Annotated in this window: 107 protein-coding genes and 1 tRNA gene (1 of these 108 only partly in view); 48 read left to right on the top strand and 60 right to left on the bottom strand. The window is 71.6% G+C overall.

Annotation, left to right across the window (positions count from 1 at the left end; translation table 11 throughout):
* From GA0070216_RS12470 to mqnE, 3 genes are all read right to left on the bottom strand, one after another.
* Positions 1–58 carry the 5' end (the start) of a DUF4229 domain-containing protein gene (locus GA0070216_RS12470; protein WP_091244301.1) on the bottom strand. Its footprint begins 215 nt before the window's first position, so the window shows 58 of its 273 coding nt (coding positions 1–58); the start codon lies at positions 56–58; its stop codon lies off the left edge, out of view.
* A gap of 106 nt (positions 59–164) precedes the next feature.
* Complete coding sequence (locus GA0070216_RS12465; RefSeq protein ID WP_091244297.1) at positions 165–605, bottom strand: hypothetical protein; 441 nt, start codon at positions 603–605, stop codon at positions 165–167.
* Between the two features lie 23 nt (positions 606–628).
* Positions 629–1,798, bottom strand: a complete 1,170-nt coding sequence (gene mqnE / locus GA0070216_RS12460) for an aminofutalosine synthase MqnE (RefSeq protein ID WP_091244294.1) — start codon at positions 1,796–1,798, stop codon at positions 629–631.
* Between the two features lie 241 nt (positions 1,799–2,039).
* On the opposite strand from mqnE, the gene GA0070216_RS12455 reads away from it, so the two are divergent.
* From GA0070216_RS12455 to GA0070216_RS12440, 4 genes are all read left to right on the top strand, one after another.
* Positions 2,040–3,614 (top strand): C40 family peptidase, encoded by a 1,575-nt coding sequence (locus GA0070216_RS12455; protein WP_091244291.1) that lies wholly within the window; start codon positions 2,040–2,042, stop codon positions 3,612–3,614.
* Between the two features lie 132 nt (positions 3,615–3,746).
* A complete protein-coding gene (locus GA0070216_RS12450) occupies positions 3,747–5,441 on the top strand; it encodes a hypothetical protein (protein ID WP_091244288.1) in 1,695 nt (564 codons plus the stop codon).
* A gap of 255 nt (positions 5,442–5,696) precedes the next feature.
* Positions 5,697–7,589 (top strand): DEAD/DEAH box helicase, encoded by a 1,893-nt coding sequence (locus GA0070216_RS12445; RefSeq protein WP_425413148.1) that lies wholly within the window; start codon positions 5,697–5,699, stop codon positions 7,587–7,589.
* A 96-nt stretch (positions 7,590–7,685) separates the two neighbouring features.
* On the top strand, positions 7,686–8,306 hold the full coding sequence (locus tag GA0070216_RS12440) for a putative glycolipid-binding domain-containing protein (RefSeq protein WP_091244285.1): 621 nt from the start codon (positions 7,686–7,688) through the stop codon (positions 8,304–8,306).
* Between the two features lie 100 nt (positions 8,307–8,406).
* On the opposite strand, the gene cds1 is transcribed toward GA0070216_RS12440, so the two are convergent.
* Both cds1 and GA0070216_RS12430 read right to left on the bottom strand, forming a co-directional pair.
* Positions 8,407–9,498, bottom strand: a complete 1,092-nt coding sequence (cds1, locus tag GA0070216_RS12435; RefSeq protein WP_091244282.1) for an L-cysteine desulfhydrase Cds1 — start codon at positions 9,496–9,498, stop codon at positions 8,407–8,409.
* 170 nt (positions 9,499–9,668) lie between these two features.
* Positions 9,669–10,127: an Lrp/AsnC family transcriptional regulator gene (locus GA0070216_RS12430; RefSeq protein WP_091244277.1), complete on the bottom strand. Its 459-nt coding sequence runs from the start codon at positions 10,125–10,127 to the stop codon at positions 9,669–9,671.
* 268 nt (positions 10,128–10,395) lie between these two features.
* On the opposite strand from GA0070216_RS12430, the gene GA0070216_RS12425 reads away from it, so the two are divergent.
* On the top strand, positions 10,396–10,662 hold the full coding sequence (locus GA0070216_RS12425; RefSeq protein WP_084261470.1) for a BldC family transcriptional regulator: 267 nt from the start codon (positions 10,396–10,398) through the stop codon (positions 10,660–10,662).
* A 149-nt stretch (positions 10,663–10,811) separates the two neighbouring features.
* Here the strand turns inward: GA0070216_RS12425 and GA0070216_RS12420 are convergent, their stop codons facing one another.
* Positions 10,812–11,438: a UbiX family flavin prenyltransferase gene (locus tag GA0070216_RS12420; RefSeq protein WP_091244273.1), complete on the bottom strand. Its 627-nt coding sequence runs from the start codon at positions 11,436–11,438 to the stop codon at positions 10,812–10,814.
* Positions 11,439–11,740: 302 nt separating this feature from the next.
* On the opposite strand from GA0070216_RS12420, the gene GA0070216_RS12415 reads away from it, so the two are divergent.
* A complete protein-coding gene (locus GA0070216_RS12415) occupies positions 11,741–12,706 on the top strand; it encodes a terpene synthase family protein (RefSeq protein WP_091244271.1) in 966 nt (321 codons plus the stop codon).
* Between the two features lie 241 nt (positions 12,707–12,947).
* Here the strand turns inward: GA0070216_RS12415 and mqnP are convergent, their stop codons facing one another.
* Together mqnP and GA0070216_RS12405 are read right to left on the bottom strand one after the other, a co-directional pair.
* Positions 12,948–13,859, bottom strand: coding sequence for a menaquinone biosynthesis prenyltransferase MqnP (mqnP, locus tag GA0070216_RS12410; protein ID WP_091244269.1), 912 nt, complete (start codon positions 13,857–13,859; stop codon positions 12,948–12,950).
* The gene (locus GA0070216_RS12405) at positions 13,859–15,319 is read right to left on the bottom strand and encodes a menaquinone biosynthesis decarboxylase (RefSeq protein ID WP_091244267.1); all 1,461 of its coding nucleotides are present in this window, start codon (positions 15,317–15,319) and stop codon (positions 13,859–13,861) included. Before GA0070216_RS12405 ends, mqnP begins: the two co-directional genes overlap by 1 nt.
* A gap of 278 nt (positions 15,320–15,597) precedes the next feature.
* On the opposite strand from GA0070216_RS12405, the gene GA0070216_RS12400 reads away from it, so the two are divergent.
* A complete protein-coding gene (locus tag GA0070216_RS12400; protein ID WP_091244265.1) occupies positions 15,598–16,470 on the top strand; it encodes an alpha/beta fold hydrolase in 873 nt (290 codons plus the stop codon).
* A gap of 138 nt (positions 16,471–16,608) precedes the next feature.
* On the opposite strand, the gene GA0070216_RS12395 is transcribed toward GA0070216_RS12400, so the two are convergent.
* Both GA0070216_RS12395 and GA0070216_RS12390 read right to left on the bottom strand, forming a co-directional pair.
* The gene (locus tag GA0070216_RS12395; protein ID WP_091244262.1) at positions 16,609–16,797 is read right to left on the bottom strand and encodes a DUF397 domain-containing protein; all 189 of its coding nucleotides are present in this window, start codon (positions 16,795–16,797) and stop codon (positions 16,609–16,611) included.
* Entirely contained in the window at positions 16,788–17,576 is a 789-nt protein-coding gene (locus GA0070216_RS12390; protein WP_091244259.1) for a helix-turn-helix domain-containing protein, read from the bottom strand. The genes GA0070216_RS12395 and GA0070216_RS12390 overlap by 10 nt, the downstream gene beginning before the upstream one ends.
* A 316-nt stretch (positions 17,577–17,892) precedes the next feature.
* On the opposite strand from GA0070216_RS12390, the gene GA0070216_RS12385 reads away from it, so the two are divergent.
* Positions 17,893–18,162, top strand: coding sequence for a hypothetical protein (locus GA0070216_RS12385; protein WP_091244256.1), 270 nt, complete (start codon positions 17,893–17,895; stop codon positions 18,160–18,162).
* A 111-nt stretch (positions 18,163–18,273) separates the two neighbouring features.
* Here GA0070216_RS12385 and GA0070216_RS12380 read toward each other — a convergent pair whose 3' ends face one another.
* Positions 18,274–18,834 (bottom strand): carboxymuconolactone decarboxylase family protein, encoded by a 561-nt coding sequence (locus GA0070216_RS12380; protein ID WP_091244252.1) that lies wholly within the window; start codon positions 18,832–18,834, stop codon positions 18,274–18,276.
* Positions 18,835–18,897: 63 nt separating this feature from the next.
* Between GA0070216_RS12380 and GA0070216_RS12375 the strand changes: the two genes are divergently transcribed.
* The gene (locus tag GA0070216_RS12375) at positions 18,898–19,374 is read left to right on the top strand and encodes a MarR family winged helix-turn-helix transcriptional regulator (protein ID WP_091244249.1); all 477 of its coding nucleotides are present in this window, start codon (positions 18,898–18,900) and stop codon (positions 19,372–19,374) included.
* A gap of 63 nt (positions 19,375–19,437) precedes the next feature.
* On the opposite strand, the gene GA0070216_RS12370 is transcribed toward GA0070216_RS12375, so the two are convergent.
* Positions 19,438–20,427 (bottom strand): LacI family DNA-binding transcriptional regulator, encoded by a 990-nt coding sequence (locus GA0070216_RS12370; protein ID WP_091245232.1) that lies wholly within the window; start codon positions 20,425–20,427, stop codon positions 19,438–19,440.
* Positions 20,428–20,664: 237 nt separating this feature from the next.
* Between GA0070216_RS12370 and GA0070216_RS36585 the strand changes: the two genes are divergently transcribed.
* A complete protein-coding gene (locus tag GA0070216_RS36585; protein ID WP_425413153.1) occupies positions 20,665–20,967 on the top strand; it encodes a Beta-galactosidase C-terminal domain in 303 nt (100 codons plus the stop codon).
* Here GA0070216_RS36585 and GA0070216_RS12360 read toward each other — a convergent pair.
* Entirely contained in the window at positions 20,908–22,485 is a 1,578-nt protein-coding gene (locus GA0070216_RS12360; RefSeq protein WP_091244242.1) for a ricin-type beta-trefoil lectin domain protein, read from the bottom strand. The genes GA0070216_RS36585 and GA0070216_RS12360 overlap by 60 nt on opposite strands.
* A 699-nt stretch (positions 22,486–23,184) precedes the next feature.
* On the opposite strand from GA0070216_RS12360, the gene GA0070216_RS12355 reads away from it, so the two are divergent.
* Positions 23,185–23,406 (top strand): hypothetical protein, encoded by a 222-nt coding sequence (locus GA0070216_RS12355; protein ID WP_091244237.1) that lies wholly within the window; start codon positions 23,185–23,187, stop codon positions 23,404–23,406.
* On the opposite strand, the gene ccsB is transcribed toward GA0070216_RS12355, so the two are convergent.
* From ccsB to hemL, 6 genes are read right to left on the bottom strand one after another with little or no spacing between them, the layout of a single operon-like run.
* Entirely contained in the window at positions 23,372–24,370 is a 999-nt protein-coding gene (gene ccsB, locus GA0070216_RS12350) for a c-type cytochrome biogenesis protein CcsB (protein ID WP_091244234.1), read from the bottom strand. The genes GA0070216_RS12355 and ccsB overlap by 35 nt on opposite strands.
* Complete coding sequence (resB, locus tag GA0070216_RS12345; protein WP_091244230.1) at positions 24,370–25,989, bottom strand: cytochrome c biogenesis protein ResB; 1,620 nt, start codon at positions 25,987–25,989, stop codon at positions 24,370–24,372. Before resB ends, ccsB begins: the two co-directional genes overlap by 1 nt.
* The gene (locus GA0070216_RS12340) at positions 25,989–26,894 is read right to left on the bottom strand and encodes a cytochrome c biogenesis CcdA family protein (RefSeq protein WP_091244226.1); all 906 of its coding nucleotides are present in this window, start codon (positions 26,892–26,894) and stop codon (positions 25,989–25,991) included. The genes resB and GA0070216_RS12340 overlap by 1 nt, the downstream gene beginning before the upstream one ends.
* Positions 26,894–27,469 (bottom strand): TlpA family protein disulfide reductase, encoded by a 576-nt coding sequence (locus GA0070216_RS12335; protein ID WP_091244223.1) that lies wholly within the window; start codon positions 27,467–27,469, stop codon positions 26,894–26,896. Before GA0070216_RS12335 ends, GA0070216_RS12340 begins: the two co-directional genes overlap by 1 nt.
* A 1-nt stretch (position 27,470) precedes the next feature.
* The gene (locus tag GA0070216_RS12330) at positions 27,471–28,118 is read right to left on the bottom strand and encodes a histidine phosphatase family protein (protein WP_091244220.1); all 648 of its coding nucleotides are present in this window, start codon (positions 28,116–28,118) and stop codon (positions 27,471–27,473) included.
* A 4-nt stretch (positions 28,119–28,122) separates the two neighbouring features.
* Entirely contained in the window at positions 28,123–29,460 is a 1,338-nt protein-coding gene (gene hemL / locus GA0070216_RS12325; protein WP_091244217.1) for a glutamate-1-semialdehyde 2,1-aminomutase, read from the bottom strand.
* Positions 29,461–29,628: 168 nt separating this feature from the next.
* Between hemL and GA0070216_RS12320 the strand changes: the two genes are divergently transcribed.
* Complete coding sequence (locus tag GA0070216_RS12320) at positions 29,629–29,967, top strand: STAS domain-containing protein (RefSeq protein WP_091244213.1); 339 nt, start codon at positions 29,629–29,631, stop codon at positions 29,965–29,967.
* A gap of 82 nt (positions 29,968–30,049) precedes the next feature.
* Here GA0070216_RS12320 and GA0070216_RS12315 read toward each other — a convergent pair whose 3' ends face one another.
* Complete coding sequence (locus GA0070216_RS12315) at positions 30,050–31,642, bottom strand: ABC transporter permease (RefSeq protein ID WP_091244210.1); 1,593 nt, start codon at positions 31,640–31,642, stop codon at positions 30,050–30,052.
* The gene (locus GA0070216_RS12310; RefSeq protein WP_091244205.1) at positions 31,639–32,709 is read right to left on the bottom strand and encodes an ABC transporter ATP-binding protein; all 1,071 of its coding nucleotides are present in this window, start codon (positions 32,707–32,709) and stop codon (positions 31,639–31,641) included. Before GA0070216_RS12310 ends, GA0070216_RS12315 begins: the two co-directional genes overlap by 4 nt.
* Before the next feature lie 96 nt (positions 32,710–32,805).
* Here GA0070216_RS12310 and GA0070216_RS12305 point away from each other — a divergent pair, with 96 nt between their 5' ends.
* Entirely contained in the window at positions 32,806–33,327 is a 522-nt protein-coding gene (locus GA0070216_RS12305; RefSeq protein ID WP_091244202.1) for a GbsR/MarR family transcriptional regulator, read from the top strand.
* Between the two features lie 120 nt (positions 33,328–33,447).
* Here GA0070216_RS12305 and GA0070216_RS12300 read toward each other — a convergent pair whose 3' ends face one another.
* Entirely contained in the window at positions 33,448–34,005 is a 558-nt protein-coding gene (locus tag GA0070216_RS12300; protein ID WP_091244200.1) for a response regulator, read from the bottom strand.
* A complete protein-coding gene (locus GA0070216_RS12295; RefSeq protein WP_091244196.1) occupies positions 34,002–38,366 on the bottom strand; it encodes a HAMP domain-containing protein in 4,365 nt (1,454 codons plus the stop codon). Before GA0070216_RS12295 ends, GA0070216_RS12300 begins: the two co-directional genes overlap by 4 nt.
* A gap of 360 nt (positions 38,367–38,726) precedes the next feature.
* On the opposite strand from GA0070216_RS12295, the gene GA0070216_RS12290 reads away from it, so the two are divergent.
* A complete protein-coding gene (locus GA0070216_RS12290) occupies positions 38,727–40,790 on the top strand; it encodes a SpoIIE family protein phosphatase (RefSeq protein ID WP_091244189.1) in 2,064 nt (687 codons plus the stop codon).
* 146 nt (positions 40,791–40,936) lie between these two features.
* Here GA0070216_RS12290 and GA0070216_RS12285 read toward each other — a convergent pair whose 3' ends face one another.
* Positions 40,937–42,388, bottom strand: a complete 1,452-nt coding sequence (locus GA0070216_RS12285; RefSeq protein ID WP_342670719.1) for an FAD-binding oxidoreductase — start codon at positions 42,386–42,388, stop codon at positions 40,937–40,939.
* Positions 42,389–42,471: 83 nt separating this feature from the next.
* On the opposite strand from GA0070216_RS12285, the gene GA0070216_RS12280 reads away from it, so the two are divergent.
* Positions 42,472–44,565, top strand: coding sequence for a S9 family peptidase (locus GA0070216_RS12280; protein ID WP_091244184.1), 2,094 nt, complete (start codon positions 42,472–42,474; stop codon positions 44,563–44,565).
* A gap of 82 nt (positions 44,566–44,647) precedes the next feature.
* Here the strand turns inward: GA0070216_RS12280 and GA0070216_RS12275 are convergent, their stop codons facing one another.
* From GA0070216_RS12275 to GA0070216_RS12260, 4 genes are all read right to left on the bottom strand, one after another.
* Positions 44,648–46,159: an FtsX-like permease family protein gene (locus tag GA0070216_RS12275; protein WP_091244181.1), complete on the bottom strand. Its 1,512-nt coding sequence runs from the start codon at positions 46,157–46,159 to the stop codon at positions 44,648–44,650.
* Positions 46,156–46,881 (bottom strand): ABC transporter ATP-binding protein, encoded by a 726-nt coding sequence (locus tag GA0070216_RS12270; RefSeq protein ID WP_091244178.1) that lies wholly within the window; start codon positions 46,879–46,881, stop codon positions 46,156–46,158. The genes GA0070216_RS12275 and GA0070216_RS12270 overlap by 4 nt, the downstream gene beginning before the upstream one ends.
* The gene (locus GA0070216_RS12265; RefSeq protein WP_091245228.1) at positions 46,878–47,414 is read right to left on the bottom strand and encodes a PadR family transcriptional regulator; all 537 of its coding nucleotides are present in this window, start codon (positions 47,412–47,414) and stop codon (positions 46,878–46,880) included. Before GA0070216_RS12265 ends, GA0070216_RS12270 begins: the two co-directional genes overlap by 4 nt.
* A 122-nt stretch (positions 47,415–47,536) precedes the next feature.
* The gene (locus tag GA0070216_RS12260; RefSeq protein WP_091244175.1) at positions 47,537–48,106 is read right to left on the bottom strand and encodes a TIGR03086 family metal-binding protein; all 570 of its coding nucleotides are present in this window, start codon (positions 48,104–48,106) and stop codon (positions 47,537–47,539) included.
* Positions 48,107–48,137: 31 nt separating this feature from the next.
* Between GA0070216_RS12260 and GA0070216_RS35425 the strand changes: the two genes are divergently transcribed.
* Entirely contained in the window at positions 48,138–49,013 is an 876-nt protein-coding gene (locus tag GA0070216_RS35425) for a helix-turn-helix domain-containing protein (protein WP_091244172.1), read from the top strand.
* 923 nt (positions 49,014–49,936) lie between these two features.
* Here the strand turns inward: GA0070216_RS35425 and GA0070216_RS12250 are convergent.
* From GA0070216_RS12250 to GA0070216_RS12225, 6 genes are read right to left on the bottom strand one after another with little or no spacing between them, the layout of a single operon-like run.
* The gene (locus GA0070216_RS12250; protein WP_091244169.1) at positions 49,937–51,475 is read right to left on the bottom strand and encodes a SpoIIE family protein phosphatase; all 1,539 of its coding nucleotides are present in this window, start codon (positions 51,473–51,475) and stop codon (positions 49,937–49,939) included.
* A 1-nt stretch (position 51,476) separates the two neighbouring features.
* Positions 51,477–52,802 carry an ATP-binding protein gene (locus GA0070216_RS12245; RefSeq protein WP_091245225.1) on the bottom strand — a complete coding sequence of 442 codons (1,326 nt, stop codon included), beginning with the start codon at positions 52,800–52,802 and terminating at the stop codon, positions 51,477–51,479.
* A gap of 23 nt (positions 52,803–52,825) precedes the next feature.
* Entirely contained in the window at positions 52,826–53,842 is a 1,017-nt protein-coding gene (locus GA0070216_RS12240) for a SpoIIE family protein phosphatase (RefSeq protein ID WP_091244165.1), read from the bottom strand.
* Positions 53,839–54,258 carry an ATP-binding protein gene (locus GA0070216_RS12235; RefSeq protein WP_091244163.1) on the bottom strand — a complete coding sequence of 140 codons (420 nt, stop codon included), beginning with the start codon at positions 54,256–54,258 and terminating at the stop codon, positions 53,839–53,841. Before GA0070216_RS12235 ends, GA0070216_RS12240 begins: the two co-directional genes overlap by 4 nt.
* Positions 54,255–54,674: an STAS domain-containing protein gene (locus GA0070216_RS12230; protein ID WP_091244161.1), complete on the bottom strand. Its 420-nt coding sequence runs from the start codon at positions 54,672–54,674 to the stop codon at positions 54,255–54,257. The genes GA0070216_RS12235 and GA0070216_RS12230 overlap by 4 nt, the downstream gene beginning before the upstream one ends.
* Complete coding sequence (locus GA0070216_RS12225) at positions 54,674–55,534, bottom strand: STAS domain-containing protein (protein ID WP_091244158.1); 861 nt, start codon at positions 55,532–55,534, stop codon at positions 54,674–54,676. The genes GA0070216_RS12230 and GA0070216_RS12225 overlap by 1 nt, the downstream gene beginning before the upstream one ends.
* A 158-nt stretch (positions 55,535–55,692) precedes the next feature.
* Between GA0070216_RS12225 and GA0070216_RS12220 the strand changes: the two genes are divergently transcribed.
* Positions 55,693–56,049: an STAS domain-containing protein gene (locus GA0070216_RS12220; protein ID WP_091244155.1), complete on the top strand. Its 357-nt coding sequence runs from the start codon at positions 55,693–55,695 to the stop codon at positions 56,047–56,049.
* Positions 56,050–56,058: 9 nt separating this feature from the next.
* Here GA0070216_RS12220 and GA0070216_RS12215 read toward each other — a convergent pair whose 3' ends face one another.
* Entirely contained in the window at positions 56,059–57,432 is a 1,374-nt protein-coding gene (locus tag GA0070216_RS12215; protein WP_245722461.1) for an MFS transporter, read from the bottom strand.
* Between the two features lie 49 nt (positions 57,433–57,481).
* Between GA0070216_RS12215 and GA0070216_RS12210 the strand changes: the two genes are divergently transcribed.
* The 4 genes from GA0070216_RS12210 to GA0070216_RS12195 all read left to right on the top strand — a co-directional run bounded on the left by GA0070216_RS12210 (position 57,482) and on the right by GA0070216_RS12195 (position 59,477).
* Positions 57,482–58,165 (top strand): FadR/GntR family transcriptional regulator, encoded by a 684-nt coding sequence (locus tag GA0070216_RS12210; RefSeq protein ID WP_091244152.1) that lies wholly within the window; start codon positions 57,482–57,484, stop codon positions 58,163–58,165.
* 40 nt (positions 58,166–58,205) lie between these two features.
* Positions 58,206–58,676 carry a large conductance mechanosensitive channel protein MscL gene (mscL, locus tag GA0070216_RS12205; protein ID WP_091244150.1) on the top strand — a complete coding sequence of 157 codons (471 nt, stop codon included), beginning with the start codon at positions 58,206–58,208 and terminating at the stop codon, positions 58,674–58,676.
* A 79-nt stretch (positions 58,677–58,755) separates the two neighbouring features.
* The gene (locus GA0070216_RS12200; protein ID WP_091244147.1) at positions 58,756–59,004 is read left to right on the top strand and encodes a hypothetical protein; all 249 of its coding nucleotides are present in this window, start codon (positions 58,756–58,758) and stop codon (positions 59,002–59,004) included.
* Positions 59,005–59,117: 113 nt separating this feature from the next.
* On the top strand, positions 59,118–59,477 hold the full coding sequence (locus GA0070216_RS12195) for a hypothetical protein (RefSeq protein WP_091245219.1): 360 nt from the start codon (positions 59,118–59,120) through the stop codon (positions 59,475–59,477).
* A gap of 315 nt (positions 59,478–59,792) precedes the next feature.
* On the opposite strand, the gene GA0070216_RS12190 is transcribed toward GA0070216_RS12195, so the two are convergent.
* Positions 59,793–61,148: a glycoside hydrolase family 6 protein gene (locus GA0070216_RS12190; protein ID WP_218108192.1), complete on the bottom strand. Its 1,356-nt coding sequence runs from the start codon at positions 61,146–61,148 to the stop codon at positions 59,793–59,795.
* A gap of 847 nt (positions 61,149–61,995) precedes the next feature.
* On the opposite strand from GA0070216_RS12190, the gene GA0070216_RS12185 reads away from it, so the two are divergent.
* Positions 61,996–62,268, top strand: a complete 273-nt coding sequence (locus GA0070216_RS12185; RefSeq protein WP_091244141.1) for a hypothetical protein — start codon at positions 61,996–61,998, stop codon at positions 62,266–62,268.
* Here the strand turns inward: GA0070216_RS12185 and GA0070216_RS12180 are convergent.
* The gene (locus GA0070216_RS12180) at positions 62,221–63,747 is read right to left on the bottom strand and encodes a benzoate/H(+) symporter BenE family transporter (protein ID WP_245722460.1); all 1,527 of its coding nucleotides are present in this window, start codon (positions 63,745–63,747) and stop codon (positions 62,221–62,223) included. The genes GA0070216_RS12185 and GA0070216_RS12180 overlap by 48 nt on opposite strands.
* Positions 63,748–63,874: 127 nt before the next feature.
* Here GA0070216_RS12180 and GA0070216_RS12175 point away from each other — a divergent pair, with 127 nt between their 5' ends.
* Positions 63,875–64,435, top strand: a complete 561-nt coding sequence (locus tag GA0070216_RS12175) for a helix-turn-helix domain-containing protein (protein ID WP_091244138.1) — start codon at positions 63,875–63,877, stop codon at positions 64,433–64,435.
* 9 nt (positions 64,436–64,444) lie between these two features.
* Here GA0070216_RS12175 and GA0070216_RS12170 read toward each other — a convergent pair whose 3' ends face one another.
* Positions 64,445–65,491: a response regulator transcription factor gene (locus GA0070216_RS12170; protein ID WP_091244135.1), complete on the bottom strand. Its 1,047-nt coding sequence runs from the start codon at positions 65,489–65,491 to the stop codon at positions 64,445–64,447.
* Between the two features lie 63 nt (positions 65,492–65,554).
* On the opposite strand from GA0070216_RS12170, the gene GA0070216_RS12165 reads away from it, so the two are divergent.
* The 3 genes from GA0070216_RS12165 (at position 65,555) to GA0070216_RS12155 (ending at position 68,382) form a co-directional block, all read left to right on the top strand.
* Positions 65,555–66,274 (top strand): PP2C family protein-serine/threonine phosphatase, encoded by a 720-nt coding sequence (locus GA0070216_RS12165; RefSeq protein ID WP_091244132.1) that lies wholly within the window; start codon positions 65,555–65,557, stop codon positions 66,272–66,274.
* Between the two features lie 50 nt (positions 66,275–66,324).
* Complete coding sequence (locus GA0070216_RS12160; RefSeq protein WP_091244129.1) at positions 66,325–67,533, top strand: GNAT family N-acetyltransferase; 1,209 nt, start codon at positions 66,325–66,327, stop codon at positions 67,531–67,533.
* A gap of 99 nt (positions 67,534–67,632) precedes the next feature.
* Positions 67,633–68,382: a ZIP family metal transporter gene (locus tag GA0070216_RS12155; protein ID WP_091244126.1), complete on the top strand. Its 750-nt coding sequence runs from the start codon at positions 67,633–67,635 to the stop codon at positions 68,380–68,382.
* 108 nt (positions 68,383–68,490) lie between these two features.
* On the opposite strand, the gene GA0070216_RS12150 is transcribed toward GA0070216_RS12155, so the two are convergent.
* Together GA0070216_RS12150 and GA0070216_RS12145 are read right to left on the bottom strand one after the other, a co-directional pair.
* On the bottom strand, positions 68,491–69,573 hold the full coding sequence (locus GA0070216_RS12150; RefSeq protein WP_091244122.1) for an NAD-dependent epimerase/dehydratase family protein: 1,083 nt from the start codon (positions 69,571–69,573) through the stop codon (positions 68,491–68,493).
* Positions 69,574–69,713: 140 nt separating this feature from the next.
* Complete coding sequence (locus tag GA0070216_RS12145) at positions 69,714–70,421, bottom strand: hypothetical protein (protein ID WP_091245216.1); 708 nt, start codon at positions 70,419–70,421, stop codon at positions 69,714–69,716.
* A 456-nt stretch (positions 70,422–70,877) separates the two neighbouring features.
* Between GA0070216_RS12145 and GA0070216_RS12140 the strand changes: the two genes are divergently transcribed.
* Genes GA0070216_RS12140 through GA0070216_RS12125 form a run of 4 tightly spaced genes read left to right on the top strand, consistent with a single transcriptional unit; the run spans position 70,878 to position 74,650 of the window.
* A complete protein-coding gene (locus tag GA0070216_RS12140; RefSeq protein WP_245722459.1) occupies positions 70,878–73,286 on the top strand; it encodes a nitrate- and nitrite sensing domain-containing protein in 2,409 nt (802 codons plus the stop codon).
* The gene (locus GA0070216_RS12135; RefSeq protein ID WP_091244120.1) at positions 73,283–73,714 is read left to right on the top strand and encodes a roadblock/LC7 domain-containing protein; all 432 of its coding nucleotides are present in this window, start codon (positions 73,283–73,285) and stop codon (positions 73,712–73,714) included. Before GA0070216_RS12140 ends, GA0070216_RS12135 begins: the two co-directional genes overlap by 4 nt.
* Positions 73,711–74,076 carry a DUF742 domain-containing protein gene (locus GA0070216_RS12130; RefSeq protein ID WP_091244117.1) on the top strand — a complete coding sequence of 122 codons (366 nt, stop codon included), beginning with the start codon at positions 73,711–73,713 and terminating at the stop codon, positions 74,074–74,076. The genes GA0070216_RS12135 and GA0070216_RS12130 overlap by 4 nt, the downstream gene beginning before the upstream one ends.
* A 34-nt stretch (positions 74,077–74,110) precedes the next feature.
* Positions 74,111–74,650, top strand: a complete 540-nt coding sequence (locus GA0070216_RS12125; protein ID WP_245722458.1) for a GTP-binding protein — start codon at positions 74,111–74,113, stop codon at positions 74,648–74,650.
* Between the two features lie 101 nt (positions 74,651–74,751).
* On the opposite strand, the gene GA0070216_RS12120 is transcribed toward GA0070216_RS12125, so the two are convergent.
* From GA0070216_RS12120 to GA0070216_RS12110, 4 genes are all read right to left on the bottom strand, one after another.
* Positions 74,752–76,158: a tryptophanase gene (locus tag GA0070216_RS12120; RefSeq protein ID WP_245722457.1), complete on the bottom strand. Its 1,407-nt coding sequence runs from the start codon at positions 76,156–76,158 to the stop codon at positions 74,752–74,754.
* 19 nt (positions 76,159–76,177) lie between these two features.
* Positions 76,178–77,317: a tryptophan dimethylallyltransferase family protein gene (locus GA0070216_RS12115; protein ID WP_091244112.1), complete on the bottom strand. Its 1,140-nt coding sequence runs from the start codon at positions 77,315–77,317 to the stop codon at positions 76,178–76,180.
* A gap of 73 nt (positions 77,318–77,390) precedes the next feature.
* Complete coding sequence (locus tag GA0070216_RS33730) at positions 77,391–77,903, bottom strand: hypothetical protein (RefSeq protein ID WP_141723064.1); 513 nt, start codon at positions 77,901–77,903, stop codon at positions 77,391–77,393.
* 11 nt (positions 77,904–77,914) lie between these two features.
* The gene (locus tag GA0070216_RS12110) at positions 77,915–78,187 is read right to left on the bottom strand and encodes a hypothetical protein (protein ID WP_141723063.1); all 273 of its coding nucleotides are present in this window, start codon (positions 78,185–78,187) and stop codon (positions 77,915–77,917) included.
* Positions 78,188–78,342: 155 nt separating this feature from the next.
* On the opposite strand from GA0070216_RS12110, the gene GA0070216_RS12105 reads away from it, so the two are divergent.
* Together GA0070216_RS12105 and GA0070216_RS12100 are read left to right on the top strand one after the other, a co-directional pair.
* Entirely contained in the window at positions 78,343–78,756 is a 414-nt protein-coding gene (locus GA0070216_RS12105) for a DUF6069 family protein (protein WP_091244106.1), read from the top strand.
* A 254-nt stretch (positions 78,757–79,010) separates the two neighbouring features.
* The gene (locus tag GA0070216_RS12100; protein WP_091244103.1) at positions 79,011–79,727 is read left to right on the top strand and encodes a hypothetical protein; all 717 of its coding nucleotides are present in this window, start codon (positions 79,011–79,013) and stop codon (positions 79,725–79,727) included.
* Here the strand turns inward: GA0070216_RS12100 and GA0070216_RS12095 are convergent.
* A complete protein-coding gene (locus GA0070216_RS12095; RefSeq protein ID WP_091244101.1) occupies positions 79,717–83,292 on the bottom strand; it encodes a protein kinase domain-containing protein in 3,576 nt (1,191 codons plus the stop codon). The genes GA0070216_RS12100 and GA0070216_RS12095 overlap by 11 nt on opposite strands.
* A gap of 94 nt (positions 83,293–83,386) precedes the next feature.
* Between GA0070216_RS12095 and GA0070216_RS12090 the strand changes: the two genes are divergently transcribed.
* Positions 83,387–84,061: a DUF7019 family protein gene (locus tag GA0070216_RS12090; RefSeq protein WP_091245204.1), complete on the top strand. Its 675-nt coding sequence runs from the start codon at positions 83,387–83,389 to the stop codon at positions 84,059–84,061.
* A gap of 14 nt (positions 84,062–84,075) precedes the next feature.
* Positions 84,076–85,458 carry a protein kinase domain-containing protein gene (locus tag GA0070216_RS12085; RefSeq protein ID WP_218108191.1) on the top strand — a complete coding sequence of 461 codons (1,383 nt, stop codon included), beginning with the start codon at positions 84,076–84,078 and terminating at the stop codon, positions 85,456–85,458.
* A 34-nt stretch (positions 85,459–85,492) separates the two neighbouring features.
* Here the strand turns inward: GA0070216_RS12085 and GA0070216_RS12080 are convergent, their stop codons facing one another.
* Positions 85,493–86,053, bottom strand: a complete 561-nt coding sequence (locus tag GA0070216_RS12080; protein ID WP_091244099.1) for a carboxymuconolactone decarboxylase family protein — start codon at positions 86,051–86,053, stop codon at positions 85,493–85,495.
* 175 nt (positions 86,054–86,228) lie between these two features.
* Between GA0070216_RS12080 and GA0070216_RS12075 the strand changes: the two genes are divergently transcribed.
* The 5 genes from GA0070216_RS12075 to GA0070216_RS12055 all read left to right on the top strand — a co-directional run bounded on the left by GA0070216_RS12075 (position 86,229) and on the right by GA0070216_RS12055 (position 90,996).
* On the top strand, positions 86,229–87,080 hold the full coding sequence (locus GA0070216_RS12075) for a siderophore-interacting protein (RefSeq protein ID WP_091244096.1): 852 nt from the start codon (positions 86,229–86,231) through the stop codon (positions 87,078–87,080).
* Positions 87,081–87,144: 64 nt separating this feature from the next.
* On the top strand, positions 87,145–88,083 hold the full coding sequence (locus GA0070216_RS12070) for an ABC transporter substrate-binding protein (RefSeq protein WP_091244094.1): 939 nt from the start codon (positions 87,145–87,147) through the stop codon (positions 88,081–88,083).
* Complete coding sequence (locus GA0070216_RS12065) at positions 88,080–89,129, top strand: FecCD family ABC transporter permease (protein ID WP_218108190.1); 1,050 nt, start codon at positions 88,080–88,082, stop codon at positions 89,127–89,129. Before GA0070216_RS12070 ends, GA0070216_RS12065 begins: the two co-directional genes overlap by 4 nt.
* Positions 89,126–90,202, top strand: coding sequence for a FecCD family ABC transporter permease (locus GA0070216_RS12060; protein WP_218108189.1), 1,077 nt, complete (start codon positions 89,126–89,128; stop codon positions 90,200–90,202). Before GA0070216_RS12065 ends, GA0070216_RS12060 begins: the two co-directional genes overlap by 4 nt.
* Positions 90,199–90,996 (top strand): ABC transporter ATP-binding protein, encoded by a 798-nt coding sequence (locus GA0070216_RS12055; RefSeq protein ID WP_218108203.1) that lies wholly within the window; start codon positions 90,199–90,201, stop codon positions 90,994–90,996. Before GA0070216_RS12060 ends, GA0070216_RS12055 begins: the two co-directional genes overlap by 4 nt.
* Before the next feature lie 108 nt (positions 90,997–91,104).
* Here the strand turns inward: GA0070216_RS12055 and GA0070216_RS12050 are convergent, their stop codons facing one another.
* Positions 91,105–91,518, bottom strand: a complete 414-nt coding sequence (locus GA0070216_RS12050) for a winged helix-turn-helix transcriptional regulator (protein ID WP_091244088.1) — start codon at positions 91,516–91,518, stop codon at positions 91,105–91,107.
* Positions 91,519–91,647: 129 nt separating this feature from the next.
* Here GA0070216_RS12050 and GA0070216_RS36390 point away from each other — a divergent pair, with 129 nt between their 5' ends.
* Both GA0070216_RS36390 and GA0070216_RS12040 read left to right on the top strand, forming a co-directional pair.
* Complete coding sequence (locus tag GA0070216_RS36390) at positions 91,648–92,370, top strand: MFS transporter (RefSeq protein ID WP_176738942.1); 723 nt, start codon at positions 91,648–91,650, stop codon at positions 92,368–92,370.
* 146 nt (positions 92,371–92,516) lie between these two features.
* Positions 92,517–92,588: transfer RNA gene (locus tag GA0070216_RS12040), tRNA-Lys, on the top strand.
* A gap of 1,066 nt (positions 92,589–93,654) precedes the next feature.
* Here the strand turns inward: GA0070216_RS12040 and GA0070216_RS12030 are convergent.
* Entirely contained in the window at positions 93,655–94,671 is a 1,017-nt protein-coding gene (locus tag GA0070216_RS12030; RefSeq protein ID WP_091244082.1) for a methyltransferase, read from the bottom strand.
* Between the two features lie 393 nt (positions 94,672–95,064).
* Between GA0070216_RS12030 and GA0070216_RS35005 the strand changes: the two genes are divergently transcribed.
* The 4 genes from GA0070216_RS35005 (at position 95,065) to GA0070216_RS12010 (ending at position 96,993) form a co-directional block, all read left to right on the top strand.
* Positions 95,065–95,418, top strand: coding sequence for a hypothetical protein (locus GA0070216_RS35005; RefSeq protein WP_218108188.1), 354 nt, complete (start codon positions 95,065–95,067; stop codon positions 95,416–95,418).
* Positions 95,419–95,539: 121 nt separating this feature from the next.
* Entirely contained in the window at positions 95,540–95,905 is a 366-nt protein-coding gene (locus GA0070216_RS12020) for a DUF488 family protein (protein WP_245722455.1), read from the top strand.
* A 10-nt stretch (positions 95,906–95,915) separates the two neighbouring features.
* A complete protein-coding gene (locus tag GA0070216_RS12015) occupies positions 95,916–96,089 on the top strand; it encodes a hypothetical protein (RefSeq protein WP_218108187.1) in 174 nt (57 codons plus the stop codon).
* Positions 96,090–96,141: 52 nt separating this feature from the next.
* Positions 96,142–96,993: a PhzF family phenazine biosynthesis protein gene (locus tag GA0070216_RS12010; protein ID WP_091244076.1), complete on the top strand. Its 852-nt coding sequence runs from the start codon at positions 96,142–96,144 to the stop codon at positions 96,991–96,993.
* Between the two features lie 194 nt (positions 96,994–97,187).
* Here the strand turns inward: GA0070216_RS12010 and GA0070216_RS12005 are convergent, their stop codons facing one another.
* From GA0070216_RS12005 to GA0070216_RS11960, 10 genes are all read right to left on the bottom strand, one after another.
* Positions 97,188–97,598, bottom strand: a complete 411-nt coding sequence (locus tag GA0070216_RS12005) for a VOC family protein (protein ID WP_091244072.1) — start codon at positions 97,596–97,598, stop codon at positions 97,188–97,190.
* Positions 97,599–97,607: 9 nt separating this feature from the next.
* Positions 97,608–98,096 carry a PhzA/PhzB family protein gene (locus GA0070216_RS12000; protein WP_091244069.1) on the bottom strand — a complete coding sequence of 163 codons (489 nt, stop codon included), beginning with the start codon at positions 98,094–98,096 and terminating at the stop codon, positions 97,608–97,610.
* Between the two features lie 29 nt (positions 98,097–98,125).
* Positions 98,126–99,961, bottom strand: coding sequence for an asparagine synthase (glutamine-hydrolyzing) (gene asnB / locus GA0070216_RS11995; protein ID WP_091244064.1), 1,836 nt, complete (start codon positions 99,959–99,961; stop codon positions 98,126–98,128).
* 41 nt (positions 99,962–100,002) lie between these two features.
* The gene (phzG, locus tag GA0070216_RS11990) at positions 100,003–100,620 is read right to left on the bottom strand and encodes a phenazine biosynthesis FMN-dependent oxidase PhzG (RefSeq protein ID WP_218108186.1); all 618 of its coding nucleotides are present in this window, start codon (positions 100,618–100,620) and stop codon (positions 100,003–100,005) included.
* Entirely contained in the window at positions 100,617–100,964 is a 348-nt protein-coding gene (locus tag GA0070216_RS11985; RefSeq protein WP_091244061.1) for a hypothetical protein, read from the bottom strand. Before GA0070216_RS11985 ends, phzG begins: the two co-directional genes overlap by 4 nt.
* A complete protein-coding gene (locus tag GA0070216_RS11980; RefSeq protein ID WP_091244057.1) occupies positions 100,961–102,862 on the bottom strand; it encodes an anthranilate synthase family protein in 1,902 nt (633 codons plus the stop codon). Before GA0070216_RS11980 ends, GA0070216_RS11985 begins: the two co-directional genes overlap by 4 nt.
* Entirely contained in the window at positions 102,859–103,482 is a 624-nt protein-coding gene (locus tag GA0070216_RS11975) for an isochorismatase family protein (RefSeq protein ID WP_091244053.1), read from the bottom strand. Before GA0070216_RS11975 ends, GA0070216_RS11980 begins: the two co-directional genes overlap by 4 nt.
* Before the next feature lie 294 nt (positions 103,483–103,776).
* A complete protein-coding gene (locus tag GA0070216_RS11970) occupies positions 103,777–104,295 on the bottom strand; it encodes a hypothetical protein (RefSeq protein ID WP_091244049.1) in 519 nt (172 codons plus the stop codon).
* A gap of 630 nt (positions 104,296–104,925) precedes the next feature.
* Positions 104,926–106,179, bottom strand: a complete 1,254-nt coding sequence (locus GA0070216_RS11965; protein ID WP_425413152.1) for an IS701 family transposase — start codon at positions 106,177–106,179, stop codon at positions 104,926–104,928.
* A gap of 66 nt (positions 106,180–106,245) precedes the next feature.
* Positions 106,246–106,647, bottom strand: a complete 402-nt coding sequence (locus tag GA0070216_RS11960; protein ID WP_245722454.1) for a RidA family protein — start codon at positions 106,645–106,647, stop codon at positions 106,246–106,248.
* 142 nt (positions 106,648–106,789) lie between these two features.
* On the opposite strand from GA0070216_RS11960, the gene GA0070216_RS11955 reads away from it, so the two are divergent.
* Complete coding sequence (locus GA0070216_RS11955; RefSeq protein WP_091244043.1) at positions 106,790–107,803, top strand: helix-turn-helix transcriptional regulator; 1,014 nt, start codon at positions 106,790–106,792, stop codon at positions 107,801–107,803.
* A gap of 308 nt (positions 107,804–108,111) precedes the next feature.
* Here GA0070216_RS11955 and GA0070216_RS11950 read toward each other — a convergent pair whose 3' ends face one another.
* Positions 108,112–108,357, bottom strand: a complete 246-nt coding sequence (locus GA0070216_RS11950) for a GntR family transcriptional regulator (protein ID WP_245722453.1) — start codon at positions 108,355–108,357, stop codon at positions 108,112–108,114.
* 381 nt (positions 108,358–108,738) lie between these two features.
* Here GA0070216_RS11950 and GA0070216_RS11945 point away from each other — a divergent pair, with 381 nt between their 5' ends.
* Together GA0070216_RS11945 and GA0070216_RS11940 are read left to right on the top strand one after the other, a co-directional pair.
* Positions 108,739–110,061 (top strand): NAD(P)/FAD-dependent oxidoreductase, encoded by a 1,323-nt coding sequence (locus GA0070216_RS11945; protein WP_091244040.1) that lies wholly within the window; start codon positions 108,739–108,741, stop codon positions 110,059–110,061.
* Positions 110,061–111,638, top strand: a complete 1,578-nt coding sequence (locus tag GA0070216_RS11940; RefSeq protein WP_091244036.1) for an aminotransferase class I/II-fold pyridoxal phosphate-dependent enzyme — start codon at positions 110,061–110,063, stop codon at positions 111,636–111,638. Before GA0070216_RS11945 ends, GA0070216_RS11940 begins: the two co-directional genes overlap by 1 nt.
* A gap of 792 nt (positions 111,639–112,430) precedes the next feature.
* On the opposite strand, the gene GA0070216_RS11930 is transcribed toward GA0070216_RS11940, so the two are convergent.
* Positions 112,431–112,722 (bottom strand): transposase (locus GA0070216_RS11930; RefSeq protein ID WP_141723060.1); only part of this gene is annotated, 292 nt, incomplete at its 5' end.

The raw sequence follows: 112,722 nt of genomic DNA, 5'->3' as shown, positions 1-112,722 counted from the left end.
CCACGACCACCAGGAACAGCCCGATCCGGGCCAGCGTGTACTTGACCGCCGCGCTCACAGGACCATCCTCATCCGCGACCGCGGGGCCCGCACACCCCGCTCGCTGCTCGCGCTCACGTTGCCCACTCCTTGCTTCTGCGTCGGGACGCCCGCCGTCGGGTAGTTCAGCCCGTCCGCCGGGCCAGCCAGTGCACGCCCTGGAACCAGAGCACCGCGTACCCGAGGGCGAACGCGAGCGCGGCCAGGCCGCCGGTGAACAGCGGCGCGAGCCCGCCGGCGAGGCCCGCCACCAGCAGCCCGGCGAGCACCGCGAGCAGCGCGGCGGACAGCGCCGCGACCACCCGGGCCGCACCGAAGTCCCAGGCCCGGAAGTCGTCCCAGAACAGCCAGGCCGGCAGGATCACCGCGAGCCAGCCGTTGGTACGACCGAAGTCACCTGCGCCGGCCACCGCGAACGCCCAGTCGAAGAGCACCAGCGCCAGCAGGCCGATCAGCCAACCGGCCAGGCTCACCCCGAGCAGGTCACCCAGGGTCAGGATGCGCCCCTCGGCGTCCCGACGGGGAAACCCGCTGCGCTGCTGCGCGGTCGGCTGCTGTCCGGTCATGGTGTGACGAGCATACGGCCGGGTCAGGCCCAGACCTGCTGCGGCTCGGCACGCCGAGACGCCAGCGAGGGCGCCCGGTCGTACTCGCGGACCACGTTGTAGCGGGTGTCCCGCTCGACCGGCTGGAAACCGGCGTCCCAGATCAGGTGCAGCAGATCGTCCCGGTGCATGGTGTTCGGGGTGCCGTACGAGTCGGCGTCGTGGGTGATCTTGTATTCGACGACCGAGCCGTCCAGGTCGTCCACGCCGAAGTTGAGCGACAGCTGGGCCACCGACAGCCCGTGCATCACCCAGAAGTTCTTCACGTGCGGGACGTTGTCGAACAGCAGCCGGGAGACCGCGAACGTCTTCAACGACTCGGCCGGCGAGGCCATCGTGGTACGCGCCTGGATCCGGTTGCGGATCTTGCCGTCCGCCGAGTCGACGAAGTCGTGCTGGTAGCGCAGCGGGATGAAGACCGCGAACCCGCCGGTCTGATCCTGCAACTCGCGCAGCCGCAGCACGTGGTCGACCCGGTGCCGGGGCTCCTCGATGTGCCCGTACAGCATCGTCGCCGGGGTCTTCATGCCCTTGGCGTGGGCCAGCGCGTGGATCCGCGACCAGTCCTCCCAGTGGCAGGCGTGGTCGACGATGTGCTGGCGGACCTCCCAGTCGAAGATCTCCGCGCCGCCGCCGGTCAACGACTCCAGGCCGGCGTCCATCAGCTCGTCGAGGATCTCGTCGGCCGACAGGCCGCTGATCTTTTCGAACCACTGCACCTCGGTCGCGGTGAAGCACTTGAGCTTGACGTTCGGCAGCGCCGCCTTCAGCTCCCGCAGCACCTTCGGGTAGTAGCGCCAGGGCAGCGTGGGGTGCAGGCCGTTGACGATGTGCAGCTCGGTGAGCTGCTCGTCCTCCATCTCCTTGGCCTTGCGGACCGCCTCGTCGATACGCATCGTGTACGCGTCCTTCTCGCCCGGCTTGCGCTGGAAAGAGCAGTACGCACACGAGGCGGAACAGACGTTCGTCAGGTTGAGGTGCCGGTTGACGTTGAACATCACCCGCTCGCCGTTCAACTCGGTACGCCGGTGGTGGGCCAGTCGACCCAACCAGGTCAGGTCGTCGCTCTCGTAGAGGGCGATCCCGTCCGAGCGGGTCAGTCGCTCCCCCGCGTACACCTTCGCTTCGAGCTCACGCTTGAGTCCGGCGTCCATCGAAAAGCCACGTCCCTTCCACCTGCGGTCCGATCGAGCCTACGTCGGGCCACCGACGAGTCGGCAGGACGGGCACCGGCAGCGACGTACTTCACCCGCACTCCCAGGCTTCTCCAAGCCGGCTGCGCATCGACATCGTTGTCCCGGTGCGGTAAGACAGGAAGGGACGCGGCGCAAGCCGGCGGCGTCCCGGTCGCCGCGCCCACCCCGCGCGGCGCCATCACGCGGCACAGGGAGCGGAATGGTCGACAGCGGGCACGGGCGACGGCAGCGACGACGCAGGAGCCCGTTGGTCTCCCCGGTGCTGCGTCCGGCGCTCTGGTCGGCGCTGCTCGGCGCGGTCGCCGCGATGGTCCTGGCCACCCCGGCCTATGCCGAGCCGCCGCTGCCCAACACCGTCCCGGACACCGGCTCCCGGCCGGTGGCGACGGGCGGGGTGCAGCTGCCCGGCGCGGCGACGCCCGGCTACCCGGCCCTCGGTCAGCCCGGTTACCCGACCCTGCCGGTCGGCGGGCTCCCGACCAGCCCGCTGCTGTCCCAGATCGACGCCCTGACCGCGCAGAACGGTCAGCTCGCCGACCAGCTCCTCCAGTTACAGAAGCAGCGCGACGACGCGCGGGTCCAACTCACCGGCGTGCAGGGTGAGCTGACCCGGGCCCGGGGCGCGCTGACCGTGGCGGAGCAGCAGGCCAACGCCGTCGCCGCGAACGCCTTCAAGGCCGCCGCCGCCCTGCCGCCCGGCGAGCTGGCCCGTGACCTGCGCGGGCTGAGCGTCCTGCAGCGGGCCTCCCGGGGTGAGCAGGCCGACGACGAGACCACCGCGGCGGCCGGCGAGCTGTCCCGGGCCCGGACGGCCGAGCAGGTCGCCGCCCAGGCGGTCACCGCCGCCACGGACCGGGTCCGGCGGGCCGAGGAACAGTTCGCCGCGGTGCAGAAGGCGCTGCGGGACAACGACGCCAAGATCGCCAAGCTGCGGGCGGAAAACCAGGCCCAGCTCATCGCGCTGGAGAAGCAGCAGGAGGCCGCCGAGCAGAGGCTGGGTGCGGCGTACGTCGAGGGGCAGAGCAGCACCGGGCTGAACGCCAGTCCGCAGGCGCTCGCCGCCGTCCGGTACGCGCTGGCGCAGCTCGGCGACCCCTACCTCTGGGCGGCCGAGGGCCCGGACCGGTTCGACTGCTCGGGGCTGATGTGGGCCGCCTACCGGTCCGCCGGCTACTACGACCTGCCCCGGGTCGCCCGTGACCAGTACTACGCCACCCGCGGCCGGACGGTCTCCCAGGGTGCCCTGCTCCCCGGCGACCTGCTCTTCTTCGCCTCCGGCAGCAGCTGGACGACCATCCACCACGTCGCCATGTACATCGGTGGTGGGCGGATGGTGCAGGCCCCGCGCAGCGGGGACGTGGTCAAGATCTCCCAGGTCCGGTGGTCCGGTCTCTACGCCTCCACCCGGGTCGTCGGCGCGGTCACCACCCCAGGCTCCCCGGTCACCCAGGTCCCCACGCCGACCCCGGGCGCCACCAGCGCGTCGCCGAAGCCCACCACCCCGTCGCCGAAGCCCACCAGCGCCTCACCGAAGCCGCCCACACCCCGGCCGACGTCGACCACGGTCCCGACGAAGCCGCCGACGCCGAAGCCGTCCGTGACGCCCACCCCCACCCCGAGCAAGAGCGCCGAACCGACGCCGAGCATCTCCGGCTCCGGCTCCCCGGACGACAGCGCCACCCCGACCACGGCCGTCAACACCGGCGCCCCCCAGAGCAGCAGGTCGGCGTCCACCTCGACCTCGGCGACCGCCCCGGCGAGCACCGGGAGCTGACCGACCGCCACCACCGCGACCCTCCCCTCGGCACTCCGACTGTGCCGACGGGGCGAGATGTGGCACGGTGACACGAGGCACATCCGGTCGCCGTTCACGGGGCGCGGGTGCGAGGGTGCGCGGAGGGCGATCATGGGCGAGCAAGAGGTTCCGGTGCGGCAGGTCGACCAGGGACCCGTGCCCGACCCGGCCACCGACAGCCCGGTCCGACCCACCGCACCCGCCGACGCACCCGGTCGGACCGGCGACGGGGCCACCGACAACCCGGGCCGACCCACCGGGGCCGCCGACAGCTCCGGCCGGTTCACCGGAACCAGCGATGCCCCGGCCCGGCGGGGTCCGTCCACCGACGGACCGGCCCGCGCCACGGCCAGTGTGCGGACCGTGACCGCACCGCCCGAGGGCAACGAACTTCCCGCCGGACCGGCCACCGCGACCACCTACCGAGCGGGCACCCCGGCCACCATCCCTGCCTCCCGAACACCCGACCCGCCCTCCAACGGCTCGGCTCCGGACGACCCGCACCCCCATGGCCCGGCTCCGGGCGACCCGGGTTCCCCGACCGGCGTTCCCGGGCAGCGCGGCGGGTCGGACGGCGGCACGGCACGGGCCAGCGTCTCCGTCCCCGGGCTCAGTCGGATCTCCGCCGCCGAGGCCGAGGGCGCGGCGGCGGGCGCGGGAACCCGGTCCGGTGACGCGTCCCCCGGGGTGTACCGGTCGGCACCGGTCAGCCCGGAACCGCCCGAGCCTGCGCAGCCCCCGGAGCCGGTCCAGCCGCCGACCCCACCGACCCCGGAACCGGAGCCCACCCCGGTGCCGACCCCCACGCCCGAGCCCGCCCCGAGTCCCACGCCGTTCACCCCTGAGCCGCCCGCTCCCGGGCCGTTCCCCGCGCCGGTCCCGCCGCTGCCCGGCCCACCGCCGGGTCCCGTCCCGGTCCCGCCCGTCCCGGTCCCGCCCGGCCCGGTCCCGCCCGGCCCCGTCCCGCCCGTACCCGGGCCACCGGTGCCACCCCCGGGTCCGGCGGTACCGCCGCCGCCTGCGCCACCCGGCCCGATGCCGGCACCTCCGTTCCCGCCGCCGCCGGCCATGACCGGCCGCGCGACCCCGGCCTTCCGGGCCAGCGCCTCCGCCGCAGTACCCCCGACCGCCGGCACCGTCACCCCGACCGTCCCGGCACCTCCGGCCCCGGCGTCCGCCACCTTCACCCCGCCCGCCTCCGCACGCCCGTCCGCCTCCGCACCTGCCGTCCCGGCACTCCCCGCCTTCACCCCGCCGTCGTCCGCGTCCCCCGCCCCGGCATCGCCCGCCTTCACCCCGCCGTCGTCCGCGTCCCCGGCGAAGGGCGGCGGTACGGGTGCTGCCGGCTCGGCCGTGCCGACGTTCCGGGCCCCGGTCGTGCCCGACCTGTCGGGCGGCGACGCCACGTCGGCACTGCCGGAGGTGCCGGCGCCCGCGCTGCCCGGCTCGCCCCGCTCCGTACCCGCCCCGGGCGGGACGGCCGGCGGCGTCACCCGTCGTGCCACCGGCACCTCCTACCGGGGCGGTCCGGACCTGGCGAGCGTCGGCTACGGCGGCGGCACCGACGGGCCCGGCCACTCCACGGTCGCATTCCCGGCCGCCAATTCCGTGGAGAACTCCGGCTCGCTGACCGGACACATCCTGGCTCAGGGCTGGTCCGACACGCCGACGCCGCGATCCCGCACCACCCGGGTGGTGATCGTGCTCGCCGCCTCGCTGGGACTGCTGGTGGCGATCAGCGTGCTGGTCGTCCTGCTCGCCAACAACGTGATGGACGGGCTGGTCGGCAACATGCTGTCCCCGTGAGACCCCGGCGGCCGGACGCCACGGAGGTGCTGGTGGGCGGGCCCGGCAGGCGGGTGGGGAGGACCGGATCGGGGGTGAGTCCGCCCACTACCGGCGCGGAGTGCACTGGCGGCACCGCCGGATCGCCGTACACTTGTCGGGATCACTGACCCGGCGCGCGTGGCGTGCCCCTGGGCGATCTTGCGGGCGATTCGGCGGCGAACCTCATGCTGCGGCGGGCCATCGCGAAGATGCGCCCCGCTCGAAAGGCATTTCTTGACCACCTCCGTTGACCCCGGCACCATTCCGTCCGCCCACGACCTCCCGGCCGGTGACGACACCGGCAACGCCCCGGCTCCGGCCACCCCCGTCGTCGGCTTCGCCGACCTGGGGCTGCCCCGGCAGTTGGTCGACACCCTCGCCCGGCAGGGCATCACCACCCCGTTCGAGATCCAGCGGGCCACCCTGCCCGACGCCATCGCCGGCCGGGACGTCCTCGGCCGGGGCCAGACCGGCTCCGGCAAGACCCTGGCCTTCGGGCTGGCGGTCATCGCGCGGCTGGCCGAGCGCAACCGGGCCCGGCCGCTGCACCCCCGCGCCCTGGTCCTGGTCCCGACCCGCGAGCTGGCGATGCAGGTCAACGACGCGCTGCTGCCGCTCGGCAAGGCCGTCGGGATCTTCCTCAAGGCCGCCGTCGGTGGCGTCCCGTACGACCGGCAGATCGACGCGCTGCGGCGGGGCGTCGAGATCGTCGTGGCCACCCCGGGCCGGCTCGGCGACCTGATCAACCGGGGCGTCTGCGTCCTGGACGACGTCGAGGTGACCGTCCTGGACGAGGCCGACCAGATGGCCGACATGGGCTTCCTCCCCGAGGTCACCGAGTTGCTCGCCAAGACCCCGGCGAACGCCCAGCGGCTGCTCTTCTCGGCCACCCTGGACGGTGACGTCGACACACTGGTCAGGCGGTTCATGACCGACCCGGTGACGCACTCCACCGCCCCGTCGACCGCGTCGGTGTCCACCATGGACCACCACCTGCTGCTGATCCCGCCGCACGACAAGTTCGCCGTGGCGGCGTCGATCGCGGCCCGCCCCGGCCGGACCATGCTCTTCGCCCGTACCCAGCTCGGCGTCGACCGGCTGGTGGAGCAGCTCGGCGCGGTGGGCGTACGGGCCGGTGGGCTGCACGGCGGCAAGACCCAGCGGATGCGCACCAAGACCCTCGCCGAGTTCAAGGAGGGACGGATGGACGTGCTGGTCGCCACCGACGTGGCGGCCCGGGGCATCCACGTCGACGGGGTCTCCCTGGTGCTGCACATCGACCCGCCGAAGGACCCAAAGGACTACCTGCACCGGGCGGGTCGTACCGCCCGGGCCGGTGAGTCGGGCGCGGTGGCCACGCTGGTGCTGCCCAAGCAGCGGCGGACCACGCTGGCGATGCTGGAGAAGGCCGGCGTGGAGCCGGCCGAGACCCGGGTCCGGGTCGGCGACGCGGTGCTGACCGAACTGACCGGGGCCCGCGAGCCCAGTGGCATCCCGGTCCCGGTACGCGACGAGCCCGAGCCGCGTCGGCACGGCGACCGTCCGCGCCGCTTCGGCGACCGGGACTCCCGCAGCTACGGCGGCAACCGCGACAGCCGGGGCTACGCCGGCAACCGGGACAGCCGCGGTTACAGCGGTGACCGGGACAGCCGGGGTCACAGCGGTGACCGCGACAGCCGGAGTCACGCTGGCGACCGTGGCTACAGCGCGCGCCCCAGCAGTGAGCGTGGGTACGGCGACCGGCCCAGCGGCGACCGGAGCTACAGCCCCCGCCCCAGCGGCGACCGGAGCTACGGCGATCGACCGGGTGGCGACCGGGGCTACAGCGCCCGCCCCGCCGGTGACCGTGGGTACGGCGACCGGCCCAGCGGCGACCGGGGCTACGGGGATCGCGTGCAGACCGACCGGGGTTACGGCGACCGGCGCTTCGGCGACCGGGGTGAGCAGCGTTTCGGTGACCGGGAGGCCCGGGGCGAGCAGCACTCCGGGGAGCGCCGGTTCGGCAACGGTGAGCCGCGTGCCACCGACCGGCGGGGCGGGTTCCGCACCGAGGGTCGGGTCCGCGACGACCGGCCGCGTGACGACCGGCAGGGCTTCGGCGGTAGGCCACCGGCGCGTACCCACTGATCGGTGGAATTCCCGACGCCGCCCCGGAGCCCACGCTCCGGGGCGGCGTTCGTGCATGCGCTGCCGACGACGCCCGGCTGGCGTAACGTCCGCACCATGCCGAGGTCACTATTCTGGAGCCGGACGGACACCGCCGGGGCCGAGCACGCCGTCCTCGACGACGGGTCAGGGTTCGCCGCGCACGGCACCCAACTGGCCGTCGACCCGATCCCCTACACCTGCCGGTACCGGGTGGTGGCCGGCGCGGACGGGGTCACCGTCTCGCTCGCCGTGGAGGCCGAGGGGGCCGGCTGGTCGCGGACCGTACGACTGGAACGCGGGGCGGACGGCTGGCGGGTGACGACCGGCGAGCAGGGCGACCTGGACGCGGCGCTGCGGGCGGCCGGGCAGCCACCGGCCGGGCTACCCGGCATCGAGGAGACCGACCGGTTGCACGACGCCCTCGACGTCGACCTGGGCGGCTCGGCCCTGTTCAACAGCCTGCCGATCCGCCGGTTGGGGTTGGCGGGGGCCACGTCCAGCACCGAGCACCGGATCACCGTGGCCTGGGTGCTGGTGCCGAGCCTGGAGGTGGTGGCCGGCGAGCAGGTCTACACGGCGCTCGGGCCGGGGCGGGTGGGATTCACCAGCGACACCTTCCGCGCCGAGTTGGAGGTGGACGGCGCGGGCCTGGTCCGGCACTACCCCGGTGTGGCCGACCGGGCGGACCTGGGCTGACCCGCGCCCGAGTCGGTAACGTCATCAGTTCTACAGCGGCCGGAGCCGGCAGGGGTACGGCGCCACCCAGCGGTACGGCACGTCCACGGTGTCGACGCCCTCAGGTCGGCCAACCGCCGGTGGTGAGGAAGCGGTCGATGGTGGCCAGGTGCGGAGCCAGATCGAGACCCTGGGCGGCCACCCAGCCGTCGTCGTAGTAGGTGTCGGTGTACCGCTCTCCGGCGTCGCAGATCAGCGTCACCACCGAGCCGGTCCGGCCCTGCGCGCGCAGCTCGGCGATCAGCCCGAACGCCCCCCACAGGTTGGTGCCGGTCGAGCCTCCGACCCGCCGGCCGAGCACCGCCGAGCCGGCCCGCATGGCGGCCAGCGAGGCGGCGTCCGGCACCTGGGTCATCCGGTCCACCACCGAGGGGAGGAAGGACGCCTCGACGGTGGGCCGGCCGATCCCCTCGATCCGGGAACCCCGGCCGGTGCGCACCGACCAGTCGGCGGCCTGCCACGCCGGATAGAACGCCGAGTTCTCCGGGTCGACCACGCAGAGCTTGGTGGGCAGCCGTTGGAAGCGGGCGTACCGTCCGATGGTGGCGCTGGTGCCGCCGGTGCCCGCGCCGACCACGATCCAGGCCGGCACGGGGTGCCGCTCCAGGGAGAGCTGGGCATAGATCGACTCGGCGATGTTGTTGTTGCCCCGCCAGTCGGTGGCCCGCTCGGCGTAGGTGAACTGGTCCATGAAGTGCCCGCCGCTGTCCTCGGCGAGCCAGCGCGCCTCGACCACCACCTTGGCCGGGTCCTCGACCAGGTGGCAACGCCCGCCGTGAAACTCGATCTGGGCGATCTTCTCCGGTGAGGTGGAGGCGGGCATCACCGCGACGAACGGCAGCCCGAGCATCCGGGCGAAGTACGCCTCGGAGACCGCCGTCGAGCCGGAGGACGCCTCGATCACCGTGGTCGACGGTCCGATCCAGCCGTTGCAGAGCCCGTAGAGGAAGAGTGAACGGGCCAACCGGTGCTTGAGTGAGCCGGTGGGGTGCACCGACTCGTCCTTGAGATAGAGGTCGATCCCCCACTGTCGGGGCAGCGGGAACGGCAGCAGGTGGGTGTCGGCCGACCGGTTGGCGTCGGCCTCCACCGCGGCGATGGCCTCGGTCACCCAGACCCGTCCGGCCTCGTCGCACCGCTCCAGATGAGTCACGTCGGCAACGTTACAAGCGAGGTCAGCTCGGGTTCGGGCCGCCCCGGCATCGCCGCCGACGGGCGCCGACGGCGGGCAGCAGCGACGGGCGACGGCGACGGGCGACGGCAGGCGGACCGCGCTGCGCGTACGGCGGCGGGAGGGGGACCGGCGGGCGGCGGGCCGGCCGGTCAGGAAGCCGGTGGCTCGATCGGCTGGGGCCGGTTCTCCCACTTGGTCGACAGCGCGATGCCGGTGCGGGTGGAGGCCACCCCGGGGGTACGGCTCAGCCGGACGATCAGCTGCTCCAGCTCGGCGATGGTGCCCACCCGCGCCTTGAGCAGGAAGGACTCGACGCCGGCCATGAAGTAGCAGGATTCGATCTCGGGCATCTGCCGGAACGTCTCCAGCACGTCGTCGGTGTCCCCGCCGGAGTCTTCGACGATGCCGATCAGCGCGGTCACCCCGAGCCCGATCGCCTCCGGCTCCACCTCGGCCCGGTAGGCCCGGATGACGCCGCCGGACTCCAGCTTGCCGACCCGTTCGTGCACCGCTGGCGCGGAGAGGCCGACCTGCCGGGCCAGTTCCGCGTACGACAGGCGGGCGTTACCGCGCAGTAGTTCGACGAGGCTCCGGTCGATCGCGTCCACGGAGGGTGAGCCTATCCGTTGGGGCGTAACGTCCGGCCACCGGCATCCGTTGGATCTGACAGCAGGTGACAGTTCGCAGACCGACGGTCAAGGGAGTCCCGCGCCGGTACCATTTACTAACTTCTCACTCCGTGCGTTTTTCGCGTTTGGCGGACAGGCCAGTTCGCTGGTGCTGTAATTGCCATACGTCCCTCATGACGGCTCTGGGCTCGCACCGGCCGGGGGCAGTGTGTTCAGCCGAGGGCTTCGTCGACGCGAGGAGGGGGCTGTGGACACTGGAGATCGCCTGCTGACACCGGGTGAGGTCGCTGCGTTGTTTCGGGTGGACCCGAAGACTGTGACGCGCTGGGCAGCGGCCGGCCGGATAGGCAGCATCCGGACTCCAGGCGGGCATCGCCGGTTTCGGGAATCCGAGGTGCGGGCCCTGCTGGAAGGGGAGGGCATGTTGGACGAGGCGGACGACATGGGCAAACCACGCAATGTGGGGCCTGCCGCCTCGACCGGGCCGGGTCCGGCCAATGCCGGGATGTACTGAATGGTGCGAGACGGACGCGCGGGCCGGCCGAACAGGCCGGCCCGTCGCCGACTGAGCAGGTGGCGGGCCCGTGTCCGGGCTGATCATCCGGCCCGCAGCCGGCCGGGCGTGCGTCCCGGCCAGCGGCGCGGTGGCGGTCGCGGACCTGGTCAGCGGTCGGCGGCCAACCGGCCCGACCAGCGTCGGAACAGGGTGTGCGGCACGCCCAGGGCGTCCAGCACCTTGCCGGCCACGAAGTCGACCAGTTGCTGGGCGGTGGCGGACGCACCGGCACCGTAGAAGCCGGGGCTGGCCGGCAGCACCACCGCGCCGGCGTCGTGCAGCGCGATCAGGTGTTCCAGGTGGCTGCGGGTCACCGGGGTCTCCCGGGGCACCAGCACCACCGGCCGCCGTTCCTTGAGGTTGACCTCGGCCGCGCGTTGCAGCAGGTCCTTCGACAGGCCGATGGCGATGCCGGCGCAGGCCGCCGTGCTGGCCGGCACCACCGCCATCCCGCGTACCCGGTAGGAGCCGCTGCTCGGGCCGGCCGCGATGTCGCCGGCCGGCCAGTGCCGCACGTCGTCGCCCGTGAGGTCCCGGCCCAGCCAGCCGGCGAGGTCCTCGGCCCAGTGCCCGTCCCGGAACGGCCGGCCGGTCTCGTCGAGGACGGTCAGCCGGGCGGCCCGGGACACGATCAGGTCCACCGGCTGCCCGGCATCGAGCAACCCCCGGACGACGGCCGCCGCGTACGGCGTGCCGGACGCCCCGGAGACCCCCACCACCCATGGTTCGCGCATACGCCCAGCCTGCCTGGTGTACGCCGACCGTCGGACGCCCACCCCCGGATCCGTCTCCGGTCCCCTGCCCTCCCACCACTCCCGCCCGCCGGGACCCGCGCCCGCCCGGGGGCCGCGCCCGCCCGGGACCCACGTCCCGCCCGGAGCCCGCGTCCACCCGGCCGGGGCAGGGTCTCCGCGGTCCTCCACCGTCGCTGAGCACACGATTCAGGCATCCGTCGGCGGGCCCTGGGCGGGGCGTCAGAAGCGGACCTGCGATGCTGCGCTCGGTTGGTCCACGCCGCACGGGGGAGGAATCGGTAATGGTCGAAGAACTCCTCTGGTCATTACGGTCGGCGTGCCCGATCCCACCCCGGCTCTCCCCGTACGCCGAGGGGGTGCAGGACTGGCTGTTGGAGCGGCTGCCCCGACTGGGTCTGCCGTTGGGCGCCGAGGCGTTGCACCGGCTCGACCGGGCCGGCTTCGCCCGGTACGCCGGCCGCCTCTATCCGGACGCGAGTGAGCCGGACCTGCGTACCGTGGCGGCCCTTTTCACCTGGTTCTTCCTGGTCGACGACGCCTGCGACGGGCCGGACCGGTTGCCCTCGGAGCAGATCCGGGCGCTGCGCCGGGGGACGTTGACCCTGCTGCACGACGGTCCCCGACGACGGCACCCGGGATTCGGTGGGCCGTTGCGTCGGCTGCTGGTGGAGGCGTGGCGGGCACCCCGTCGCCGGATGCCGGCGCGCTGGCGGCTGCGGTTCGCCGACGCGGTCGGCGACCACCTGGACGGCAACTGGCGGGAGGCGGTGGCGAAGGAGAGCGGGCGGCCACCCGGGGTGGACGAGTACGTCGCGCTGCGCCGGGCCACCTCGGCGGCGTACGTGTCGTATCCGCTGATCGAGTTCGTCGGGGGCCGGGTGCTGCCCGACGCGGTGTACCACCATCCGCTGCTGCGCCGGATCGGCGCCCTCGGCAACGACCTGCTCTCCTGGTACAACGACCTCGCCTCGATGGAGCGGGACCGGGTCACCTCGGGCGGGCACAACCTGGTGCTGGCGCTGGCCGCCGAACGGAACGTGCCGGTGGCGGAGGCGGTGGAGCTGGTCGCCGAGCGGTGGCGGGACACGATGGGCCACTTCCAGGCCCAGTGCAGGGCGGTCCCGTCGTTCGGTCCGGCGCTGGACGGGCCAGTCGCCACCCACCTCGACGGGGTCGCGAACGCCGTCCGGGGCACCATCGACTGGACCCTGGAAAGCGCCCGCTACCCCCTCCACCCCCACCCCTGACACCACCCCAGTCCCCGCTGCCCCGCTGCCCCACTCTGCCCCGCCGCCCCGCCGCCCCGCCGCCCCGCCGCCCCGGTGATCAAGAGGTTTAGGTCAACCTGAAGATCAAAGTTGACCTAAACCTCTTGATCACTTGACGCAAACCTCTTGATCACCGGGGTGAGGCAGGGGGTGGGTGGGGGGTGGGTGAAGCAGGAGGGGCGGGTGGGGTGGGGAGCAGGATGACGTGCCGGTGGGGTTGTCAGGGGTGGAGGTTGAGGCGGAGGAGCAGGTCCAGCAGGGCGAAGGCGAACAGGGCGATACCGACGAAGCCGTTGGCGGTGAAGAAGGCCCGGTTGACCTTGCTGAGGTCGGTCGGGGTGACCACCAGGTGCTGGTAGCCGAAGGCGACGGCGGTGAGCACCAGCCCGATCCACCAGGGCCAGCCGTAGCCGACCAGCGCGCCGAACCAGACGAACAGGGCGAACGTCACCACGTGCGCCACGGTGGAGGCGTGCAGCGCGAAGCGTCGGCCGTAGCGGGCGGGGACGCTGCGTACCCCGATCACCCGGTCGACCTCGTCGTCCTGGCAGGCGTAGATCAGGTCGAAGCCGCCGATCCACAGGCCGACGGCCGCGCCGAGCAGCCAGGCCGGCCACGAGCCGGCGAAGGTGCCGGTGACGGCGAGCCAGGCGCCGACCGGGCCGACCGCCTGGGCGATCGCCAGGATGGCGTGCGGCCAGTCGGTGAACCGCTTGCCGTAGGGGTAGACGACCAGCGGGATCACGGCGAGCGGGGCGAGCAGCAGGCAGAGCGGGTTGAGCAGGGCGGCGGCGGCGAGGAAGACCACCAGGGCGACGGCCGCGCCGGTCCAGGCCGTCCGCACGCTCACCGCCCCGGTGACCAGTTCCCGCCCGGCGGTACGCGGGTTCCGGGCGTCGATCCGCCGGTCGAGGATGCGGTTGGCGGCCATCGCGAACGTCCGCGCCCCGACCATCGCCACGGTGATCAGCAGCAGGTCCCACCAGCGGACCCGACCGCCGTTGACCTGCATCGCGGTCAGCGCCGACAGGAACGCGAACGGCAGCGCGAAGACGGAGTGCTCGATCGCGACGAGCTTGAGGAAGGACTTGACCCGACCGGGGCGGGCGGCCGGCGTAACGGCGGTGGCCATCAGATGCCGTACTCCTTCCAGCGCTTGTCGACCAGGGAGGCGACCTCCGGCGACATGGTCATCTCCTCCGGCCAGCCCCGGGTGTACCCCTCGGTGGGGAGCTTGCGGGTCGCGTCGACGCCCACCTTGCCGCCCCAGAACTGTTGGTAGGACGCGTGGTCGAGGTGATCGACCGGGCCTTCGGTGAGCAGCAGGTCGCGGGCGTAGTCGACGTTGCCGAAGGCCCGGAAGGCGACCTCGTGGTAGTCGTGCACGTCGCAGTCGGAGTCGACGATCACGATCAGCTTGGTCAGCGACATCAGGTGCGCGCCCCAGATCGCGTTCATCACCTTCTGCGCGTGCTTCGGGTAGCGCTTGCGGATCGACACGATCGCGCAGTTGTGGAACACCCCGGCGGCCGGCAGGTCGTAGTCGACGATGTCCGGGATCATCAGCTTGAGCAGCGGTTGGAAGATCCGCTCGGTGGCCTTGCCGAGGCCGTGGTCCTCCTGCGGCGGCTTGGAGGTGACGATCGAGTGGTAGACCGGGTTGCGCTGCATGGTCATCGTCTCGATGTGCAGCACCGGGAACGGCTCGACCGGGGTGTAGAAGCCGGTGTGGTCGCCGAACGGTCCCTCGGGCAGCCGCTCGCCGGGCTCCAGGTAGCCCTCCAGCACGATCTGCGCGTGCGCCGGCACCTGCAACGGCACGGTCAGGCAGTCGACCATCTCGACCCGCTCGCCGCGCAGGAACCCGGCGAACAGGTATTCGTCGATGTCACCGGGGAGCGGCGCGGAGGCGGCGTAGCTGACCACCGGGTCGCAGCCGATGGCGATGGCGACCGGGAGGCGCTGGCCGAGCCGTTCGGCGACCGCGTGGTGGGCGGTGGAGTCCTTGTGGATCTGCCAGTGCATGCCGAGGGTGTTGCGGGAGTGCTGCTGGAGGCGGTAGAGACCGAGGTTGCGCTTGCCCGTCTCCGGGTGCTTGGTGTGGGTCAGCCCGTAGTTGTGGAAGATCCCGCCGTCGTCGGGCCAGACCTGGAGGCCGGGCAGCCGGCCCAGGTCGACGTCGTCGCCGGAGTAGACCACCTCCTGGCAGGGGGCGGTCTTCACCTTGCGGGGCGGCACCGACTTGAGCTGCATGACCTTGCCGAGGCCCTCGCGGATGCCGGACCAGCCGACCGGCAGCTCCGGCTTGATCAGCGCGCCGATCCGGTCACCGATCTCGTTCAGCGAGTCGACGCCGAGCGCCATCGCCATTCGCTTCTCGGTGCCGAACAGGTTGATCGCCAGCGGCATCTCGCCCCGGGTGGGCCGCTCGAAGAGCAGCGCCGGCCCACCGGCCCGGACCGTCCGGGTGACCACCTCGCTGATCTCCAGCGTGGGGTCCACCGGGACGGTCACCCGCCGCAGTTCGCCCGCGCGCTCCAGCGCCGCGAGGAAGTCCTTGAGATCGGTGTACGGGAAGCCACGTGCCGCCATACGGCCAGTCTCCCGCACCCCGGGCGGCACCCCCCACGCCGGGTCCGACCCTGCGGCGTGCGCCTCCCCACCCGGACAGGTGCACCTTCCCGCACGGGCGGACTGCCGCCTCGCTCAGAGATCTTGGAGAGAAGTGGCCCTCACAGGGGCCACTAGCTGCCAAGATCTCGGTGAACGTCTCCCCGCGCGGGCAGGTGCGTCTCTCCGGTCAACAGCTGCTCGTTGGACGGGTGACGGTGGCCGGCAGGCCGGCCACCGGAGTCGGGACGGGGGCAGGGATGGGCGACGGACGGGTTCCGGCGGGGTTCACCGAGCAGCGGGCACAGGTCGGTGATGTGGCGATCAACTATGTCCGGGGCGGTCAGGGGCCGACCGTGGTGCTGCTGCACGGCTACCCGCAGTGCTGGCGGATGTGGCGGGGGCTGCTGCCGGAACTGGCCGCGACGTACCAGGTGGTCGCCCCCGACCTGCGCGGTTTCGGCGACAGCGACGCCCCACCCGAGGGGTACGACAAGTTGACCGTCGCCGCCGACCTGCACGGGCTGCTGACCGGGCTGGGCCTGGCCGACGACATCCGGCTGGTCGGCCACGACGTGGGCACCATGGTCGCGTACGCCTACGCCGCCGCCCACCCCGACACGGTGTCCCGGCTCGTGCTGACCGAGGCACCGATTCCGGACGAGAGCATCTACGCGTTCCCCGCCCTGAGCACGGCCGGGCCGGCGGTGTGGAACTTCGGCTTCTTCAATCTCACCAACGGCCTGCCGGAGGAGCTGGTCGCCGGCCGGGAGGCACGCTGGGTGGACCGCTTCACCGATTCGATCATGGTGAACAAGGGCAGCATCGGCCCGGCCGACATCGAGGAGTACGCGCGGCACCTGGCCGACCCGGCGCACCTGCGGGCCAGCTTCGACTACTTCCGGGCCTTCGCGCAGGACGTCGCGGACAACACGGCGTACCGGAAGAACCCGCTGCCGATGCCGGTGCTGGCCGTCGGCGCGGCGGCCAGCCTCGGCGGGCAGGTCGCCGACCAGGTACGCCGCTACGCCCGCACGGTCGACGGCCGGGTGGTCGCCGACTGCGGCCACTGGCTGTTCGAGGAGCGCCCCACCGAGTTGGCCAGCCTGCTGCTGCCTTTCCTGCACGACTGACTCGCCCTGCGCCCGGCAGGCGAGTCAGCGAACGCGGGCCAGCAGGCGCGGGCCAGCGCCAGCCGGCGCAGGGTCGACAAGCGAGTCAGCGAGCGCGCGGGCCAGCCGGCGCCGGCCGGCACGGGGTCAGCGGGCGGGTCAGCGGGTAGGGGCGAGCGCGACGAACGACCGCCAGGCTGCCGGGGTGAAGGTCAGCACACCGCCGTCGCGATCCTTGCTGTCGCGGACGGCGACCAGCCCGGGAAGGTTGTCGGCCACCTCGACGCAGTCCCCGCCGTTGGTGCTGCTCCGGGTGCTGGTGCGCCACCGCGCGTCGGTCAGCTCCATGACTTCGCCACCTCCGTCAACAGATCGATCGACTGCCGGGGCGGCAGCGCCTCCCCCTGGATCGACTCCCAGGCCGACCGGACCGCCAGCACGTCCTCGGTGTGGTCGATCACCTGGCCCTTGAGCTGATCGTCCAGATAGACGACATCCTCCCCGGTCGGGAGTGTAGCCAGGATGAATGCCCCGGCGACACCTGGATACGCGCCGACCGAGGCGGGCACGACGTGCAGCCGGACCCGGGTGTGCTCGGTGGCGACCTTCACCAGCCGCAACAGTTGCTCGCGCATCACCACCGGCCCGCCGACCGGGCGGCGTAACACATGTTCGTCGAGCACCGCGACGAGCTGCGGCGGTCGTTCGCCCGCCAGCACCGCCTGCCGGGCCAACCGCGCCTCGGCCCGCTGCTCCACCTCCTGCTCGTCGAAGAGGCCGACGCTGCGGAACAGCGCGCGGGCATAGGCCGCCGTCTGGAGAAGCCCTGGCACCACCATGGGCTGGAACGACCGGAGCACGGTGGCCTGCCGCTCGTTGGCCTCCCACTCCCGCATCCACTGCGGCGACCCGAGGCGGGCCAGCATCCGGGCGAACGCGCCACCGGTGTCGAGCGCCACGTCGACCCGCTCCCAGAAGTCCGGCGGCGGCTTGCGCGCCCCGGTCTCGACCATTGCCACGGTGGACGGCGAGTAGTTGACCGCCTTCGCCAGGTCCTCCTGGGTCATCTTCCGGGCGGCCCGCATGTGCCGTAGTTCCTCGATCAGCACCTGTAAGCGCTCGTCCATCCGCACGCCTCCTCACCGTCGTGCCCGCGTTTTTCACCGGCCTCACCGTCACCGCCAGGGAACACACAGGGTGACCGATCGCCTTCTGATCGTATTCCGTCCTGATCAGACTGTGCACACCCGGAACCGCCCGGATCCGACCGAAAGGACGGGCGGAACCGTGGCGGGGCCGTCCGGCACGTCGGCGACGGACGGCCCCGCTTCCAGGGGCAGTCGCCCGGCATGTCGGCAACGGACGGTCCGCACGCCGGGAGCGCCGGCACTTCGGCGACGCCACGACCCACCCCAGGCCCACAGGCGAGATGAGGAGCACCCGATGACCAGCCCTGCGCAGCGCTCCCGGCTCCATGTCCCACTCCGGCCGCTGTGGCTCTGCCGGGCCTGCGGCGGTCCGTGGCCGTGCGCCACCGCCCGGCTGACCCTCGCGGCCGACTACCGGAACAGCCGGGTCGCCCTGTCGATCTACCTGGCCGGGATGCTGTACACCGCCGTCGAGGACCTGTACCGGCTCCACCCCCAGGACGCCCCGAAACCAGGAGCGCTGTACGACCGCTTCCTCGGCTGGGCCGCCCGCACCTGTCGGTGACCTTTAGTTTCCGGTCAGCCAATGGCACGAAACTACAGATTTCTTTTAGTTATGCGCGCCCAGCGGCAGGTGCTCGCTCTGGGCACCCCCGACCCCGGACCGCATTTCCGGTCAGGCCGCCGGCTCCCAGGCGTACCCGGCGAGAGGCGGGTCGAGCGGGGCACGGGTGAGCCGGTTGGCGAGGGTCGAGATGGTGTACGTCCCGACCCCGAGCACCACGTCCAGGGCGTGCCGGGCCCGGTAGCCGGCGTCGAGGAAGGCGGTCAGCTCGTCGTCCGGCACGTCACCGGCGTGGTCGAGGACGGCGAGGGTGAACCGGCGCAGCGCCGCCAGCCGGGGTTCGGGCAGCTCGGTGCCGTCGCGTAGCGCGGCGATCAGTTCAGTGGCGGCACCCAGCCGGTGCAGCGTCGCGGTGTGCATCGCCACGCAGAGGTGGCACCGGTTGCGGGTGGCGACCGTCAGCACCACCACCTCCCGCTCGACCGGCGCGAGGTCGGTGGCCTCGAAGGTGGCGGAGGCCGCCAGGAAGCCCTTGAGCAGCTCCGGGGATGCGGCCATCAGGCCGACCCCGTCGGGCAGGTGGCCGAGCTTCCGGTGCACGCCGGCCATGGCCGGGCGGGCGGCGTCGGGCGCGGTGTCGAGGGTGTGGACGGGGAAGGTCGGTCGGGACATGGCAGTACCCCTCACGTACGATAGTCAACGTGGTTGTCCAAACAGTAAACCAGGTTGTCGAACATGTCGACAAGTGACCCCGAGCGCCCCGGCTTCGTGCTGCCCCTGCTGCTGCTCGCCGGCTTCCGCAGCCTCATCGACGACCTGCACACCGAGCTGGCCCGGCAGGGCCACCCCGACCTGCGGCCGGCACACGGCTTCGTGCTCCAGGCCGTCGGGGTCGACGGCACCACCGCGTCCGAACTGGGGCACCGCCTGGGCGTCTCGAAGCAGGCCGCCGGAAAGACCGTCGACCGGCTGGTCGCCCTCGGCTACCTGGAACGCGCCGACGACCCGGCCGACGCCCGCCGCAAACTGGTCCGGATGACGGAAAAGGGTGTCGACGGGCTACGCCGGTCGGCGGTGCTCTTCGACGCGCTGCGGGAGCGCTGGGTGACGCGGCTCGGCGCGGACCGGGTCGCCGCCCTGGAAGACGACCTGCGCGCGGTCACCCCGCCGGATTCCTTCCGCCTCGACGTCCCCGGCTGGTTCGGCACCTGACCACTCCAGAGCCAACCAACGACGATCCGGGCGCAAGCACCGGCAGGAGCGGCCCGGTTCGGGTCAGGCGGTTCGCGGTGTTGCCGTGCTGGCCCGTGTCACCAGCCGGTTCGGCACCAGGCTGGTACCGGGCTCGACGGGCTGGTTGCGGATCTGTCGCAGCGCGGTCTCGACGCATCTGCGGCCTACTTCGGCGAAGTCCTGATGGATCGTGGTCAGCGGTGGAATGAACGAGGCGCTGTCCGGGATGTCGTCGAAGCCGATCACGCTGATGTCGCGGGGAACGATCCGTTGCTTCTCGTGCAACGCCCGCAGCACGCCGAGGGCCATCTGGTCGTTGCCGGCGAAGACCGCGGTGCACGACGCCTCGTCTGCCAGCAGGAGGCCGGCGCGGTAACCGGATTCGGCCGACCAGTCGCCGCGATGCATCGACGGTACGGGCCGACCCGCCCCTTCAAGCACGCAGCGCCACGCCGTCGCCCGACGCTCGGCGGCGAAGGACTCCGGCGGCCCGGCGACGTGCCAGACGGTGTGGTGGCCGAGGTCGAGCAGGTGTTGGACGGCCTGCCGCGCACCGTCGGCCTGATCGGTGTCCACCACGCGGTAACGGTCGCCGGCATCGGAGTCGACGACCACGACATGTACCCCCGGCGGGAGGACGAACATCGCGGCGTCGAGCAGATGCACCTCCATCACCACGATGACGGCGTCCACCGCCAACTCGCCCAGTCGGGTGAACGCGCCCAGCACGCCGTGCTGGGTGGGTGTCGCCACGGGCATGAGCGTGATCACGTAACCAGCCCGGCTGGCGTGGGTGGCGATCGCCTCGATCAGCCGGCTGTTTCCCGTGGTGGACAGCGTGAAGATGATGACGCCGATGGTGCGGAACTCGCCGTTCTTCAGCGCCCGGGCCGCACTGTTGGGCCGGTAGCCCAACTGCTGCATCGCCGCGAGAACCTGTTGGCGGGTGGACGCGACAACACCGGGATGGCCGGTGGAGACGCGGGATACCGTCTGCGCGGAGACGCCGGCCGCTCGGGCCACGTCCGCCATCGACACGCGCCGGTGGCGCCGGGTGATGCCTGACGATCCTGCGAGGGCCCGCGGCACACCGTCCGGCGATGCTGGGATCATCGCCACGGTGCTCCTTTCGCAGCCCGGCGGGCTGTTGAACGACACGATAAGGCAGCTGTCTGGTTCTTGACGCCATCCGAGGCTGGTGACGTTATCACCGCCGGTGTTTACGTAAACATCGGCAGCTTCCCGCTGCTCACCGACCTGCGAGGCCGGGTGGAACTCGCCGTACGCGGCGGCGGGGACGCGGACTTCTGGTTTCTCATCAACCGCACGGATGAACCCGTGGACATCACCAGCATCGACGGCGACCCGATCGTGACCACCGGCGAGGATGCCGGGACCCGTGGCCCGAACGGTCTGGCGCCCAGGGGCATCGCCGTCGTGAAGACGACCCTTGTAGAGACGTTGGAGGGTTCCGGAACAGGCGTTCCGGAACCCTCCCACGTCAGGTTGGTGTCAGCCGCGGGTCCACCGCTGGTTGGCGCCTCCGTTGCAGGTCCACATGTTCACCGCTGATCCGTTCGCGGTCGCGTTGTTGGCGACGTCCAGGCACAGCCCGGACTGGACTCCCACCACGGTGTTGTTGGTGAGCGTCCACTGCTGGTGGGCACCGCTGCCGCAGTCCCCGAGGACCGCCGTGGCGCCCGGCGTCGTGCTCTGACCGGAGACGCCCAGGCACTTGCCGAGCGACTGCAACTGGCGGGTGGAGGCGTTGTACGTCCACTGCTGGTTGGCCCCGGTGTGGCAGTCCCACAGCGCCGGCCTGGTCCCGTTTGCGGGGTTGCTGTTCGGCACGTCGAGGCAACGACCCGACTGAGCGCCGATCAGCCTCGCCGTCGTCGTCCCCGTGGACGGGACCGGTGTCGTCGGCACGACGCCGCCCAGGTCGATGGTGCTGTACGTGACGGAGTTGACGGTGCTGCCGTTGTAGCCGCCGCTGAGCACCACCAGGCTGTGGCCGTCGGCCAGCGGAACCATGCCGCGGCTGTACCCGCCGGCGACCTTGGAATCGACCCGGGTCCAGGCGTTCGCGGCACCGCCCTGGGTGTTGACGAACACGTCGGTGGTGCTTTGCGCACTGACGACGAGGGTGCCGTTGGAGCCGCCGGTGGGAAGCCAGGTGATGTACGGGTTCCAGAGGGCGGTGTGGCCGTCGGTCGACCTCAGGACCTGGCCGGTGACTGAGCCGAACGCCTCGGGGTTGGCGGAGATCTTGTAGTAGACCGCGAGGTTTCCCGCCGGCGAGCCCCCGTACTCGTACGTCATCACGTAGTTGCCGTTCGGCAGCTTCGCCACTGTCGACATGCCGGGTCGGTCGCTTCGGGTGGAGGTCGCCACGTCGTCGACGACGGGGCCCCAGTTGACGCCGTCCGTGCTGACCTGGTGCACCAGCTTCTGGCTGTGGCTGCTGTCTCGCTCGTCGGAGTAGTAGACGATGAGTTTGTTGCCGTTGACCAGGAAGAAGGGTTCCCAGACCGGTCTGCCCGCGCCGTTGACGATGTTCTTGACGAAGGTCCAGGTCTGCCCTTGGTTCGTGCTGGCGTACATGTCGATCTTGAACCCGGAGCGGTTACTGGGGACGGAGTCGCCGGCGGCCAGGATGGTCCCGGCGGGGAAGTTGCCGATCGCGGTGGGCAGTTCGAACAACTGTGGCTGCCAGCGCATGCCCCAGCCGTTCTGCGTGTCGGCGACTTCCGAGATCTTGGTCCAGGAGTTGCCGGTGTCGGTGCTGCGGTAGATCGGGAAGACGGGCTTGCCGTTGGTGTACTGCTCGAAGGTGGCGAGCATGGTGCCGTTGGACGACCCGCTGTGCTCCAGCCGTATCCCCCTCGGGTAGAGCGTGCCGGGGGCGGGGGTGCCGGACGGCGGGGTGTACATGGTCTGCGAGGAACGGGTGACGGCCTCGCTCACTGTGGGGAGGAGGACCGTGCCGACCGCCGCGACCAGGGCGAGCAGCAGGAGCAGGACAAGGAGGGGGAGGGGACGGGAAAGCGGGGCGGCGCCGGATCTGACGCCTGTCTGCTTCGGGAACATGTGCGGCTCCAATAGCGGGGGAACGAGGTCTCGTCCGGGTCCGCCGCGTCGGGAGTGACCTGGTGGCGGTACGGCGGAGTTCAGGGAACTGTCAGCCGGGCGAGTTGGTGTCCAGCGGCTGGTCGTCGTCCTCGTAGGGTGGCTACGATCTTGCCGCTCGGCAGTGGGGTCGACCCCGCATACGAGATGCGGTACGGACGACTGCAGTGTCCGGTCGGCGTGACCATCACCGACGGGCCGAACCCTCGTGTGCCGTCGAAGACATCGACGGCACCTCCAGCTTGTCATCGCCATCAAGGGGGTACGAGCACCCAGGCGATGCGCTTGTCCCACTTTCTCATGGAGAGTCTCTCCTCGCAGACGGGTGGGCCAGGGGTCAAGGCGTCTCCCCCGCCGGCCGTCAACGCCGACCACGCCACCCTTGTCGATGTTTACGTAAACATCGACAAGGAGCGCGGCCCCCTCCGGACGCCGCAGTCGAAGCTGATGTCCGATTTAAACCCTAAATTGTTTACGCAAACATCGTTCGGCGATGATGTCATCAGCCTTATGGGGCGTCAAGGTATCGGCCAACGGGAAGGCAGCACGACCACCAACTACCGCTGCCGGTCGGTGCCGCTGACCGGCTTCGGGAGGGGGAGACGTTCTGCAGGCCAAGGGGCATCGACACACCTGGTCCTCCGGCGGAGGATGGGACGCATGGACGACGCGTACACGGTGGGCGATCCTGACGGCCTCTCCCCGCTGCTGCGGGAGATCCGCGACGCGGTGGCCCGGGAGCTGCACGCCCAGCTCGCCCTGCGGGCCGAGCGCCTCGACCTGGCCAACGTGCCGGAGGTCGCCTACCAGGTGACCCTCGGTGTCGACCGGGTGCTCACCGGTCGGCTCACTCCACCCCGGCGTACGAGTGCAGGCCGGTGAAGAAGAAGTTCACCCCGAACAGGTTCATCAGCACGGTCAGGAAGCCGAGCACCGCGATCCAGGTCGCCACGTTGCGCTTGACGCTGGGCGTGGCCCGGGCGTGCAGGTAACCGGCGTAGACCACCCAGGAGATGAACGCCCAGGTCTCCTTCGGGTCCCAGCCCCAGGCCCGACCCCAGGCCGCCTCGGCCCAGATCGCGCCCGCGATCACCGCGAACGTGAAGATCGGGAACGCGAAGGCGTGCAGGGCGAAGGTCAGCCGCTCCAGGTCGGCCGCCCCGGGCAGCCGCCGGGCCAACGTGTAGGGGAAGCTGCGCCGCCCCTGCTCGTAGCCGTTGCGCAGCAGGAACGACACCGCCGGCACCACGCCCAGCAGGAAGATGCCGGAGGAGAAGACGATCGTCGACACGTGGATGATGAACCAGTACGACTGGAGCGCCGGCATCAGCGGCACCACCGGGACATAGAGCTTCAGCTCGGCGAAGGCCAGCAGCAGCACCATGACCAGGGTGAGGAACAGCCCGAGCCGGCGCAGCGCCGGTCGCTTCCAGAGCACCACGAGCCAGGCGGCGGTCCCGATCCAGGTGACCGTCAGCACGAACTCGTACATGTTGCCCCAGGGCATCCGGTCGGCCGCGATCCCCCGGGTGACCAGCGCGCCGAGGTGCAGCGCGGCGGCCAGCACGGTGAGCCCGGCGGCGATCCGCCCGGCCAGCCTGGCCCGCCCGGCCGAACGGCTCCGGCGGGTCGGCGGCGGCGTGCCCGCAGGGGCGTCGGCCACCGGGCCGTCGACCTTGTCGACGCCTGCGCCACCGACACCCGCGCCGACCAGCTCCCGGGCCGGTGCGACCCGGGCCGACACCGCGCGGACATTGCCCAGGGCGTACTCGACGGCGTGGCTGATCATCGCGATCAGGTACACCAGGATCGCGAACGTCACCAACTGGTCGGAGACTGCGGACATCACTCGACTCCCTCTCGCGCCCGCCGGTCGGGCCGCCCGTCGTCGCGTACCGCAGCGACGAGCTGCGCGAACTCCTCGGCGAACCCCGGATGATCGGTGCGCGGCAGCCCACCGGCCGACACCAAACTACTACCGCCCGTCGGAGATCCACTGTCGGGGGGCGTCACCCGGAACCAGACCCGCCGCCGCCGGCCGAACAGCGAGCCCATCAGCCCGACCAGCAGCACCACGCAGGCGCCCAGCATCAGCTTCTCGCCCGGGTCGTGCCGGACGGAGAGGGTGATGTAGCGCTTGGTGCCGAGGAATTCCAGCTTGCTGCCGTCGTCCAGGGTCCACGTCTCGCCCGGGGCGAGCTTCTTGTCGCCCACCTGCGTGAGCTTGCCGCTGGTCACCTGACGCTGGTCGAGTTGGTAGACCGAGCCGGGGATGCCGGCGTCCAGCCCCAGGTTTCCCCGGTAGGCGGCCAGCACCACCGCCGGGTTGCGCTCCTCGGGGAACCGCGACGACACGAACGGCGCGGTGTCCGGGGCGGTCGGCAGATAGAGCCCCTCGAAGGCGACCTGCTGGTTCGCGTCCCGGCGGCCGGTCACCGGGTCGACGTTGGCGTCCGGGAAGGCGGCCACCCCCTCGCTGGTGAGGTTGGCGTCGCCGCTGGTCAGAAACGGCACCGTGCTGGTCTGGCTGCGACCGTACCGGTCGGTGTACTTCAGGATCGGGGCGTAGCCGTGGCCCAGCAGGTAGACGTTGGCCGAGCCGAGCCGCAGCGGCGAGTTGACCGCGAAGTCGGCGGTGCGCCGGTCCGAGCCGTCCGGCCGGTCCACGGTCACCGTCGCGCGGTAGCTCGCCGGCTGCCCGGACGGCAGGAACCGGGCGTCGAACCCGTCCAGGGTCAGGCAGAACGGCGGCAGGTCGGCGCTGTCGACGCGCGGGCCGAGCTTCGCCTCGGCGTACTGCTGGCGGGTGTTGCAGAACGCGTTCTCCGCGCCGGCCACCAGCAGCTTGTTGCCGTGCCAGCCGTACCACGAGCCGAGCGCGACGCCGATCAGCACGGCGACCAGCGAGGTGTGGAACAGCAGGTTGCCGGTCTCCTTGAGGTAGCCCTTCTCGGCGGAGACCTCGTTGCCGCGCACCTGCACCCGCCAGCGGCGGCGGCGCAGCACGGCGGCGATGGCCGCCGGATCGGCGGCGGCCGGGGCCTCCAGCACGGTGTGCTGCGGCAGCCGGTCCAGCCGTTTCGGCGCGGCCGGCGGCCGGGCCCGCAACGCGCGCAGGTGGTCGCGCATCCGGGGCAGGATGCACCCCACCAGCGAGGTGAACAGCAGCAGATAGATGGCGGAGAACCAGACCGAACCGAACACCTCGAACGCGCCGATCCGGTCGAGCTGCGGGGCCAGCTCCGGGTGCTCGACGAAGTACCTGTCGACGTTCTCCGGGTTGACCCCCCGCTGCGGCAGCACCGAGCCGGGAATCGCCGCGACCGCGAGCAGGAACAACAGGATCAACGCGGTACGCATGCTGGTGAGCTGCCGCCACGAGTTGCGCAGCAGGGCGAGCAGCGGGTTCGGCCGGCGGGGGGCCTCGGCGGGTGGGCTGGCCGGCCGGTCCTCGACGGTCGTCATCAGATGCTCACCTCGCCGGGTCCCACGGTCGTCTGCAACCAGATCACGAAGTTCTGCCAGCCCCCGGTGACCAGCGCCAGGCCGATCAGGATCAGCAGCACCCCGCCGATCCGGGTGACCCACCGGCTGTTGCGCCGGACCGCGCGGAACACCCCGAGCAGCCGGTGGAAGCCCAACCCGAAGACCACGAACGGCAACCCCAACCCGAGGCAGTACGCCACCGCCAGCACCACCGCCCGGTCGGTCTGCCCACCGGTGGCGGCCATCCCGAGCACCGCGCCCAGCGTCGGGCCGGTGCACGGCATCCAGCTCAGCGCGAACACCGCGCCGAGCACCGGCGCACCGAGCAGCCCGGCGGCGGGCAGCCGTTGGATGCGTAGTTCCCGCTGCATGCCGGGGAGCACGCCCAGGTAGCTCAGGCCGAGCAGGACGATCAGCGCGCCGATGACGACCTGGAAGGTGCGCTCGTAGTCGAAGAAGATCCGGCCGAACCCGGCGAAGAGGATCGCGGTGGCGGTGAAGACGACGGTGAAGCCGGCGATGAACAGCAACGTCCCGGCCAGCACCCGCCCCTTGACCGCCGCCGCCGGCCGGGTCGCCGCCCGGGTCGCGACCGCCACCCCGCCGTCCGGGCCGCCACCGGACGCCGGGTCGCCGTCGGCCGGGTCCGGCTCGCCGGTCGAGGCAGGGTCGCCGCCGGCCGGGACGGGGCCGCCGCCGGTCGGGGTCGTCCGGGCGCGGCCCTCCAGGTCGGTGCCGGCCAGCCCGGTCACGTACGACAGGTAGCCGGGCATCAGCGGCAGCACGCACGGGGACAGGAAGCTGACCAGCCCGGCCAGCGCCGCCGCGCCGATGGCCAGCAGCAACGGGCCGGACTGGGCGAGTTCGCGGAACGTCTCGCCCATCAGCGGGAACCGGTGGACGCCGGCTCTTCGGCGGCGATCCGCTCGACGATCGGCCGCAGGCCGTCGGTGGTGACGGCGGCCCGGATCACGGTGGCGATCCGGCCCTGCCGGTCGAGCACGACGGTGGCCGGGATGGTGTTCGGCGGGATGTCCAGCGCCAGCGCCAGCCGGCTGGCCGGGTCGAACAGGCTCGGGTAGGTGACCCGGCCCTCCTCGAAGGCGATCGCCTTGTCCCGGCTGTCCTGCACGTTGATGCCGAGGAAGGTCACCCCGGAGCCCTTGGTGGCCTGGTAGGTGGCCTCCAGGTCGTCGGCCTCGGCGCGGCAGGGCGCGCACCAGGAACCCCAGAAGTTGAGCACCACCACCTGGCCCCGGGCCTGCGAGGTGTCGTACCCGCCGCCGGTGAGCAGGTCACCGGCGATCTTCGGGGCGGTGGAACGTTGGTCGGGGGCGCACTCGACGATGCCGCCGTTGTTGGCGCACCGGCTCTCGTCGGTGCCGGAGGTGCAGCCGACCAGCGCCGCCCCGGCGGTGACGGCGGCGAGCAGGACGGCCAACGGCCTCCGGAGACGCATCTCAGGCCCCCTTGGCCGTCCGGGCTGTCGCGGACATCGCGATCAGGTGGGCGGCCGGCTCGGAGTAGCCGATCCCGACCACCTTGGCCCCGTCGAAGTGGAAGGAGGTGAGGCTGGCCAGCCCGCACTGCCGGCGGCGCGGGTCGTGCCAGAGCCGCTTGCGCTCGACGTAGCGGCGCAGCGTCCAGATGGGGAGCTGGTGGGAGACGATGACCGCCTCGCGCCCCTCGGCCGCCACCCGGGCGGCGTGCAGGCCGGCGAACATCCGCTCGGCGATGGCCCGGTAGGCCTCACCCCAGCTCGGGGTCACCGGGTCGCGCAGCACCCACCAGTTACGCGGGTCGCGGAACGAGCCGTCGCCGGGCGAGACCTTCTTGCCCTCGAACCAGTTGGCGCTCTCGATCAGCCGCTCGTCCACCCCGACCGGGAGCCCGAACTGGCCGGCGATCGGTTCGGCGGTCTGCTGGGCGCGTTCCAGCGGGCTGGCCACCACGTGCACGACCTCGCGCTCGGCGACCGCCTGGGCGGCGGCCTTGGCCATCTGCACGCCCAGCTCGGACAGCCGGAAGCCGGGCAGCCGGCCGTAGAGGATCTGGTCCGGGTTGTACACCTCGCCGTGCCGCAGCACGTGGACGACGGTCTTGCTCATTGGTTTACCCCCCGTGGCCTGCCGCTGCCGCTGCTGTCGCCGCGCCGGGCAGGGCGGCGGCGATGTGCTCCAGGGCGGCGTCGTCGAGCGCCGCCGACACGAACCACGACTCGAACGCGCTCGGCGGCAGATAGACGCCGGCGGCGAGCATCGCGTGGAAGAACGCCTTGAACGCGGGCACCTGCTGGGTGCGGGCGCTGTCGTAGTCGACCACGTCGGCGTCGGTGAAGAAGATCGAGAACATGCTGCCCGCGTACGACAGGCGGTGCGGGACCCCGGCGGCGGCCAGCGCGTCGGCGGCCAGCCTACCCACGGCGGCGGCCGTGTCGTCGAGCTTGCGGTAGAGCGCGTCGTCGGCCAGCCGCAGGGTGGCCAGGCCGGCGGCGCAGGCCAGCGGGTTACCGGAGAGGGTGCCGGCCTGGTAGACCGGGCCGGCCGGGGCGAGTCGGGACATGATCTCCGTGCGCCCGCCGAAGGCCGCGGCGGGCAGCCCGCCCCCCATCACCTTGCCGTACGTCCACAGGTCGGCATCCGACGGGTCGAGGCCGTGCCAGCCGGCCCGGGAGACCCGGAACCCGGTCATCACCTCGTCGACGATGAGCAGCGCGCCGTGCGCGTGGGCGATGGCCGCGAGCCGGGAGTTGAAGCCGTCGCGGGGGGCGACCACGCCCATGTTGCCGGCGGCGGCCTCGGTGATCACCGCCGCGATGTCCGGCCCCTGCGCGGCGAAGGCCGCCTCGACGGCGCGCACGTCGTTGTAGGGCAGCACGATGGTGTCGCCGGCCGCCGCGCCGGTGACCCCGGGCGAGTCGGGCAGGCCGAGGGTGGCGACGCCGGAGCCGGCGGCGGCGAGCAGCCCGTCGGAGTGCCCGTGGTAGCAACCGGCGAACTTGATGATCTTGGACCGGCCGGTGAAGCCCCGGGCCAGCCGGATCGCCGACATGGTCGCCTCGGTGCCCGAGTTGACCAACCGGACCTGCTCGACCGGGGTGCGGTCGACGATCTCGGCGGCCAACTCGACCTCACCCGGGGTGGGGGTGCCGAAGCTGGTTCCCAGGGTGGCGGCCTCCCGGACCGCCTCGACCACCTCGGGGTGGGCGTGACCCAGGATCAGCGGCCCCCAGGAACAGACCAGGTCGACGTAGCGTCGCCCGTCGGCGTCGTACATCCAGGGACCCTCCCCCCGGACCATGAAGCGCGGGGTGCCACCGACGGCACGGAACGCGCGCACAGGGGAGTTCACCCCGCCGGGCACGATGGCCCGGGCGCGGTCGAACAGGGCCTCGGAGGCCGGTGCGTCGGCCGGGTAGCGGCCGGTGCCGGCGGAAAAGGTATCGGTCACGATGCGGCCATTGTGTCAGCGCCCGGTGGTGAATCCGCAGGCACCCCGGGGCCGGGTTACCCGGCTCACCCCGCTCGGCGGAGCCGGACGACCACTCGTCGGCACCCCGGGCGGCACGGCGGATCGCCTCATCGGGCCGGGTCGCCGGGATCGCGATAGGCTGACCCGGTGGATCGTGCCGAACTGTCCATCACGGTACACCGGACGGGCGACGAAGTGGTGTTGCGCCTGGCCGGTGAGATCGACATGCTCACCGCCGCCCAACTGTCGACCGTCGTCAACGAGGTGCTCGCCGATCCTCCGCCGCGCATCGTGCTCGACCTGGCCGGGGTGACCTTCTGCGACTCGCAGGGGCTGGGCACCCTGGTGGTGCTCAGCCGCAAGGCCAGCCACTCCCAGTGCCTGTTGATCCTGAGCAACGTGGGCGACTTCCTGCTCCGCGTCCTCGACATCACCGGCCTGCGCTCCGCCCTGATGATCCGCAACGAGACGACCCCCTCCGGCTGACCGGTCGGCGCAGCCACAGAGCGCACCGCCGGTCGGCCGACCCGGGCGTCACGTCCTTCAGCCGACCCGGGCGTCGCGTCCTTCAGCCGACCGGGGTGTCGCGGCGGCGGAAGGACGCGAAGCCGGCCGCGCAGAGCACCCCGGCCAGCGCGGTCAGGGTCAGCAGCGGGGTGGCGCTCCAACCTGCGCGCAACACCTGCGGGGTGTGGGTGAACGGCGACAGGTCCAGCAGCCACTGGCTCAGCTCCAGCACCGCGCCGAGCTGACCGAGCAGCACCACCACCGCGAGCACCGCCCAGGCCGTCGCGGTGAACCGGGGCAGCAGCCCGTACAGCAGCACCGCCAGGCCGGCCAGCACCCAGGCCGCCGGCACCTGCGCCAGGCCGGCACCGAGCATCCGGGGTAGCTGACCCGGCACGTCACCCACGCTCAGCCCGTAGGTCAGGCCGGTCGTCAGGCCGGCCAACGCCAGCACCACCACCGGCCCCAGCAGGGCGAACACCAGGTGCGAGGCGAGCCAGGCCGACCGGTGCACGCCGGTGGCCAGCAGCGGCTCGACCCGCCCGGCGGCCTCCTCCGACCGCATCCGCAACGCCGCCTGGATGCCGTATCCGGCGGCGGCCAGCCCGGCCAACCCCAACGACGCCCCCAGGTACGCCTCGGCCAGCCCGGACGCGCCGCCCAACCGGGCCATCACCTGCGCCAACGCGGCGTTGCCGGCGACCGACCGGCCGGCCGCCTCGGCGGCGCCACCGAGAACCAACCCGAGCAGACCGAAGCCCATCGACCAGCCCAGCAGCTGCCCCCGGTGCAGCCGCCAGGCCAACCCGAACGGACCGGACAACATCCGCCCGGCCCGCGCCGGGCCCGGCCGCGACGGCAGCACGCCGGCACCGAGATCCCGCCGCACCGACACCGGGTACGTCGCCACGGCCAGCAGCACGGTCAGCGCGACCGGCAGGGCCAGCACCCACCAGCGCTCCCCCGCGTAGGCGCGGATGCGCGGGGCCCAGCCCAGCGGGGAGAGCCAGCTCGACCACCCGTGGTCGGAGGTGTCGCCGACCAGTCGGAGCGCGAACGCCACCCCGAGCGCCCCGACGGCGATCCCGCGCGCCCCACCGGCGGTCGCGGTGAGCTGGGCGGCCAACCCGCCCACCGTGGCGAAGACCACCCCCACCAGCGCCGCCGACAGCCCGTACGCCAGTGAGCCGGCCGCCGGCAGCCCGGTGGCGGCCAGCCCGGCGGCGGTGAGCAGGCCGAGCAGCAGACTGGCCGCGTACGTCACCAGCAGCGCGGCGGTGAGCCCGGCGTACCGGCCGAGGACCGTCGCGCCGAGCAGCTCCCGCCGACCGGCCTCCTCCTCGGCGCGGGTGTGCCGGACGACGGTGAGCAGGGCGGCCAGCCCGACGATCACCTGGAGGAAGCCACCCCGCTGGGCGGTCAGCGCGCCGACGCTGTCGCCGTAGACCGGGCCGAGCAGGGCCACCACCGAGGGGTTGCGGGCGGTGCCGGTGGCGTACGCGGTCCGCTCCGCGTCGGTCGGGAACAGCGCGAGGAAGCTGCCCGCGTACGACACCGGCAGGACGGTCAGCAGCAGCACCCAGAGCGGGAGGACGATCCGGTCCCGGCGCAGGATCAGCCTGGCCAGGTGACCGGTGCCGGTGAGGGTGCTCATCGCCGTACCCCGGTGGGCCGGTCGTTGCCCGGCGCTGCGCCACCCGGCCGTTCACCGGTCGGGCCGTCGGCGTGCGGGCTGTCGGCGTGCGGGCCGTCGGCGTGCGGGTCCTCGGCGTGCGGGCCCTCGGCGTGCGGCCCTTCACCGGTCGACGCGGGGGGCGCGGCGGCGGGGGGCGCGGCGGGGGGCGTTTCGTAGTGGCGCAGGAAGAGTTCCTCCAGGGTCGGTGGCTGGCTGACCAGGCTGCGGACGCCGATCTCGGTGAGCCGGCGCAGCGCGGCGTCGAGCGCGGCGGTGTCGACGTCGAAGCGGACCCGGTCGCCGTCCACCCGCAGGTCGTGCACGCCGGGCAGGGTGTCCAGGCCGTCCACCGGGCCGGCCAGCTCGGCGTCGATCGCGGTGCGGTGCAGGTGGCGCAGCTCGGTCAGGGTGCCGGTCTCGACGTGGCGACCGTTGCGGATGATCGTCACCCGGTCGCAGAGCGCCTCCACCTCGGCGAGGATGTGGCTGGACAGCAGCACGGTGCGGCCGTCGCGCCGGGCCCGGTCGATCCAGTGCTGGAACACCTCCTCCATCAGCGGGTCCAGCCCGGAGGTGGGCTCGTCGAGGATGAGCAGTTCGACGTCGGAGGCGAGCGCGGCGACCAGGCCGACCTTCTGCCGGTTGCCCTTGGAGTAGGTGCGCCCCTTCTTGCGGGGGTCCAGCTCGAACGACTCCAGCAGCTCGGCCCGGCGTCGCGGGTCGAGCCCGCCGCGCATCCGCCCGAGCAGGTCGATCACCTCCCCGCCGGAGAGCTGGGGCCACAGGGTGACGTCACCCGGCACGTACGCCAGGCGGCGGTGCAGGGTGACCGCGTCGCGCCACGGGTCGCCGTCGAGCAGTCGGACGGCCCCCGCGTCCGCCCGCAGCAGCCCGAGCAGCACCCGGATGGTGGTCGACTTGCCGGCGCCGTTCGGGCCGAGGAAGCCGTGCACCTCGCCGGCCCGGACGGTCAGGTCGAGCCCGTCCAGGGCCCGGGTGTGGCCGAAGGTCTTGACCAGTCCGGTCACCGCTATCGGGGTTTCCATAATTCAGAAGCTACGCTCGTTTCACAAAGTTGTGAAGCATGTGTCCGGTGCGGCACCATCGCCTGCGTAACCGACACCCCGAGGAGCACCGAGCCGATGCCTGACGACCGCCAGCCAGGCCATGACGACGAGGTCCACCTCTTCGTCGAACGGATGGCGATGGCCTTCGCGGACGTCGGCTTCCCCCGGATGGCCGCCCGGGTGCTGTTCGCCGTGATGAGCGCCGACGGGCCGCTGACCGCCGCCCAGATCGGCGAGTTGCTGGGCGTCAGCGCGGCGGCCGTCTCGGGCGCGGTGCGCTACCTGACCCAGTTCGGGATGCTGGTGCGGGAGCCGGTCCCCCGCTCCCGCCGGGACCACTACCGGCTGCCGGACAACCCGTGGTACGAGGGGACCATCACCAAGACCGGCCTCTACAAGAACTTCATCGACATCGCCGACGCGGGCGTCGACGCGCTGGGCGGTACGGGCACCCCGGGCGGCGAGCGGGTGGCCGAGATGCGGGACTTCTTCCTCTTCGTCCAGGAGGAGATCGACTCGCTCGGCGAACGCTGGCGGGTCCGCCGCGCCGCCACCGGCCACGCCGGCCCGCCCCCGGATGAGGCCGACCGCCGCTGAGGCCGACCACGGCCGACCGTCGTTGCAGGCGGGCGACCCTCGTGGAGCTGGCCGACCACGACTGAGCGGGTCGACCACGACTGAGCGGGTCGACCAACCGCGCCCGTGACGACCCGTCGGTCAGGCGGTGTTGCCCCAGCGGGCCTGTTCCAGGATGTCCAGGGCGCGCTGTCGGGCCTCCGGGTCGTCCTCGACCCGCAGCAGGGTGGTCGCCTCGTCCACCGCGTCGGTGAGCACCCGCCACTGGGCGTCGCGCTCGCGCACCACGTCGGACTGCGCCGCCAACTGCCGGGTCTTCACCCACAGCTCCACGAACACCGACACCTTCGCCCGCAACACCCACGGGTCGAACGGCTTGGTCAGGTAGTCCACCGCCCCGACCGCATAGCCGCGCAGCGCCAACTGGGCGTCCCGGTCGGCGGCGGTGAGGAAGATGATCGGCACGTGCCGGGTCCGCTCCCGGCGCTTGATGTGACTGGCCGTCTCGAAGCCGTCCATGTCCGGCATCTGGGCGTCCAGCAGGATGACCGCGAAGTCGTCCACCAGCAGTTGCTTCAGCGCCGCCTCACCGCTCTCCACGGCAACCGACTGCACCGGGAGTCCCTGGAGGATCGCCTCCAGGGCCATCAGGTTCTCCCGACGGTCGTCGACCAGCAGCGCCTTGGCAGTCTGGGTCACGAATTCTCCTTGTCTCGACTGCCGCTGATCCAGGACGCCATCCGCTCGATCAGCCCGTCCAGGTCCACCGGCTTGGTGATGTAGTCGCTACCCCCGGCCGCCAGCGCCGACTCCCGGTCGCCGGGCATCGCCTTCGCGGTGAGGAAGACGATCGGCAGGTCCGCGAAGCGGTGGTTACGGCGGATCTGCCGGGTCGTCTCGTAACCGTCCTGGTCGGGCATCATGGCGTCCATCAGCACGATGTCCACCTCCGGATGCTCGGCCAGCACGCGGACACCGTCCGCGCCGTTGTCCGAGTAGAGCACGGTCATCCCGTGCAGTTCCAACGCGCTGGTCAACGCGAACACGTTGCGTACGTCGTCGTCGACGATCAGCACGGTGGCGCCGTCCAACTGCCGGGTGGCCGGGGCCTCCGGCGCGGCCAGCAACTCCATCGGCGGCATCAGCAACGACGCCGGCAGGCCCGCGCGCTGCGGCGACGGCGACTGCGGCGCCACCACCGCGTCCGGCGCCAGCACATCGGGTACGAAGAGGGTGAACGTCGAACCCTGCCCCGGTGCGGAGGTCACGGTGATCGTGCCGCCGATCAACCGCGCCAGGTCCCGACTGATCGACAGGCCCAGCCCGGTGCCGCCGTAACGCCGGCTGGTGGTGCCGTCGGCCTGCTGGAACGCCTCGAAGATGATGCTCAGCTTGTCGTCGGAGATGCCGATGCCGGTGTCGATCACGGTGAAGGCGATCACCTGGCGGGCGTTGGTCAACGCCGGCACGTCGAACACCGCGTTCTCCGCCGCCGGGGCGATCCGCAGGGTGACCGCGCCGTTGTCGGTGAACTTCACCGCGTTGGAGAGCATGTTGCGCAGGATCTGCTGCAACCGCTGGGCATCGGTCACCAACGCCGGGGGCAGTTCCTTGGCCACCCGCACCTGGAAGTCCAGGCTCTTCTCCTCGGCCTGCGGGGCGAACGCCTGCTCCACGTAGCTGCGGATCTCGGCGAACCGGATCTCGGTCGGCTCGACGTCCATCCGACCGGCCTCGATCTTGGACAGGTCCAGGATGTCGTCGATCAGGCGCAGCAGGTCCGAGCCGGAGCCGTGGATCGTCCGGGCGAACTCGATCTGCTTCGGGGTGAGGTTGCGCTCCGAGTTCTCCACCAGCAACCGGGCCAGCAACAACAACGAGTTCAGCGGGGTACGCAGCTCGTGGCTCATGTTGGCCAGGAACTCCGACTTGTAGGCCGACGCCCGGGTGAGCTGCTGCGCCTTCTCCTCCAGGCCGAGGCGGGCCAGCTCGATCTCCCGGTTCTTGGTCTCGATGTTGCCCTTCTGCTCGCTCAGCAGCTTCGCCTTGTCCTCCAGCTCGGCGTTGGTGCGTTGCAACTCCGCCGACTGGTCCTGCAACTCCAGCGCCAGCCGCTGCGACTGGGCCAGCAACTCCTCCGTACGCCGGTTGGCCTGGATGGTGTTGACCGCGACGCCGATGGTGAGCACCAGCCGCTCCAGGAACGCCAGGTGCAGCTCCGAGAAGCGGGCCACACTGGCGAACTCGATCACCCCGAGCAGTTCGCCCTCGAACAGGATCGGCAGCACCACCAGGTCGGACGGAAGCGTCTCGGCCAGCCCCGACCGCAGGGTGATCCGCCCGTCGGGCAGCGCGTTGAGCCGGATCGTCCGGCGGGACAGCGCCGCCTGCCCGACCAGCCCCTCACCCGGCCCGAACGTGACGTCGTGCCCCCGGGCCACATAGCCGTACGAGGCGGTCAGCCGCAGCCGCATCACCCCCTCGGAGGTGTCCGCGAGGAAGAACGCGCCGAGCTGCGCGTCGACCAGCGGGGTCACCTCCATCATGATCATGCGGCAGACCTCGCCCAGGTCCCGCTGGCCCTGGAGCAGGCCACCGATGCGGGCCAGGTTGGAGTCCAGCCAGCCCTGCTCGGCGTTCTTCTTGGTCGTCTCCCGGAGGGTGACGATCATCTGGTTGATGTTGTCCTTCAGCTCGGCGACCTCGCCCTGCGCCTTGACCGCGATCCGCTGGGTGAGGTCGCCCCGGGTCACCGAGGTGGAGACCTGGGAGATCGCCCGGAGCTGGGTGGTCAGGGTGGAGGCGAGCTGGTTGACGTTCTCGGTGAGATCCCGCCAGGTGCCGGAGACCCCCTTCACCTGCGCCTGACCACCGAGCTTGCCCTCGATGCCGACCTCACGGCCCACCCGGGTCACCTCGTCGGCGAACGAACTCAACTGGTCGACCATCGTGTTCACGGTGTTCTTCAGCTCCAGGATCTCGCCCTGCGCGTCCACCGTGATCTTCTGACCGAGGTCGCCCTTGGCCACCGCCGTGGTCACCGAGGCGATGTTGCGGACCTGGCTGGTGAGGTTGGACGCCATCGAGTTCACGTTGTCGGTCAGGTCCCGCCAGGTGCCACTCACGCCCTTCACCTGCGCCTGGCCGCCCAGCTTGCCCTCGGTGCCGACCTCACGGGCCACCCGGGTCACCTCGTCGGCGAACGAACTCAACTGGTCGACCATCGTGTTGACCGTGTTCTTCAACTCCAGGATCTCGCCCTGCGCGTCCACCGTGATCTTCTGGGACAGGTCACCCTTGGCGACCGCCGTCGAGACCTGCGCGATGTTGCGGACCTGGGAGGTCAGGTTGGACGCCATCGAGTTGACGTTGTCGGTCAGGTCCCGCCAGGTGCCGGCGACCCCGCGTACCTGGGCCTGGCCGCCGAGCTTGCCCTCGGTGCCGACCTCACGGGCCACCCGGGTCACCTCGTCGGCGAACGAACTCAACTGGTCGACCATCGTGTTGACCGTGGACTTCAGCTCCAGGATCTCGCCCCGGGCGTCGACGGTGATCTTCTGACTCAGGTCGCCCTTCGCGACCGCCGTGGTCACCGAGGCGATGTTGCGGACCTGGCTGGTGAGGTTGGACGCCATCGAGTTCACGTTGTCGGTCAGATCCCGCCAGGTGCCACTCACGCCCTTCACCTGGGCCTGGCCGCCCAGCTTGCCCTCGGTGCCCACCTCACGCGCCACCCGGGTCACCTCGTCGGCGAACGACGAGAGCTGATCCACCATCGTGTTCACGGTGTTCTTCAGCTCCAGGATCTCGCCCTGCGCGTCGACCGTGATCTTCTGCGACAGGTCGCCCCTCGCCACCGCCGTGGAGACCTGGGAGATGTTGCGGACCTGACTGGTCAGGTTGCCGGCGAGCTGGTTGACGTTCTCCGTCAGGTCCCGCCAGGTGCCGGAGACCCCGCGTACCTGGGCCTGACCGCCGAGCTTGCCCTCGATGCCCACCTCACGCGCCACCCGGGTCACCTCGTCGGCGAACGACGACAGCTGATCCACCATCGTGTTCACGGTGTCCTTCAGCTCCAGGATCTCGCCCTGGGCCGCCACGGTGATCTTCTGGCTCAGGTCGCCCCTCGCCACCGCCGTGGAGACCTGCGCGATGTTGCGCACCTGCGAGGTCAGGTTGGACGCCATCGAGTTGACGCTGTCGGTGAGGTCCTTCCAGGTGCCCGCGACGTTCGGCACCTCGGCCTGACCGCCGAGCTTGCCCTCGGTGCCCACCTCACGGGCCACCCGGGTCACCTGCTCGGCGAAGAGCCGCAGCGTGTCGGTGAGCGAGTTCATCGTGTCCGCCAACTCGGCGACCTCGCCGCGCGCGCCGACGGTGATCTTCTGCGACAGGTCGCCCCGGGCCACCGCCGTCGCCACCTGCGAGATCGACCGCACCTGGCCGGTCAGGTTCGACGCCATGGTGTTCACCGAGTCGGTGAGGTCCTTCCAGGTGCCGGCGACACCCCGCACGTCCGCCTGACCACCCAGCTTGCCCTCGGTGCCCACCTCACGGGCCACCCGGGTCACCTCGTTGGAGAACGACGACAGCTGCCCCACCATCGTGTTGACCGTCCGGCCGATCCGCAGGTACTCACCGCGCAGCGGACGGTCGTCGATCTCCAGCGCCATGTGCTGGGAGAGGTCACCGTCGGCCACCGCCATGATCACCCGGGCGATCTCGGTGGTCGGCCGGCCCAGGTCGTCGATCAGCGAGTTGACCGCCCGCTGGCCCTCCGCCCAGGAGCCGTCCAGGCCCTCCTCGTCGAGACGCTCGGTCAGCCGGCCGTCCCGGCCCACCACCCGGCTGATCCGACGCAGGTCCAGGTGCTGCCGCTCCTGGAGCGACACCACCTCGTTGAAGGCGTCCGCCACCTCACCGGCGGCACCCGCGCGCCGGGGCAGCCGTACCTTGAAGTCACCCCGGCCGACCCGCCGCAGCGCCTCCGACAGCTCACCGAGGAGCGCGTCATGCTCGGAAGCGGACACGTCCGCCGTCACCGACTGTTTCGCGGTCATCTTTCCTCGCTCAGCTTGGAGGGCCCCCGGCGTACCGACACGCCGACTTCCCCTCATTGTGCCCGCGTCCCCACCCGGGCCGGGGACGCGACGTGCCCGGCGTATCCCGAGCCCATGCCGCGACCGCCACGACGGCGGCACCGCAGGCGAACGTCGCCCGGCCCGGCCCGGCCCGGCACCGACGCCGGAGGCGGACGTGGCGCCACCCCGACGGCGCCACCGCAGGCGAGCAGGACACCCGCCCGGCACCGGCAGACCGGACCCGGTGAAGGGTGTGACAGCGACGTGCCGATCGGTGCGCGGGTGTGACGGTGCGTGGTCCGGCTTGGCACCTGGCCGGCGGCGGTAGAGGATACGGGGGTGTCAACGGAGCCGGGGGCCGGGACAGACGCGGGACGGGACGAGCACGTCCGGCGGGTCCGGCTGCCCGCCGACCGGCGCACCCCCGCCGCCGCCCGCGCGGTGGTCCGCTCCGTGCTCGCCGAGGCGGACCTCGACGAACTGCTCAACGAGGCGCTGCTGCTCACCACCGAGCTGTCCACCAACGCCGTCGAACACGCCCGCACCGAACTGGACATCGAGGTCGTCGCCGACCGGATCGGCCTGACCGTCACCGTCTCCGACTTCGCCGCCGGGCCGGTCGACGAGCTGGTCGTCGGCATCCGCAACGACACCGACCAGATCGGCGAGGTCTCCGCCCGGGGGCGGGGGCTGCTGCTGGTCGACCACTTCGCCAGCCGCTGGGGCACCACCTACCTGCCCACCGGCAAGGGCGTGTGGTTCCGGCTGGACCGCGACGGCGACCACGGCGCCGGGCCACGCTCCCCGTACCCGACACCCGGGCAGGCCGAGAGCGACCCGGCGACCACCGCGCCGAGCGCCGCCGCGATGAGCGAACTGACCCAGACCAGCCCCGACCCGTACGCCGACGAACCCCTGCCCGAGTTCGCCACCGACCTGCTCACCCGGGTCGCCGAGATGGTGGGCGCGGCCGGCGGGGTGATCCGGCTCGACCGGGGCGAGGGAGAGGGCCCGCAGGTGCTGGCCCGGTACGGCCGCCAGCCGCGCCCCGGCAACGAGCTGTTACGGGTGCCGCTGGCGGTGCACCGACCGTACGGCGGGGAGCTGGAGCTGGACGCGGCACCGTCGGCGTACGCCCGGCCGCTGGCCGTCCTCGCCGCCGAACGGCTCTCGCTGCACCTGGAGAACGATCGGCTGCGCCGCGCCGCCGTCCGCCGCTCGGCCTGGCTGACGTTCCTCGCCGAGGCGAGCGAGCTGCTCGCCCAGTCGCTCGACGTCGACCTGACCATGGCGCTGATCCCGCAGCTGGTGGTGCCCCGGCTGGGTCAGTGGTGCGCGGTGCACACCACCGACGAGTGGGGCCGGCTCAACCTGGCCGCGTCCAGTCACGCCGACGAGTCGGTCCTGCCCCAACTGCACAAGGTGCTCCAGGAGACCGGCCCGGACTCTGTCCAGGCCCGGCTGCGTGAGGCGTCACGCACCGGGTCCCAGGTGCCGCTCGGCGGGCCGATGGAGGGGTTCGCCGTTCCGCTGGTCGTCCGCAGTCAGAAGCTCGGCACCCTGGCCGTGGGGCGACACCAGCGGCACCGGCACGACCCGGACGAGGTGGCGGTGCTGGAGGACGTGGCGCGGCGGGCCGGTCTCGCCATCGAGAACGCCCGCATCCACGCCGAACGACGTCGGGTGGCGCAGACCCTCCAGCAGTCGCTGCTGCCGCCCGTGCTCCCGGTCGTCGAGGGCGTCGGCTTCGCCGCCGAGTACGTCCCGACCGGCGACGAGGCCGAGGTCGGCGGCGACTTCTACGACGTGGTGCCGCTGCCGGACGGGCGCTGGCTGGTGGTGGTCGGCGACGTGTCCGGCAAGGGGGTGCAGGCGGCGGCGGTGACCGGGCTGGTCCGGGACGTGATCCGGGTGCTGGTCGGGGACGGCAAGCCGCTGCCGGAGGCGCTGTCCCGGCTCAACGAGACGCTTGTCGAGCGGGGCGGTGGGCGGTACTGCACGCTCGCCCTGGCGGCGGTCGGGCCGGGCGACGGCGGCCGGCTCGACGTCTCGTTGCACCTGGCCGGGCACGACCGACCGGTGCTGCTGCACGGTGCCGGTGGGGCGAACTTCGTCGGGGTCGGCGGAACCGCGCTCGGTCTGCTCGACTCGATCACCTCACCGGCGGCGGAGGTCCTACTCGCGCCGGGCGATGCGCTGATCTTCTATACCGACGGGGTGACCGAGCGACGGCGCGGCCGGGAACTCTTCGGCACCGAGCGGCTCCGGGAGGCCGCCGCGCCACTGGCCGGCTACTCCGCCGACGTGGTGGCGGCGCGGCTGCGGGCCACCGCGATCAACTTCTCGGTCGAGTCCCCCCGCGACGACATCGCCATCCTGGTCCTGCGCAACGACGCCCTCTGAGCGGCCGGCCTCTTGATCCACTCCATTTCGTCTCAATAGCGGTGTCGAGCGCATCGGATACCGCAATTGCGCTGACAATGAGTCGATCATCGAGCTGGCAGCCGGGGCAGGGGCCGGGGCCGGGGCGTCATGTGGTGCGCGGGCTGTCAGAGGCCGCCAGGGAGGCGGCCGGGGGCAAGTCGGCGGTGCGGGTCGAGGTGCTCCTTCGCCTCCCGCAGCCGGGGGATCACCGCCGCCTCCCCCCACACGTCGACCTCGCGACGGACCGCCGACGGGGCGGCCACCACCACGCACCGGCCCCGGCGGGCGAGCAGCACCCCCCGGACGGCGGCCAGGATGCCGGCCACCCGGTCGACGGCGAACGACCCGGGCAGCGCGGCGTGCACCACGCCCACGCCTGCGGAGCCACGCACCGACAGGGGCGTGCCGGCGGCGTCGCGCAGCGCATAGACGGCGGCGTGCAGGTCCTTGGCCGGGGCCTCGACCCGCAGCGCGGTGTCGCCCGGGGCGAACGGGTAGCGCCGCCACCAGGCCGGGGCGTACGGGGCGACGCTCGCCGCACCGCCGAGCACGGCCAGCAGGCGGTCCGCCCGCTCGGCCACCTCGGACCGACCGCCCTCCAGCAGGACCGTCAACTCACCGGCGCTGCCCCGGACGGGCAGCGGATCGGGCCGTCGGCCGGCCATCGCGGGATGGTTGGCGCGGGCCGACGCCTCGGCGGCGGACATCGGTCGACCGGGCGGCCCCGACGTCGCGCCCGCCGCCGGGGCGGCGACCGGACGCGGCGGGGACCCGGTGGCCGGCAGGTCCAGCTCGACGGCCGCCGGGTCGAGGTCGGCGGCGAACACCGCCCGGACCAGGTCGTGCACCTCCAACGGGCTCCACACCGGCCGGGACACCCAGACCTGGCTCGTCGGGAGTGCCTGCGCCCGCAGCGTCGCCGAGACGAGCACGCCCAGCCCGCCCTGCGAGCCGCAGAGCAACCGGCCCAGGTCGAGACCGACGGGTGGGGTCGCCCCGGACAGCTCCGCGGCGCTGCGGCCGGCACTGACCAACTCGCCGTCGGCGTTCAGCCAACGCAGGCCGACGAGCTGCTCGCAGGCGGTGCCGTACCGGTGCCGCAGCGGGCCGGACTCGTCGGCGGCGAGCACCCCACCGAGGGTGGCCCCGGGTGACGGCGGGTCGAGGGCCAGCCGACGGCCGGCGCGTTCCAGGGTGGCCTGCACGGCCCGCAGCGGGGTGCCGGCACCCACCTCGACCACCGGGGAGGCCGCCGAGGAAGCCGCCGACGAGGCTGCCGGCTGGTGGCCGACCCCGGCGAGCCGGCCGGTGTCGAGCATAATGTCGACCCGGGCCGGCACGGCACCCCAGTCGATCTTCGTGCCGGCGCCCCGGGGCACCACCGACAGGTCGTGCCGGGCGGCGAGCCGCAGCACCTCGGCCGCCGCCCGGGGCCCGCCCGGGACGGCCACCCACCGGGCGAGCCGACCGGCGACCTCGTCGGCCGCGCCCGCGAACCGGGCGAAGGAGGGACCGCAGATCTCGGCCAACCGCCGGGTGATCTCCGCTGCACCGATCGAACCCGCTCCCGTCGACATGGCAGTCATCGTACACATGTTCTAAAAGGGTGGGTGGCGATTCGGCCGCGCCGCGCAGTGCGACGGGCCGGTAACGTGGCGGCGTGACCACCGAGACCACCCCGCCCGTCGCCCGACAGGTCCCCGCGGAGCGCACCCACCACGGCGACACCGTCGTCGACGAGTACGCCTGGCTGGCCGCCAAGGACGACCCGGCGACCATCGCCCACCTGACGGCCGAGAACGCCTACACCGAGCAGCGCACCGCGCACCTGGAAGCGTTACGCGGCACGTTGTTCGCCGAGACCCGGCAGCGCACCCAGGAGACCGACCTGTCGGTCCCCACCCGCAAGGGCGGCCACTGGTACTACACCCGCACGATCGAGGGCCAGCAGTACGGCGTGCACTGCCGCCGCCCGGTCCGCGACGGCGAGACCGCTCCCCCGGTCAGCGCGGACGGCGCCCCGCTCGACGGCGAGGAGGTGCTGCTCGACGGCAACCAGCTCGCCGAGGGGCACGACTTCTTCTCCCTCGGCGCGTTCGACGTGAGCCCCGACGGGCGCTGGCTGGCCTACTCGACGGACTTCTCCGGCGACGAACGCTTCACCCTACGGATCAAGGACCTGAGCACCGGCGAGCTGCTCGGCGACGAGGTGCCCGACACCTTCTACGGCACGGCCTGGTCGGCCGACGCGACCGTGCTGTTCTACATCACCGTCGACGAGGCGTGGCGGCCGAACCGGGTGTGGCGGCACACCGTCGGCACCCCGTCGGGCGAGGACGTGGTGGTGCACCTGGAGGACGACGAGCGGTTCTGGGTGGGCGTCGAGCTGACCCGCTCCGAGCGGTTCGTGCTCATCGACAGCACCAGCAAGGTCACCAGCGAGGTTCGGGTGATCCCGGCCGACAACCCGACCGGCGAGCCGGCGGTGATCGCCCCCCGCCGGCAGGGCGTGGAATACAGCGTCGAACACCACGGCCACCGGTTCCTGATCCTGCACAACGACGACGCGGAGGACTTCGCGCTGGCGTACACCTCGGCGGACGCCCCCAGCGACTGGGTGCCGCTGATCCCGCACAGCCCCGGCACCCGGCTGGAGTCGGTCGACGCGTTCGCCGACCACCTGGTGGTCTCGCTGCGCAGCAACGGGCTGACCGGCCTGCGGGTGCTCCCCGTCGGCGGCGACGGCCACGACATCGAGTTCCCCGAGCCGATCCACAGTGTCGGGTTGGACGCCAACCCGGAATACCGCACCCGGCAGCTCCGGTTCCGCTACACCTCGCTGGTCACCCCCGACTCGGTCTACGACTACGACCTGGTCACCCGGGAGCTGACGCTGCGTCGCCGCAAACCGGTGCTCCCCGGGCCGGACGGTCGCGCGTACGACCCGGGCGACTACGAGCAGCACCGCGAGTGGGCCCTCGCCGACGACGGCACCCGGGTACCGATCTCGCTGGTCTGCCGCCGGGACACCCCGCGTGACGGCTCCGCCCCCGCCGTCATCTACGGGTACGGCTCGTACGAGGCCAGCATGGACCCGTGGTTCTCCATCGCCCGGCTCAGCCTGCTCGACCGGGGTGTCGTCTTCGCCGTGGCGCACATCCGGGGCGGCGGCGAACTGGGCCGCCGCTGGTACGACGAGGGCAAGCTGCTGGCCAAGAAGAACACCTTCACCGACTTCGTCGCCTGCGCCCGGCACCTGGTCAAGGCCGGCTGGACAGCCAGCGACCGGCTGGTCGCCCGGGGCGCCTCGGCGGGTGGCCTGCTGATGGGCGCGGTCGCCAACATCGCCCCGGACGCGTTCACCGGGATCGTCGCGCAGGTGCCCTTCGTGGACGCGCTCACCTCGATCCTCGACCCGTCGCTGCCGTTGACCGTCACCGAGTGGGAGGAGTGGGGCAACCCGCTCGCCGACCCGGAGGTGTACGCGTACATGAAGTCGTACACCCCGTACGAGAACGTCACCGCCGCCGACTATCCGGCGATCCTGGCGGTGACCAGCCTCAACGACACCCGGGTGCTCTACCACGAGCCGGCCAAGTGGATCGCCCGGCTGCGCGCGGTGGCCCCGCAGGGCGACTACCTGCTCAAGACCGAGATGGGTGCCGGCCACGGCGGCCCCAGCGGCCGGTACGACGCCTGGCGTGAGGAGGCGTTCGTCAACGCCTGGATCCTCGACCGGCTGGGTCGGGCCTGACCGCCGCCGCCGGTCCCCCGCCGGGCCGGGGCCGGTCCCCGGGCTGGCGGGCGGTTGCCGTTTCCGCACCGGCTGATCGCGGTCAGCCGGTGCGGAGTTCCTCGACGGCGGTGCTCATCCGCAGGAAGAGCAGGCCGGTGCCGACCGTGACCAGCACGGCGGCCAGGGCACCCGCACCGACCCAGGCGAGCTGCTCCCACGGCAGCTCAGGTCTCACCACGCCCTCGGGCACCCACACCTCACGCAGGGCCGACGGGTCGACGCAGCGGGCGGCGTCACCGGTGCACACCTGGATGGAGTGCCCCCCGTAGGTGCGTGGACGGCCCGCGACGCCCCAGGTGAGCAGCAGGCCGACGGCGAGCGCCAGCGCGATGGCCGGCACCGCCGGGGCAAGCGCCTGCCACCCGACGGAACGGCCGATGACGCTGCGGGGGACCCCCGAGGCCACCAGTGCCGCGTACGTCCGACGGCGGGCGACGATCCCCTCGACCAGGGCGACGACCAGGCCACCGGCGGCCAGCGCGATGGCCACGTGGACCGCCCTGTCGACCAGGTCCATGGTGTTGAGGTAGAAGTCGTCATCGGCGGCGAAGCCCTGGCCGCCGGCCCGGTTCGCCGCCATGTCGGCGATCATGGAGGCCCGTAACCCGGCCGCGCCCGCACCCACGACCACCGCCGCCAGCAGGGCGGCCAGGGTACGGCTGCCGGCCCATGGATCGGCGGTCAACCGGCGGGAGGCCAGCAGCACGGCCGGCCCGCGACCGTGCCGGTGCAGCAGCCGCCCGACCGTGTACGACAGCCAGCCGGTGCCGACCACCACCCCGACCAGCGCGGCCAGCCCACCGCCGAGCATCAGCGCCGGCTCCAGCATCGGCGGTGGTTCCTGGCCTCGGTCGGCGTACCACTGGCCGATCGGGACGAGCAGGCCGAATGCGGCCAGCCCGGCCACGATCAGCAGCCCGGCCCACGGCCCCGGGGCACGTTCCCGGCGGATCTGCCGGACCACGCCGAGCGGGGTCGCGGTGACCCGGCGGAGCAGGACGACACCGACCAGCCCGGCCAGCACCGGCAGGCCCAGCACCACCGCCCCGATCGCCAACGGCGACGGCAGCACATCGGTGGGCAGGGGCAGCAGCCCTCGGGAGTCGGGCCGGTGCAGCAGCACCCGGCCGACCAGATAGGTCACCAGCCCGACGAGGGTGCCGAGCAGGCTGGCCAGCCCGGCCTCCACCGCGACCAGCCCGGTCACCTGCCCGGGGGTGGCTCCGGCCAGTCGGAACCCGGCGAGTCGACGGTCGCGGGCCGGGGCGCCGAGCCGGACGCACTGCCCGGCCAGGGCGAGCACCGGCACGGCGAGCAGCAGCAGCGCGACCGCCGTCCCGCCGCGCAGACCGGGCTCGCGGAGCAGCGCGTTGGTGTACTGCTCGGAGTTGTTGCTGCCCGGCTCGCCGGGTGGGGTCGGGATGGCCAGCACGGTGAGGGCGGCCAGCCCGGCGAGGCTGGCCAGGGCGGCGCTCAGCGCGGTGAGGACGACCCGGGCGGTGTCGGTGCGGTTGCCGGCCAGGGCGAGCCGCAGCGCGACGCCGGGCCTCACCGGGGGCCCGCGCCGGGACCGGCCGCCGGGACCGGGACGAGGGGTTCGTCCAGGCCGAGGCCGGTCGGGTCGACCACGCCGTCGCGGAGCATCACCTCCCGGTCGGCGTACGCGGCGATCCGGGGTTCGTGGGTGACCAGGACGATGGTGGTGCCCTGCTCGCGGGCGAACCGGACGAGCTGGGTGAGGACCTCCTCGCCGCTGAGTGTGTCGAGGGCACCGGTCGGCTCGTCGGCGAAGATCACCCGGGGTCCGGTGATCAGGGCACGGGCCATGGCGCAGCGCTGCTGCTGCCCGCCGGACATCGCGCCGGGGCGCACGTCGGCGAGGTCGGCGACGCCGAACCGGTCCAGCCACTCGCACGCCGCCTGCCCTGCTTCTCGCCGCCCCGTGCCGGCGAGGAGCAGGGGCAGGGCGACGTTCTCCACCGCGGTCAACTCGGCGACGAGCTGACCGAACTGGAACAACACCCCGAACTCGGTACGGCGCAGCCGGGACCGCGCCGCCTCGGGCCAGGTGTCGATCCGCTCCCCCCGCCAGTGCACCTCACCCTTGTCCGGGCGCAGGATGCCGGCGAGGCAGTGCAACAGAGTGGACTTGCCGCAGCCGCTGGGCCCGGTCACGGCGACGATCTCCCCTTCGGCGACGTCGAGGCTGACGTCGCGCAGGGCCGGTGTCGGGCCGTACGACCGGATCACGCCGCGCGCCTGGAGTCCGCTCACGAGTGCACCTCCCGGTGCCAGTCGGCGACGCGGGCCAGGGTGGTACGCAGCCACCTCAGGTCGGCGTCGAGATGAGCGACGGCGTAGTCGACGGCGACGACGTCATCGAGGGTGGTCGAGGGTGCCGTCTTGACGGCGGTGAGTTCGCGCAGCCGGTCGGTGTGTGCCCGCGCCTGGGCGATCAGGTAGGACCGGGCCGCGTTCAGGTCGGCGACCAGCAACGCCACCGCGACCTTGGTGAACAGCGTGCTGGTCACGTACGGCATGGGTGGCTCGACGGCGGCGAGCCAGCCGGCGAGCGCGGCCCGGCCCTGGTCGGTGAGCGCGTAGGCGGTCCGGTCGGGGCCGGCCTCGCGTTCCTGACCGGTGGTGACCACCAGGCCGTCCCGTTGCAGGCGCCCCAGGGTGGCGTAGACCTGACCGAAGGCGAGCGGCTTGGCCCGGGGCAGCCGGCTGTCGTGGGCCCGCTTCAGCTCGTAGCCGTGCCGGTTGCCGGCGGCCAGCAACCCGAGCAGCACGTGCGGCATGGACACCCAGCCCACTATTCATCCAGCGAATAGCCGATGTCAACCAGCTCCGTCGATCCGACGGGGGCGGCCCGGCGGGTTCGGTGGGCGGCCCGCCCCCGGGTGCGGCGGCCCGGCGGGCGGAGCGGTCAGCTGGTCCAGGCCGGGTCACGACCGGTACGGCCGAGCAGCCGGTCCAGTGCGGTCCCGTCCGCCTCGACCGGCACCTCCGCGCCGAAGGCACCCATCTGCCGACCCATCGGCCCCATCTCGTCCATGAAGCCGTGCAGCGCCGCGATGCTCTCCCCCGCCGGCTGGTACGGCTGGCCGGTCGCCCGCGCCAGGTCCCAGCCGTGCACCACCAGGTCCGCCACCCCCATCAGGCCGACCGTCGACCGGGGCAGCCCCATCGCCGGCGCGACGCCCTCCTCGCTGACCGGGTCGTCCCAGGCCACGACGAGTTGCTCCACCTCCGCGGCGAACCGGTCCCGCCAGCCCGGCTCGGCCACGTGATCGGTCTTGACCGACCAGTCCGTCTCCTGCCCGGCGGCCAGCCGCTGAAAGTTGACCGCCACGTCGTACACGTGGTTGATCAGCCCGCGGACGGTGTACTCCGCGCACGGGGTGGGCAGGTCGAGCTGGTCGTCGCCGATCGCCCGGACCAACGCCACGGTCCCCGGGGCGGCGGCGGCCAGCAGCTCACTAGTCTTCGTTGGCATACGGCCAGCGTATGAAGGTGGTCTTGAACGAATGCGACAGCCACGCGCCGACGACCGGGGCATCCTCGATCCGGCCCGGCTCCGCCGGGAACTGCGGTTCCGACGGCACCTGCCGGCCCCCGCGCTGCGCCCCTGGGTGGAGCACTACTGGCTGGTCGACTGGGCGCTGACCGCGCCGTTCACGCAGCAGGTGGTGCCGCACCCGGCGGTCAACGTGGTCTTCCGTCAGGATGCCGGCGGCCCGGAGGCCGCCGAGGTGGCCGGGGTCGGCCGGACGCTCTTCACGGTCACCCTGACCGGCACCGGAACGGTCAGCGGCATCCAGTTCCGTCCCGGCGGCTTCCGCCCGTTCTGGCGTCGCCCGGTCGCCGAACTCACCGACCGGCACGTCCCGCTCGGCACCGACCCCACCGCCGCCCGCGCCGCCGACCCGACCACCCCCCGCGCCGCCGGCCCCCACGCCACCGGCCTGACCACCCCCCACGCCGCCGGGTCCGCCGCCGCGTCGCCCCGGTGTGAGGGTACGGACGACGAGCGCCGCCGGGCGCTGGACGCCTTCCTGCTGGCCTGGGCGCCGCAGCCCGACCCGGCGACAGTCGAGGCGATCACCCTGGCCGAGACGATCCGCACCGACCGGAGCGTGCTGCGGGTGGACGACCTCGCCCGTCGACACGGCCTCTCCGTCCGGCGGTTGCAGCGGCTCTTCCTGGACCACGTCGGCGTCGGCCCCAAGTGGGTGATCCGTCGGTACCGTCTGCTGGAGGCGATCGAACAGGTCGTCACCGGGCTGCCCGACTGGGCCACCCTCGCCGCCGACCTCGGCTACAGCGACCAGGCCCACCTGGCCCGCGACTTCGCCGCCGTCACCGGTCGCACCCCCACCGGCTACGCCCGCTCACTGCGCTGATCCCCGCGCGCCCACCCGCCGGCCGCCGGCCGCCCCACCGCCTGGGCCACCTGGCGGCCGCTTCGGGTTCGTGGAATTTTGTTGTCGCCATGGCCGCAGGAACTCTCCACGAACCGGGGTGCGGATCACCGGCACCGCACGACCACGACACCGACCCGACCCGCCAACGATTCGACCCGACCGGGGTCCGACCCAACCGGGGTCCGACCCAACCGGGGTCCCACCCGACCGGGGTCCGACCCAACCGGGGTCCCACCCGACCGGGGTCCGACCCGTCAGCGGTCCGCCAGCTCGGCCCGGCGGGTCAGACAGACGCCCTACCCCACTCCGCCAGGAGATGAGCTGCCCTCAGGCCACACCTCGGGACCACCGAACGATCGGGGCAGATGGACCTTCCAACGGCCCCAAAGGCAGCCGACCATCGCACCTACTGCAATTACAAAGAGTAATGACAGTCAATCCGCCCACCTACTACCTCACATCCTTTGCTCTGCTGCCATCCAGGCGACAGCTACTCTTCGTGTCAGGAAGGGGAAAGGGCGCAGTTCCCGGGCCTTCGCAAACTGCCAGCTCAAGAAGTTGGCGCGGATAGGGCAGCAGAGCAAAGTGTGGCGAGGTGCATGATGAAGGGTGGAACCACGGTCACCCTGAGCGACATCGAGCGCTCTCCCGGGCTTGAATACTCTAAGTAGTTCCAGTGGCGGTCGAGGCCGACCGCGCGTGGCTCGACCGACCTCTGGCGAACCGGCGGGGACCAGCCCGGCACCCATCGTCGAGAGGCCGGGACCACCACCCAGGGACGCGGCCCTGGCCCGAGGGCACCACTGCACACCGCAGGGCGGAGCCCGGAGAAACAGTCGGCACCGCTCAAGGCAACCGGCACCACTCAAGAGCAGCCGGCACCGCAAGACAGCCGGCACCGCTCAGCGGCGGCGGACCGCGACCACCGCGACGTCGTCGTGGATCTCCGGTGGGGCCAGCTCGACCAGCAGCCGCTGGCAGAAGCTGTCCAGGTCGTCGTCGACCACCGTCGCGCAGGCGGCCAGCGCGGCCAGGCCGTCGTCGATGGTGGTGTCCCGCCGCTCGATCAGCCCGTCGGTGTAGAGCACCAGCGTCGCCCCGGCCGGCAGGGTGAACTCCAGGTCCTCCGGCCGGTCCGCGCGCACCCCGAGCAGCGGGGCCGAATGCTGGACGAACTCCACCCGGCCGTCCACCGTCACCAGCGCCGGCAGGTGCCCGGCGCTGGCCAGCCTGATCCGGCCGGTCGGCGGGTGCAGCAGCAGGATGCAGAGGGTCGCCAGCTCGTTGCGGAGCAGCGTACGCATCAGCACGTTGAGCCGTTCCAGGATCATCCCGGGCTGGTGCCCCTCCACCGCGTACGCCCGCATCGCGTGCCGTAGCTCGGCCATCACCGTCGCCGCGTGCAGCGAGTGGCCGGCGACGTCGCCGATCGCCACCAACAGGTGCCCGTCGAGCATCACCAGCTCGTAGAAGTCTCCGCCCACCTCGGTCTGCGCGCTGGCCGGCTCGTAGCGCACCGCCAGGTCGAGACCGGCGACGTCGGGCAGCCGTCGGGGCAGCAGGCTCCGTTGGAGGGTGACCGCGATCCGGTGCTCCTCGTCGTAGGAGCGCTGCGCCTCCACCGCCGAGGCGACCGCCTGGGCGAGCTGCACCAGCACCGGCCTCCGGGCGGTCTGGGTGGCGGTGGGCACCACCACGTAGAGCGGGGCGCGGTCCTCCCGCAACTTGGCGGCGGCCACTGTCACCGTGTCGCCGGCCGGCCAGCGCACCAGATCCCAGGCCTCGGGGGCATTCACCCGGACGGTCGCGCCGGTCGGCACGCCGGTGTCGTCGACCATCCACGGTACGACCTCCGGCGTCGCGCCCGGACCGGCGGCGATCCCGGCCAGGCAATCTCCGTCGAAGGTCTCCGCGACCACCGCCGCCGGGCTGCGGAAGATCTGCGCCGCGCCGGCCGCCGCCTCCTGCAACAGGCGGGTGAAGGTGGACGCGGCGTGCACCGCCACGGTGGTGTCGGCCAACCCGGTGAGCCGCTCGGCGAGCAGCTCGGCCCGCGTCCGCGCCTGGTAGTAGCGCAGCACCGCGTGCGCGGTGGCCACCAACTCCTCCGGCTCGATCGGCTCGGCCAGGTAGGCGTCCGCGCCCCGGGTCAGTCCCTGGGTACGGTCCACCACGTCGACCGCGTGCGCGGACACGTGGATCACCGGAATCGCCGGGTGGTCCGCCTTGATCCGTTCGCAGACCTCGAAGCCGCTCAGATCCGGCAGCCGGACGTCGAGGACCACCAGGTCGATCGGGTCCACCCCGACCCGGGCCAGCGCCTCGGTGCCGTTCTCCGCCTCCCGGACCGTGAATCCCGCCCGGGTCAGCCAGCTCACCAGCAGGTAACGCTTGGTGGGGCTGTCGTCGACCACCAGGATCGTCGCCGGGGCGCCGGCCACCTCACACCCCCGCCACGGGCAGGTCCACCGTGAAGCTGCTGCCCCGGCCCGGCTCGCTGGTCAGCGCCAGGGTGCCGCCGAGCAGGGTCACCAACCGCCGCGCGTACGGCAGGCCGAGGCCGGTGCCGCTGCGCCGACTGGTCCCCGGCACCTGGTAGAACTCCTCGAAGATCCGTTCGTGCAGCTCGGCGGGGATGCCCGGTCCGGTGTCCGAGACGCAGATCCGGACCCGGTCGTCGACCCGCTCGGCGCGCATCCGCACCTCGCCCCGGTCGGTGAACTTCACCGCGTTGTGCAGCAGGTTGCGCAGCACCTGGGCCAGCAGCACCTCGTCCGAGCGGAGCACCGTGCCCGGGGGCGGCTCCGCCACCAGCAGCTCCACCTCGGAGCGGAGGGTGAGCGCCCGCAGCGTTCCGCGCAGCTGACCGAAGACCGCCCGCAGGTCGACCTCCGCCCACTCCGGCTCGATCCGGCCCGACTCCGCCTTGGCCAGGTCGAGCAGGTCGTTGACCAGGGAGAGCAGGTCGGCGGCCGAGGACCGGATCAGCTCGACCTGCTGGGCCTGCTCGGCGGTGAGCGGGTCCGACGCGGAGTCGGTCAGCAGCCGCCCCAGCCCGATGATCGCGGTCACCGGGGCCCGTAGCTCGTGGCTGACGTTGGCCAGGAACCGGCTCTTCGACTCGCTCGCCGCGCGCAACTGGGCCGACTTCTCGTCCAGCTCCGCGTAGAGCGCCACCACCCCCCGGTTGGTCTCCTCCAGCTCCTCGGAGAGCTGGCTGTAGAGCGCCATCACGCCCCGGTTGGTCTCCTCCAGCTCGGCGTTCAGCACGGCCAGCTCGTCGCGTTGGCTGCGTACCTCGTCGAGAGCGGCGATGAGCTGCCCGTTCTGGGTGGCCAACTCGTCCAGGGCACTGGCCGGGGCGCTGGTGCCCAGCTCGACGCGCAGCTCGGCCAGTCGCGCCGGGGTCAGCGCCGCAGCGGCGGCCGGAACACGTCGGGACATCCTCACGACGGTATCTCCCGCCGCCTCCGCCAGCCCCAGAGTGTCCACCAATCGCGCCACCGCGCCGGACTGCGGCTCGTACCGGTTGCCCGGCAGGGGACGCAGCGGGGCGAGGTCGACGCTGAGGAACCGCCGGCCGTCCGGCTCCGTGACGGAGGCGAAGCTGACGTCCGCGCCGTCCACCGTGCGCAGCAGGTCCCGGGCCACCTCGCTGAGCGCGGTGGCGAACCGGACCTGGTCCTGGTGCTCCAGCCCGATCGCCGCGGCGACCTCCCGGCCCCGCTGGCGTACCCCGAAGATGTCCTGCTCCACCCGCAACGCCATCCGCAGGAGTGGCTCGCGGGCGGTCACGACGGCGTTCTCGCGACCAACACGCAGGCGTCGTCCCGGCGGATCCCGGCGTCCCGCAGCAGGGTCGCCGCGACCACGACCGGCGCGCGCCCGGTCAGCCCGGGATAGTCCTCGGACCGCCACCGGTCCACCACCCCGTCGCTCTGCATCACCAGGGTCGCGCCGGCCGGGAACGGGTAGTCGTACTCGCGTATTGTCGGGCGTTGGTGGCCGGCGATGCCGGGCAGCGACACCAGCCCCCGCCGGGTGCCGTCCGGAGCCAGCACCGTTCCGGCGATGTTGCCCAGCCCGGCGTAGCGCAGCAGACCCGCCGCCGGGTCCAGCTCCGCCACCGCCAACGCGGCGCCCCGGGTGTGCGACATCGCGCGGTGCAGGTGCTGCACCACGACGGCGGGCGGCCCGGCCGGCGCGGTGCGGAACGCGGAGACGGCCGCCTCGGCGGCGACGTTGGCCAACGGCCCGTGGCCCAGACCGTCGCAGACCAGCACCTGGTGCCGCCCCTGTTCGGTACGCATCGCGTGGGTGTCGCCGCTGACCTGCTCACCGGTGATCGGCCGGGTCAGCCCCGCCGCCCAGGCCGGCGTGGCCCGTACCTCCTTCGCCCACACCTGCACCGCGAAGGCGGTGCCCCGACCCGGCCGGGACCAGGCGTCGTACCAGCTGGCCTGGCGGGCGATGGCACCGAGGCCGATGCCCAGGGTGCCGGTGGTGGAATGGCCGTCGCGGGAGGAGACGGTCAGATCTGCCATCCCGGGGCCGGAGTCGATCGCGATCAGCTCCACCCCGGCGACGTCGCCGGTGCGCGCGGGGCGCAGCAGCAGGACACCCTCCTGGGCGTGCTTCACCAGGTTGCTGGTCAGCTCGGCGGCGACGATGGCCAGTTCGGCGACCCGGTTCTCACCGAGGCCGAGCTGGCCGCCGAGGCGCTCCGCCGCGCGCCGGACGGCGCTGGCGGCGCTGCCGCTCTCCACCCGGTACCAGTGGCCCGCGTCCGGCACCACGTCGTAGCTCATCGGGACCACTTGGTGATGGTGATCCGGGTGCCCTCGCCGGGGGCGGTCTGGATGTCGAAGTCGTCGACCAGTCGACGGGAACCGCTGAGGCCGAGGCCCAGGCCACCACCGGTGGTGTAGCCGTCGGTGAGGGCGAGGCCCAGGTCGACGATGCCCGGCCCGGAGTCGGCGAAGACGATCCGCACCCCGCGACGCCGGCCGTCCTCGACGACGGTCACCTCGGCGGTGCCGCCACCGCCGTAGATGAGGGTGTTGCGGGCCAGCTCACTCGCGGCGGTGACCAGCTTCGTCTGGTCGACGAGGGAGAGCTTGACCGCCACCGCCACGGTACGCACCAACTGACGGACCCGGACGACGTCCTCGTCACTGCCGATCGCCTGGGTCTGCGGGCCGCCCAGGTCGACTCCCGCGGTCATGGCGAGGTCGCCGCCGTTGCGGACTCCACGTCCCCGGGTGTGTCGTCGTACCCGAGGTCGTCGTCGCGGGTCGCCGCGATCAGCTCCATGCCCCGCTCCACGTTCAGCGCGGTACGGATGCCGTTGAGCGACAGGCCCAGCTCGACGAGGGTGATGGCGACTGCGGGACGCATCCCGACGACCACCGTCTCGGCGTCGAGCACCTTGGAGATCGAGGCGATGGTGGAGAGCATCCGCCCGACGAAGGAGTCGACGATGTCCAGCGCGGTGATGTCGATGATGACGCCGTGGCAGCCGGTCGCCACGATCCGCTCGGCCAGGTCCTCCTGGAGGGTGACCGCCGTCTGGTCGGACATGTCGATCTGGATGGAGACCAGCAGGATGTCGCCGATCTTCAGGACCGGCACCCGTTCCATCACGCCTCCCGACGCGGGTGGCGGCGGGACGCCTCCACCCCGGTGAGCCGCAGCACGTGCCGCAGCGCGTCGGCCAGGCTCGCCTTGGTGGCGATGTCGCCGAACTCGATGCCGAGCGCGACGATGGTCTGCGCGATCTGCGGGCGGATGCCGGAGATGATGCAGTCGGCGCCCATCAGCCGGGCGGCCACCACCGTCTTGAGGATGTGCTGGGCGACCTGGGTGTCGACCGCCGGCACGCCGGTGATGTCGATGATCGCGTACGGCGAGCCGGTGTCGACCAGGGTCTGGAGCAGCCGCTCCATCACCACCTGGGCGCGGGCCGAGTCGAGGGTGCCGACCAGCGGCACGGCGACCACGCCGTCCCAGATCTTCACCACCGGGGTGGAGAGTTCGAGCAGCTGCTCGGCCTGGTCGGCGATCAGCCCCTCGCGGGTCTGCACGTAGGTCTCGAAGGTGAGCAGCCCCATCCGGTCGACCAGGCCGGTGAAGTCGACGACGTCCCGCAGCGACAACTCCGCGCCGTCGGTCTCGGCCAGCTCGACCAGGACGTCCTTGAGGGCGTAGATGCTGACTGCGGTCTCGGTGGCGGTGAAGCTCTGCCGGGCCCGGCTGCGGGACAGGTCGGCGAGCACCGCCCGCAGCTCACCCGCCGCGGGCACCTGGAGGTCGGCCAGACCGGCACCGCCAGCATTGATCATGCTAGCGTGCAGCTCCTGCACCTGCAGTCGTAGCTCGGCCAGGCTGAGCCGACCGCGCAGCGAGGCGGCGACGACCTCGGTCCACCGCTGCACCACCCGCTCGCCGTGCCCGGTCAGCAGCTCGACGAGTCGGTTGCCTCCGTCTGCGGTCAACGCCATGGTTACCTCCTGTGAGCTGGGCCGGCCGGACTCTATCACCGGAGGCAGACCCGGTAGTTGTCCCGAGGCAAAGGAATGATCGGTCCCACCGGAAGCGCTCCCGTCCTGCGTGTCCCGCTGTGTGTGGGATACCGTTCCACCAATAACAGGAGGTCTGAATGTCCCTGACGGTGCACACGGAACAGCGCGGCGACGTCGTCGTCGTGTCGGTCGCGGGCGAACTCGACATGGCGACCGCACCGCAGCTGCAGGACCAGATCACCGACCTGCTCGACAAGGGGCGCAGCCGGCTGGTGTTCGACCTGGCCGAGGTGTCGTTCTGCGACTCGACCGGGTTGTCGGTCTTCGTCCGGGCCAAGAACAGCTGCGACGAGGCCGGCGGCGTGGTCCGGTTGGCCGCCCCGCAGCGCGGCGTGCTGCGCATCCTTGAGGTCAGTGGCCTGGTCGAGGTGCTGCACACCTACCCGACGGTCGACGAGGCCGTCGCGGGCGACCCCACCTCCGCCTCGTCCTGACCGGTTTCCTCAGCGCTCGTCCTCGATGAACCGGGGGCGAGCGATCACCATGCCCGCGGTCGTCTGCACGGCCAGGGCGGCGAGCAGGAAGCCCATCGGCGCGGTCCATCCGCCGGTCGCCTCGTAGAGCACCCCGACGAGCAGCGGCCCGAGCGCGGCGATGACGTAACCGGTGCTCTGCGCGAACGCGGACAGCGCCACCGTCCCGTCGGCGGTGCGGGCCCGCAGGCCGATGGTGGTCAGGATCAGCGGGAACGCGCCCTGGCCGAAGGCGAGCAGCAGCACCCAGAGCACCGCCCCGTCCCGGGGCGCGAGCGCCAGCCCGAGGTAGGCCGCCGCGGAGAACGCGGTCAGCCCGAACACCAACGGACGCAGCGTCCGGAGCCGGCCGGCCAGCGTCGGCATCAGCAGGGCCACCGGCACCCCGAGCGCGGTGACCCCGGCGAGCAGCAGCCCGGCGCTCTCCGGCCGGAAGCCGGCGTCCCGGAAGAGCTGGGCCAGCCAGCCCATGATCGCGTACCCGCTGAGGGACTGCGCGCCGAAGTAGACCGCCATCGCCCAGCCGAGCCGGGTGCGGGCCGGCCGGACCCGGGTGCGGACGGCCTGGCCCGCCGAGGGGGGCCCGGCCCGTCGGGCGGCGCGTGCCCGCAGCGCCAGCGGCACCCACGGGAGTACGGCCACCGCCGCCAGCGCCGCCCAGACCCCGAGCCCCGCCCGCCAGGAGCCGAAGGCGTGCGCCACCGGCACGGCGGAGGCGGCGGCCACCGTCGTACCCGCCGTCAGGGCCATCGTGTACGCCCCGGTGACCAACCCGGTGCGGTGCGGGAAGTGCTGCTTGACCAGCATCGGCAGCAGGATGTTCGCCACCGCGATGCCGGCCAGGGCGAGCGCGCTGGTGAGCACGAAGACCGCCGCCGAGTCGGTGAGCACCCGGAGCACCTGACCGACGGTGAGGGCGAGCATCGCCACCACCAGCACCCGGGCCGCCGGCCAGCGGCGGATCAGCCACGGGGTGAGCGCGCCGAGACCGGCGAAGGCGATGGTGGGCAGGGTGGTGACGAACCCGGCCATCGCGCCGGAGAGACCGAGCCCGGTGCGTACCTCGTCGAGCAGCGCGCCGAGGCTGGTCACCGCGGCCCGCAGGTTGAGCGCGACCAGCAGCATCCCGACCAGCACCAGCGCCCCGCCGGTGGCCGGTGACGGGGCGCGGTGGGCCGGCCGGTGGACGCCCGGCCCGGCTGCTCCGGCGGTGCCGCCCGGCCCGCCGGCGGCGGCGGCACGGTCGGTGGCGGCGGTCGGAGCCACGGCGGTGGCGGTCGGCCCGACGACGGCGGCGCTCCGGCCGACGGCGGTGGCCGCGGCGCTGGCATTTGGCGGGGTCATGACCTCGAACCTACAATCATGGGATGAATTTCGGCAGTTGGTGTAACCGGTGACACCGTCCGTCGATTCCCCGCCCGTGCCCCCGCGCGGTCAGCGGGTGCAGCAGACCATCGAGCAGCTCCGGGGCCGGGTCCTCGGCGGCGAGTGGCCGGTCGGTGGACGCATCCCCACCGAGCCGCAACTGGTGACGGCCCTCGGGGTGGGGCGTAACACCGTCCGCGAGGCCGTCCGGGCCCTGGTGCACGCCGGGGTGCTGGAGTGCCGGCAGGGCTCCGGGACGTACGTGGTGTCGACCGACGAGCTGGCCCCGGTGGTGGCCCGCCGACTCACCGACGACCGGATGGCCGAGGTGGTCGAGGTCCGCCGGGCGTTCGAGGTCGAGGCTGCCCGGTTGGCCGCGCTGCGGCGTACCCCGGAGGATCTGGTGGCGCTCGACGGCGCGCTCGCCGCCCGGGAGGCCGCCTGGCGGTCGGGCCGGGTCGGCGAGTTCGTGGAGGCGGACGTCGCGCTGCACACGGCGGTGGTCGCCGCCGCCCACAACGCCATGCTGGCCGAGCTGTACGCCTCGGTCGGCGCGGCCCTGCGCAGCACCGTCGCGCAGGCCACGGGCGACACCCTGGAACCCCAGCGGTACGTCGACCACGGTCGGCTGGTGGCGGCGATCCGGGACGGCGACCCCGGGCGGGCGGCGATCGAGGCCGGTGCTTTTCTGGAGCCGCCGTCCGGGGCATAGGTTGTCCCCGACGGAGAATCGGGACGGCACAGGAGTACGGATGCTCAAGGGCTTCAAAGACTTCATCATGCGCGGCAACGTCGTCGACCTGGCGGTCGGTGTCGTCATCGGCGCCGCGTTCACGGGCGTGGTCACCCAGCTGACCAAGTCGTTCCTCGAACCACTGGTCCGGGTCATCATCGTGTTGATCACCGGCAAGAAGGACGGACTCGAAGGCTCGACACCCTCGTTCCGGGGCATCCCGTTCGACTGGGTGGCCTTCGTCAACGCGGCGATCACCTTCGCGCTGACCGCCGCCGCGCTGTACTTCCTGGTCGTCTACCCGATGAACCGGCTGGCCGAGCGGCGCAAGCGGGGCGAGGAGCCGCCGCCGGCCGCGCCCAGCGAGGAGGTCAAGCTGCTCACCGAGATCCGGGACGCGCTGCTGGCCGGGGGCCACACCGCTCCGGGGCAGCGCGGCGCGCTCGACGACGTGCTCGGCCGCCGGACGGAGCCGCCCGCCCCGCGCTGATCGACCGGTGCACATCGGCCCCTGCGGAATTCCCGCAGGGGCCGACTTTTGTCGTACACATGTTCGATAGAGTCCGGCCATGGAGCAGCGTAGGCACTGGTGGAACGGCAAATGGGGACGACTGGCCCGGCGGGACGTGTTCCTCCGGGTCGACGCCGACCGGTGGCACGTCGAGCAGCGGGCCGGTGGCGCGGAGGGCATCTCCCAGTTCTACGAGTACGGCAGCGCCGACGAGGCCGAGGAGACCGTCCGGGCCCTGCTGGAGGGGGCGGACGCCTGGCGGGAACTCTCCCCACGTCCGCCCAGCGCCTGGGGCCCGGCGGTCTAGCGGCGGCGTCTCCGGCGGTGCAGCGGCCAGGTGCCCTTTGGTGCAGCGGCCCGGCATCCGGCGGTTTAGCGGCGGGCGGGGCAGGGAACCGCCCGGGGATGGAGCAGCAGGGCATGGCAGAACGGGCGGTCATCTCCCGGGTCACCACCGGCATGCGGGTGGTCGACACCGTCGGGGTCGAGATCGGCACCGTCGACCTCGTCCAGCGGGGCGATCCGAACGCGGTGACCGTGCAGGCGTCGACCGCCGATCCCGGCGGCAGCCTGAACGAGCTGATCGAGTCGGCAGCCGTCGAGGAGCCGGACGTCCCGGCCGACCTGGCGGCCCGCCTGCTGCGTACCGGCTATCTCAAGGTCTCCACCGAACTGGCCCGCACCGGCGCGGTGTACGTGCTGGCGGACCAGATCGCCACGGTCGCCGACGACCAGGTACGCCTGCACGTCCCCGTCGGCGACCTGCCTCCGGAGGAGTGACCCGCCCCGCCGCCGCTCCTCTCCACACCACCCGCCGACCCCGACCACGCCGACCCGACCGCGCTAGCCCGGTACGTGGGGACGGGGAGCATCCGCTCGGGCCGGTCGGCTCGCGCGTAGCGTTTGACGGTGTTCAGGGACAACTGCAGACGGCGGGCGCAACGGTAGGGTGCCGACGTGGGGTGGCGATCGAAGGAGACGACCGCCACCCAGTCGGGCCGTGTCCCACTGGCGGACGACGAGAACAGCTGGTCTCACGGTCGAGACGCGCGCCGCCACAGCGGCGGTCAGAACCTGGTGGAGTCTCGCGAGTAGTTACAGCGGCGGCCAGGCGTTGACCAGCAGTTGGCGGAAGTGTGCCGGGAACCACTCCCCGAACGGGGGTGCCGCCGGCATCGCGCCGGTGGGCCACGTCGAACCGCGCGGCGGAAGGTAGTCCGGATCGCACAAGGGCTCGTACGGGCGGCCCGTACCCGGGCGGGCGCTGGCGCCGTCGGACTCGCCGGGCGGCTTGACCCAGACGTAGGCGTCGATGCCCAACTCCGGCGCGGCGGTCGGCCGCTGGCCGAGACCGGTGCCCACCTGATTGCACCAGTTCCCGACTACCGTCCGCCGGTCGAGCCTGCTGCCGTCGACGTAACGGTTCACGTCCCACGAGGTCGCCGGGCCAGTGGGTCGGTTCGGGCCGCCCCAGCCGTTGCGGGAGGTGTCCACCACCACCCCCACCTGCGGGGAGAAGCCCGCTGCGATCAGCCGGTCGCGCATGTGCCGTGCATAGGGGATCTCGTCGACGAACGGATTCCAGTCGACCCACTTCGACTGGTACACCGGCTGGCCGGCGACCACGTCGTCGACCCGGAAGTGCTCCTCGCGCAGGACCGAGTAGTTGGCGGTGTTGGCGACGAAGCCGTGCACGTCGGCCAGCGTGCTGCCGCCGTTCGTCGCGGCCTGCGCCAGCAACGCCGTCAACGGGTCGGCGTTGTCCGCCCAGCCGGTCTCACCGTGGTGGCTGATGTCCAGGTACGAGTAGACGTTGGGCATGGCGCCGAGCCGGGCCAGGGCGTACCCGATCCCATCGAGGTAGGTGCCGCGCGCCTTGACCTCGTCGCAAGCTGGGGTGGCGTTGTAGCGGGGGCTCACGTTGACCACGAGGTTGGGCAGTGAGTTCGGCTCGACGAAGGTGACGATCCGCAGATCGGCGTAGCGGGCGTCGGCGAGGATCTCGACGATCGGGTCGACGAACTCGGTCCGGTAACGGGCGATGTCGCCGATCGACAGCTCGCCGGGCGGAGCCTGTCGGCCGCAGTCGCGGGCAGGCAGGTCGTAGAGGGTCAGTTGGACGAGGTCGGCGCGCTGCGCCACGGCCGCGTCTAAGTGCTCGCGCAGACCCATCATCCCGTCCTTGCCCTCGATCCGGGCGATCCGGTCCAGCCAGACGGCGGTCGGTTGGCCGGCGACGGCGTCGCCACCGGGCTCGGCGGCGGCGCGGGCGGCCCACTCCGGGTCGACGTAGACCCGCGCTCCGACGTACGGGTTGTCCATCCTGGTAGGCGGATCGGCCGGGCTGGCCGGAGCGGCGCCGACGAGCGCCCCCACGACGAGGACGGATCCGGCGGCGGCGAGAACCGTCCGGACCCGGGCGGACACGCGTCCGGACGGTGACATGCTCATGCTGGCTGCTCCCTGGAGAACGCGGCCCGGCGCCGGATGGTGGCCTGGGGCGTGCGGCCCGGCTCCGTTGCTCCGGCCGCACCGCTCCACGGTCGCCGGCCCGCTCAGTAAATATTCATACACTTCGATCAATTGTCGCACCATCCCGCCGGGTCGAGCAAGGCTCCCGCAATCGAGGACACCGGGCAGCGCGACCGGACGCGAGAACACTGGACGCGAGGTGTGACCGTCTCGCCGGCCGGGTCGGGAGTCGGTCCGTTTCCCAATAGGTTTGTCGTGGAGACTCATTGGCGCGGCCCCTGACTCGATCTCCGCTTCCGGCGATCCGCACCGACTGGGATGTCCGGGGCGCGGCTGGCCGCCGGGTGAATTCGTATGAATGTCATCGTGGTGGCAGTGGTCGTGGCCGGCCTAGCCCGACGGCCCGAGCCCGACAGCGCCGGCCCGCTGACGCTGGCCCGACAGCGCTGGGCTGACAGCGGGCTGTCGGCGTCGCCACGGCTTCTGTGTGTCGGCACTCCCTGCGGGGTTCCGGGTGCCCGCCGGGCGTCGGCGGCAGCATCGCCTGGAGACAACTGCCCTGTCGCGCACCCTTTCGAGCTGATGACGTTGACGAATCATCGGCACGGGGCACCCGACACCCGGCGGCCCCCGGCCCCGGCCCCCGGGCGAGTCGTTAACGTCATCAGCTCGAAAGGGCCCGCACGAGTGTTGCGGCCCACCGAGATGCCACCAGGTTGACCGAATCGGGGAGACACGGGATTGCGGAGAACAGCGGGACACGGTGACATCCGGGCCATAGGCGCGTTGGCCAGGTGATCGCGGGCAGGTGGTCTAGTGTGGACCGATGTACCTGGTCGTCGGGGAGCAACAGATGCCGGCCGGCACGCCGGAGGCGCGCCGGGCGCAGTACGCGCACATGGCCGAGGTCGTCCGGCAGAGTCCGGGTTTCGTCCGTGGCTGGTGGGGGTCGGACGAGGCGGACCAGGAGATCGGGCACGCCCTGGTGGTGCTCGACAGCCGGGAACACGCGCTGGAGTTCGCGGCGACCGTCGCGCGGTACGTGCCGGACCTACGGCTGCGGGTGGTGGCGGTCGACGTGACCGCCAGCGCCCCCTGACCGCCAGCGCCCTGTGACCTGCCCGACCTGATCTCCGACAGCCGAGGTGCCCTCCGGATCCCGCGATCCCGGCAGGCCCGTCGTCTCTTCCGGAGTCGTCGCCCCTGCCGGACTCACCGCCCCTGCCCGGCCCGCCGGCACGGTCGTCTCCGTTGGCGCGGGCACGGGAGCGGCGGCCAGGGGTGGGGTCCGGCGGCGGAAGAGCAGCAGCATCAGCCAGCCTGCGAGCAGTCCCCAGAACGCCCCACCCACGCCGAGGAGGCTCACCCCCGACGCGGTGACCACGAACGTGACCACTGCGGCCTCACGGCTCGGTGGATCGGCGACGACCGGGGACGCGGCGGAGGCAGCGCCCGATGCGGGCAAGGCCGGGGTGGAGACGGCGGCGGGCGGTGAAGAGGCCGCGGACGGGGAGGCCGGGGACAAAGAGGCGGGGGCAGGCGAGGTGGGGATAGGCGAGGTGGAGAGGGCTGCGGAGAGCGCGCCGGCCAACGCGCCGAGCAGCGCGAGCCCGGCGACCGCCTCGATGAGCACCGGCGGGGAGAGCAGCACCAGCGTGGTCGCCGCGCCAGCGCCGAGCCCGAGCAGCGCCAGACCGATGCCGGCGGTCACCGAGGCGATCCACCGCCGGTCCGGATCGGGGTGGGCGTCGGGGCCGGCGGCGAGGGCGGCGGTGATCGCGGCGAGGTTGACCGCGTGCCCGCCGGTGGCGGCACCGAGCGCGCTGGCCAACCCGGTGGCGCGCAGCGCGGAGGCGAGCGGCGGCCGGTAACCGTAGCCGCGCAGCACCGCCGTGCCGGGCACGTTCTGCGCGGCCATGGTGACCAGGAACAGGGGCAACGCCAGGCCGACCACCGCGGGCAGGGTGAACGTCGGTACGGTCGGCGACACCACCGGTCGCAGGTCGGCGACGCCCACTCCCACGCCGGACGTGGTCAGCACGATCGCCAGCGCCGCCACCACCAGCGCGGCCGGCACCGCCCAGCGGCGGGCGAACCGGTGCAGCATCAGCCAGGTGACGATCACCGGCCCGGCCAGCGTCGGCACCTCGACCAGTGCGCGCACCGGGGCGGTGCACAGGGGCAGCAGCACCCCGGCCAGCATCGCCGCCGCCACCGGGGCGGGAATGGCGGCCACCGCCCGGCCCAGGGCGGGGAAGAGCCCGGCGGCGACGATGAGCAGCCCGCACAGCGCGAACGCCCCCACGGCGGCGGGCCAGCCGCCGGGGACCGGCCCGGTGGCGACCAGCAGCGCCGCGCCCGGCGTGGACCAGGCGATCGCGATCGGCATCCGGTGCCGCAGCCCGAGCCAGGTCGCGCAGATTCCGGCGGCGACGCTCACCGTGAGCAGCCCGGAGGCGGCCTGGGTCTCGCTGGCGCCCACCGCCCGCAGCCCGGCGAGCACCACGGTGAACGAGCTGGCGAAGCCGACCACGGCCGTCACCACGCCGGCCAGCACCGGTTGCAGCCGATCCCCCACCACAGCCTCCCTCACGCCCACTCCGACCGCCGGTGCGCAGGCCCGCCCGTCAAGGCGGGCTCAGGACACCCGTCCGGTTCGCCCCCGTTCCGTTTACGGAACGCGGGCCGTGTAGCACCATAGCGGCATGACCCGGCCCCGCCCAGCCCGCCGGCCCCCGCTCGACGCCGACGCCGAGGCGGTCGGCCAGCGGATCCGCGCCCTGCGCGCCGCGCGCGGGGTTTCCCTCTCCACGCTCGCCCGCACCGCCGGGGTCGGGAAGGCCACCCTCTCCGCACTGGAGAACGGCACCCGCAACCCCACCCTGGAGACGCTGTACGCGATCACCGCCCAGCTCGGCGTGCCGCTGGCGGCCGTGCTCGCCGGGCCCGCCACCACGCCGACCGTCCGGGGCGCCACGGTCGTCGCCACCCTGCTGGAGTCGTTCACCGACACCGACGCCAGCTACGAGCTGTACCGGCTGCGGGTGCACCCCGGCGGGGAACAGGTCTCCCCCGCCCACCGACCCGGGGTCACCGAACACGTCACGGTCTTCGCCGGGGTGCTGCGGGCCGGCCCGGTCGACGCCCCGCTGACCGCCGCCGCCGGTGGTCACCTGCGCTGGACCTCCGACGTGCCGCACGGCTACGCCGCCCTCGGCGACGAGGAGGTCGCCGCCAGTCTGCTGCTGCGTTACCCCCGCAGCTGAGCTGCTGCGCTACCCCCGCAGCTGACCCGCACCGGGCAGCCGGTGCTGCACCGCCCAGAGCGCCGCCTCGGTACGCGACGCCGAGCCGGTCTTGCGCAGCAGGTTCGACACGTGCACGGTCACCGTCCGCACCGAGATGCCCAACGCCCGCGCGGCCTGCTTGTTGGACATCCCGGCGACCAGGCAGCCGAGCACGTCCACCTCCCGACCGGTCAGCTCGACGTCGGGCGGGGCGGCGGCCCGGGGCGCGGGCAGCCGCTCCGGCACCCGCAGGTGCTCCGGCAGCGGCTCGCGGACCAGCGCCTCCAGCCCCCGACCCGCGTGCACGGCCAACAACTCGGTGAGCGCGTACGGGTTGCCGCCGGTGCGTTGCCACACGGCGGCGCACACCCGCCCCGGCGGCGGACTGTCGCCGTACACCTGGGTGAGGATCTCGGCCACCTCGGCGACGCCGAGCGGGCCGAGGTGCTGGCGCACCGCGCCGCGTACCCCGCAGAGGCGGGCCAGGGCGCGGCGGGTGAGGTCCGGCGCGACCGCGTCGGCCGGCGGCCGGCTCGCCACCACCAGCAGCGCCGGCAGCTGCGGCGCGGTGGCCAGCTCGACGACCAGGTTGAGGCTGGCCGGGTCGAGGTCGTGCAGATCCTCCACCACCAGCACGGCCGGGCCGACGCCGACCAGCAACCGGACGGTCCGCACGGCGAGCCGCAGCAGCGTGCCGGGGGCGTACCGCTCGCGCGGCGCGGTCGGTTGCTGTGCCAACCAGGCCAGCGCGTCCGGCGGCAGGTCGAGAGCCCCGACGTCGCGGACGCTGAGCACCGCCGCCAGCCAGTCGTAGGGGGCCGGATCGTGCACCCGCGCCGCGCCGGCGAGGATCACCGCCGGACGCGGGTCGAGACCCTCGACGGCCGCCGCGACCAGCAGACTCTTGCCCACCCCCGCGGCTCCGGTGATCACCGTGACGGCGGGTGACGACCGGCCTGGTCCGGCCACGGTGGACCACGCCCGGTCGAGCTCCGCCAGCTCTCCGACGCGACCCACCATCGACACCGGGATCATTTCTCCCACCCTACGTACTAGTGCGTAGAGACGGAGGGAGGGTGTATCCGGCAAGCTTGACGCATGACGCTGATCCTCCGCTCGGCCATCCTCAACGACGTCGGCCTGGTCCGCACCAACAACGAGGACTCAGCCCTCGCCGGTGAACGCCTGGTCGCGGTGGCTGACGGCATGGGTGGGCTGCCCGCCGGCGAGGTGGCCAGCGAGATCGTCATCCGCATCCTGGACGAGCTGGTCCCACCCGCTGGCACCGACGAGGCCGCCGAGGCGTTGCGGGCCGTGGTCTCCACCGCCAACCGACGCATCCGCGCCGCCATCTCCGCCGATCCCGCCCGCGAGGGCATGGGTACGACGCTGACCGCCGCCCTGCTCGCCGGGGACACCCTGGTCCTCGCCCAGGTCGGCGACTCCCGCTGCTATCTGCTGCGCGACGGCGAGCTGACCCAGCTCACCCGGGACGACACCTTCGTCCAGGCGCTGGTCGACCAGGGCGCGCTCTCCCCCGACCAGGCCCGCCACCACCCGCAGCGGTCCCTGGTGACCCGGGCCGTGCAGGGGGCGGACGCGCCGCCCGCGATCGGCGTGCTGACCGTGTTCGCCGGGGACCGGGTCCTGCTGTGCAGCGACGGGCTCTCCGACTACGTGGCCGACGAGGCGATCCACGGGGCGCTCACCAGCTACCAGGACCGGCAGCACTGCGGCGAGCAGTTGGTCAAGCTGGCCCACCAGGCCGGCGCACCGGACAACGTCACCGTGGTGGTCTCGGACGTGACCGAGGGCTGAACCGGCCCAACCGGGTTGCGGCCGGCCGCCGGCCGGGTTGGGATGGACGGATGCTCATCCGTCGCCTGGCCGCCGAGGAACGACTGACCACCAGCTTCCCGCTCCAGGCGTACGCCTTCGAGGCGTCCCCGCTGAGCAGGGAGCGGGTGGAGGCGTTCCACCGCTACCTGCCGTACAACAAGGGCAACCGGACGCTGGTCGTCGAGGAGGGTGGCGTGGCGCGGGCCACCGCCAGCGCCGTCCCGATGCGGCAGAACCTGCGCGGCGCGGTGCTGCCGATGGCCGGGGTCGCCGGGGTGGCCACCCACCCGCTGGCCCGCCGCCAGGGGTACGTGCGCGCCCTGCTGCGTCAGCTCCTCGACGAGATGCGTGACGGTGGTCACCCGGTGAGCGCGTTGTACCCGTTCCGGGCCAGCTTCTACGAGCGGTTCGGCTACGTGGGGTTGCCCCGGGCGCGTACCGCCCGGTTCTCGCCGGCCGACCTGGCTCCGCTACTGGGTGCCGAGCTGCCCGGCACGGTGACCTGGGAACGGATCGGCCCCGGGTACGCCCGCTACCGCTCGTTCACCGAGCGGTGCCTGCGGGAGCGGCACGGCTTCGCGATCTTCCCCGAGTTCCGGGACGTCGGCATGCGGGACCGGGACGACCGTTGGCTGATCACCGCGACGATCGACGGCAGCGTGGTCGGCGCGCTGACCTACCGGATCGACGACCACGGCGGGGAGCTGGCCGGGGACGATCTGCTCGCCGCCGACCCGTACGCGCGCGCCCTGCTGTTGCAGTTCCTCGCCCGGCACGTCGACCAGGTGGAGCGGATCAGCCTCCAGCTGCCCGCCGACGACCTGCCCGAGCTGTGGCTGACCGATCTGGCCGTGCACGTCGAGGCCCGGGTGACCCGGCCCGGCTCACCGGCGCCGATGGCCCGCCTGCTCGGCGTGGACGCCCTCGCCGGGCTGCCCGCCGGGCCCGGTCGGGTCCGGGTGGAACTGGTCGACGACCGCTGGCTCGCCGGCACCCACCTGCTCGACGGCGCCTCCGGCCGGTTGGAGCTGACCTCCGGTGGCCGGTCGGCGGTGACCTCCGGCGCTGCGGTGCCGGAGGTGACGCTCACCGCCGCCGGGCTGTCCGCGCTGGCGTACGGGGTGCTCGACCCGGCCGAGGTGCACATCCGGGGGCTGGGTGACGTCGGCCCGGAGGCGGCGGCCGCGCTGCGGCGGATCTTCCCGCGCGCCCTGCCCTACCTCTTCGCCGACTTCTGACCCGTCCGGTCCGCGCCGGACCGCCGGGCCGTCCGGTGTCGCCGGATCGGGACGGCCGGGGCTGGTTGACGCGCTCCGGGGGCGGGTACGGTCCCCAGAATGCCGGAGTGGTGGCAAGCCGGGGCGTGGGGGCTGTTGGCCGGCTCCGCCCTGCTGATCGGGGCAGCCGTCGGGTTCTTCGTCCGGGTGCCCCGCATGGTCGTCGCGTCGATCATGGCGTTCGGCGCGGGCGTACTGCTCTCGGCCGTGTCGTTCGAGCTGATCGCCGAGGCGCACGAGCAGGGCGGGCTGTTGCCGACCGTGATCGGGGCGACGGGCGGGGCGCTGGCGTACACCGGGGCGAACGTGCTCCTCGCCCGACGGGGTGCCCGGCACCGGAAGCGCTCCGGCGGGGAGCAGCCCTCCGAGCAGGAGCAGCCCGGGTCGGGGTCGGCGATCGCGGTGGGCGCGCTGCTGGACGGCGTACCCGAGTCGGTGGTGATCGGCGCGAGCCTGCTGACCGGCGGGCCGGTCAGCCTGGTCACCGTGGTCGCGGTCTTCCTCAGCAACGTGCCGGAGGGGCTGTCGAGCGCCGCCGGGATGCGTCGGGCCGGCCGCTCCCGCCGCTACGTCTTCGCCCTGTGGACGGCGATCACCCTGATCAGCGGGATCGCCGCCCTGCTCGGTCACACCCTGCTGGGTGGTGCGCCGCCGGAGGTGCTGGCCACCATCACCGCGCTGGCCGCCGGCGCGATCCTCGCGATGATCACCGACACCATGGTCCCGGAGGCGTTCGAGGACGCGCACCTGCTGGTCGGCCTGATCACCGTCCTCGGCTTCCTCACCGCGTTCGCCCTCTCCCACGCCTGACGCCGCGTACCGGCGGAGGAGGAAGCGGCCCCCGCCCCGGCCGGCGCCACCGTGGCGTCCCGAGCGGTCGGCCCGGCCCGCCCCCGGCGGCATCCGGGGAACCGCCGGTCAGTAGGGGTCGCCCTGGCCGGGGGCGCGGCCCCGGAGCAGGCCGGCCGGGCGGCCGGGCAGGTCGGCATCGCCGGACATCGGCGGGCCGCCGGTGTGCGCGCCGTGGGCCATCCCGGCGAACAGCTCCCGCAACGCGGTCACCGCGTCGACCTGCGGCTGCCAGCCGAGTTCGGTCTCGGCCCGCGCACTGGACATCAGCGGCGCGTTGAGCCCCAGCTCGACCCAGCCCGCGTCCACCGGTTGGAGCCGGAACCGCCAGGTCAGCGCGGCGGCGGCACGCAGCACCGGGGCGGCCACCGGCACCGTCCAGCCCTTGAAGTGCCGGGCCACCAGCTCCGGGGTCAGCACCGGGTCCGCGGCGACGTTGAACGCGCCGCGCGCCTCACCGAGGACCGCCCGCGCGTACGCGTCGGCCACGTCGTCGGCGTGCACCGCCTGCATCCGCAGCCGACGGTGGGCCGGTACGAGCGGAATCCGCCCGTGTCGCAGCAGCCGCACCGGGGCCAGCGGCCCGAGGAAGTACCGGGTGATCTCGGTGCCCGCGTCCCGCTGGAAGATCAGCCCGGGGCGCAGCCGGACCACCCGCAGCTGCGGATGCGCGGCCTCGACGGTGTCCAGCATCGCCTCGACCTCGGCCTTGTCCCGGCTGTACGAGGAACCGGGCACCCCGGTCGCCGGCCACCGCTCGCTGATCGGGTGGTCCTTCGGGCCGGGGGCGTAGACGCCGACCGAGGAGGCGTACACCAGGGCGGGCACGCCGGCCCGGACAGTGGCCTCGGTCACCGCGCGGCTGCCGCCGACGTTGGTCCGGTGCAGGGTGCGCTGGTCGTGGCTGGGTTGGATCTGCCAGGCCAGGTGCACCACCGCATCGGCCTGGGTGAAGATCGCGGTGAGCTGGTCGACCGCGCCGGGCGCCCCGACGTCGCAGGAGTGCCACCGCACCCCGTCGTAGGGCGCACCGGCGTCCGGGCCGGGCAGCCGCCGGGCGACGCCGACGAGGTCCAGCCCCGGCTCCCGGCCCAGCCGGCGCAGCACCGCCGTGCCCACGTTGCCACTGGCACCCACGATCACGATCCGCATGCCGGCTGCGGTACCCGCTGCGTCCGACTCCAACCCCGTCGCCTCCGACCGCTGCGTCGGGCGGCGGCGGTGTCCGGTCGGCCGGACACCGCCGACCCGCCGCCGGGCCGGGCCGCCACCGGCAGCGGCCCGGTCGTGGGTCAGCCGCCGGCCGGGGTACGGGCCGGACCGTTGTCGACCAGGCGGAACGTGCTCAGCAGCGGCGCGTCGCCCAGCTCCTCCAGGATCAGGCCACGGCTGGGCGAGAACTGGAGGAACGCCGAGTTGTTGCTGATCGCGTACGCGCCCTTGCCCGCGCTCGCGATGGTGAACAGCTGGGCCGGCTTGCGGGAGTTGCAGGCCGCCCCCTCGACGGTGAGCGACCCGCCGTTGGCCGGGTTGACCACCTGCCAGCAGGCCGGGTCGTCGCTGGCGGGGTGGTTGTCGCGCTTGCCGTACGACTTGATCAGGTACTTGCCGGCACCCGCCGGCGTCGGCACGAACAGCTGGCGTCCGCTGTCGTCGTCGACCTCGACCAGTTCGCCACCGTCCAGCGACACCCCCGACTCGGTCGCCTGCACCCGGACGATGGTGACCTCCCGCTTGCCGGACAGCACCGGGGCCGTGCTGGTCGTGGCCGCCGGCTTGCCGGCGGACTTGGACGGGGCCGCGGTCGGCGGGGACGTCGCCGGGTCGGCGGGCAGTGCCGTACCGCTGGGCGTCACCGTCCCGGAGGGGGTGGCGACGCCCGACGGTGTGGCGCTGCCCGACGCGGTGCCGGTGGGCGTCGCGGCGCCGTCCCCGCAGGCCATCAGCGTCCCGGAGCACACCAGCAGCGCCACCCCGGTAACCCACTTCGCCTTCAACATCCCGTGCTCCTCCACCCGGCCCCGCGGGTGTTCGCGGGGGTCGTCCACTTGAGCCTCACGCCGGCGGTGATGGCACCGCAGCAACAGACTGGACGCCGGTGACCACCCGCCGGTTTCGCCGGTTCCCACCCACTCTCCAGTGACACACGTCACGTCATTACCGGGGCTGTGATCGATGCAACTCATCCCGAATGTCTGACCAGTGCGAATGGCGCGACCGTCCACAGTCGTCGAATCGTGGCCCGGTGCGGGACCGGATAGACGGTAGGGTTGGCACACATCGGCGTCGACCAGTGGCGCAGGACTGCCGGTGTTGATGGCTTGACCAGGATTGGATACGACGACTTGGCGCACAAACAGGCCGACCGCGAAGACCCGCGCCGCGCCTCAGACGATCAGGCCCCCCCGACGACATCGGGTCGGCGTGCCGGTCGACCGCAGTCAATCAAACGACGCGTGATCAGGCTGGTGCTCATTCCCAGCGTCGTCGCCCTGGTCGTCTGGCTCGTCGCCTCCGGCTATCTCATCTTCCAGGGTTTCTACAACCGCCAGGTCGCGAACAGCGTCCGGCAGGTGTCGATCCCGGCGGTCTCCGCGTTGTCGTCGATCCAGCAGGAGCGGCGGCTGAGCGTCAGCTACCTGACCCAGCCGTCCCGGGACCTGAGCCGGCTCATCGAGCAACGGCAGCAGACGGACCAACTGCTGGCCGCCCTGCGCCCCGTCGCCGACTCCGCGCTGGCCGCCGCCCCGGACTCGATCGTGACGCGGTGGGAGACGCTGGCCGGCCTGCTGGACGAAATGGCCAGCGTGCGGAGCACCATCGATTCCCGGTCAGCCAACGGTACGGGTGTCTACGATTTCTACAACCGGGTGCTCGACGCCGCGACCGGCCTCTTCGACACCCAGGCGAGAATCGTCCCCGACGTCATCGCCGCCCAGGGTGGCATCGCGGCGACCGAGGCGTTCCGCGCCAGTGACCTGATGTCGCGGGCCGGTTCCACCATTGACGGCGCTTTCGGCGCCCGCACCCTCAGCCCGGAAGACCATCTCGACTTCACCAACCTGGTGGGGGCCTATCACGCCGGCCTCACCAACGTGGCGCCACACCTGGAACCGGAAGCCCGCCGACGCTATGCCGAGATCACCGCGAGCGACTCCTGGAAGGAACTCGTCGCGGCGGAAAAGACCCTGGTCAGCAATGGGCCCTGGCGTTCCGGCGCACCCCGCGCGTTGCCGTTCAACCGGGCCCAGTGGGAAACCCTCACCCGACAGGTCTCCGACGATCTGATCAATCTCACCGTGGTGCAGGCCGACACGGTCTCGGCCCGGACGCTGCGCACCGGCAACACCCAGCTCCTGACCGCCTCCCTGGGCAGTCTGATCGCATTGCTCGTCGTCATCGCCGCGATCATCTGGGCGATCCGCCAGTCGCAGATCCTGGTGGACCGGGCACTGTCGGTCCGCCTCGCCCAGCTGGGTCGGGACGCCGAGGCGGTGGTCGACAAGCAACTACCGGCCATGATGGACCGGCTCCGCCGCCGGGAGAAGGTCGACCTCGCCGCCGAACTGCCCCTGCAGGAGTACGGCAGCGACGAGATCGGCCGGGTCGCCGAGGTCATCAACCGCTCGTTGCAGGCTGCGGCGGGCGCGGCCGTCGACGAGGCGAAGACCCGGGCCGCGGGTATCGCGATGCTGATGGGCGTCGCGCGTCGTCCGCAACGCCCGCTGCAACGCGGTCTGAAGGTCATCGAGGATCTGCAGAACCGGATCGGTGACGAGAAGCTGCTGGCGGAGCTGTTCGACATCAACCACCAGCTCACCCAGACCCGCCGGTTCCTGGAGAACCTCGTCATCCTGGCCGGCGGCCAGATCGGCCGGCGCTTCCAGAACCCGGTGCCGGTCCGGCGGGTGCTGCTGGCGGCCTTCGCCGAGGCCCAGCAGTACCAGCGCATCACGTTGCGCAGCGCGCCCGACGTGGCGGTCGTCGGGCCGGCGGTGGCCGGCACCGTCCACCTGGTGGCCGAGTTGCTGGACAACGCGTTGGCGTTCTCCCCGCCGGAGACCACGGTCTGGGTCACCTGCATCGAGGTCAAGCGCGGCATCGCGATCGAGATCGAGGACGCCGGCGTGGGCATGCGGGCGGACGCGCTGGAGCGGGCGAACGAGCTGCTGGCGACCGCACCCACCCCGGACGTGACGGCACTCAAGGACGGCGCGCAGGTCGGCCTGCACGTGGTGGCGGAGCTGGCCAAGCGGGACGGCGTCCAGGTGAGCCTCCGTGCCTCGGCATACGGCGGTCTGCTGGCGATCGTGCTGCTGCCCGACCGCGTGATCGCCACCGACCCGTTCACCACCGACCTGGACCGCACCGACCCGGGCGTCCTTCCGCTCGGCACCATCGCCACGGCGATGTCGCGTCCCGGCGTCGGCGCGGTGCTGCCGGTCGGTGGTGGTCGACGGGAGCTGCACCCCGCCGCCGGGGCCCGGCCCACCGCCATGGTGGCCACCGCACCGAGCGGAGCGGTGCAGGCGCCGGCCGATCCCGCCGGGGCCCGACAGCCTGACCGCATCGGGGGCATCATGACCGACGTTCCGGCGCAGCGGGGCGCGGTCCGCAGCGGTGCGCCCGGCCCCCAGGTCGCCGACCGGCCGCCCCTGCCGCACCGACGGCCGCAGCAGCACCTCGCTCCCGAGCTGCGCGAGGAGGGCCTGCCCGGTCAGGCGTCCGACGCGACGCCCGCTGCCGCGCGGTCACCCGAGGAGGCCCGGGACCGGTTCACCAGATACCAGAAGGCCTGGGCCGCTGGTCGGTCGGCGAAAACCGGGGACCCAGCCAGCAGAGACGACCAAGGCAGGAAAGCATGACCTACTCGGCATCGCAGAACGATCTGACCTGGATCCTGGACGATCTGGTAGAGGTCCCTGACGTTGTCTACGCGGTTGTCCTGTCCACCGACGGGCTGATCGTGCAGAAATCCACGTCGCTCCCGCAGGACGCCGGAGAGCTGCTGGCAGCCGGCGCGTCGTCCCTGCACAGCATCGCGGCGGGCATGGGCCGACGGTTCGACAGCGGGCCGGTCCAACAGGTCATCATCGAGTACGAGGGACGGACGCTGTTCGTCGCCGCCGCCGGCCAGAACGCCCGGCTGGCGGTGCTCTGCGAACAGTCCGTCGACATGGGCACCGTCGCGTACGAGATGAGTCGCCTGGTGACCCGGATCGGCGACTACCTCGGCTCCGAGGTCCGCCTGGACGCCATGATGCTCACCGACCGACCCGGGTTGAAACCATGACCCACGACGTGTGGGACGGCGACGACGAGGCGGAGGCCGGCCGGCTCGTGCCGCTCTACATCCTCGTCAACGGACGGACGAGCCCCCGGAACACCAGCCTCGACCTGGCCACCCAGGTGATCGCCCTGCCGGCCGATCAGTCCCGGCTGGAGCTGGAATACCGGGAGATCCTCCAGCAGTGCAACGGTTGGATCTCCATCGCCGAGATCGGTGCCTACCTGCACCGCCCGCTCACCATCACCAAGGTGATGGTGGACGTGCTCCACGAACAGGGTTTTCTGGACATCGGCTCGCCGGCACAGGAGAAGATCGCCGACCGGTGGCTGCTGGAGACGGTGCTCGCCGGCCTCCAGCGGATATAGACAAGAGGGACTGATACACGTGGATCGGAAATCGGTGAAGGTCGTCGTGGCGGGCGGCTTCGGCACCGGCAAGACCACCCTGGTCGGATCGGTCAGCGAGATTCCGCCACTGGTCACCGAGGAGGTCCTCACCCAGGCCAGCATCGGGGTGGACGACATCACCGGCGTCGAGGGCAAGACGAGCACCACGGTCGCGTTGGACTTCGGTCGGATCACCATCAGCAACGACGTCGTGCTCTACCTCTTCGGCACCCCGGGGCAGGACCGGTTCTGGTTCATCTGGGACGAGCTGGCCCAGGGCGCGGTGGGGGCGATCGTGCTGGTCGACACCCGCAGGCTCGGCACCAGCTTCCCCGCCGTCGACTACTTCGAGCGCCGGGGCATCCCCTTCGTCGCCGCCGTCAACCGCTTCTACGGCGAGTGCCCCTACACCGAGGATGAGATCCGCAGCGCGCTGGAGTTGGACGAGACCGTGCCGCTGCTGTGGTGCGACGCGCGGGACCGGGCCTCCAGCAAGCAGGCGTTGATCGAGTTGGTGCGGCACGCCCTGGCCCGGCTGCCCGCCACCACCTGAGCGGCGAGCCCGGAGCCCCACTCCACCACCTCTGCCTGTGTGGCGCGCGGTGACGCCGGTCCACCACGTGGGCGTACCGGAGCCACCGCGTCGCAGCGGGATCAGTCGGTGCTGCCCGCCGCCGGGATCGGTGCCAACCGCACCTTGAAGTGGCGCAACAGGGGTGGTGACGAGACCACCCGGTAGCCGGATACCCGCCCGGGTTCCTTGGCGATGTCGGCGAGGACGGCGGCCACGTACTCAAGGTGGGTGTCGGTGTAGACCCGGCGCGGGATGGCCAGGCGCACCAGTTCGAAGGGGGCCGGGGTGACCAGCCGGTGCTGGTCGTCCATCCCGCCCAGATAGAGCGAGCCCAGTTCGGCACAGCGGATGCCGCCGTCGAGATAGAGCTGGCAGCCGAGGGCGTGGCCGGGGAACTCCTGCGGTGACAGGTGGGGCAGCAGCCGGCCGGCGTTGAGGTAGAGGGCGTGGATGCCCGCCGGTTGGACGGTGTCCACCCCGGCCTCGTTGATCAGCCGGGCCAGCCGGGCGGTGGAGGCGGCCCGGGCCCGCAGGTAGCCGGGTTCGACCACCTCGCGCAGCCCTTGGGCGAGCCGTTCGAGGTCGTGGCCGGCCAGCCCGCCGTAGGTGGAGAAGCCCTCGGTGGCGATCAGGTTCGCCTCGCACCGGGCGTGCAGGTCGTCGTCGCGCAACCCGATGAGCCCGCCGATGGCCGACAGACCGTCCTTCTTGAGGCTCACCACGCAGCCGTCGGCGAGCCCGAAGGCGTGGGTGGCGATCTGCCGTGGCGTCCAGTCCTGGTAGCCCGGCTCGCGCTGACCGACCAGCCAGGCGTTCTCGGCGAACCGGGCCGCGTCCAGGAAGAACGGCACCTCGTGGCGGCGGCAGAGGTCACGGACGGCGGTGAGGTTGGCCATCGACACCGGCTGCGCGCCGAGCCCGTTGTTGGTGATGGTCATCAGGACCAGGCCGACCCGGTCCCGCTCCGGCCCGGTGAGGGTGCGCGTTAACGCGTCCAGGTCGATGTTGCCCTTGAACGGGTCCGGGCTGTCGAGGTCGAACGCGGCCGGGCACGGCAGGTCCCGTGGCTCCGCCCCGGCCAGCTTGACGTTGGCGTGGGTGGTGTCGAAGTGGGTGTTGCTGAGACAGAGCTGGCCGGGCTTCAGCAGCCCGGTGAAGAGCACCCGCTCACCGGCCCGCCCCTGGTGGACCGGGAGGATGTGCGGATAGCCGGTGAGGTCGTGGACCTCGTCGCGGAACCGGAACCAGGAGCGCGCCCCGGCGTAGGACTCGTCGCCGAGCGCGGCGGCAGCCTCCTGCGCGGCCGAGGTGGCCCCGGTGCCGGAGTCCGACAGCAGGTCGATGGTGATCTGGTCGGCGCGCAGGTGGAACGGGTTGTATCCCGCCTCCGCGAGGGCCGCCCGCCGCTCCTGCGGGCTGAGGAAGGGGATCGGCTCGACCACCTTGATCCGGTACGGGGGCAACATCTGGTGCAGGTCCACGGACACAGTTCGCTCCTCGATGGAATCAGGGGTGTCCCGCGCCGGCACGGCCGGTCGGAGCCGCCAGTGCCGCACCGTCCACGGTCCACGGGTGGCGCACCGGCGGGCTCACCTGGTAAGCCTCGGCCGACAGGTAGACGGTCACCCCCGGCCGGGGAGCGCCCATCCGCAGCGACAGGTGCGGGATCAGTCCGACCCCGTCGCGCAGCGGCCGGCGGGCCACCGCGGCGAGCGCCCGATCCAGCACCGTGTGGTCGAACCCGCAGTGGTCCAGCACCGCCACCACCCGGTCGTACGCCTCCTCGTCGTCCTCGACGTAGCCCCGGATCGGCACGTAGAGGCTGTAGCCGACCGGCCGGTCGACCCCCTCGACCAGGGTGTAGCTGCCGACCAGCGGGAGACCGGCGAACCGGGTCCGGCCGCCACCGGCCAGCGCGGCGAACTCGGCGAGGCGGGTCGCATCCACGTCGTGGACCACGCCGGCCGCCCGGACGACGTCCCGCACCGAGGCGTCATGGTGGGTCAGGTAGAGCTTGACCCGGGCCTGGGCGCCGTCATGCAGGTCGAGGGCGAAGAACGTCAGCCGGTCCCGGTGACCCAGCTCGCCCGGACGGATGCTGCGGTCGAGCATCGCCCGGTAGGACCTGCCCAGTCCGAGTCGGTGCAGCGCCTCGGAGACCAGGGCCGGTGCCCGGTCGATCCCCCGGAGCTCCGGATTGAGGTAGACCTTGAACTCGGGTCGCCGGCCGCTGCGGAAGACCAGTGAGCACCAGAGGGCGAAGGTGCCCTGCGGGTGGTAGGTGGCGAACAGGTCGCGCACCGAATCCAGCCGGGACGTGGACAGGCCGGCGCGGTGTGCCTGCCGGTCGAGGAACCGCTGGGTGGCGAGCATGTTGGTCAACCGGGCGGGTGGTGTCCCCAACGTCTCGCCCAGAATCCGCACGGTGGGCGGTTCGGTCGCGCTGAAGGCGATGGAGAACTCCACCGGAGTGTGGTCGTCCGCGACGTTGGACGGCCACCCCGGCGGGGCCGACAACGGCTGTGGGCCGGCCGGTCCGAGCAGGCTTTCCAGCAGTTCCAGCGGCTCCGCCGCACTGATCCCGCTGACCTCGCACAAACGCCTCAGCTGGTCGCTCAGACGATCGGAAAGGGACACTTCGTCCATCAGTTCTCTCTCCCGATCAAGCCGACGACCAAAAGAGACCCTAAGAAGCATTTCGCAACAAGGTCAAGATTGATCACAACTTGCAATGACATAACAGGATCGAGACCGGCAAATCACCTCTGACAATCACCCAGAGTCGCGTGCAGGATACGTCACATGGTGTTGATGATCGCCGCGGAGTGCCGTCCCCGGTTTCCACCCGGCGGGTTGCCGCCAAAGCCGTCAGGCCGGCACCGGGTGGCGTCGGCCTGACAGTCGAGCATTGCGGCAGGGCAGTGCCCCGGACCCAAGGAAAGCCCTCGGGCCGGACCGGCACCGCGGTCCTCGCCCGCACTGTCCCGGACGGCCCGGCCCACAGGGGGCGGGTCGTCCGGGCTGTCAGGTCGTGCCGGCTCCCGTACATGCCGCCCCGGGAAGCCCCCGTGCTGTCATAGTTCGTCGCGCTGGTCGACGAGATCGGCGCGAACTCGTCGACCTCGATCGTGACGTCGAAGCCGAGACCCCACGCGTCTGCGGTCTCCTGGGACGTCCGGGTCGCCTTGGGCAACCTCGCCGAGAACACCACCGGCGCCTTCTCGTCCGGCACCTGGGTAACGGTCAGGCCGAGGTCGGGAGCACCGTGGGCCGTGCCGTAGAACGCGACGTTCCCGCCCCGGCAGCCCGGTCGGTGGTCGTCCACGTCAGGCTGACCGCGGCGTAGTCCTCGGTGACGTCGACCTGCGGACGGTCGAAGGCGATCGACGTGATGTCGAGAACCGGCCCGGTGGCCGGTGCCGCCATGGCCGGAGTCGCGATCGACAGAGCGACCGTGGCGGCTGCCACGGCGGCGGAAAGCGCGCGAAGGCGCCGAGAGATCATCTGTTCCCCCATGCAATGAGACTCCTCGATGGAGTTGTGGGCTGACAATAGCCAGGCGTCACAACGGACGAAGAACCTGGGCGTGCCTGTCGATTGAGGTTCGTCCCGTTCGTCGTTCTGATGAGAGGTCAGGCACCGGGCCGGCCCGGCCCACCGTTGGAGGCACGATGACCACCGCTGCGAACCCGCCCCACGCCACCAGGTCCGCCATCGGTGCGCTGATCCTGACCGGGGTGATCGCTACGGCTGCCGCGAGCGTCGCCACCGTGGCCGTCGCCGCCGCCGGCCACGCGGCCGGGATCAGCCTCGGCGTGGGCGACGATACGATTCCGCTCTCGGGATTCGGCCTGCTGACCGCCGCCTTCTCGCTGGTCGGCGTGCTTCTCGCCGTGCTGCTGGCCCGCTTCGCCCGGCGTCCGCGGCGAACGTTCGTCCTCGTCACCGTGGTGCTGACCGCCCTGTCGCTGGTGCCCGACCTGCTCATCGACGCCGGAGCGGCGACCAAGGCACTGCTGATCCTCACCCACCTGGTCGCGGCCGCCATCGTGGTCCCCGCGCTCGCGCGCCGCCTGGCCGCCTGACCCCCGCTTCCACCCACGAGCCAGCGGGGTACGTCATGCGGCGGCCGCCGTCGCCGAGGTGCACGGGCCGGCGGCGGCCCACCGTCCTGACCGCCACCTCCGGGGCGTCGACGACGATCCGCGAGCGGCGGTGGGTGCGCAGCGCGGATCATCGCGTACGCCGTCCGCCGGCCGGCGGCAGTGCCGAAAACATTCATGTGCGACACTGGCTGACACGGTGCGACACCGATCCCACACGGAGCGAAAGGTGGACGATGGCTCCCGCCTCGGCACCATCCGCGCTGATCGACGCCGTCGTCCGCGTCATGCGGGACCTGGCGGTCCACCCGCTCTCCCTGGAGATCGACGGCGACGGGGCGCGCGTGCTGACCACCATGCACGCGCACGCCCTGCGGACCCGCAGCCGGGGCCCGTACCGTCAGGACGACCTGCCGCCCGAGGCCCTGGCGATGATCGACTGGCTCAGCCTGCGGCTGTCCGTCGATCCCCAGCGGGTGGACGTGACCATCGAGGGCGGCGGACCCTGGCCCCGCCTGCTGCTGGAGTTGCCCGCCAAGCGGGTCACCGTACGTTTCGTGGTGCCCGAGGACGCCCCGCCCGGATACCAGCCGGAGTCCAACAACATCACGTTGTCGGGTGACGTGAACATCGCCCTGGAGTTCCTGGCCGGTTCCCTGCGCGCCCTGGGCGGTCGGCTGCGCGGCGAGCCACCGGTCACCCTGACGCTGAGCTACCCGGACGATCCCCACTACGAACGCCACATCGCCGGGGTGCCGCAGGAGTTCCGGGATCTCATCCCGCCGGTCGTGGCCGACCTCGCGGTCGACCGCAGCCGGTTCTCCCGCAAGCAACGGGCCGCCCACGACGACGCGCTGCGCGCGGCGGCGTACACCGACCAGCCGATGGAGCCGGTGACGGGCGGCGGGCTCAGCACCCGGCTCGGCTCCGCCCGGTTGCGGGTCAGCCCGTGAAGTCGTAGTCCCAGTCCAGCTCCCACCGCCGGATCGCCGGCCGGCTGTCCATCGACACCATGCTCCGGCCGTCCGCCGTGAAGGCCACGGACGACACCGGCTCCGGATGACCGTCGCACGTGTGCACGCGTCGTCCCGTCCGGACGTCCCAGATGCCCAGCGTACGGTCCACATCGGCGGTCACCGCATGACGACCGTCCGGGCTCACGTCGAACACCTTCGCCTCGGAGGCCAGTTCGCACAGCACCCGCCCGGTCGCCGTCTCCCACACCGACACCACCCGCCCGTACGACTCGTCGTACGCACGGACGAGCCCGACCCGTCCGTCCCGGCTCAGCGCCATGGCGTCACCCCGGCTCGGCAAGGCGTACCGCTGCCGGCCGGTCTGCACGTCCCACGCGGTCAGTTCCCCCGGCGAGTTGATCAGAAGCTGCCTGCTGTCCGGGGTGAACCGCAGCGGTACCGACCCGAACTCGACGGGGATCGTGAGCACCGGGCTGCCGGTGCCCGTGCGCCACAGTCGGCACGTCCGGTCCTCCGCACCGACCGACGCGGCATACCGACCGTCGTCGCTGAGTTGGACCGACCCCACCGGCCCCCGGTGCGCCACCATGGTGCGGCTCAGGTGGAACCGGTACAGGCTCCACAGGCACAGGTTCCCGTCGGCGTCGCCGACGATCACGTACCGGCCCGTGCCGTCCATCGCGACCGCCCGCACCGCACCGTGGTCGCCGTGCAGCTCGGCCTGCCGCCGGCCGGCCGCCAGGTCCCACAGGTGCGCGGTCCCGGCCCAGTCCGCGCTGAGGGCGAGCTGGGCATCTGCGGAAAGCACGACCGTGTGCGCCTTGCCCACCCGCTCCGCGAAGGTGTGCCGTTGCCGGCCGGTCCGCAGCTCCCACACCCGGAGCAGGCCGTCGGCACCGCCCGTCACCGCCAGCTCGCCGTCGACACTCAGCGCCGGGGCCAGCCCGGGGACGAAGGTGAACTCGCCGCCGCGCAGCTCGTAGCGCTGCCAGACGCCCAGTGGCGCGGTCCGCTCGCCCGCCGTCCGCCCCAACCGCTCCCACAGCTCCCGCAGCTGCGGGTGACGCTCGAACCCGACCATGTCCCGGGCGGCCCGTAGCTCCACGGCGGCGGCGGCCGGCCGGCCCTCCCCGGCGAGCGACTCCGCACGGACGACCCGTTGCCGGACCTGCGCCTCGGCCGCCAGCACCGCCCTCGCCGCCAGCGGCCGCTCGTAACTCCACGGTGCGCGCAGGTCGGGGCGGGGCAGCCGGTGGACGTGCAGCCCCCCGTACTCGTCCCCGAGCACGACCAGCGCGCCGTCGCCGCTGGTCGCCGCACAGGTGAGCGACAGCAGACCGGCCATCTCCGGTCGCAGCCCGTCGATACGCGTGGCGACGGTACGCAGGCACCGGCCGGAATCCGTCTCCCAGATCCGCACCGGTTGGTCGGGACTGCCGACCCCGACCGAGACCGCCCGTTCGCCGTCACCGCTGAGCACGACCGTCGAGTACCGGTTCAGGTTGTTCGGCACCGGCCCCCGCACCCGGTGGGGCCTGGTCTCCCACAGGTGCGCCACCCGTGTCTGGTGCCCGATCAGCAGGGCGTACCTGCCGGACCCGCCCAATGCCACCTCGTCGACCCCGGTCATCCGCATGTCGGCGGACTTGACCAGGCGGTGCAGCCAGCGCCCGGTGTCGACCTCCCAGACCACCACACTGCCGTCCCGGGGCGCCGCCGACACCGCGACCGTGCCGTCCTCGCTCAGGCCCAGCACGGTGACCTCTGCGGGACTCTCCTGGATCTCCGGCAGGATCCGGCCCGTCGCCGGGTCCAGCCGCTGGTAGGTGCTCGGCGGGTGCTCCAGGGTGCGCCGCAGCCGCCCGTCGGTCGTGTCCCACACCTCGATCCGCCCGTTGTCGTACCCGATGGCGGCAGCGCCCGAAGTCGTCAGCGCCAGCGCGGTCACGGCCGCCCGCTGGCCGAGCGGCACGGTGACGCACCCGACCCGGGCCAGGTTCCAACGTTCGGTCCGACCCCCCTCGCGGGCGACGAGCGCGGTACGGCCGGCAGGGTCGATCGCCAGGGTCGTGACCGGGGCACCCGCGCCGTCCGTACCGAGTTCGCGGACCGCCCGGTTCTCGGTCAGCGACCAGATCCGCAGGCTTCCGTCCTTACCGCCGGTGACCGCCACCCGCCCGCTCTCGTCGACGGCGACGGCGGTCACCTGGCCGCGGTGGCCGGGCAGACGCTGCGGCCCGGGTGCCGTGCCGCGCCGGGCGAGGGCACCGGCCACCTCGGCGACGTCGGGGTTGGTGGACGAGGCGGCCAGCAAGGGCCGGGCCGCCTCGTCGTCGCCCCGTTCGGCGTGCACGAACCCCAGCAGGTGGTCGGCCTGCCAGTTCTCCCCGGCGATCTCCCGGGCCGTCCGCAGCTCCGCCAGCACCTGTTCGTCGGTGATCCGCCCGCGCCGCCACCGGTACAGCGCCCAGTTGTAGACGGCGGCGGGGTGGTGCGGGTCGATGTCGATCGCGTTGCGCCACAGGTGCTCCGAATCCTCCGGCCGGTCGAGGTCGAGCAGCGAGAGCGCCTGGTTGGAGAGGCTGCCGGCGAGCAGGCCCGCCGCCGACGGCGGCACCCGTGGATAGGGGACGCCGACGGTGTCGGCGTACACCCCGGCGACCGCCGTGGCCAGGTCGGCGAGGTGGTGCGGCCGGGTCGTCGGGTCGACGTCGAAGCACCGCCGGAGCAGGTCGACGATCCCCGGCGGCATCGGCTGGGCGGCCGGCCAGGTCTCCCCCGCCGCCAGGTAGTCGGCGAAGGCCTCCCGCGCCGCCTGACCGTAGCGGCAGGGGCGGCGGCCGGCGAACATCTCCCACACGCACAGGCCCCACGACCAGACGTCGGTGGCCCGGGTGAGCGTGACCCGCGCACCGGCCGCCGCCTCGGCCTGCTCGGGCGAGCAGTAGGCGGGGGTCATGCCGCCGAAACTCGCTCCCAGGCTGGCCTCCACCGCTGTGCCGGCGACCCCGTCGACGGCGGCCCGGGCGCCGGCCAGCCCGAAGTCGGTGACCTTCGCGGTCCAGGCCCCGTCGAGGCCGACCATGATGTTCGCGGGTTTGACGTCCTGGTGGATGAGGCCCTGCTGATGGGCGTGGTCGATGCCCCACGCCGACTGCACCGCGAGGTCGAGCGCCCGGGCGAGGAATCCACCGTCGGGGCCGCCCGGCCCCTCGTGCAGCCGCCCGGCCCGGACCACCTGGTCCAGTGAGCCACCGGCCACCCACTCCGCGAACACGCAGGGCAGCCCGTCGACACGACGCACGTACGCGCAGCTGACCACGTGGGGGTGGAGCCCGAGCCCGACCCAGGTGCCCGCCTCGGATTCGAACCGGGCACGGTGCGCCTCGGTGGTCAGTTGCTCGGGGCGCGGCACCTTGACGGCGAGGTCGGTGTCCCAGCCCCGGTGCCGGACCCGGTAGACCAGGCCCATGCCACCGGCGAGGGGCTGGTCGCGCACCTCGTAGAGATCCAGGATCAGCTCTCCGGGACGCCACGGCATGGTCCGAGCCTGGCAGCCCGCAGCGCACGGGACAACTGTCGGTTGGTCGCGGACGGTAACCTCGGATGCCGGACCGGGTCGTCAGGGAGTGACCGTGAGCTTTCGTTACTACCTCTACGTCAGTGACGCCAAGGTGGACATGCTGTTGTCCCAGATCGACCCCGGCTATCAGCGCAGGCGGGCCGCCGAGTTCAGTGTGAACCTCACCGTCGTCGGCGTGAAACGCAGCACCGAGAACCCCGGCACCGATCGGGTGGCCCGCCTGGAGCGGGTCGCCCGCTATCTCGACGAGCACGCCGACGTCGGTTCCGTGGAGGAGCCGGGGCAGTTCTTCCGGGGACTGCTGCCGATGCGGTGGGGCATCGTCCCGACCACCGACGAGCAGTCGCTGGTCTACTTCGGTGGCCGCACCGAGGACACCATCGTCGGTCTCGGCGGGTCACCGTTCCACGTCATCGGCGCGGCACCGCCCGAGCCGACCCTGCGCGGGTTCGGCGGGTCGTCCACGATGCCCGCGCTGCTCGCCGGCCTCGTCGATGACGGGGCCGAACCGGTGCCGGGCACCCCGGACGGCGGGGACGACGCGGCGGAGGTGGCGGCGCTGGCGTCGGTGCACCAGGCCGGCACCCGCCTGCGGGGGCCGACGCAGAACGTCGAGTTCCTCGCCAAGCGGCTGCTCTCCGGGCCCAGCCCGTACCCGGAACTCGACGGGCGTCCCGGCATGACCGTGCTGCTGGGCAGCCCGCTGTACGTGGCGCTGGTCGACTGACCGGGCAGCCGGGCGTGGGCACCGACGACCCCGGGGTCGGGCGACCCGCCGGGGCGGTGCCGGTTACCCCGCCCGTCACGGTGACCGTCCGGGCCGGGTCCACCGTCGACACGTACGTCTTCCACCGCCGCACGACGGTCGTGGTGGGCCGGGCCGCCGACTGCGGAATCCGGGTCGACGACGGGCAGCGGCGGGTCTCCCGCCGGCACTGCCAGCTCGACATCGACCCGCCGAACGTGCGGGTACGCGACCTCGGCAGTCGCCACGGCACCCACCTCAACGGCCGCCCGGTCGACGGCGAGCGGCACCTGTCGGCCGGTGACGAGGTGCGGATCGGGCCTGCGACGTTGCGCGTCACCCTGCCCGACGACGGGACGCGGGAAGCCGCTGCCGGACCGGAAGACACCGGGGCCACCCCCGCCGGCACCACGCCGACCACCCCGGACACCGGGACCCCCGGCCCGGATCGGGGGCGGGCCCTGCCGGTGCTGGTGTCGGCCGCGGCGGACGGGGCCCCCGGCCTCGACGACTTCACCGACCACCGGGTGCTGCGGGAGATCGGCCGGGGTGGCCACAGCGTCGTCTACCTGGCCCGCCACGAGCCGTCCGGCCGGCTCGTCGCGCTGAAGACGCTGCTCGCCGACCGGGCCGTGGACCCGGCCGCACGCGACGCCTTCCGCCGCGAGATCGCCTGCACCAGGGGGCTGCGGCACCGCAACGTCGTCGCCCTGCACAGCGGCGGCGCGGCCGACGACGCCTTCTTCTTCACCAGCGAATACTGCCCGGGTGGCAGTGTCGCCGAGTTCGTCGCCCGGCGCGGTGGCCGGCTCACCGCCGACGAGGCGGTGCCGATCACCCTCGACGCGTTGGATGCACTGGCCTACGCCCACCGGGCGGAGCTTGCGGTCGTGCTGGCCGACGGCCGGACGGAGATCGCCCACGGCCTGGTGCACCGGGACGTCACGCCGCAGAACCTCCTGCTCGCCACCGGGCCCGACGGCGAGGTGATCACCAAGGTCGCCGACTTCGGGCTCGCGAAGGCGTTCGAGAAGGCGGGCCTGTCCGGGCACACCGGGACCGGCGCGATCGGCGGCAGCATCGCCTTCCAGGCCCGCGCCCAACTCATCGACTACAAGTACGCCCGCCCGGAGGTCGACCTCTGGGCGGTCACCGCCTGTCTCTACTGGATGCTGACGGGGGCGACCCCCCGGGACTTCCCGGTCGGGGTCGACCCGGTGGCGGTGGTCCTGCGTACCCGGCCGGTGCCTGTACGGCAGCGGCTCGGCACCGTGCCGCCGAGGCTGGCCGGGGTGATCGACCAGATGCTCGTCGACCAACCCCGGGTCACCGCGACCACGGCGACCGAGCTGGCCGACGCGCTCCGGCAGGCCCGCTGACGGCGTGCCGACGCCCACGGGCCTGCCGGGCCGGTCACTCGCGGATGACCTCCTGTTGCAGCACACCGAGGTAGCCGTGGGCGGCGATCCGCTGTGCGCGATCGGTGTAGAAGTCCGGGTCGTCCGGCAGCACGGTGGCCAACCCGTCGACGTAGCGGTTGAACATGCAGAACGCGGCGGCGATCAGCACGGTGTCGTGGATCTCCACATCGGTGGCGCCCTCGGCCCGGGCGGCGGTCACCAGGTCCTCGGTGACCTCCCGGCCACCCCGCTGCACCGCGCCGGCCACGTCGAGCAGCGCGCGCATCTTGGCCGACACCGGCGCGCTGTCCACGTCGTCGTGCACCTGCTCGACCAGGGTCATGCCCTCGGGGAGCTGCGCTGCCGCGTACGCCGCGTGGGCGGAGTAGCAGTACCGGCATTCGTTGAGGCCGGACACATAGGCCGCGATGAGTTCCCTTTCGCCCCGGGTCAACGTGCCCGGGCCACACAGCAGCGCCTCCACCAGCGCGTTCAGTGGTAGTGCCGTCTCCGGCCTGAACCGGAACAGGCCGCGAATTCCGGGTTCACTGGTATTGAGCGTGATGTGTGGCATGAGCACTCCTCCGCCGACCCGATGAGAAACCCGGTCTTCCTGACCCGGGTGGCGTCAAGATTGGGCCACCTACCTCAACATCGTCAATGTCTCGCGCACGCTCCCGCTCTGCTGCCCTGGATACGCCCTGCGGGGCGGCGAACGGGCCGGATCCGACCGGCTAGCCTCTGCCGGCATGTCCGCCTTCCGCAACTCGCCCAACGTCCTGTTCGAGGCAGCCGTGACGGCGACCCGGCGGCTGTCGCCCGGGTTCGTCCGGATCACGCTCGGCGACGAACGACTGCGGGAGTTGGCCCCGCACCACCTCGACCAGCGCATCAAGATCATGCTGCCGGTGGCCGGCGACTACCCGACCGAACTGCGGGCGGGGCTGCCCGAACAGGAATGGCGGCGGGAGTGGCGGGCCATCCCGAATCCCGAGCGGCCGAGGCTACGCAGTTACACGGCGTACCGGACGCGCCCGGCGGCGGGCGAGCTGGACCTGGACTTCTACCTGCACCAGCCGCACGGCCCGGCGAGCGGCTGGGCGGCGGCGGCCCGTCCGGGTGACCGGCTGCTCCTGTCCGGCCCGCACGTCGGGGCCGGCCACCCCGGGTACGGCGTGCAGTGGGAGCCGGGGCCGGCGACGCGGGTGCTGATCGCGGCGGACGAGACGGCGTACCCGGCGGTGCGCGGCATCCTGCCCAGCCTCGGGCCGGGGGTGCGGGCAACGGTCCTGTTGGAGGCCGGCACCGCGGCGGACGCCGCCACCCTCGACGACGTGACCGCCGGCCACCCGGTCGAGGTCCGGTTGCGCGGTGGCGCTCCGGGCGGGACGGTTCTGACCGCCATGGTGGGTGACTGGCTGGCCGGGCACGGCTTGGCGGCGGCAGCGGCGGAGGCGAACTTCTACGCCTGGACAGCTACGGAGAGTAGCAGGATTGCCGAGGTGCGCCGACTCTTCACCGAGGCAGGCGTCGATCCGGAACAGGTCCACACCCAGGGGTATTGGCATGACCGCCCGGCCCGCGACGAGATAGATGATTAGGTAATGCTAACCTAAAAACGTTAGTGAGCAATCACCGTAAGTAGTCAGACGGGAACCTCGCACCATGCGCACGCCAGCCCCTCGAACAATCCGCCGACGTCTTCTCGCCCTCACCGTCGCCTCGGCGGCCGTGCTCGCCGTGGCCGCCTGCGGCTCCGACGACTCCGACCCGGCGGGCAGCGTCGGCGACACCAGAACCGTCGACCACGCGCGCGGCAAGACCGACGTACCGACCACCCCGACCCGGGTCGTCGTCCTCGAACCGGTCCAGCTCGACACCGCCATCGCGCTGCAGATCACCCCGGTCGGCGCGGCCGTGCTGAACGAGGCCGCCGGGGTGCCCAAGTACCTCGGGGACAAGGCCAGCGGCATCACCACCGTCGGCACCGTCCAGGAACCCAACGTGCAGAAGATCGCGGCCCTCAAGCCCGACCTGATCATCGGCACCGAGTCCCGGCACTCCGCCCTCTACCAGCAGCTCACCGATGTCGCCCCGACCGTGTTCATGGCCACCCAGACGGACCCGTGGCAGGACAACGTCCGCTTCACCGCGACCACGCTCGGCGGCGCGGACTCCGCCGACAAACTGCTCACCGGCTACCGGCAGCGGTGCGCCGACATCGCCAAGAAGTTCGGCACCGCCGGTAAGAGCGCCCAACTCATCCGCCCCCGCGACGGCGTCCTCACCCTCTACGGACCCACCTCGTTCGCGGGCAGCGCGCTGGAGTGCGTCGGCTTCAAGACCCCCGAGCGCGACTGGGAGAACTCCATCTCGGTCGACATCTCCCCGGAACGGGTGCTGGAGGCCAAGGCCGACCACGTCTTCGTCACCACCGTCGACGTCAACGACCGCAGCACCATCCCCGCCTCGGTCACCGCCAACGCCGCCGCCTTCCCCCGCCTGCACCTGGTCGACCAGTCGTTCTGGATCACCGGGGTCGGCACGGTCGGTGGACAGGCCGTCCTCGACGACCTCGAACGCATCCTCGCCGCGTCGAGTTGACCACCACCACACCCGCCCGCGCGGCACCGCCGACCACCGGCCGTGCCGCGCGTCGGCGTACCACCCGGCGCTGGCTGGTCGGGGCGGTCGTCGTACTGCTGGGGTCGCTGGTGTTGTCGGTCTTCGTGGGCGCGAACCCGGTGCCCCCGGCGGACATCTGGGCGACGTTGCGGGGCGCGGGCAGCGACACCGCGCAGTACGTCGTCTGGGGGCAACGCCTGCCGCGCACCCTCGCCGGGCTGCTGGTCGGTGCCGGACTCGGGGTGGCCGGGGCCCTGATGCAGGCGTTCACCCGCAACGCGCTCGCCGAGCCGGGCATCCTCGGCGTCAACGCCGGCGCCGCCGCGTTCGTCGCGGCGGGCATCGCCTTCTTCGGGATCACCTCGCCGGCCGCCTACATGTGGCTCGCCCTGCTCGGCGCGCTGCTGGTCGCCGTCGCCGTCTACGCCGTCGGCGGTGCCGCAGACCTGCGGGCCACCCCGACCCGGCTGCTGGTGACCGGGGTGGCGACCGGTGCCGTGCTGGCCGGACTGACCACCGGGATCACCCTCACCCACCCCGACACCTTCGACCGGATGCGCGGCTGGAACGCCGGCAGCCTGCTCGAACGCGACACCGCCGTGCTGCTCCCCGTGCTGCCCCTGATCGTGGCCGGGCTGCTCGCCGCGCTGCTCGCGGCGAGCAGCCTCAACGCGCTGGCGCTCGGTCCGGACCTGGCCGCCGCCCAGGGCGTCAGCCTGGTCCGGACCCGGTTGCTCGTGCTCGGTGCGGTGACCCTGCTCGCCGGTGGGGCGAGCGCCGTCGCCGGCCCCATCTCGTTCGTCGGGCTCGTGGTGCCGCACCTGGTGCGCTGGGGCGTCGGCACCGACCAGCGCAGGATCCTCGCCGGCTCCCTGCTGGCCGGCGGGGCCCTGGTGCTGCTGGCCGACGTGCTCGGTCGGATCGCCGTGCTGCCGAGCGAGATGCCGGTCGGCATCGTCACCGCGTTCGTGGGCGCGCCGGTGCTGATCGCGTTGGCCCGCCGCCGACGGGCGACCACGCTGTGAGCGCCGGGACCCGGCCGGTCCGGCTGACCGGCGGACGTCGCCGGCTGGTGCTCGGCACCGACCGCCGGCACGTGGCCGTCGGGGTACGCGAGGCCGCCGTCTGCGCCACCGCCGCGCTCCTCGTCTCGGCGCTGGCGGTGGTCGGCCTCTGGCTGGGCGACTTCCCGCTCCGCCTCGACGAGGTGCTCGGCGTGCTCGGCGGCCGGATCGACGGGCTGACCCGCACCGTCGTGCTGGAGTGGCGGCTGCCCCGCATCGCCGCCGCCGTCACCTTCGGCGCGGCGCTCGGTGTCGCCGGGGCGATCTTCCAGACCATCACCCGCAACCCGTTGGCCAGCCCGGACATCATCGGCCTGGCCAACGGCTCGTTCTCGGGCATGCTGATCGCCCTGCTGCTGCTCGGCGGCGGGTGGCACCTGCTGATGCTCGGCTCACTCGCCGGCGGCCTGCTGGCGGCCCTGGCGATCTACCTGCTCGCCTACCGGGACGGGCTCTCCGGGTTCCGGTTCATCGTCGTCGGCGTCGGCGTCTCCTCGATGCTCGCCGCCACCAACACCTGGCTGCTGCTCCGCGCCGACCTGGAGACGGCACTCTTCGCCGCCGCCTGGGGCGCCGGCTCCCTCAACACCGCCACCGCCGAGGTGGTCTGGCCCGCCGTCGGGATCATCCTGGTGCTGCTGGCCGTCACCCCACTGTGGGCGGCGGCCCTGGCCCAACTCGAACTGGGTGACGACATCGCCGCCGCCAGCGGAGTCGCGGTCGACCGGAACCGCGCCACCCTCGTGGTCATCGCGGTCGTCCTGGTCAGCGCCGTCACCACGGTCGCCGGCCCGATCTCCTTCGTCGCCCTGGCCGCCCCGCAGATCGCCCGCCGCCTCGTCCGGGCACCGGGACTGCCGCTCGCCGCCACCGCCGTGGTCGGGGCGTTGCTGCTGCTCGGCTCCGACCTGATCGCCCAACACGTCATCCCGCTGACCGTGCCGGTGGGAGTGGTGACGGTCACCCTCGGCGGCGCGTACCTGCTCTGGTTGCTCGTCCACGAGATCAGGAGGACCCGATGGTCGACCAGCTGACCGCGCGGCTGCGGGCGGATGACGTCACCCTCCGCTACGACCAGCGGATCGTCAGCGCGGACCTGTCGTTCGCGGTGCCGGACGGCTCGTTCACCGTGCTCATCGGGCCGAATGCCTGCGGCAAGTCGACGCTGCTGCGGGCCCTCGCCGGGCTGCTCCGCCCCGCCGTGGGCCGGGTCCTGCTCGACGGAGCGGACCTCGGCACCCTGCCGGCGAAGGAACGCGCCCGCCGGATCGCGCTCCTGCCGCAGGCCATGACCGCCCCCGACGGCATCACCGTGCGGGAGCTGGTCGGCCGGGGCCGCTACGCCCACCAGCGGGTGCTGCGCCGCTTCTCCCACACCGACGAGGACGCCGTCGAGTCGGCCCTGGCCGACACCGGCACCACCGACCTGGCCGACCGCCGGGTCGACGAACTCTCCGGCGGGCAACGCCAGCGGGCCTGGATCGCCATGGTGCTGGCCCAGGAGACGCCCCTCGTCCTGCTCGACGAGCCCACCACCTACCTGGACGTGGCGCACCAGATCGACGTGCTCAACGTGCTGCACCGCCTGGTCACCCAGGGCCGCACCGTGGTGGCCGTGCTGCACGACCTCAACCATGCGGCCCGGTACGCCACCCACCTGGTGGCGATGCGCGACGGCCGGATCGTGGCCGAGGGCGATCCGGCGTCGACTGTCGATGCCGGGCTCGTCGCCGAGGTCTTCGGGATGCCGAACCAGGTCGTCCCCGACCCGGTCACCGGCGCACCCATGGTCGTCCCCGCCGACACCCGGGAACCGGTCGCCGGCTGACGTGGAACGCCCCCTCGGCCAGCTCATGCGGCACCGCCGCCTCGCCCGCGACTACAAAGCTGACCCCCAGAACACATACCACTACGAAATACGTTGATCAGACGTCCCTCAGCAGTCGGGGCCCGCGTCGGTCGGCCGGCCGTGGGCGCGGTCGTACGCCTCGCGGGACTCGGCAATCGCCTCGCGATGGCGCTCGGCCCAGTGCGTGAGGGCCGCAAGCGAGCTGTACAACTCGACCGCCATGTCGGTCGCCCGGTATTCGACCCTCGGCGGCACGGTCGCGTACACGGTGCGGGAGATCAGCCCGTCGCGTTCGAGGCTGCGCAGGGTCAGCGTGAGCATGCGGCGGCTGATGCCCGGGACCGCCCTCTCCAGCTCGGTGAAGCGGGCCGGACCGTGGCTGACGTTGAGCAGGATGCCGATGGCCCACTTGCCGCTGATCCGGTTCAACGCCTCGAGGACAGTGCAGACCGGGCGTTCGTCTGCGGGCTCATGGATAACACGGAGGTTCCTCTGGGACACGAAAGTGCCTCCTCACGACGCGCTCGATGGTCACACATGATGGCTGCTGTAACAAACAGTGGCCCATGGCGTACGGGCGCATGTCGGCGTGCCCGGCTCCGTACCGGCCCTCGTGACGGAAAGGCCCGGATGACCACGCCCGCCCCGCCGCCCGCTCAGCCCTCCACGTCACGCTGGTTGGCGCTGGGCACTCTCTGCGCCGGCAACCTGATGATCATCCTGGATGGCTCCATCGTCACGGTTGCCCTGCCCACCATCCAGCAGGACCTCGGTTTCACCCAGTCCGGCCTGGCCTGGGTGGTGAACTCGTACCTGATCGCCTTCGCCGGCCTGGTGCTGCTCTCCGGACGGCTCGGCGACCTGTTGGGCAGCAAGCAGGTCTTCATCGTCGGACTCGCAGTCTTCACCGCCGCGTCTCTCGCCTGCGGGGTCGCCTCCACGCCATCGGCCCTGGTGACGTTCCGCTTCGTCCAAGGGGTCGGCGGTGCGCTCGCGTCCGCCGTGGCCCTGGGCATGATCATCACGCTGTTCCAGGACGCCGCCGAACGGGCCAGACCCAGCAGGTCGGCGCGTCGCTCGGCACCGCCGTACTGGCGACCGTGGCCGCCTCCCGGACAGCGTCGCTGCTCGCCGACCGGCACAGCCAGGCGGACGCGCTCCCGGCGGTTTCCGGCTGGCGCACACCCTCAGCGCCGTCTTCGTGGTCGTGTCGCTGCTGGTCGCCGCGTTCGTCCTGCGTACCCCGCGCACCGCGAAGTCGGCGGGCGCCGAACACGCTCCGTCCGACGCGTCCGCAGCGCGGGGCTGAGTCCGGGCGGTCCGGTTGGCCGCCGCCGGACAGTGTCCACCTAGGGGGATGGCCAGGAAGGTTGCCGGCGGCGACAGCGCGCAGGGTGCCACGCCCGCACCGCACCAGCATGGTCAGGCACACCGTGTCGCAGGGCGAGCCTCGGGCGAACCCAACCCGAGGGAGGAGTTCGGGTAATCTGTGGCGCAGCGGGCCGTTAGCTCAATGGCAGAGCTGAGGACTTTTAATCCTTAGGTTCTGGGTTCGAGTCCCAGGCGGCCCACCCTCTGAACTGCAAAGATAGACCATCATCGCCTTAGTCGACCACCCTCCTGTGCGAGGATTGTCGGATTCGAGGCTCTTTCTGCGAGCACCTGCCGCGCACCCGCCCCGGGAATGGCAGGGGCGACGGGCACCAGCCCATCGTCACGGCAGGGTTCGCTGTCTCGGGTGCCTTCTTGACGAGTGCGTCGCGGACCATCAAGTTCACGGCTGTATGCTGCGGCCGGTCGGAGGTGGTGTCCGACCGGCCCAGGGGCGGATGTTCGGTTCCTCACGGTGCGGTCTCCGGACACCGCCCCCACCGGCGATCCTGGCCTGTATCTCATTCCACCTCCGGGACTGGGACCGAAGTAGGCGTGCCAGAAGCGGAAGGAGCCTCACCGGCGCTGCGGGGGGCCGACTCAGGAAGTGGCCAACAGGAGACCGCTGCGGATCTCGCGGGAATCGGTCACGGGAGCGGCCTCGGACGGGGACGTCCCCGCGGGGTGTTGGTGGTTACTCGGCTGGTCGGCGTCGGCGGGGTACGAGTTGGGCGGCGGCTTCGGCTCAGCGATCTCAGCGCCACCGCCACGACACCACACACTTCGTTCGTCGGCTCCTCCGGCCCCGACCTGACCATGGCGGTGCTCCACCAGCTCCGAGGTGCCGTCTTCACGCCACGCGACCAAGCCGGCCGCGAACGCGTTTTGCCCGAACAGGTCGAACTTCTCTGCTCACACGTCTCCGCGCTGAGGCGCCTCGACGACCGGCACGGCGGCGGAGCCCTGAACTTGCGGTACCTGACCGCCGGGATGAGAAGCGTGCTCGACCTGCTCCAGTACGCGAACTACGAGCCGAGCCAGATAGTGCGCCGCGACGCAAGCCTCGTAGTCGCCCATACGACTCGCCCATGCCTGTGCGAAGAACGCCCGCGCGTCGACAGGCCGCCCCTCCGCCTCTGCCCCCATCCCGTCCCGGATCATCTCCGCAGCTGAATACTCCGAGGCCACGTTACCTGTCTGCCCTGGTGGGTAGGTGTTCCTATCCGGCTTTCGGGATGCCGATGTAGCCGCCGACGGTGCGTCCAGTCAGGGTGCGTGGCGCGGTGAGGCGACGACGGCGACGTGCTCCATTGGCAGCTCGCCGGTCCGCTCGACGTTCAGCCCGGCGCGGTCCAGTAGCTCGGTGACATGGCGGAGGCTTCGATGCGCGCCACCGGTGATCATCAGTAGGTGTAGGTCCCACAGGGCTGGTAGCACGGACGAGTTGTCATCTACGACGAAGCGGTCGAGGATCAGCAGCCGTGCCGCCGGGCCCGACATTGCTCGGCGACAGTTCTCGAAGGCCTGGACGACCGCGTCGTCCTTCCATCCGGCCAACGCACGGGACAGGATGTAGACGTCGCCGCCCGTCGGTACGCCGGTGAACATGTCGCCGCCGACGAGGGTGACGCGGTCAAGGCCGACGGTTGCGGCTAGGTGTTCGCCGGCCCTGGGCATCATGTGCTCGCGGTCGAACAGCACGCCCTTGGCATCGGGCGTGGCCGCGAGGATCGTGGCGAGCAGGTGCCCGCCGCCGCCGCCGACGTCCACGATGGTCTTGCTTCCGGTGAAGTCGAAGGCGTCCGGCACCTTGTGGAAGAACATGTTGCCAGCGTTGAGGGTGCCCTGGAACCGTCGGGCGGTGTCCGCGTCCTCGCTCAGGTAATCATAGAAGGAGCTGCCGTAGACGGCCTCGAAGCCGGAGCTCACCGAGCTGATGGAGCTGTGGGCGTGCCCCCACGCGGCGTAGTACTCCTCGCCGTGTAACAGGCACATGTCGCGCATCGATGGCGAACCGGAGCGCAGGGCCTCGCTCATCGGGGTGCTGCGATAGCCGCTCGTCTCGTTGCCCTCGAACACGCGCATCGCCACCAGCAGCCGCATGAGACGGTGTACACCTGCGGCGCGGGCACCGGTCGACTCGGCCAGCTCGTCACTGGTGGTCCGGCCGGCGGCCACATGGTCCGGCAATCCGAGCTTGACCGCAGTGTAGAGGGCCTGCGCCTTCCACCCGCCGGTCATGACATCGACAATGTCTCGAGTCGTTTGCAAGTCGATTGCCATTGTTCCTCCGCCCTCACTGCCCTTCGCGACGACGGTGGCAACCGTACCGCGCAGGGAACTGCAGAGGAAGGGCTCGTGGCGCTGCGAACGCTCTACGAACGGTCAATGACAAGACTACGACAATATTGACGTACAACAACGGTGGTTCTCGGCGTGCGGTTTGGTGAACCTCCGTTGTTGTATTGGCTGGTTGTTCGAGGGCGACGGGTTAGACGCATGCCAAGCCCAGCTCACCGAAGGGGAGGGCCACCAGGGGTGTCCCAGCAGAGCAGCGTCACAGCCGGGGGCGGTGTCGAGACACTGTTCGAGTTGCCCGCGCAGTCCGTCCCTGCCCCATCCGCCGACCTTTGGCCAGCTGGGATGTTGCCCGTCAGTGGCCCCCTGGCGGCTCGGATGCGGCCCCGGACGATCAACGAGGTCGCCGGTCAGGCTCACCTGCTGCGTCCCGGCGCCCCGTTACGCCGGCTGCTCGGGGGCGGAGGTGCGGCCTCGGGGTTGCTCTACGGCAACGTGATCGGTTACCGCCACCACCACAAGGTGCCGGACAGGGTGCTGGAGCAGCAGTACCCGCCGGACGGGGTGCTGGAGCAGCAGTACCCGCCGGACGCGCTGGTGGGAAAAACTACCACCCGAGCCGGAACGGTGGTGAACGCACTGTGCGTGATCGCCTCAGACCTTCGCCCCGTGATTCGCGGCGGTCTACACATAAGACATTGGACGATGAAGCGAAAAGGGTCGGCTGGCTGACCCGATCAGAATCATCGATGGCAGCCAAGCCGCCAGGTCGAGCCTTTCCAAGGGTAGTATCGAGTAGGGCAAATGAGGATCAGGAGGCGGATTCTGCGATGCCGCCAAAAAGGGGATCGGGATGCCAATGCTCAAATTGGTGACAATCGGAGCATACGACTTCGACGTCGAACCGTTCTTGCAACGCCTGCGCGACGCGGACGTCAGACTGCTGTTCGACGTGCGTCAGCGTCGCGGGGTCCGCGGGCCTGACTATGCATGGGCGAACTCGCGCCGGTTGCAGGCATCCCTGGCCGGTGCGGGCACCGCCTACGAGCACCACCGCGAGCTGGCTCCGACTACCGAGCGCCGCCATCTGCAGTACGCCGAAGACGACCGTCAGGGCGTCGGCAAGCGGTCCCGGCGCGAGTTGGCCGCAGAGTACATTCGCCGCTACACCGCCGAGGATCTTCGCGGGGATGCCGGTGGTTCGCATCGGCCGCGGTAACACCGGTGGCATGGCGTACCGGACCGACCCGACGTTCATCGTCGGCAACAACCTCACCGCAACCAAGACGCGTCTGCTGCTGACGGCCGCCCTGCTCATGTACGGCGCGTTGCCGCCGGCCGCGGACCCGTTCCGGCCCACGTACGCCGAGCGTGCAGTGACCGAGCAGGCGGTCGCCCGCTAGCAGGTGTTGTTCGACAAGCATTGACCCGACGATCCCCGGCTGGAGAGAACCTGTGGGCACTCACGAGTACGTGGTGGCGGATGTCTTCACGGAGACTGCGCTGGAGGGCAACCCGGTCGCGGTCTTCCTGGACGCGGCAGCCCTGTCTGCCGAGCGGATGCAGCAGATCGCAAACGAGATGCACCTGTCGGAGACGGTCTTCGTGTTGCCGCCACAGAAGGATGGTGATGTGCGGGTCCGCATCTTCACCCCGGTCAACGAGCTGCCGTTCGCTGGACACCCGACGTTGGGCGCCGCGATCGTGCTCAGCGAGTTGAAGCCGGGGGGAGAAATCCGGATGGAGACCGCCATGGGAACGGTGACGTTCGACATCGAGCGTGCCACTCAGGATGGTTACGGCTCGGCGAGCATGTGGCAACCCATCCCCACCTGGGAGAACTACGAACGGGCGGATGAGCTGCTCGCCGGGCTAGGCGTCGCGGCCGCCGACGGTGTCCTGCCGGTAGAGGTTTACCACAACGGGCCGCGGCACGTGTTCGTCGGTCTGCCGAGCGTGCCCGAGCTGTCCGCGCTGCAGCCCGACCAGCGCACTCTCGCTCGGCTGCCCGACATGGCCGCCAACTGCTTCGCGGGTTCCGGCACTCAGTGGCGGCTGCGCATGTTCTCGCCCGCCTACGGCGTGGTCGAGGACGCCGCCACCGGTTCGGCGGCCGGTTCGCTGGCGGTGCATCTGGCTCGGCACGGCCTGATTCCGTTCGGTGTGTGGATCGAGATCCAACAGGGCGTCGAGATCGGTCGCCCATCGACCATGCGAGCCCGGGCCACCGGTGCCCCGGACCGGATCGAAACGGTCCAGGTTGCCGGATCCGCGGTCGTGGTGGCCCGCGCGACGCTCCACACGTAATCCGGGCGGTCACGCCGGCGGAACGTGGGGGCTGCGATCCATCGGCAGGTCATGTCGACGATGTATGCCCGCTCGACGACGGCGAGCGGGCATACATCGTGGCTGCTGTGCCGGTGGATCAGGCAAGTGCGGAGCACATCGCCATCGTCGGTCACCGACTCAGAGGTGAGCGGTGACCGAGGTCCCGAGGAGGGTCAGGCCTGCCGCTGGGTGATGTTGATCATCCAGAAGATCCCGAACTGGTCGATGAACGAGCCGGCCTCGTCGCCCCACACCTGCTTGTTGAGCGCCATCGTCACCGTGCCGCCAGTCGACAGCCGCTGGAAGTGTCCGCGCAGCGCGGGGTCGTCTCCGCCGAGATACAGGGCGACGTTGTTGCCCGGGTGGAACGGCACCCGTTCGGGAACGTCCCAAGCCATCAGGGTGAATCCGTCCGGGGTGGTGAGCACCGCGTGCATGATTTTGTCGGCGGCCATCACGTCGGACGCGCCGTACTCGGTGAACGTGCCGGTCTCCAACTCGCCGCCGAGGACCTCGCGGTAGAACTCCAGTGCTTCCCGGGCGTTGCCGTTGAAGGCTATGTACGGGTTGAGCTGAGCGGTCATCGGATGCTCCTAGGTGGGGATTCCGCCGCGATCGATCGTCGGGACCTCGATGCCCAGCGCCCGTAGCTGCTGGAACGGGTTCATGAACTCCCGCTGGCGGCGGATCTTGCCGTTGTCGAGCTCGAACGCGTGGATGAAGTGGTTGCGGTAGTGCCCGGGCGGGTACGCGGGGTAGAGGATCTGACCCTCGCCGTCGCACTCGACCCAGAACCGGTTCGGGTCCTGTGTCTCGAAGATCTCGACGTTGGTCCACTCCCAGTCGGGGAACATGCGTAGCGACCACTCTCCGTGCGCCCTGAGCTTGTCGTGCCCGTGGGAGGCGACCGGCTGTCCGGTGTCGGTGGTCCACAGGCCGGCGCTGCCGTCCTCCGTGAACAGCAGGTATCGGGTGAGCCGGTTCTCGCCCTTGCGGCTCATGTAGTCGGTGACCGTGGCGCGGTTGCGGATGCGCAGGTCCAGGTCGTCGGTGAACCCTTGGAGCGGGGTCTCGGTCGTCATCGGAAGTCCCTTCTCAGCTGGCGGTCAGATCAGAACCGGATGTCGGGGCGATAGATGTCCAGCCAGGTACTCAGGTCGAGCACCCGCTCCATGCCGATGCGGACATCGATCGGCAGTGCGCCCGATGCGCGGGTGATGTTCTCCAGGTATTCGCGGTCGACCAGGTTGAACACAGGGCCGTCGGTCATGAGCAGGTCCTTGCACTGCTCGAGCAGGACGCCGGTGTACATCGGGTCGACCGTGGCTGGATAGGGGGCCTTCACTCGGTCGAGGACCGACCGGGGGAGCAGGTCGGCGGTCGCGGCGCGCAGCAGGCTCTTCTCCCGCCCGTCGAAGGTCTTCATCGACCACGGGGTGTTGTAGACGTACTCGACCAGCCGGTGGTCGCAGAACGGCACCCGGACCTCCAGCCCGACGGCCATGCTGACCCGGTCCTTGCGCTCCAGCAACATCCGGACGAAGCGGGTCAGATGTAGGTAGCACATCTCGCGCATCCGGAACTCATGGTCACTCTCACCGTCGACACGCTCGATCTCGGTGAGCGCTTCGGCGTACCGGGCACTGATGTAGCCCGGCAGGTCGAGGGCGGCAGTGATGTCGGCGTTAAACCGATCCGACACCTGCGCCTTCGCGCCGCTGATGAACACCGCCATCCAGGGGAAGGTCGCTGCTGCCTGTGCCTCCGGCTGGAAGAACCACCGGTAGCCGCCGAAGACCTCGTCGGCGGACTCGCCGGACAGTGCCACCGTGGAGTGCTGGCGGATCGCCTGGAACAGCAGGTACAGCGAGGTATCCATGTCACCGAGGCTGACTGGGCTGTCTCGCGCGGTGATCACCGCCCGCCGTACCGCCGGGTCGGCGATGGCCTGGTGGTTGAGCACCACTGACTCGTGCAGCGAGCCGACGTGCGCGCCCACCCCCCGTGCGTAGGGGGCGTCGTTGGTGGCACGCAGCTCGTCGGGGACGAAGTCGTTCTCGCGGCCGGTGAAGTCCACCGAGAAGCTGCGGACCTTCTCGCCGCGCTCGCCGAGCTTGGCGGCGGCGAGGGCGGTGATCACGCTCGAGTCCAGCCCACCGGACAGCAGGGTGCAGCGCGGCACATCGGAGACCAGTTGGCGCTCGACCACGTCTTTGAGTAACGATCGCACGTTGGCGATGGTGGTCTGCAGGTCGTCGGTGTGCGGGCGGCTTGGCAGCGTCCAATATCGGTGCTCGCGCAGGCCGGCGTGGTCGACGGTGACGACGCCCCCGGGCAGCACCTCGTTCATCCCGCACCAGATGGCGCTGCCCGGCGTCTGGGTGAAGCTGACGAGCTCCCGGATCCCCTCGAGGTCGACGGCGCGCTCGGCCAGGGCGTTGGCGAGGATCGCCTTGGGCTCGGAGCCGAAGAGCACCCCGTCATCGGTGCGGTAGTAGTAGAGCGGCTTGACGCCGAGCCGGTCACGGATCAGCACCAGCTTCTCGATCCGGGAGTCCCACACAGCGAAGGCGTACATCCCATTGAGCCGTTCGGCGACCGCCTCGCCCCATTCCAGGTAGCCGTGCAGCACCACCTCGGTGTCGCTGCGGGTCCGGAACCGGTGGCCACGGCGCCGTAGTTCGCCGCCCAGCTCGCCGAAGTTGTACACCTCACCGCTGTAGGTGATCGTCACCGTACCGTCGTCGGTCTGCACCGACATGGGCTGAACACCGCCCTCGACGTCGATGACGGCGAGCCTGCGGTGGCCGACCCCGGCGTGCCGGTCCAGGTGGACACCGCCCGCGTCCGGACCCCGGCAGGCCATGGTCGCCGTCATCGCGTCCAGATCGACCCGGTGCTGCGTCAGGTCACGGTGGTATGAGACCCAGCCCGCGATTCCACACATCTCGTCTACCTGCTTCTCTCGAACTCGCTGTCCGGGTGTGGTCAGGGTTGGAGGCGGCCGGACCGCCATCCGGTGCCGTCGCGGTCGAAGCGCAACCGGCGGTGCAACCGGCCCGGGTCGGACTGCCAGAACTCGATCGACTCGGGCTCCAGTAGGTAGCCCAGCCAGGCAGCCGGACGGGGCAGCGGCACACCGTCTTCGCCGAGCTTCCGGGCCCGCTCGCGCAACGCGTCCTCTTCGGTCAGGGGCGCGCTCTGCTGCGACGCCACCGACATCGGGTGGGCGGCGGCCGGCCGGGCCACCCACAGGGCGTCGGCCTCGTCGGCGCTCAGCGGGCCGGTCGGCCCGCTGACGACCACCTGGCGGGCTACCTCGCGCCAGTAGAAGACACCCGCCGCCCAGCGGTTCGCCGCCAACTCCCGACCCTTGCGGCTGTCGGCGTGACTGGCGAACACCAGTCCGGTGTCGCGGACAGCGAGCACCTGCACGATCCGGGTCGACGGGCGACCGTCGGTGTCTGCGGTCGCCAGTGCCAGGGCACCCGGCTCGCGTACGGCGTCGGCCCGCGCCGCGTCCAGCCAGGTACGGAGCAGGCCCATCGGCTCGTCGGGTGGAGTGTCGAACACGTCGACACCCAGGTGCTGCGTCGACGTACTCACGACGGGTTCCGGACGGGGCCGAAGGCCAACCCACGGTCGCCGGACTGCCCTGCGTGGATTCCTTCCACGATGGCCTCCACGTCGGTCAGGATCCGCACAGTGGGCGGGTACCCGATCAGCTCGGCGGCCCGGTTCGGCGGCATCGGCGCGGTCAGGTCGGCGTTGGCGTCCCACAGCATGACCGCGCCCCAGCGGTTGGTCTCGCGATCGGAGATCCAGAACTTGAGGCGCATGCCGTGCACCCGCTCCCACGGTTCGACACCCTCCTCACGCAGGTAGTCGCGCAGTGAGTCGATGGTCTGGGCGGACCCGGCAAGGTCCCACCAGGAGACGGCGGCTTTCATGCGTTCATGACCTCCTCGATTTGGGTCAGCGATGCCAGCAGATCGCCCAGCACGCGCTCGCCGTTCTGAGTGAGCACCGACTCCGGGTGGAACTGCACCGAGCTGAAGTGCGCTCCGCGTAGGGCGTGCACCTCACCGGTGGCGGGGTCGTGGCTGACGTGCACCTCGCCCGCCTCGGGACTGTGGAACTGCGCCATCCGTGCGTGCGCCACGAAGGAGTTGTAGAAGCCAACCCGTACCGGGGTGCCGAACAGGTCGATCTCGCGCTGGACGCCCTGGTTGGGTACGTCCCGGCGCCGCAACGGCAGGCCGAGGTGCCGGCACAGCAGTTGGTGGCTCAGGCACACCGCCAGGAACGGGGTACGCCGGGCGAGGAGTTGGCCGATCACCTCGGTGAGGTGTTCCATCCGCGGGTCGACGGTGTCGCGCGGGTCGCCGGGGCCGGGACCGAGGACGACGAGGTCGTGGTCGTCGAACCTGTGGTGGGCATCGGACTGGTGCACCTGCACCGTCAGTCCGAGCGCCCGCAACTGGTGGGCCAGCATCGAGCTGAAGGCGTCCTCGGCGTCGATGATCAAGGCTCGCCGCCCGGCAAGAGTCGGCTGCGGCCGGATGCGGGTCTCAGCGTCGCTGAGCCAGAAGCTCGCGATCGCCGTGTTCCGGCGGTCGAGCGCCTGCCGGATCAGTGGGTGCCCGTCGAGGCGTTCGCGGATGCCCAGCGCCGAGAGGACACCGGCGGCCTTGGTGTGGGTCTCGACGACCTCGGCGTCGGGATCGGAGTGCCGGACGAGCGTGGCGCCGACGCCGACCTCGACGCGGGCGCTGCCGTCGGTGTCCGAGGGAAGGATGTCAGCGGTGCGGATCATGATGGCGGCATCCAGGGCCCGCACGCCGTCGGCGTCCCGGCCGATCAGGGCGGCGATGCCGCCGTAGTATCCGCGGCCGTGCGGTTCGTAGCGGGCGATCACCCGGAAGGCGTTCTCCAGCGGACTGCCGGTCACGGTCGGGGCGAACATGGTCTCCCGAAGGATGTCCCGGGGGTCCAGACTGCTCGGGCCCTCGATGTTGTACTCGGTGTGCGCGAGCCACGCCATCTGTCGCAGGAACGGACCGACCACGCGGCCTCCGCCATCGCACACCCGAGCCATCATCTTGAGTTCCTCGTCGAGGACCATGTAAAGCTCGTCGGTCTCCTTGCCGTCGGTGAGGAAGTCGAGGATCTCCGACAGGACCGGTCCGGTCCTCGGGTAGCGGTAGGTGCCGCTGATCGGGGTCATTGCCGCCACCCCACCGCGCAGACTGACGTGCCGTTCCGGGGTGGCACCGACGAACGTCCGCGTGCCGGTGTGCACGAGGAAGGTCCAGTAAGCGCCGGTCTCCCGGGCGAGCAGCCGGCGGAAGAGGCTCAGCGCGGTGCGCGGAGAGTACCCGGTGACAGTGGTGACGTATGACCGCTTGATGACGAAGTTCGAGCCGGCGCCGGTGCTGATCTCGTTGGCGAGCACCGCACGCACGGTGTCGGCGTAGGCGCCATCCTCGGTGTCGAAGCCTCCGCCGGTGAGGCTGATCGGATCGTCCGGCAGGTGTTCGAAGGCTTCGGCCTTGGTCATTGAACCCTGCTCGGTCACCGACAGGGCGATCAAGGGTGACCCGTCCACGACGGCGGTGAATCCCCGCTCGGTGATCTGCTGGTGCGGAACCAGCACCAGCGTCTCGTGCAGGGCTTCGCCGCCCGGCGCGGCCCCGTGGAGCGGTACGTCGGCGAGTCGGGCGACAGTGCTGATCCGGCCACGCAGGATCTCCACCCGGTCGCCGCCCACCGACTCGGGGCGGTGCAGCAGGGCGAACGCGCCCCGACCGGGATCGATGAGCTGCTGAAGCAGGCGCGGCGCGTTCACGGGAAGACCCCCTCAGTGGTGGTGACCACCGAGCATCGAGCGGCCGCGTAGTCGAGCGTCAGCTGGTGATACTCAGCGGAGAAGTCACCGATGGCGTTGGCGACGAGGAAAGGCTGGATGTCGTTGGTGAACGCATCGAGGGCGGTGGCCAGTACCCCGACGTGCCCGTAGACCCCGCAGACGATGAGCTGGTCACGGCCCTGCTCGCGCAGCCGGGCCAGCAGATCCGAGCGGTGGAAAGCGCTGTAGCGCCACTTGGTGAGCACCTGGTCCGTCGGCCCGGGCGCGAGTTCGGTGACGATCTCCCGGTCGCCGGGCCGCACGCTCATGCCCGGACCCCAGATGTCCTTGAGTAGGCCGCGCTCCTGCTCGGTCATGCCTCCCGGTTGAGCTGTGTAGTAGGTCGGCACGCGGAGTTCGCCGCACCGCTCGCGTACCCGGACACAGTTGCCTACGAGCGGCTCACGCAACGATGGGGCGAACGGGCTGAGGAAGTAGCGCTGCATATCGTGCACGAGCAGCGCTGCCCGGCTGGGGTCAAGGGTCCATTGCGCGATGTTGGCGGGCAGGTCACCTGGGGTCGGAAGCGGATAGGCGGCGATCGGTGTCAAGCCCGGCACGGCTTCTCCTCAGCCTGTTTCGTCAGGACGTTCACACTCTCTCCCAACCTCGGACATCTCGACATTCGCTGGCTACTTCGGGTATGACCCGCAGTCGATTAGGCCGGTCAATCGGCGGCGGGCCACTTCCCGACATGCTTAGAGTGCGTGAGAGAGATGCGGTCAGCGGATGAGTTGATCAGCTGTGCGGCGGGTAGGGATTGTCCTGGATGTAAAGCCACGTGCCGTTCAGTTGCTGGCGAACGATGTCGTGAAAGTCTCCGGAGAAGCCCACCGGGTGACCTCGGGTCCATCTTATTCGAGCGTATAGATGTCCATCACGGACGCCGAGCGACCTATCACCGTGTTTCCGACGCGCGTTCCGCCGGCCTCCACGACCTGGAGTGGGGTTGACCTGGAAGATTGGGTCTGATCTGAACCACTCGCCGTAGAACGGCGAATGGCGGCAAGGCCGTGGATGACCGACCCGTCCCAGTCGATGATTACCGCCTCGCGCTCCTGGAGTGCGATGATCCCGTCGACGTCCTTCGCCACGATCCGCCGACCGAGGAGGGTGAGCAGCTCAGCGGGTATTTGGGCACCGACCTGGAGGGCGGCGACGCTAGGTACGGGCACCGGTGTGGCGGCCGCGGTCGGCGCGACGAATCCCGGCACCCGGGCGTGCGCCTCGTGTCCGGCGGAATGGTTGGCGTGGACCGGCTGTGGACTGTTCGTATCGGTCTGACCGTAGGCGGATTTGGCACCGAAGAGCGTGCCGGCGACCAGCCGAATACTGGCGGCACCAATGGGCAGCGTACGCTTGATTCCCGCCATGACTATCTCTCCCTAATCGGAAGGATTACCAGGGTTCGAGGCGCTCATATATGCGTCATTCGACGAACACGGCTCATGGTCGCCGGTTTGCCGTTCCGGCGTCCTGATGGCATTGATACAACAGCCCACATCTGGCCCTGTCAAGACACATTATGCTTCGAGTGGCGACAATATTTCAACATCATGAATCGTCCGGCAAGTGTTGTGCCGCCGAGTCATGCTTACTACCAGCAAGAACCCGAGTCTTCGAATTTCGCCTTCCGGAAGGATGCCCCCAAAACGCGCCGGCCCAAGTTGTGCACTACAGTTGCGGATCTTGGTCTCATGGCGGCCACCATGAGCTTTGCAACATTCCCGCCGCGCGGGTGATGCCACGTGTCGTGAACCGGCGGAATGCCGGATGGTGACGGTCCGGATAGAGCATAAATGGGTGCAATCGTCCGATCCGGACGGCGGTACGTCGTACTATTGCGGCCGGGCGGGAACGATGGCAGGGCCTCGCATCGCGAGGTGCTCGCCCTGGCATCCGCCAGGGCTGGTGTCGCGTCGTCGGACCTACGGCAGTTTGGCCCGACGCCAGCCAGATCGACCCGCAACTGACGTCTTATCAGCGCCTGGTCGGACACGCTGTCACGAAGTCCGACGGCCTCCTGAGCCGCTGCGGAGCGTGCAGCTCGCTGCACCTGCGCTCACCCCGAGGCGGCAAGCCGCGACCTGCCGGGGCTGCCGAGCAGGTGCGCGAGTATCGGACGGCGCTGCGTGTTGCACCGCGCGGAAGGCGTGAGCGACCATGCAGGTGGTGATCGTGTGATGCCAGGCCGTCCATGTGCGCACCTGGTGCTGGTCGAGGCCAATCAACTCGCCGCCAGTACGATTCGTCTGGACGGGACAGAATCGCCTCTCCGCGGCGCCGATGACGACGGACGCGGGCGTGCGACGGCGAGCGTGGGCCACGAAGTAGGCGACATCGTCGGGGTCGTTGACCGACCGCCGCACCATGAGCGACTGTGCGAATCCCCGGGTGGGAACCTCACCACCGACCAGCAGACTGCCGCCTAGCCCGACGAGTGCCCAGTCGTGCGAGCGTCCGGTCTCCCTGTTGGTCCGGCGATGCCAGTAGCTGTCGGCGATGTGGCCGAGTATCTGATCAGGGCCGGTCGCGGCGGCTTGCCTGGTCGCGCCGACCTTGATCAGTGGCAGCGTGGCCGGCACCGCCGCGATGTACGGCAGAGCGTGCTGAACACACCAGTCGCGGACCCGCGGATGCTGGGCGTATCCGTCATCGAGGCTGACCCAACTGAACGGCACCGCCGCACCGACTGCTTCGGCCAGCAGTTCGACTGCCTGGTCCGGTCGGGAGGCGTACGCGACGTTCGCGGGAATGCCCGCCTTCCTGCAGCGTGTCGAGTCGGCGATCCAGGTTCGCGGCAGGTGCAGGCGATGGCCGATATACGCCGTCCCGGACGGGGCGGCGTACGCCAGCATTACCGCGACCTGGCAGTTCTCGATCCGGTTAGTGATCGTGCAGTGCTGCGGCCCGACCCCGACTGATCTATCACCCCGCTTGATCACCTGGGCGTCGCGGATGACAAGCATGGCGTCCGGGTCGCCCAGGTGCTCGATCACGTAAGAGCGGACCTCGGCCTCCAAGGCGTCGGCGCTCCAAGCGCCCCGCGACAGCAGCGCCTGCATTCGGCCCGGATGGCTGTGCCCGGCCCGTTCGGACAAGGACCAGCAGTTCTTCTTCGGCAGATCCGACAGCAGTCCCTCGACCATGTCATGGAAGACGACGCGGGGCTCGGGGCGGGCGAACACGTGTCCTACACGATCCGTCAGTTGCCGTAGTCGCGGAGCCCAGCCGGGCGGCAGGCGGTTAGTCACCAGGTCACCCAATCTGCCAGCTACCGCGCCGGACGAGCCGGTACGAGCAGCAACCGTGGCGAGGTCGACTCAGGCGACGGCGGTACCTTCGAGCTTGACCATCTGGCCGGGAATCGCCAGGCGCGCCACCCCGAGCATCGTCGTGGTCGGTGCCACGCCTGCGGCCCCCAATCGACCAGCGAGCACGCCGTAGTGGGGGAACAACTGGTCGACGTCGGTGGTGTAGACGTTCAACCGGATGAGGTTCGCGAGGGTCATGCCCGCTTCCTTCAGCACGGCCTCCAGGTTGTCGACGCACAGCGCCAACTGCGCGGCGATATCGCCGTCGTGCTCGGGCTTGCCTTCCGGGCCCATCGCCGTCTGCCCGGAAACGTACAGCGTCCGGGTCTGACCAGAAACGATCTCACCCTGGTTAAAACCCATCTCGAGCGACCAGTTCACCGGGTTGACCGCGATGCGCTCTACTGCCACAGTTTCTCCCTTGATCCATTGAGGACGGACTCGGCCTGCGACCCGAGCAGACGGCACTACGAGCTCCTGCGGACGAGTGTCACAAGAAATCATGACATCCTTGGTCATGTATTCCGACGCAGTCGCTCGCTAGAGTCACCTCGTGCGCGCCGATCGGCTTGTCTCGCTGACGTTGCTCCTCCGCCAGCGAGGTCAACTGACCGTCGACACCCTGGCTCGAGAACTCGAGGTCTCCACGCGAACGGTGCTGCGCGACATCGAAGCCCTGTCCGCCGCCGGTGTGCCCGTCTACACCGAGCGTGGCCGCCACGGAGGCGTCGCCCTGCTGCCCGGCTTTCGCGCCGAGCTCACCGGCCTCAACCACGACGAAACGCTGGCCCTGGTGACCGCCGCCTCCGCACGTGGCGAACAAGTCTTCGGTCTCGGCGCCGCACTCTCCTCGGCCATCCGCAAGGTCGTGGACGCGCTGCCCGACCGTCACCGGGTCACCGTCAGCGACGCAGCGCAGCGGCTACTCGTGGAGCCAGAGACCGACCTACTTTCCCGCCGACAGGTCCCCAAGGATGTTCCTGACACCACCATGCTGGAAGTCCGGCGCGCCGTGGTCGCCGGAAACCGGCTGCGCATTCACTACGCAGCACGTGACCAGAACCCACAGTGGCGCACGGTCGACCCAGTAGGCCTAGTGACCGTCCGCGACCGGATGTACCTGCTCGCGACCCGCGACGGCGAGGACCGCACCTACCGGCTATCGCGAGTGCTGGCTGCTGAGGAACTCGCCGAGCGGGCGCAACGCACCGATCAGGTCGACCTCGACCTGATTTGGAAGCAACGGTGCGTGCGGTTCCTGTCTGCCGACCACATTGCCGTGTCGGTCAGGGTCGCCCCGACATGGCGCGAGGAACTGCTGGCCAGCGCCGTGGCCGTTCGAGCCGAAGAGCCCGACACTGGCGGCTGGCTGCGCCTCAACGTTATCTTCGAGAACTTGCGACACGCCATCTGGGCCGTGTGGCAACTCGGCGACGACGCGGAGGCGCTTTCCCCGCCCTCCCTACGAGTTGCTCTAAGCCGCCGGGCGGCGACGATCGCCAACCTCTATGACGAATCCTCGCCGCCTGCCTTACTCTCCTTGGGAGGTGAGGATCGTTCTGTCTGAACGTGAGGAGAGGTGAGCGGCCGCGACGGGTCGTCTCGGACGAACTCTGGGGCGAGATCGCGCCGCTGCTGCCGCCACGACCACCACGGCGACACCGTTACCCGGGCCGTAAGCCCCTCGAAGATCACAAGGTGTTGTGCGGGATCCGGTTCGTGCTCATACCGCTGCTGTGGGCGGTGGAATCCGGCACCCTTGCATCCTGCCCCGCCCGGGGGCGCAGCTGTGGGAGGTGCCACGGATGTGACATCGATTCGCCCCGGCTGACGTTGCGACCGTCGTGGGCTGCCCCAGCGGCATATGCCGACCAGTCAGGTCGCCAGGCCGCGACGCAGCGAGGTGTACGTCGATGCCGACATCACGGCCGACTGCTGTTCGTTGACGAACGTGCCCTGGCCGGGCCGGCCGGTGACCAGGTTCTCCTGCTCCATCTGCCGGTACACCTTGGCGACGGTGTTCGGATTGATCGCCAGGTCCTCGACCACCTCGCGGATGAGCGGGAGGCGGTCGCCGGGTTGGAGGAAGCCCAGCAGCACCGCCTGGCGGACTTGCTGCACGGGTTGCAGGTACGACGGCACGCCGGACTTGGGTGTCGAGCGGGAAGACGAACACGGAAGCCCCTCACTGCTTCACCAGGACGATAGTGACGCAGTGATTCGGCGGTCAGGGGAGTCGACACGCCCGCACCTTCGAGGCGACCCACCGGTGGTGGATACCCGACCGAAGGGCACGCGGTCACCCGTTGCGCGTGTGCGCCGTGACGATCAAAAGTCCACTGTGGACTTACGCTATGCTCTCCGCTCGGGCTGGCCGGGCCGAGCGGCGTATGCGGTGCAAATGGCCGTCGAGGCCGCCCACAGACCCGGGTTGACCTGCGGCGACTCCCCGCATTCGGGGGCGGCTCCCCGCCTCCGCCACGCCGAGAAGGACCGAGGCAGATGTACGACGCAATCGTGATCGGCGCCCGCTGTTCGGGTGCGTCCACCGCACTGCTGCTCGCCCGGCAGGGCCACCGGGTGCTGGTGGTGGACCGCGCCTCGTTCCCCAGCGACGTCATCTCGACACACTTCCTCTGGCCGCACGGGATGTCCTACCTCAACCGGTGGGGGCTGTTGGGCGAGGTCCTCGCGGTCACCCCGGCGCACACCACGGTCGAGGTGGTCAACGACGGCATCTCGCTGACCGGCTCGGTGCCGGTCGAGCTGCTGCGGGAGTACTTCCGGGACCTGCACGGCGACGATTCCGGCGTGGTGCAGAGCTACGCCTCGGTGCGCCGTCGGGTGCTCGACCAGATCCTGATCGACGCGGCGACCGGGGCCGGTGCCGAGGTGCGCACCGGTTTCACCGTCCGGGAGCTGATCGTGGAGGACGGGCAGGTCGTCGGCATCCGGGGGCGCACCGCCGACGGGGAACCGGTCGAGGAACGCGCCCGGATCGTCATCGGCGCCGACGGCCGCAACTCGTTCGTCGCCCGTACCCTCGCGCTGCCGAAGTACGACGAGCGGCCCCGCTGCACGTTCGCGTACTGGAGCTACTGGTCCGGTTTCGATCTGGGCCCGGCGCAGCTGCACCGGCGCGGCCGGCTGGCCTGCGCGGTGGTGCCGACCAACTTCGACCAGAACATGGTCCTGGTCTGGGGGCCGAGTGAGTGGTCGCGGGAGTTCCGCGCCGACGTGCCGGGCAACTACCAGAAGGCGCTGGACTTCGTCAGCCCGGAGCTGGGCGAGATGGTACGGGCCAAGGGGACCCGGGAGGAGCGCATCTACGGCACCCTGGACCAGTCGGCCTTCCTCCGGCCCCTGCACGGGCCCGGCTGGGTGCTCGTCGGTGACGCCGAGTCGGCCAAGGACCAGTGCACCGCGATCGGCATGACCCACGCCTTCCGCGACGCGGAACTGGTCAGCGCCGCGCTGGACCGGTGGCTGCGCGGCGACGTGTCGATCGACGAGGCGATGACCGCCTACGGGGACCGCCGCCGCAGCCAGAATGCCGCCGCCTACCACGACTACGTCTGCACCCTCGCCGAGATGCGACCGTACCGGCACGACGAGTTGCAGTTGTTCGTCGCGTTGCGGGGCAACCAGCAGGAGACCGACCGGTTCATCGCCACGCACGCCGACGTCGCGCCGGTGTCGGAGTTCTTCCAGGCGTCCAATCTCTTCCTGCTCAACGACGCCGCGAAGGAGTCCTCCGCCGACCACGCGGTCTTCGCCGACTTCGCCGAGACGTCCCGCTCCTACCAGCAGAACATGTTCGCCTGATGACGCCACCGGGAGACGACACCGTGACCATCGACCTGGACCAGCGTGAAGACGGCGAACTGATCGGGATCATCCTGGCGGCGGCCCGGCGTGGGGACTTCGAGACCATGGCGCGTACCGCGTCGGAGGTCTCCGAGATGACCCGGAACTGGGTCACCCACATCCCGTGGGACGACCTCGCCTCCCTCGACGGCGCCGACGACGAGCTGGCCCGGGTCGTCGAGGAGCTGACCGGGATGTGGGAGCCGGCCCACCTGCGCAATCCCGTCGACCCCGACGAGGAGTACGCGCTGGACAAGAACGCGTACGACTTCTACCGGCCCGCCGGGCGCAACCTGCTGACCCGTACCGAGGACTTCTACGACTGGGTGCAGGCCCGCCGCCGCACCGAGACGTGGCAGTACTCCCGGGTGCTGGAGGCGGCGCCGGACAGCGTCGCCCAGATCACCAACGACCTGGGCCGGCGGGCCCGGGGCATCAACTTCAACTCGCAGGACTACCTGTCGTTCAACACCCATCCGGGGATCCGGGAGGCGGCGGCGAAGGCGATGCACGACTACGGGCCGCACAGCGCCGGCTCGCCGATGGTGCTCGGCAACACCCGGATCTCCGACGACCTGGAGGCGGCCCTCGGCGACCTGGTCGGGCTGGAGCACGTGACGCTCTTCCCGACCGGCTGGGCGGCCGGTTTCGGGGCGGTCGTCGGTCTGGTGCGGCAGTCGGACCACATCCTGATCGACCGGCTGGCCCACTCCTGCCTCCAGCAGGGGGCGCGGGCGGCCACCCGGAACGTGGTCCGCTACGAGCACCTCAACGTGGAGGCGGTCCGCCGGCACCTGACCGAGATTCGGGCCACCGACACCCGCAACGGCATCCTGGTGGTCACCGACGGGCTCTTCTCGGTGGACGCGGACTGGCCGGACCTGGTCACCCTGCAACGGGTCTGCCGGGAACACGACGCCACGCTGCTCGTCGACGTGGCGCACGACCTGGGCTCGATGGGGCCGGGCGGCACGGGTGTGCTGGGGATGCAGGGCCTGCTCGGTGAGGTCGACATCGTGATGGGGGCCTTCTCCAAGACGTTCTGCTCCAACGGCGGCTTCGTGGCGTCCCGCTCACCGGCCCTGAAGCAGTACGTGAAGATGTTCGGCGGCTCGCACTTCTTCTCCAACGCGCTGTCGCCGGTGCAGACCGCCGTGGTGCGGGAGGCCGCCCGGATCATCCGGTCGGCCGAGGGGGACGCGCTGCGGGCCCGGCTCTTCACCGCGATCCACGCCCTCCGCGACGAGCTGACCGGCCGGGGCCTGACCTGCATGGGTGAGCCGTCCCCGATCGTGCCGCTGTTGATCGGCAACGAGAAGCTGGCGCGGACGGCGAACCGGCTGCTCTTCGACCGGGGGGTGCTGGCGTTCATGGTCGAGTTCCCGGTGACCCCGACCGGCTCGTCCCGGTTCCGGCTCCAGGTGCAGGCCGGGCACCGGCCCGAGGAGGCGCGTGAGGCGGCCCGGATCATCGAGGGCGCCCTCGCCGACTCCCGGGCCTACCTGTCCAGCGCCTTCGGCAGCGCGCCCCGCTGACGGGTTTCCTGCCGATCCGCACCTGGCCCACTATGGCGTAGCGTGGCGATCCGGTTGCCGTGCGGAGGTGAGAGGCGTGCCATCACGCAGATCCAGGCGAGCGAAGGGCCAGCGGAAGTCGGCGGAGCCGCAGCCGACACCAGCAGCGCCTCGGGGGCCGCAGCCGCCGCCGGCCCCGCCGCAGGAGCCGGAGCCGCCGCCTGCGCGGCCGCCGGCGGCGGCCACGCCGCAGCCTCCGTCGGACGAACAGCCGGATGCCCCGGTTGACCGGTCCACCCGGCGGAAGCTGCTGTTGGCGGCGGGTGGGGCGGCGGCCAGCGCGGTGATCGGCACGGTGATCGGCGCGGTCGCCAACCGGATCACCTCCTCGGAGCAGGCGGTACGGGACGACCGTGCGGTCGAGCAGGCCAAACGGACGGACGCTCAGCGCAAGCCGCCGATCGCGGCCAACGCCTACTACTACAACCGTTCCGACGAGGCGGTGGCCTGGGTCCTGCCCGCGCCGTTGACCAGCGACCAGCGGCAGGAACTCCTCACCGGGTGGCAGCGGTCGGCCGACGGCGAGGGGCCGGACAGCCTCCCGGGCGTCGTGCACGGGGTGGTGCGCTTCACCGACGCCCGTCTCACCCGACTGCTCACCCGGATCCGGATCTCCGCGGTCGGCCAGTGGACCGGTCCGGTGTTCGTCAGGCAGATCCGCGCCCGGGTGCTCAAGCGCTCCGCGCCGATGTCCGGCACATTGATCTTCCAGGGCAGCCAGGGCGACGGCGAACCCCTGAGAGGACGTCTGATTCACGTATTTTGTGTGTGTTGTGGTTGTGGGGGTTCTCGCCAGGTTGGGGTGGTTTCGGTGGTGAGGCGTTTGGCGAGGTTGTCGATCATGGCGAGGGTGATCATGCTGGCGGAGTTGTGGGGTCGGGTTTCGTAGTCGCGGACGAGTCGGCGGTGGTGCATGAGCCAGCCGATGGTGCGTTCGACGACCCATCGGCGTTTGACGACGCTGAAGCCCTTGATCTGTGGGTCTTTGGTGACGATCTCGACGTCGACGCCGAGGTGGGCGCCGTGTTCGACGACACGGTTCTTG

Origin of the sequence: Micromonospora matsumotoense (assembly GCF_900091525.1) — a bacterium.
GTDB classification, from domain to species: Bacteria; Actinomycetota; Actinomycetes; order Mycobacteriales; family Micromonosporaceae; genus Micromonospora; species Micromonospora matsumotoensis.
Note: the sequence above shows the minus strand (reverse complement) of the source record. Positions and strands in the feature narration are given on the sequence as shown.

What these genes read in the sequence shown, in the direction of transcription:
- GA0070216_RS12240 (WP_091244165.1), bottom strand. Translation starts at nt 53,842, where the DNA reads ATGAGCTACGACGTGGTGCCGGACGCGGGCCACTGGTACCGGGTGGAG.
- GA0070216_RS12340 (WP_091244226.1), bottom strand. Translation starts at nt 26,894, where the DNA reads ATGGGCGAGACGTTCCGCGAACTCGCCCAGTCCGGCCCGTTGCTGCTG.
- GA0070216_RS12230 (WP_091244161.1), bottom strand. Translation starts at nt 54,674, where the DNA reads ATGGAACGGGTGCCGGTCCTGAAGATCGGCGACATCCTGCTGGTCTCC.
- GA0070216_RS12155 (WP_091244126.1), top strand. Translation starts at nt 67,633, where the DNA reads ATGCCGGAGTGGTGGCAAGCCGGGGCGTGGGGGCTGTTGGCCGGCTCC.
- GA0070216_RS12170 (WP_091244135.1), bottom strand. Translation starts at nt 65,491, where the DNA reads ATGATCCCGGTGTCGATGGTGGGTCGCGTCGGAGAGCTGGCGGAGCTC.
- mqnP (WP_091244269.1), bottom strand. Translation starts at nt 13,859, where the DNA reads ATGGCCACCGCCGTTACGCCGGCCGCCCGCCCCGGTCGGGTCAAGTCC.
- GA0070216_RS11985 (WP_091244061.1), bottom strand. Translation starts at nt 100,964, where the DNA reads ATGAAAGCCGCCGTCTCCTGGTGGGACCTTGCCGGGTCCGCCCAGACC.
- GA0070216_RS12375 (WP_091244249.1), top strand. Translation starts at nt 18,898, where the DNA reads ATGTCGACAAGTGACCCCGAGCGCCCCGGCTTCGTGCTGCCCCTGCTG.
- mqnE (WP_091244294.1), bottom strand. Translation starts at nt 1,798, where the DNA reads ATGGACGCCGGACTCAAGCGTGAGCTCGAAGCGAAGGTGTACGCGGGG.
- GA0070216_RS36390 (WP_176738942.1), top strand. Translation starts at nt 91,648, where the DNA reads ATGACCACGCCCGCCCCGCCGCCCGCTCAGCCCTCCACGTCACGCTGG.
- GA0070216_RS12355 (WP_091244237.1), top strand. Translation starts at nt 23,185, where the DNA reads ATGGACGACGCGTACACGGTGGGCGATCCTGACGGCCTCTCCCCGCTG.
- mscL (WP_091244150.1), top strand. Translation starts at nt 58,206, where the DNA reads ATGCTCAAGGGCTTCAAAGACTTCATCATGCGCGGCAACGTCGTCGAC.
- GA0070216_RS12115 (WP_091244112.1), bottom strand. Translation starts at nt 77,317, where the DNA reads ATGGACGAAGTGTCCCTTTCCGATCGTCTGAGCGACCAGCTGAGGCGT.
- GA0070216_RS35425 (WP_091244172.1), top strand. Translation starts at nt 48,138, where the DNA reads ATGCGACAGCCACGCGCCGACGACCGGGGCATCCTCGATCCGGCCCGG.
- GA0070216_RS12395 (WP_091244262.1), bottom strand. Translation starts at nt 16,797, where the DNA reads ATGGAGCTGACCGACGCGCGGTGGCGCACCAGCACCCGGAGCAGCACC.
- GA0070216_RS12285 (WP_342670719.1), bottom strand. Translation starts at nt 42,388, where the DNA reads ATGTCGACGGGAGCGGGTTCGATCGGTGCAGCGGAGATCACCCGGCGG.
- GA0070216_RS12135 (WP_091244120.1), top strand. Translation starts at nt 73,283, where the DNA reads ATGACCTACTCGGCATCGCAGAACGATCTGACCTGGATCCTGGACGAT.
- GA0070216_RS11970 (WP_091244049.1), bottom strand. Translation starts at nt 104,295, where the DNA reads ATGGCGGGAATCAAGCGTACGCTGCCCATTGGTGCCGCCAGTATTCGG.
- GA0070216_RS12080 (WP_091244099.1), bottom strand. Translation starts at nt 86,053, where the DNA reads ATGCCACACATCACGCTCAATACCAGTGAACCCGGAATTCGCGGCCTG.
- GA0070216_RS12420 (WP_091244273.1), bottom strand. Translation starts at nt 11,438, where the DNA reads ATGCGCGAACCATGGGTGGTGGGGGTCTCCGGGGCGTCCGGCACGCCG.
- GA0070216_RS12450 (WP_091244288.1), top strand. Translation starts at nt 3,747, where the DNA reads ATGGGCGAGCAAGAGGTTCCGGTGCGGCAGGTCGACCAGGGACCCGTG.
- GA0070216_RS12200 (WP_091244147.1), top strand. Translation starts at nt 58,756, where the DNA reads ATGGAGCAGCGTAGGCACTGGTGGAACGGCAAATGGGGACGACTGGCC.
- GA0070216_RS12100 (WP_091244103.1), top strand. Translation starts at nt 79,011, where the DNA reads ATGGCTCCCGCCTCGGCACCATCCGCGCTGATCGACGCCGTCGTCCGC.
- GA0070216_RS12330 (WP_091244220.1), bottom strand. Translation starts at nt 28,118, where the DNA reads ATGAGCAAGACCGTCGTCCACGTGCTGCGGCACGGCGAGGTGTACAAC.
- GA0070216_RS12095 (WP_091244101.1), bottom strand. Translation starts at nt 83,292, where the DNA reads ATGCCGTGGCGTCCCGGAGAGCTGATCCTGGATCTCTACGAGGTGCGC.
- GA0070216_RS35005 (WP_218108188.1), top strand. Translation starts at nt 95,065, where the DNA reads ATGCGGCCCCGGACGATCAACGAGGTCGCCGGTCAGGCTCACCTGCTG.
- GA0070216_RS12390 (WP_091244259.1), bottom strand. Translation starts at nt 17,576, where the DNA reads ATGGACGAGCGCTTACAGGTGCTGATCGAGGAACTACGGCACATGCGG.
- GA0070216_RS12015 (WP_218108187.1), top strand. Translation starts at nt 95,916, where the DNA reads ATGGCGTACCGGACCGACCCGACGTTCATCGTCGGCAACAACCTCACC.
- GA0070216_RS12305 (WP_091244202.1), top strand. Translation starts at nt 32,806, where the DNA reads ATGCCTGACGACCGCCAGCCAGGCCATGACGACGAGGTCCACCTCTTC.
- GA0070216_RS12005 (WP_091244072.1), bottom strand. Translation starts at nt 97,598, where the DNA reads ATGACCGCTCAGCTCAACCCGTACATAGCCTTCAACGGCAACGCCCGG.
- GA0070216_RS12455 (WP_091244291.1), top strand. Translation starts at nt 2,040, where the DNA reads ATGGTCGACAGCGGGCACGGGCGACGGCAGCGACGACGCAGGAGCCCG.
- GA0070216_RS11940 (WP_091244036.1), top strand. Translation starts at nt 110,061, where the DNA reads ATGACGCCACCGGGAGACGACACCGTGACCATCGACCTGGACCAGCGT.
- GA0070216_RS12380 (WP_091244252.1), bottom strand. Translation starts at nt 18,834, where the DNA reads ATGTCCCGACCGACCTTCCCCGTCCACACCCTCGACACCGCGCCCGAC.
- GA0070216_RS12105 (WP_091244106.1), top strand. Translation starts at nt 78,343, where the DNA reads ATGACCACCGCTGCGAACCCGCCCCACGCCACCAGGTCCGCCATCGGT.
- GA0070216_RS12195 (WP_091245219.1), top strand. Translation starts at nt 59,118, where the DNA reads ATGGCAGAACGGGCGGTCATCTCCCGGGTCACCACCGGCATGCGGGTG.
- GA0070216_RS12405 (WP_091244267.1), bottom strand. Translation starts at nt 15,319, where the DNA reads ATGGCGGCACGTGGCTTCCCGTACACCGATCTCAAGGACTTCCTCGCG.
- GA0070216_RS12145 (WP_091245216.1), bottom strand. Translation starts at nt 70,421, where the DNA reads ATGTTGAAGGCGAAGTGGGTTACCGGGGTGGCGCTGCTGGTGTGCTCC.
- GA0070216_RS12385 (WP_091244256.1), top strand. Translation starts at nt 17,893, where the DNA reads ATGACCAGCCCTGCGCAGCGCTCCCGGCTCCATGTCCCACTCCGGCCG.
- GA0070216_RS12465 (WP_091244297.1), bottom strand. Translation starts at nt 605, where the DNA reads ATGACCGGACAGCAGCCGACCGCGCAGCAGCGCAGCGGGTTTCCCCGT.
- GA0070216_RS12400 (WP_091244265.1), top strand. Translation starts at nt 15,598, where the DNA reads ATGGGCGACGGACGGGTTCCGGCGGGGTTCACCGAGCAGCGGGCACAG.
- GA0070216_RS12360 (WP_091244242.1), bottom strand. Translation starts at nt 22,485, where the DNA reads ATGTTCCCGAAGCAGACAGGCGTCAGATCCGGCGCCGCCCCGCTTTCC.
- GA0070216_RS12225 (WP_091244158.1), bottom strand. Translation starts at nt 55,534, where the DNA reads ATGGCGTTGACCGCAGACGGAGGCAACCGACTCGTCGAGCTGCTGACC.
- GA0070216_RS12440 (WP_091244285.1), top strand. Translation starts at nt 7,686, where the DNA reads ATGCCGAGGTCACTATTCTGGAGCCGGACGGACACCGCCGGGGCCGAG.
- GA0070216_RS12415 (WP_091244271.1), top strand. Translation starts at nt 11,741, where the DNA reads ATGGTCGAAGAACTCCTCTGGTCATTACGGTCGGCGTGCCCGATCCCA.
- GA0070216_RS12165 (WP_091244132.1), top strand. Translation starts at nt 65,555, where the DNA reads ATGACGCTGATCCTCCGCTCGGCCATCCTCAACGACGTCGGCCTGGTC.
- GA0070216_RS12220 (WP_091244155.1), top strand. Translation starts at nt 55,693, where the DNA reads ATGTCCCTGACGGTGCACACGGAACAGCGCGGCGACGTCGTCGTCGTG.
- GA0070216_RS12150 (WP_091244122.1), bottom strand. Translation starts at nt 69,573, where the DNA reads ATGCGGATCGTGATCGTGGGTGCCAGTGGCAACGTGGGCACGGCGGTG.
- GA0070216_RS12315 (WP_091244210.1), bottom strand. Translation starts at nt 31,642, where the DNA reads ATGAGCACCCTCACCGGCACCGGTCACCTGGCCAGGCTGATCCTGCGC.
- GA0070216_RS12215 (WP_245722461.1), bottom strand. Translation starts at nt 57,432, where the DNA reads ATGACCCCGCCAAATGCCAGCGCCGCGGCCACCGCCGTCGGCCGGAGC.
- GA0070216_RS12310 (WP_091244205.1), bottom strand. Translation starts at nt 32,709, where the DNA reads ATGGAAACCCCGATAGCGGTGACCGGACTGGTCAAGACCTTCGGCCAC.
- GA0070216_RS12075 (WP_091244096.1), top strand. Translation starts at nt 86,229, where the DNA reads ATGTCCGCCTTCCGCAACTCGCCCAACGTCCTGTTCGAGGCAGCCGTG.
- GA0070216_RS12070 (WP_091244094.1), top strand. Translation starts at nt 87,145, where the DNA reads ATGCGCACGCCAGCCCCTCGAACAATCCGCCGACGTCTTCTCGCCCTC.
- GA0070216_RS12020 (WP_245722455.1), top strand. Translation starts at nt 95,540, where the DNA reads ATGCCAATGCTCAAATTGGTGACAATCGGAGCATACGACTTCGACGTC.
- GA0070216_RS12175 (WP_091244138.1), top strand. Translation starts at nt 63,875, where the DNA reads ATGACCCGGCCCCGCCCAGCCCGCCGGCCCCCGCTCGACGCCGACGCC.
- GA0070216_RS12030 (WP_091244082.1), bottom strand. Translation starts at nt 94,671, where the DNA reads ATGGCAATCGACTTGCAAACGACTCGAGACATTGTCGATGTCATGACC.
- ccsB (WP_091244234.1), bottom strand. Translation starts at nt 24,370, where the DNA reads ATGTCCGCAGTCTCCGACCAGTTGGTGACGTTCGCGATCCTGGTGTAC.
- GA0070216_RS12370 (WP_091245232.1), bottom strand. Translation starts at nt 20,427, where the DNA reads ATGGCGGACGTGGCCCGAGCGGCCGGCGTCTCCGCGCAGACGGTATCC.
- GA0070216_RS12160 (WP_091244129.1), top strand. Translation starts at nt 66,325, where the DNA reads ATGCTCATCCGTCGCCTGGCCGCCGAGGAACGACTGACCACCAGCTTC.
- GA0070216_RS12190 (WP_218108192.1), bottom strand. Translation starts at nt 61,148, where the DNA reads ATGAGCATGTCACCGTCCGGACGCGTGTCCGCCCGGGTCCGGACGGTT.
- GA0070216_RS12260 (WP_091244175.1), bottom strand. Translation starts at nt 48,106, where the DNA reads ATGCCAACGAAGACTAGTGAGCTGCTGGCCGCCGCCGCCCCGGGGACC.
- GA0070216_RS12130 (WP_091244117.1), top strand. Translation starts at nt 73,711, where the DNA reads ATGACCCACGACGTGTGGGACGGCGACGACGAGGCGGAGGCCGGCCGG.
- GA0070216_RS12335 (WP_091244223.1), bottom strand. Translation starts at nt 27,469, where the DNA reads ATGCGTCTCCGGAGGCCGTTGGCCGTCCTGCTCGCCGCCGTCACCGCC.
- GA0070216_RS12110 (WP_141723063.1), bottom strand. Translation starts at nt 78,187, where the DNA reads ATGGGGGAACAGATGATCTCTCGGCGCCTTCGCGCGCTTTCCGCCGCC.
- GA0070216_RS11945 (WP_091244040.1), top strand. Translation starts at nt 108,739, where the DNA reads ATGTACGACGCAATCGTGATCGGCGCCCGCTGTTCGGGTGCGTCCACC.
- GA0070216_RS12185 (WP_091244141.1), top strand. Translation starts at nt 61,996, where the DNA reads ATGTACCTGGTCGTCGGGGAGCAACAGATGCCGGCCGGCACGCCGGAG.
- resB (WP_091244230.1), bottom strand. Translation starts at nt 25,989, where the DNA reads ATGACGACCGTCGAGGACCGGCCGGCCAGCCCACCCGCCGAGGCCCCC.
- GA0070216_RS12000 (WP_091244069.1), bottom strand. Translation starts at nt 98,096, where the DNA reads ATGACGACCGAGACCCCGCTCCAAGGGTTCACCGACGACCTGGACCTG.
- GA0070216_RS12295 (WP_091244196.1), bottom strand. Translation starts at nt 38,366, where the DNA reads ATGACCGCGAAACAGTCGGTGACGGCGGACGTGTCCGCTTCCGAGCAT.
- GA0070216_RS12245 (WP_091245225.1), bottom strand. Translation starts at nt 52,802, where the DNA reads ATGGCGTTGCGGGTGGAGCAGGACATCTTCGGGGTACGCCAGCGGGGC.
- asnB (WP_091244064.1), bottom strand. Translation starts at nt 99,961, where the DNA reads ATGTGTGGAATCGCGGGCTGGGTCTCATACCACCGTGACCTGACGCAG.
- GA0070216_RS12235 (WP_091244163.1), bottom strand. Translation starts at nt 54,258, where the DNA reads ATGACCGCGGGAGTCGACCTGGGCGGCCCGCAGACCCAGGCGATCGGC.